We start from the raw sequence: 112014 nt of genomic DNA on the forward strand, positions 1-112014 counted from the left end.
TGGCTTCGCCGAGCTGGATCCGGGTCAGCGCGATGCGATCGCCGGCGCGCGTTTCGTCGCCAATCCGGGCTGCTACCCCACCGGGTTCCTGGCGCTGGTGCGGCCCCTGGTGCGCGCGGGCCTGCTGCCGGCGAGCGCGCTGCTCAGCGTCAACGCCACCTCCGGCTATTCGGGCGGTGGCAAGGCCATGATCGCCGAGTTCGAAGCCGGAGAGACCGCTACCGCCTTTCGCCCCTATGCCCTGTCGCTCGGCCACAAGCATGTGCCGGAGATGACCGTGCATGCCGGGCTGCAACACGGTCCGATCTTCCAGCCGGCCGTCGCCGACACCTATCGCGGAATGGTGGTGGAGGTGCCGCTGCACCTCGCCCAGTTCGCGCCCGGGACCCAGCCCGGCGACATCGGCGCGGTGCTGCGCGACGCCTATCCGGCCGGTGGCCTCGTCCGCCTGTCGCAAGACACGGTCTCGACCGTCGCCATCGAGGACGATGCCGGCACCGATCGCATGACGCTGCATCTGTTCTCCAACCCGGACGCCGCGCAGGTCCGCCTGGTCGCGACGCTCGACAATCTGGGCAAGGGCGCGGGCGGCGCCGCCGTCCAGAACCTCAACATCATGGCCGGGCTCGATCCGCTCGCCGGCCTCGTCATCTGAAAGGATCCGGCATGCCCCGCGACCCCGTCGCCAAGCTCCTGCTGTTCGGCGCGACCGGCGATCTCGCCCGGCGCATGCTGCTGCCGTCGCTCTACAACCTTCATTCCGACGGGCTGCTGCCCCCGGCGCTGACGATCACCGGCGCCGCCCGGCAGGACTTCGACGACGCAGGCTATCGCGACTTCGCGCGCGCCGCGCTCGACGAGTTCCTGCCCGCCGACCGCAAGGATCCGGCGACGATCGCCGCCTTTGCCGAGCGGCTCTTCTACCAGCCGACCGACCTGTCGAAGCCCGAATGCTTCCGCCCGCTGGCGGACAAGATCGGTGACATCGGCGGCGGCCTCGCCATCTACCTCTCCACCGCGCCCTCGCTGTTCGAACCGGCGATCGACGGGCTCAGCTCGGTCGGGCTGACCGGCCCGACGGTGCGGGTCGGCCTCGAAAAGCCGCTCGGCTACGATCTCGCCTCCAGCCGCGAGATCAACGATGCGGTCGCGCGCGCCTTTCCGGAGGAGCGGATCTTCCGGATCGACCATTATCTGGGCAAGGAGACGGTCCAGAACATCCTGGCGCTCCGCTTCGGCAACAGCTTCTTCGAGCCGGTCTGGAACGCGCAGGGGATCGACAACGTCCAGATCACCATCGCCGAGACGGTCGGCCTGGAGGAACGCGCAGGCTATTACGAGAGCGCCGGTGCGCTGCGCGACATGGTGCAGAACCATATTCTCCAGCTGCTCGCGCTGATCGCGATGGAGCCACCCGCGCATTTCGACGGCGCCGATGTGCGCGACGAGAAGTCGAAGGTCTTTCGCTCGCTGCGCCTGATGAAGCCCGAGAAAGTGCCGCACAACACCGTGACCGGGCAATATGCGGACGGCGCGGTCGGCGGTAAGTTCGTCAAGAGCTATGCGGAGGAGCTCGGAAAGCCTTCCACCACCGAGACCTTCGTCGCGATCAAGGCCCATGTCGACAATTGGCGCTGGCAGGGTGTGCCCTTCTACCTGCGCACCGGCAAGCGGATGGCCGCGCGGCGGTCGGAGATCGCGATCCAGTTCAAGGCGGTGCCCCATTCGATGTTCGCCGGCCGCGGCGGACTGCTCCAGCCCAACATGCTCATCATCCGCCTCCAGCCCGAGGAATATATCCAGCTCCTCGTCATGGCGAAGGAGCCGGGGCTCGACCGCGACGGCGTGCGGCTGCGCGAGGTGCCGCTCAACCTGTCGCTCGACGCCGAGTTCGCCGGCAGCCGCCGCCGCATCGCCTATGAGCGGCTGCTGCTCGACCTGATCGAGGGCGATCCGACGCTGTTCGTGCGCCGCGACGAGGTGGAGGCTCAGTGGACCTGGATCGACGCGATCCGCGCCGGCTGGACCGCCAACGACCAGAAGCCGAAAAGCTATCCGTCGGGCAGCTGGGGGCCCTCCGCCGCGATCGCGCTGACGGAGCGCGACGGCGTCACCTGGCAGGACGATTGATCCGGATCCTCCCCGCCCCGCGGGGAGGGGGACCAGCCGCAGGCTGGTGGAGGGGAGAGCCGCAGGCGTGACGCTTGCGGCAACGCCCCTCCACCACCGCTTCGCGGCGGTCCCCCTCCCCGCGGAGCGAGGAGGATCTATTTCAACCTCATACGTATGTCTGTCGCGTTCCGATGCGCGATGGCCTAGCCTCAGTTCCGGAGAGCGTGATGACGACCGAAATCGAATGGTGGGACTATGACGATGTCGGCGAGCTTGCCGATGCCATCGCCGGCGACGTGCAGTTCGTCATCGAAAGCGCGCTCGACGCCCGCGGTTCGGCGGTGATCGCGCTGGCGGGTGGCAAGACGCCCTTCCCCGCCTATGAGAAGCTCGCCCAGGCCAAGCTCGACTGGAAGCGGGTGACGATCATCCCCACCGACGAGCGCGTCGTGCCGCTCGGCGATCCCCTGTCCAACGTCACCGGCCTCGCCAAGATCTTCCTGCCCAAGGGCGCCCGGGTCATGCCGATCGTGCCGCAGGCGACGCCCGACTATAAGGCGGCCGGCCGGTCTGCCGATGCGCTGATGCAGGACCTGCACTGGCCGCTCGACTTCTGCCTGCTCGGCGTGGGCGGCGACGGGCATACCGCCTCGATCTTCCCCGGCCCCGATTTCGACGAGGCGCTGAACGGACCCAAGGAGCGCCGCGCGCTCGGCGTCCTGCCCGAGCCGCTGCCGGCCGAGGCGCCGGTGCCGCGCGTGTCGCTGTCGCGCGCCGCCATCGCCTCCACCCGCGCGCTGATGATCGCGATCACCGGCGACGCCAAGCGCAAGGTCGTCGAGCAGGCGATCAAGCAGGGCCCCTCCTCCGCCTATCCGATCGGCCGCGTCCTGTCCGAGGTCGAGCTGCCGGTCGACATCCACTGGGCCCCCTGATGAACCCCCAAGTCCAGGCCGTCACCGACCGGATCGTCGCGCGCTCGCGCGGCAGCCGCGGCGCCTATCTCGACCTGATCGCGCGCGAGGCGGAGACGGCGATCCGCCGCCCCGCGCTCGGCTGCGCCAACCTCGCCCATGCCTATGCCGGCACCGAGGAGGATCGCGAGCGGCTGCGTGCCGATGCCGGCATGAACATCGGCATCGTCACCGCCTATAACGACATGCTGTCGGCCCATGCGGTCTATTACCGCTATCCCGAGCAGATGAAGGTCTGGGCGCGCGAGGTCGGCGCGACGGCGCAGGTCGCGGGCGGCGTGCCGGCGATGTGCGACGGGGTGACGCAGGGCTATCCCGGCATGGAGCTGTCGCTGTTCAGCCGCGACACGATCGCGCTCTCCACCGCCGTCGCGCTCAGCCACGGCACGTTCGAGGGCGCGGCGCTGCTCGGCATCTGCGACAAGATCGTCCCAGGCTTGCTGATGGGCGCGCTCCGCTTCGGCCATCTGCCGATGGTGCTGATCCCCGGCGGGCCGATGCCCTCGGGTCTGCCCAACAAGGCCAAGGCGGCGGTGCGCGAGCAGTTCGCCGAGGGCAAGGTCGGGCGCGAGGAGCTGCTGGAGGCGGAGATCGGCGCCTATCACAGCAAGGGCACCTGCACCTTCTACGGCACGGCCAATACCAACCAGATGATGATGGAGGTGATGGGCCTCCACATGCCCGGCAGCGCCTTCGTCAATCCGGGCACCAAGCTGCGCCAGGAGCTGACCCGCGCGGCGGTGCAGCGGCTGGCGGCGATCGGCGGTCGCGGCGACGATTATCGCCCGCTCGGCCGCTGCGTCGACGAGAAGGCGATCGTCAACGCGGCCGTGGGCCTGCTCGCTACCGGCGGCTCGACCAATCACCTCCTGCACCTGCCCGCCATCGCGCGCGCGGCGGGGATCGTGATCGACTGGGAGGATATGGACCGGCTGTCGGCGGCGGTGCCGTTGATCGCGCGCGTCTACCCGAACGGATCGGCCGATGTGAACGGCTTCGAGGCGGCGGGGGGCATGCCCTTCGTCATCCGCGAGCTGCTGGATGCCGGGCTGATCCATGGCGACATCCTCACCGTCGCGGGCAGCATGGCCGATTACGGCCGCAAGCCGGCGATCGAGGACGAGGCGCTGGTCTGGCGGGATGTCGGTGCCAGCGGCGACGAGACGATTCTGCGCCCGGTCGCGACCCCCTTCTCCCCCGATGGCGGGATGCGGATCCTCCAGGGCAATATCGGCCGGGCCTGCATCAAGGTGTCCGCGGTCGAGCGCGAGCGCTGGGTGGTCGAGGCGCCGGCGCGCGTCTTCGACGACCAGCTCGACGTGCTCGAAGCCTTCAGGGCGGGCGAGCTGGAGCGCGACGTCGTCGTCGTCGTCCGCTTCCAGGGCCCGCGCGCCAACGGCATGCCCGAGCTGCACAAGCTCACCCCGCCGCTCGGCGTCCTTCAGAACCGCGGCTTCCGCGTCGCGCTCGTCACCGACGGCCGGATGTCGGGGGCGAGCGGCAAGGTGCCCTGCGCGATCCACTGCTCGCCCGAGGCGCTGCCCGGCCAAACCGGGGCCGGCGGCCCGATCGGCCTGATCCGCGATGGCGACCTGATCCGGGTCGATGCGGTCGCGGGCACGCTCGATGCGCTGGTCGATGCCGCCGAGTGGGATGCTCGCACGCCCGCGGAGCCGCCCGCGGCGGCCAGCGGCATGGGCCGCGAGCTGTTCGGCCTGTTCCGCGGCGCCTCCGACGAGGCCGAGAAGGGCGCATCGGCGGTGCTGGCCGGCGGCGGGATGTAGGGACAAAGACACCGCCCTCACCCTTCCGGCGCTGCGCGCCTCCCTCCCTCTCCCAATGGGAGAGGGAAGGGGCCCGCCCGGCGCAGCCGGGTGGGAAGGGTGAGGGTGTTCGAGCTTTAGGTAGAGGTACAATGCAGGTCGTCGCAGTCGATATCGGGGGCACCCATGCCCGCTTCGCCATCGCGGAAGTGCATAACCGCCGCGTCGTATCGCTCGGCCCGGTCTGCACGCAGAAGACCGCCGAGCACGCTTCGCTGCAGACGGCCTGGCAGGCGTTCGAGGCGGAGCATGGCAGCCCCCTGCCCTCCGCCGCCGCGATCTCGGTCGCCTCGCCGATCACCGGCGACGTGATCCGGCTGACCAACAATCCCTGGGTCATCCGGCCTTCGCTGATCCCCGAGCGGCTCAAGGCGGAAAGCTGGACGATCATCAACGATTTCGGGGCGGTCGGCCATGCGGTGGCGCAGTTGCCCGATGCCGACTTCGTCCATCTCTGCGGTCCCGACACGCCGCTGCCGGTCGACGGCGTCACCACCGTCTGCGGCCCCGGCACCGGGCTGGGCGTCGCGCAGGTGTTGAAGGCGGACGGCGAGTACTTCGTCCTGTCGACCGAGGGCGGGCACATGGACTATGCCCCGCTCGATCCGATCGAGGACACGATCCTGAAGCGGCTGCGCAAGACCTTCACCCGCGTCTCGGCGGAGCGGGTCGTCGCCGGCCCCGGCATCGTCGCCATCTACGAGACGCTGGCGGAAATGGAGGGACGCGCGGTTCCCAGTCGCGACGACAAGACCATCTGGCACGAGGCGCTGGAGGGCACCGATTCGATTGCGCTCGCCGCGCTCGACCGCTTCTGCCTGGCGCTCGGCGCGGTCGCTGGCGACCTGGCGCTCGCCCATGGCGCGAAGGCGGTGGTGATCGCCGGCGGGCTCGGCCTGCGCATCAAGGACAAGCTGCTCCGCTCGGGCTTCGACCAGCGCTTCGTCGCCAAGGGGCGCTTCCAGTCGATGATGGCGGCGATGCCGGTCAAGCTCATCACCCATCCGCAGCCGGGCCTGTTCGGCGCCGCCGCTGCCTTCGCTCAGGAGCACGCACGATGACCGCAATCGGTACCGACATTCTTTCGATCATGCGCACCAGTGCGGTCATCCCCGTGCTGGTGATCGACGATGCCGCCACCGCCCGGCCGCTGGCGGAGGCGCTGGTCGCGGGCGGGCTGAAGGTGCTGGAGGTGACGATGCGCACCCCCGCCGCGCTCGACGCGATCCGCGAGATGAAGACCGTGCCCGGCGCGATCGTCGGCGCAGGCACGGTGGTGAACGAGGATCAGCTGCGGCAGGTCGCCGACGCGGGCGCAGAATTCATCGTCTCGCCGGGCCTCACCGAAGGGCTGGGCCGGGCGGTGATCGACAGCGGCATCGCCTATCTGCCGGGGATCGCCACCGCGGGCGATATCATGCGCGGCCTCGACCTCGGCCTGACCGCGTTCAAGTTCTTCCCGGCCGAGACGAGCGGCGGGCTCAAGGCGCTGAAGGCGCTGGCCGCCCCCTTCTACCAGTGCCGCTTCTGCCCGACCGGCGGGATCACCGAAGCGAGCGCGCGCGACTGGCTGTCCTTCGGCCCGGTCGAATGCGTCGGCGGCAGCTGGGTGACGGGCGGGACCATGGCCGAGGTCGAGGCCAAGGCGCGCGCGGCGGCCGCCTTGCGGGATTGATCCCGGGGCTGAGCCCCAGTCGAAGGACCTGAGACCCACCCATGCTTCGATTCCGCCCGGCACGAACAAGTCGACCGCGGGTCATCCCACTCTCGCTACCGCTCCGATGATTCGGCCGAACGGGCCAGCGAGACGGCGCGCGCGGCATGGAGGACGGCGAGCTTGGCGTGCGCCCGTGCGGCCCGCCACTCGGTCGCGTTGATCGCTGCCACCGCCTCCTGCTGCGATCGACGGGCGGCATAGGCAAAGCTGTCGTGACACATGATGCGGCGCTCCGGCGGTTCGGCCCTTCCCTGCCGCACGGTCGCTAGGCGCCGGATGTTGCGACCGGATTGCCGCTTTGTCGCAAGATTGGGACGGCCCTACATCTCTCCGCGGGCGCGGCGGATGGCGTACCATTTGGCCACGTTGCGATTATGCTGTTCCAGCGTGTCGGCGAACACATGCCCGCCCGTCCCGTCCGCCACGAAATAGAGGGCGGAGCTGTTCGCCGGATGGAGCACCGCATCGATCGAGGCGCGGCCGGGATTGGCGATCGGGCCGACCGGCAGTCCGGCGCTGGCATAGGTGTTGTAGCCGTTCTTCGCGTGCAGCTCCGACTGGCGGATGCGGCGGCCGAGCGGACGGCCCCTGGTGATCGGATAGATGACGGTGGGATCCGCCTGCAGCGGCATGCCGAGCCGCAGCCGGTTGCCATAGACCGCGGCGACCGTGGTCCGCTCGCCGGGCTTGCCCGTCTCCTTCTCGACGACCGAGGCGAGGACCACCGCCTCCTGCGGGGTCTTCACGGCGATGTTCTGGGCTCGCTTCGGCCAGGCCGCGGCGACATAGTCGCGCATCGCCGCCTGCATGCGCGCCAGCACCTGCGCCCGCGTGTCGCCACGCTGATAGGCATAGCCGTCGGGCAGCACCGAGCCTTCGGCCGGCACGGCGACGCCGCCGCTCAGCCCGTCCGCGCGCATGAGCGCGTCGTGGACCATGACCGACGGCAGGCCTTCCGCCACCACGACGATCCGCTGGCGTACCTTGCCCGATTCGAGCAGGCCGACGATCTCCTTCGCGCTCGCGCCGGCGGGGATCTCGTATTCGCCCGCCTTGATCGACCCGCCCCCGCCGAACACGCGTGCGAGCAGTCGGAAGCGCGAGGCGGAGCGGATCGCCCCCGCCTTCTCCAGCTCGGTCGCGGTGCGGGCGAGGCCGGCGCCCTGCGGCACGACGACCGCCACGGGCCGCTCCGCCGGTCCGGCGCCCGCCCACATATTGGCGCCGACGATCGCCGCCAGCACGGCTGCGGCGATCAGGAGAACGAGGCAGCCGAGCTTGCGCATGGACGGATCAGATCGCCTTCATGACGAGCGAGGCGTTGGTGCCGCCGAAGCCGAAGCTGTTGTTCAACACCGCGCGCACCTGCCGCTTCTTCGCGACATGCGGCACCAGGTCGACGCCTTCGGTGCCCTCGTCGGGATTGTCGAGGTTGAGCGTCGGCGGGACGATCTGGTCGCGCAGCGCCAGGATGCAGAAGATGCTCTCCACTGCGCCCGCGCCGCCCAGCAGATGGCCGATCGCCGACTTGGTGCTCGACATCGAGGCACCCGACAGGTCGTCGCCGAAGACGCGCTTCGCCGCGGCGAGCTCGATCGTGTCGGCCATGGTCGAGGTGCCGTGCGCGTTGATATAGTCGATGTCGCCCGGCTCCATCCCCGCCTTGCGCAGCGCCATCCGCATCGCGTTCTCGGCCCCCTTGCCCTCCGGATGGGGCGCGGTGACGTGATAGGCGTCGCCCGACAGGCCGTAGCCGACGACCTCGGCATAGATCTTCGCGCCGCGCGCCTTGGCGTGCTCATATTCCTCGAGAACGACGACGCCGGCGCCCTCGCCCATCACGAAGCCGTCGCGATCCTTGTCATAGGGGCGGCTCGCCTCGGTCGGGCGGTCGTTCATGCTCATGTTGAGCGCGCGCGCCTGGGCGAAGCCGGCGACGCCGAGCGGATTGACCGTGCTCTCGGCCCCGCCCGCCAGCATGATATCGGCATCGTCGTCCTTGATCATCCGCGCCGCGTCGCCGATCGAATGAGCACCGGTCGAACAGGCGGTGACGACGGCATGGTTCGGGCCCATCAGGCCGTATTTGATCGAGACCTGGCCCGAGATCAGGTTGATGAGGCGGCCATGGACGAAGTGCGGGCTGACCCGGCCGGGCCCGCGCTCGTGCAGATTGACCGATTCGATCTCGATCCCCGGCAGGCCGCCGATGCCCGATCCGATCGACACGCCGGCGCGCAGCCGCGTCGCCTCGTCCATCTCGGTCAGCCCGGCATCCTCCAGCGCCTGTCCCGCGGCGTCGATGCCGTAGACGATGAAGGGGTCGACCTGCCGCTGCACCTTGTGGTCGACCCGCTTGTCGGGGTCGAAGCCATATTCATGGTCCTTCGGCTTCACCTCGCAGGCGATGCGGCACTTCTGGTCGGAGGCGTCGAAGCGGGTGATCGGTCCGGCGCCGGACTTGGAGGACAGCAGGTTCGCCCAGGCGGTCTCCACGTCCGCGCCCAGCGGGGTGACGAGGCCAAGTCCGGTGATGACGACGCGACGCATATTCTTCTTCCTCTCCCCGTCATCCGCTGCGGCGGCCCCGATCGGGGCGGTGCGGCGCGGCCCCGCATCGCGCGGGGGACGGGCTGACTGATACGAAAACGGCTCCCCGCCCTCTAGCCGGGGACGGGGAGCCGTTCAAATCCGGCCTGAAGGCGGATGGGCTTAGCCCTTGTGCTCGTCGATATAGGTGATCGCGTCCTTCACGGTCGTGATCTTCTCGGCGGCATCGTCGGGGATCTCGACCCCGAACTCTTCCTCGAACGCCATGACCAGCTCGACGATGTCGAGGCTGTCTGCACCCAGATCGTCGATGAAGCTCGCGTCCTCGGTCACCTTGTCGGCCTCGACGCCGAGATGCTCGACGACGATCTTCTTCACGCGGTCGGCGGTCTCGCTCATGGTAGTCCCTCTTCTTAACGAGAAATCGATAATCCTGAACGCCCGTAGAACGGGGGCGTTCACGTGGCAAGCGGGCAGTTGAGCCCGCAATCGCCTCACACCATCGCCATGCCGCCGTTGACATGGATGGTCTGGCCGGTGACGTAGCCCGCCTCGCGGCTGACGAGATACGCCACCGCCGCGCCGATATCCTCGCCCGTGCCGAGGTCGCCGGCCGGAATGCGCTGGGTGAGCGCGGCCTTCTGCACCTCCGGCAGCACGTCGGTCATCGCCGAGCGGATGAAGCCGGGGGCGACGCAGTTGACGGTGATCCCGCGGCTCGCCAGCTCCTGCGCCAGCGCCTTGGACATGCCGACCAGCCCCGCCTTGGACGCGGCGTAATTGGCCTGGCCCGGATTTCCGGTCTGCCCGACCACCGAGGTGATCGAGACGATGCGTCCGAACCGCGCCTTCATCATCGGCCGCGCCGCGGCACGCATCAGGCGGAAGGCGGCCTCAAGGTTGACGCGGATCACCTGGTCCCACTCCTCGTCCTTCATCCGCATCGCCAGATTGTCGCGGGTGACGCCGGCATTGTTGACGAGGATATCGATCCGCCCGCCCAGCGCCTCGACCGCCTGCGGCACCAGCGCATCGACCGCGGCGCCGTCCGACAGGTCGCAGGTCAGCGCGACATGCTCGCCGCCCAGCTGACTGCGGAAATCCTCCAGCTTGGCCGCATTCGACCCCGACACCGCCAGCCGCGCCCCCTGCCCCGCCAGCGCCCGCGCGATCGCCGACCCGATCCCGCCGGACGCTCCGGTGACGAGGGCGGTCATTCCTGTAAGGTCGAACATGTCAGTCTCCGTGGAGTTGGTTCACGCGAAGGCGCGAAGGCGCTAAGGGGGTATAGCCGCTGACGATCCGCTTGAGCCCCTCCTTCAGCGTCTCGCCGCCGAAGTTGATCAGAAGACCGAGCGGCTGGCGAGTCAGCTTGAGATAGGTCAGCAATTGTTTGGCGTGAGCGGCATTGAGCCGTTCGACAGATTTGAGCTCGATCAGCAAGCGATCGCCGACGACGAGATCAACGCGAAACGCAGCGTCGAACCGAAGGCCCTCAAATTCGATGGCGACCGGACGCTGGCGCTCGACCTTATAGCCCATCTCGGTCAGCTTTGCCGCCATCACCACTTCGTAGACGCTTTCGAGCAGCCCGGCGCCGAGATCGCGATGCAACCGCATGGCGACGTTGATGGCGTCGGATGCGGCGGCCTCGAGGTCAAACATCTTCGCGCCTTCGCGCCTTCGCGCCTTCGCGAGCCGATTACAACTTCGCGAGCACCACCTCGATATCGTCCATCGTCACCACGCTCACCGCCTCGGCATCCGGGGCGATGCGCTTGACCATGGGGGCGAGGACCTTGCCGCCGAACTCGACGAACTCGGTCACGCCCGCCTCGACCATCGCCGATACCGATTCGCGCCAGCGGACCATGCCCGTCACCTGCCGGACCAGCGCGTTCCGGATCGCGCCGGGATCCGCGATCGGCGCGGCGTCGACATTGGCGTAGACCGGCACCAGCGGCGCCGACAGGGTCGCGTCGAGCAGGGCCGCCTCCATCGCGGTCGCGGCATCGGCCATCAGCGGGCAGTGGAAGGGGGCCGACACCGGCAGCAGCACCGCGCGCTTCGCGCCCAGCTCCTTGGCCAGCGCCACCGCCCGCTCGACCGCGACACGGTGGCCCGAGATGACGACCTGCGAGGGATCATTGTCGTTGGCGACGGCGCAGACCAGCTCCTCGCCGCCCTCCGCCAGGATCGCATCGACTGCGGCCCCCGCGATCGTCTGCGCCTTGGCGAGGTCGGCGCCGAGCAGCGCCGCCATGGCGCCCTCGCCCACCGGCACCGCCGCCTGCATCGCCTGTCCGCGCAGCTTCAGCAGCCGTGCGGTCGTCGGCAGGTCGAACGTCTGTGCCGCCTTCAGCGCGCTGTACTCGCCCAGCGAGTGGCCGGCGACGAAGTCGGCCTTGTCGGCCAGCCGGACGCCGCCTTCCTTCTCCAGCACCGCCAGCGTCGCGATCGCATTGGCCATGATCGCCGGCTGGGCATTCTCGGTCAGCGTCAGCTCGTCGGCCGGGCCTTCGGTCATCAGGCGGTACAGGTTCTGGCCCAGCGCCTCGTCCACCTCGCCGAACACCTCGCGCGCCGCCGCGCTGGCATCGGCGAGCGCCCGGCCCATGCCGACCGACTGGCTGCCCTGGCCGGGAAAGATGAAGGCGCGCATGCGGTGTTCCTCTTTGCAAACAGGTGGCGCGGCCTATTGCCGCCCGCCCGCCAAGACAAGCGGATAAGGCCGAGCTTGCCTTTTCCGGCCATATCGCTAAGGCGCGCGTTCCGCTGCGACCGGGCCGTGCGCCCGCTGCATCGGAGTGGACGACAGCCGGAGGGGCGTACCGCATGGGGCGGGCGTCAGCGATCGGCCAACATAAGGTAAGCTGCATGGCTCTTTACGAGCACGTGTTCCTTGCGCGCCAGGATCTGGCACAGGCGCAGGTGGACGCGCTGGCGGAAGCCGCCACCAAGATCGTCGAGGACAATCAGGGCAAGGTCGTGAAAACCGAGACCTGGGGCCTCAGGTCGCTGGCGTATCGCATCGCCAAGAACCGCAAGGCGCATTACGTGATGCTCGAGATCGACGCGCCCGCCGGCGTGGTCGCCGAGCTGGAGCGCCAGACCGCGATCAACGAAGACGTGATCCGCTACATGACCGTGCGCGTCGATGCGCTGGAGCAGGGCCCGTCGGCGATGATGCGCAAGCAGGAGCGCGACCGCGAGCGCCGTGGCGAGCGCGGCGACCGGGGCGACCGCCCCGAGCGTGCGCCCCGTCGTGACCGTGAAGAGGAGGCCGCATAATGGCGCGTCCGTTTTTCCGCCGCCGCAAGTCGTGCCCGTTCAGCGCCAAGGATGCGCCGCGGATCGACTATAAGGACGTCCGCCTGCTGCAGGGCTTCGTGTCCGAGCGTGGCAAGATCGTCCCGTCGCGCATCACCTCGGTGAGCGCCAAGAAGCAGCGCGAGCTCGCCCAGGCGATCAAGCGCGCCCGTCATCTGGGCCTGCTGCCCTACGTCGTGAAATAAGGAGAAGAGCAGATGGACGTCATTCTGCTTGAGCGCGTCGAGAAGCTCGGCGCCATCGGCGACGTGGTGAAGGTGAAGGACGGGTTCGCCCGCAACTTCCTGCTGCCGCGCAAGAAGGCGCTGCGCGCCAACGAGGCGAACCGGAAGGTCTTCGAGGCCAACCGCGCCCGGATCGAGGCCGACAATGCGACCCGTCGCACCGAGGCCGAGAAGGACGCCGGCAGCTTCAAGGATGCGGCGGTGACGCTGATCCGCCAGGCTTCGAACACCGGCCAGCTCTACGGCTCGGTCGCGGTGCGCGATCTGGTCGAGGCGCTGAACGCCGACGGTCACCACGTGACCAAGTCGCAGGTCGTCCTCGACAAGCCGATCAAGGCGATCGGCCTGTACGAGGTCCGCGTGGCGCTGCACCCGGAAGTGTCGGTGACCGTCAAGGTCAACGTCGCCCGCTCGCCGGAAGAGGCCGAGATGCAGTCGCAGGGCGTCGACGTGATGGCGTCGATGTTCGAGCGCGACGAGGCCGGCTTCACCGAGGTCTATGATCCGAACGCCGAGCCGGGCGCGACCGCCGAGGCGCGGCCGGAGCAGGACGAGGCGGCGCAGGGCTGAGCCCCGCGTCGGATCGATCCGGCACGAACAAGAAGGCCGCCCGGAGCATTCTCCGGGCGGCCTTTTTCGTGATCCAGTGCGGTGGGAAATGGATCCAGTTGTGTCAGGGACAGGTGACGCACGCCCCGATCACCGCCGCCAGCGGGATGAGGGCAAGCATCACTGGAAATATCTGTTTCATCGCCGTCCTCTTGGGTGGGAGACCCGTATGACGGAAACAGAATGCGCAAGACGTGACTTTTGTTTCATAAGGATGAACGACACGGCCCGGCAGCCTTAACAGGCAGGTAAGTAGTTGCTGCCTACACGACGGCTGCTATGTCACCGGCTTCCTGCATCATGACATGCGATCCTGATCGTGGCCTGCTGCGGATCACGCTGTCCGGCTTCTTTACGGTGGACGATGTCGCGGCATATGAAGCCGCACGCGTCCTCCACGTGTCACGCCTGCGATGCCCGATCGGCCAGCATCTCACGCTCGCCGACGTTACCGGGCTCGACATCCAGACGCAGGACGTCGTCGCCGCCTTTACCCGGGTCGTGGGCGATCCGCGCTACAGGCCGCGGCGCCTTGCGGTGGTCGTCCCGCACACGCTGACCCGCATCCAGGCGATGCGCGCCGTTGACGGTCCGGGCGTCAGGGTCTTCCGCAGCGTCGCCGAGGCGGAGGACTGGCTGCTCAGCGATCCCGAAGCGGAAACCGCCGCGTAGCGGCCACGGTTTCCGCTTCTGCCGACCTGACTTGCCGAGGCGCCAGCCTCCGCCGGGCGACGATCCCGACCGATCAAATCAGTCTCTAGCGACGCCCGAACAGGCGTTCGATGTCGCCATGTGCGAGCTTCACCCAGGTCGGGCGACCATGGTTGCACTGGCCGGAATGCGGTGTCGCCTCCATCTCGCGGAGCAGCGCATTCATCTCGGCGACCGAGAGAATGCGGCCGGCGCGAACGGAACCGTGGCACGCCATGGTGGCCGCGACATGGTCGAGCCGCTCTTTCAGCGACAAGGCCTCGTCGAAGGCGGCAAGTTCGTCGGCAAGGTCCGCGACCAGGCCACGGGGATCGGCCTGGCCCAGCAGCGCCGGTGTCGCCCGCACCAGCATCGCGCGGGGTCCGAACCGCTCCAGCTCCAGCCCGAACTCGGCGAGTTCGTCCAGCCGGGCTTCCAGCCGGTCGCAGGCCGGCTCGTCGAGTTCGACCACCTCCGGCAGCAGCAGCGCCTGCGCGGCGATCCGCCCGCCGGCCAGGGCCGCGCGCATCCGCTCGAGCACCAGCCGCTCGTGCGCCGCATGCTGGTCGACGATCACCAGCCCGTCCGTCGCTTCGGCGACGACATAGGTCTTCGCCACCTGCCCGCGCGCGACGCCCAACGGGTGCACGAGGGAAGCAGGCGGCGGATTCCAGGCCGGTTCGGCGCGGGCCTGAGGCGGCGGCGCGACGAAGCCCGGGCTGCGGTCGAACAGAGAGGTCGACGGCGATGCGACGGGCCAGCCCTGCGGCCCCGCCAGCGCGGCGACCGGTTCCGCCTGCCAGCGTGCCAGCGCGTCCTCTGCCGGGCGCTGGACGACGCGGTGCCCGGCCGCATCGAGCGCGCGACGCAGCCCCGAGACGATCAGCCCGCGCACCAGCGCCGGGTCGCGAAAGCGGACCTCGGTCTTGGCCGGGTGGACGTTCACGTCGACGTCGCGCGGCGGCAGGTCGAGGAACAGCGCGACCACTGCGTGGCGGTCGCGCGGCATCATCTCCGCATAGGCCCCGCGGATCGCGCCGATCAGCAGGCGATCGCGGACCGGACGACCGTTGACGAACAGATATTGGTGATCCGCCACGCCGCGGTGAAAGGTCGGCAGACCGGCCACGCCGCCCAGCACCATGTCCTCGCGGACCCAGTCGATCGCGACCGCATTGTCGGCGAGGCCCCGGTCGGTGAGCGCCGCGACCCGCGCCGGCCGGTCCTGCCCCGGCGGCACCGAGAGGACCCGGCGGCCGTCATGCTCCAGGGTGAAGCCCACGTCCGGCCGCGCCATCGCCAGCCGCCGCACCGCGTCGAGGCAGGCGCCATATTCGGCGCGTGGGCTGCGCAGGAACTTGCGGCGGGCAGGCACGCGCGCGAACAGCTCCTCCATCACCACCCGCGTTCCCGGCGGCAGTGCGGCCGGACCCTCGCTTGCGAGCGCGCCGTTGTCGACCGTGCGCCGCCAGCCGTCACGGCCGCGCGGGCGGCTCTCCACCGTCAGCCGCGCGACGCTGGCGATCGAAGGCAGCGCCTCGCCGCGAAAGCCCAGCGTCGTCACCGCCTCGATCGCCCCCTCCTCGCCGACCAGGCTCTCGGGCAGCTTGGAGGTGCAGTGCCGCTCCAGCGCCAGCGCCATCTCGTCCGGCGTCATCCCGCAGCCGTCGTCGCTGACCTCGATCCGCGCCAGTCCGCCCTCGGCCAGGGTCACGGCGACGCGCAAGGCGCCCGCATCGAGGGCGTTCTCGACAAGTTCCTTCAACGCGCTGGCGGGCCTTTCGACCACTTCACCGGCAGCGATACGATTGACCAGATTCGATGGGAGACGGCGTATTGACACGCCGGTTGCTGTAGACCAAGCCGAGCCGTCCCGCGACCCCGCTAACCATGAACCACCGGCCGCTCATGAGCATGTGGGTGCTCCGCGAGATGACCTGCGACCGGTCGCCGGCTCCCCGCCGGCGGCGCTGATTGGACCTGGAGCCCGATGCCCCTGCCCCGCTTCTTCAAATTCATGTCCCACGACATGGCGATCGACCTCGGTACAGCGAATACGGTGGTCTATGTCCGCGGCCGCGGCATCGTGCTCAACGAGCCGTCGGTCGTCGCCGTCGAGACGATCAACGGGCAGAAGCGGGTGAAGGCGGTCGGCGACGACGCCAAGCTGATGATGGGCAAGACCCCCGGTTCGATCGAGGCGATCCGGCCGCTGCGCGACGGCGTGATCGCCGACATCGATGTCGCGGAGCAGATGATCAAGCACTTCATCCAGAAGGTGCACGGTCCGCGCCGCTTCGCGCGCTGGCCCGAGATCGTGATCTGCGTGCCGTCGGGCTCGACCAAGGTGGAGCGTCGCGCGATCCGCGACGCCGCCTCCAACGCGGGCGCCAGCCAGGTCTTCCTGATCGAGGAGCCGATGGCCGCCGCGATCGGCGCCGACATGCCCGTGACCGAGCCGATCGGCAGCATGGTGGTCGATATCGGCGGCGGCACGACCGAGGTCGCGGTGCTGTCGCTGCGCGGCCTGGCCTATACCACCAGCGTCCGCGTCGGCGGCGACAAGATGGACGAGGCGATCGTCAGCTATGTCCGCCGCAACCACAATCTGCTGATCGGCGAAGCGACGGCCGAGCGGATCAAGCAGGAGGTGGGCTGCGCCAAGCCGCCGGTCGACGGCATCGGCGCGGTCATCCACATCAAGGGCCGCGACCTCGTCAATGGCGTGCCCAAGGAGATCCAGATCAACCAGGGCCAGGTCGCCGAGGCGCTGTCGGAACCGGTGGCGACGATCGTCGAGGGCGTCCGCGTCGCGCTGGAGAACACCGCGCCCGAACTCGCCGCCGACATCGTCGACCAGGGCATCGTGCTGACCGGCGGCGGCGCGCTGCTCCAGGGCCTCGACGAGGTGCTGCGCGACGAGACCGGGCTGCCGGTGACGGTGGCCGAGGATCCGCTGACCTGCGTGGCGCTGGGCACCGGACGCGCGCTGGAGGATCCGATGTTCCGCGGCGTCCTTCAGAACGGCTGATCTCTCGAGCGGCAGGGGGTAGCGGCGCATGGCGCCTGCTCGCGACCGCCGCGCAGGCTTCTCGCGGCGACGGCAATATGGACTGTTCTTCGGCTACGTCCTCGCGGTCGCGGGGGCGGTGGTCGGGGCCGTGCTGCTCGTCGCCAGCCTGTTCAATCCGCCGCTGTTCGCCGCCTTCCGCATGGCGGCGGCGGGAGTGACCGTGCCGGTCTCCTCGGCGCTGACGAGCGGCCGGGACCTGGTGTCCGCGGTGCCGGAGGCGATCAACGGCTGGGTCTTCGCCCATGCCGAGAATGCCGCGATGAGGCGCGACCTCGCCGCCGCCCGCCCGCTGCTGATGCGGGCGCGGTCGATCGCCTATGAGAACAATCGGCTGCGGACGCTGCTGGCGCTGCGCGATCACGCCGCCGACCCCGTGGTCACCGCGCGCCTCGTCAGCTCGAGCGCGTCGAGCGGCCGCCGCTTCGCCCTGCTGGACGCCGGCCGCATGCACGGGGTCGAGCCCGGCATGCCCGTCCGCGGACCGGAAGGGCTGGTCGGGCGGGTGGTGGAAGCCGGACCCAATGCCGCACGCATCCTGCTCCTGACCGATCCCGCCAGCATCGTGCCCGTCCGCCGCGCCCGCGACGGCCTGCCCGCGATCGCGGTGGGCCGCGCGGACGGAGCGGTCGACATCCGCTCGGTCAACGCCACCAACGTGCGGTTCCGCAGCGGCGACGTCTTCGTCACCTCCGGGACCGGGGGGCTCTACGCGCCCGACATGCCGGTCGCCCGCGTGACCGCCGATGCGCTGGACAGCGCCGTCGGCCGCCTTTTCGCCCAGCCCGATTCGCTCGACTATGCCCTGGTCGAGAAGGCCTATATGCCGCTGCCGCCCGCCGTGCCGGCGGCGGCGCCGACCACGGCAGCGCCGGCGCCCGCCGAGGCGCCATGAGCCCCGCCGATCCCGATCCCTTCGCGCCCGCGTTGCCGCCCGGCCGCGCGCGGGCCTTGCCCTGGGCCAGCGTGCTCGCGGGATCGTTGCTGACCGCCATTCCGATCGTCGCGAGCGTGCCGATCCTGCCGCCCTTCGGGCTGCTGATGCTGCTGACGTGGCGGCTCCTCGCCCGCTTCGCGCTGCGCCCCTGGGCGGCGGCGCCGCTCGGCTTCGCCGACGATCTGGTCAGCGGCCAGCCGCTCGGCTCGGCGGTGCTGCTCTGGTCGCTCTGCTTCATCGGCATCGAGCTGGTCGAGCGCCGCATGGTGTTCCGCGACTTCTGGCAGGACTGGCTGATCGCCAGCGGCGCGATCGTCTTCTGCCTCGCGGTCGGCCGCGTGCTCGCGCTGCCGGTCGGCGCGCGCGTCGACGGAGCGTTGCTGGCGCAGGCGGCGGCGACCATCCTCCTCTTCCCCGTGTCGACCCGGCTCGTCGCGTGGATCGACCGCAAGCGGGGCGCGGCATGAAGCGCCAGCCCAAGATCGTCACGCCGGCGATGCAGTCCTACAGCTTCTCGCGTCGCGCCTGGCTGCTCGGCGCGGGCACGGTCGGCGTCGGCACGCTGCTCGGCGCGCGCATGGCGTGGCTGTCGGTCGCGCAGAACGAGCGCTACAGCCTGCTCGCCGAGAGCAACCGGGTGAACGCGACGCTGATCCCGCCGCGGCGCGGCTGGATCGTCGATCGCCACGGCGCGCCGATCGCGAGCAATCGCACCGACTTTCGCGTCGACATCATTCCCGACCGGCTCGCCGACAAGGATCGCGTGCTCAAGCTGCTCGGCGAGATCCTGCGCCTTCCTGCCGAGGAGCTGGAGCGGGTGCGCGTCGATCTCGATCGCGCCGCGGGCTTCCAGCCGGTGCAGGTCGCGGAAAATCTGGACTGGGAGCGGTTCGCCGCGGTCAGCGTCCGCCTGCCCGAGCTGCCGGGGGTGCAGCCGACGCGCGGCTTCGCGCGCCACTATCCCGCCGGCGCGGCGGTCGCGCACCTGACCGGCTATGTCGGCGCGCCCACCGCCGAACAGTTCAAGGCCACGCGCGATCCGCTGCTGGTCACGCCCGGCTTCAAGCTGGGCAAGGACGGGCTGGAGAAGACGCTCGAACAGCGGCTGCGCGGTCAGGCGGGCGCCAAGCGGGTCGAGGTGACCGCGCGCGGCAAGCTGGTCGCCGAGCTCGCCACCCGCCCCGACGTGCCCGGCCGTACCGCGCGGCTGACGATCGATGCGGGGCTGCAGGAATATGCCGCGCGCCGCCTCGGTACCAATTCCGGTTCCGCGGTGGTGATCGACTGCCGCACCGGCGAACTGCTGTGCATGGTGTCGATGCCGGCCTACGACCCCAACAGCTTCTCCGACGGGATCAGCCATTGGGAATGGCAGATGCTGTCGGACGACGACCACGTCCCGCTGATGAACAAGGTGACGCAGGGCCTCTATCCGCCCGGCTCCACCGTCAAGCCGATGAACACGCTCGCGCTGATGGCGGCGGGCGTCAGTCCGACCGATCGCGTCCAGTGCAGCGGCGCCCTGCGCGTCGGCACCGGCGTGTTCCATTGCCACAAGCGCGGCGGCCACGGGCCGGTCGACATGAAGACCGCGGTGGCCCAGTCCTGCGACATCTATTTCTACGAGATGATCCGCCGCATGGGCTATGACCGCATCGCGCCGGTCGCGCGCGAGCTGGGGCTGGGCCAGAAATTCGAGCTGCCCTTTTCCACCCAGCGCTTCGGCACCGTGCCCGACAGCGCGTGGAAGGCGCGCAAGTACAAGGATCGCTGGACGGTCGCGGACGGACTCAACGCGTCGATCGGACAGGGCTATGTGCTGGCCAATCCGCTCCAGTTGGCGGTGATGGCGGCGCGGATCGCGTCGGGCCGGGCGCTCCAGCCCAGCATCCTCGCCGACCGGGTCCATCGCGACGCACCCGACCTGCCGTTCCAGCCGGAGCAGCTCGACCATGTCCGCGAATCGATGTGGGCGGTGGTCAATGGCGGCGGCACCGGCGCCGCCGCGCGGCTGCTCGTTCCGGGCATGAGCATCGCCGCGAAGACCGGCACCGCGCAGGTCCGCCGCATCACCATGGCGGAGCGTCGCGGCGGCGTGCTGAAGAACGGCCAGCTGCCCTTCAAGCTGCGCGACCACGCGCTGTTCGTCTGCTTCGCGCCCTATGAAAACCCGCGCTACGCCGCGGGGATCGTGCTCGAGCATAACGGCCATACCGTCCGCAATCTCGACACGCCGATGATCGGGCGCGATATCATGACCTGGCTGCTCGACCGCGACCGCGCGATCGCCAGCCTGGCCGAGGTGGAGCCGACCTGGGGCGGCGACATCGCCACCCGCATGGCCGCCGAGGCTGCCGTCTATCGCGCCGCCCACGCCCCCGCCCCGGCCGCCGCCGCGACCAAGACCGACGCCACTGTGCCGTCCGATGCGCCCGCCGTCGAGCAGGCCACCGCGGCAGCCAACCAGACCCAGGCCGCGCTGGCGGAGGCGCCCCCCGCCGACACGCCTGCTGGACAAGGCACGACGGAACGCACGCCATGACGACGCGCCTGATCCCCGAACCGCTGGCGCAATTGCCCTGGCGCATCCTGCTGCTGGTCGCCGCGATCAACGGCTTCGGGCTGCTGATGCTCTATTCGGCGGCGGGCGGCAGCATGATGCCCTGGGCGCTTCCGCAGGGCATCCGCTTCTGCGTCTTCCTGACGGGTGCCATCATCGTCTCGCGCGTGCCGGAGGACTGGCTGCGCCACGGCGCCATGCCCGCCTATGCCGTCCTGCTCCTGATGCTGATCGGCGTCGAGCTGCTCGGCCATGTCTCGGGCGGCAGCCAGCGCTGGCTCAACCTCGGCTTCGGCTTCCGCCTGCAACCCTCGGAGCTGATGAAGCTGGCGATCGTGCTGGCGGTGGCGCGCTTCTACGAGATGCTGCCCTCTGGCGAGACGCGCACCTTCGGCGCGGTGTGGCCGGCGGCGGTGCTGATCGGCTTGCCGGCGGCCTTCGTCATGCTCCAGCCCGACCTCGGCACCGCCCTGATGATCTGCGCGGGCGGGGCGACGGTGATGTTCCTGGCCGGGGTGCCGCTGCGGCTGTTCATCGGCGGCGCGCTGGGACTGGCGGTGGCCGCGCCGCTGGCGGTCAATTTCCTGCTCCACGACTATCAGCGCAACCGGATCCTGATCTTCCTCGATCCCGAAAGCGATCCGCTCGGCACCGGCTATCATATCAGCCAGTCGAAGATCGCGATCGGCTCGGGCGGGATCTGGGGCAAGGGCTTCCTCAACGGCACGCAGAGCCATCTCGACTATCTACCGGAGGGACATACCGACTTCGCCTTCGCGACGATGGCCGAGGAATGGGGGCTGGTCGGCGGCGTGCTGCTGATCGCCGCCTTCCTGCTGGTGATCCGCTGGGGCATCGATGTCGGCCAGCGCGCCAACAGCCGCTTCGCCAAGCTGACCGCGGCGGGGCTGTCGATGACGATCTTCTTCTACGTCGCGATCAACCTTTCCATGGTGATGGGCCTGGCGCCGGTCGTCGGCATTCCGCTGCCGCTGTTCAGCAACGGCGGCTCGGCGCAGATGACCGTGTTGCTGTGCCTCGGCATCCTGATGGCGATCGACCGGCAGAACCGCCGCCGGCCGCAATGGTAGGCGAAAAGCGCAGCCTCCCCAAAAAAGGGGTTGCGCCCCGCGCGAACGATGGTAACAGCGCGGCTCCCGACGCGGGGCGGGCGGCATCGCCGACGCCCCCGATCGCCGGAACGGACGCATAGCTCAGTTGGTAGAGCAGCTGACTCTTAATCAGCGGGTCCTTGGTTCGAGCCCAAGTGCGTCCACCATCCTCCCTCGCGAGACCTGACCGGCCGCTGGCCGCTGGACAGAGGCCGTCGCGGCGGCCAAGTTACATCCATGTCAGTACCTCCCGTCCTCGGCCGGTTGCGGCTGCCGGTCATCGGCTCGCCGCTCTTCATCATCTCCACCCCCGATCTCGTCATCGCCCAATGCAAGGCGGGGATCGTCGGCTCCTTCCCCGCGCTCAACGCGCGGCCGGCCGCGCTGCTCGACGAGTGGCTGCACCGGATCACCGAAGAGCTCACCGCGCATAATCGCGATCATCCGGATCGCCCCGCGGCGCCCTTTGCGGTCAACCAGATCGTCCACCGCTCCAACGACCGTCTGGAGGCGGATCTGGCGACCTGCGCCAAATGGCAGGTGCCGATCGTGATCACCTCGCTGGGCGCGCGCGAGGATCTCAACGCGGCGGTGCATGGCTGGGGCGGGATCACGCTCCACGACGTCATCGACGACCGCTTCGCCCGCAAGGCGGTGGAGAAGGGCGCAGACGGGCTGATCGCGGTCGCGGCGGGCGCGGGCGGCCATGCCGGACGCCAGTCGCCCTTCGCGCTGGTGCAGGAGATCCGCGACTGGTTCGACGGTCCGCTCGCGCTGTCGGGCGCGATCGCGACCGGCGCGGCGATCCTCGCGGCGCGGGCGATGGGCGCGGATTTCGCCTATATCGGCTCGCCCTTCATCGCCACCGACGAGGCGAATGCGGCGCCCGACTACAAGCAGGGCATCGTCGACGGGCGAGCCGCCGACATCGTCTATTCGGACCTCTTCACCGGCGTGCACGGCAATTACCTGCGTCAGTCGATCGCGGCGGCCGGGCTCGATCCGGACAATCTGCCGGCCGGCGACGTCAGGACGATGAATTTCGGCGGCGGCAACGGGAGCAAGGCCAAGGCCTGGCGCGACATCTGGGGCGCGGGTCAGGGCATCGGCGCAGTGCAGGCGATCGAGCCGGTTGCGGCGCGGATCGACCGGCTGGACGCGGAATATCGGGCGGCGCTCGCGCGCATCGCGGGATAGGCGTCGGCGATCGGCAAACGCCCCGCACACGCGTGCGGCATCACCCGCGCAGGTCGACCGCCAGCCGCTGCTGCAGGGCGCGCGCCGGACTCGCCGGGCGAGGACCCGCGATCATCGCGACGTCGAGCGCGCCGGCGCGGCGATAGAGCGCCTCCCCGATCGCGATCAGCGCGCGCGCCGCATCGGGCAGGCGCAGGCGCACCGAGTCGCTCGTCTCGGGAAGGGCCGGCAGCCGTCCCGGTCCGCTGTCCACTTCGCCCGCCGCCCAGGCGCGATGGCCGAGCAGCCAGGCGAGCAGGTGCATCAGCCGAGTCGTCAGCCGCAGCGACTCGCAGCTGAGCAGCACGCCGGTCATCGGATCGAGATGGGCCGCGTCGATCGGCGACTGGTGCTCGCAATAGTGCCGCATCTCGTCCGCCAGCACCATCGCCTCGCTATAGACCGACTCGATCAGGTGGCGGTGCATTTCCGGCAAGGGGTGTTCGTGCGACATGGCCGGAGGAATGACATGCGCTGCACCGCGCGGAAAGCTCCGTTCCGGATCCGTCCTGTCCCGATCGGGGGCGGGTGGGACGCTCGGGAATCAGGCGATAATATCCGGCAGCAGCTGATCCTCGAGCACCGAAATCTCGTCGCGCAGCCGAAGCTTGCGCTTCTTCAGCCGGGCGACCTGCAACTGATCGGGCACCCCTGCGCCCTCCAGCGCGGCGATCGCCGCATCGAGGTCGCGATGCTCCAGCCGCAAAGCGTCCAGCCTGTCCCTGATCTGCGCTTCGTCCACCCCGCCCTCCAGCGCGCCCGTTTAGCGTGTGCGCGGGGCGGCGGCGAGCCCCGAAACACGATCGGCGATGGAAAGGCACGGCCGGTCGCGGACACCGGCGACAACTGCTCCTTTCGGTGGTTTACTGGTTTCCCTCGCAAGCACAGGAGATCTGCCCATGCAGTCGACCACCGCGCATCAGACCGCGCTGGCAACCAAGCACGCGACGCTTGACCGCTATATCGCCGAAGAGCAGCACCGTCCGCATCCCGACGCGATCCGCTTGGCCGACCTGAAGAAGCAGAAGCTGAGGCTGAAGGAGGAGATCATCAGCCTGTAATCCGATGCGGGTGCCGGTCCGTCGGGCCGGCGCCCCCTTTCGCGGGCGCTCTCAGCCGGCCGAGCGCGCGGCGTTGACCAGCGCAATATCGATCGGCCGCGACAGCGCGACGCCGATCCGGCCCTCGGTGCTCCAGGCCACGGTGCCGTCGACTTCACCCACACCCGGCAGACTGATCGTGATCGCCGTGCCGCTGGCGATATGCTCGCCGGGTTCCGCCATCAGCCCCCGTTCGGACAGGTTGCGAATCCGCACCTGCCGCTCCTCGCCGCCGCCGATCCGCAGGCCGGCGGTCATCAGCATGCCGGTGCGCAGTTGCGCGCGCTGCTCGGCGCCGTCCTGTTCCGCTTCCGGCTTTGCGCCCGTATCGCGAAGATGGCCCTGCATGACGTATGCGTCCCGTTGGTTAGGTCAGTGGAGTCACAACGACGAAGACCGAAACTAGTCTCCAGAAATGACCAGAGCTTTAAGGACTATTCGTCCCGCGAGACCTTTTCGTGCCGCTCGTGCCGCTCCTGCGCCTCGACGGTCATGGTCGCGATCGGCCGGGCTTCGAGCCGGGCGAGGCTGATCGGCTCGCCGGTCACCTCGCAATAGCCATATTCGCCCTCCTCGATCCGGCGGAGCGCAGCATCGATCTTGCTGATCAGCTTGCGCTGCCGGTCGCGGGTGCGCAGCTCGATCGACCAGTCGGTCTCGCTCGAGGCCCGGTCGGTCAGGTCCGCCTCGCGCAGCGGATCGAGCTGGAGCTGGGACAGCGTACCCTGCGATTCCAGCAGGATCGCCTCTTTCCAGCGGATCAGCTTGTCGCGGAAATAGGCCTGCTGCCGCGGATTCATGAACGGCTCGTCGGCTGAGGGCCGATAGCCGTCGTCATTGGCCGGCGGCTGGCCGGTGGAAGGGTCTACGCGATCAAAAGCCGTCGCCATGCCGATCTCCCTTCGGCCCGGCGGCAAATACTTCGCCGTCTGCTGGGCCGCCCCCTAGATGCGCGCCCTATAGTCCGGGTGGGGGATGGCGCGCAAGCGAGGCTTGGGCGCGGTAAAGTCCGGTTTTCCCGCGATTGTTGCGCCCGCGCGACAGCGCCGCCAGCGCCCCGGCCGGGGCACGGGCGGCGCGCGCGATCGCTCAGGCGGCGGCGATCGCCTGTTCGATATCCGAAATCGGATGGCCGGTCAGATCCTTGCCCAGTTCGCCCGCCAGCCGGTTGCTGACTTCCTTGTGGTAGTGCTTGCGCAGCTCGCCGAGCGTCCGGGGCGGCGCGACGATGATCAGCTTCTCGAACTCGTTGGCGAGCGCCCGCTGCTTCAGCATGTCGGCGGCCTCCGCCGCGAAGCGGTCTTCCTCCAGCTGGTGGAAGTCGGTTTCGCCCAGCGACCCGCGCGAGGCGGCGAACTGTGCGCCCTGCCCGCCGCCGCCCGCCTGGTTCGATCCGCCCTGCGCGATCGGCGGCGCGCCCGCGCCCGACTGGGTCGAACGGGCCGCGCCCGCCGCATCGGTCTTCTGCTCCGAATCGCGCGGATTGGGGTGTTCCTCGGCATGTTCGACCGTCAGATTGGGATAGTCGGCATCGCCCTCGTTGCGCAGGAACAGCAGCTTGCGCCCGTCGGCGACGAGGACGACCGTATTATGGTCCAGATGCATGGCGGCTCTCTCCTGATCGTGAATGTCCGCCGGGTGAACGCCCGCATCCGCACGAGGGTTGCGCGCGGTGGAATGTTCCACGTGGAACAATTAGGGAACACGTCCGCGTCCGGGTTGCGTGGCCGCGGGCCCGCCGCCATAGCGTGCCGCCATGCACGACATCCGCCTGATCCGCGACGATCCTGCCGCGTTCGACGCCCGTCTCGCCCGCCGCGGCCTCGCGCCGCTCTCGGCCGAGCTGATCGCGATCGACGAGCGCCGCCGCGCGACGATCGCCGCCGCGCAGGAGGCGCAGACCCGGCGCAACGACCTGTCGAAACAGATCGGTCAGGCCAAGGCGGCGAAGGACGAGGCGCGCGCGGCCGCGCTGATGGAGGAGGTCGCCGGGCTGAAGGCGCGCCTGCCCGAGCTGGAGGAGGAGGAGCGGAGCATCACCACCCTGCTCGACACCCGGCTCGGCGCGATCCCCAACCTGCCCGCCGCCGACGTGCCCGATGGCGCGGACGAGACCGACAATGTGCTGGCGACGCAATGGGGCGAGCCGCGCGCCTTTGCCTTCAGTGCGCGGGAGCATGACGCGATCGCCCCGGCGCTCGGCATGGACTTCGACACCGGCGTCGCGCTCGCCGGCGCGCGCTTCACCGCGCTGCGCGGCCAGATGGCGCGGCTGTCGCGGGCACTCGGCCAGTTCATGCTGGACCGGCTGGTCGACCAGCACGGGTTCGAGGAGGTCGCCCCGCCGCTGCTCGTCCGCGACGAGGTGGCGTTCGGCACCGGCCAGCTGCCGAAATTCGCCGAGGACCTGTTCCGGACCACCGACGGGCGATGGCTGATCTCCACGGCCGAGATGTCGCTGACCAACATGGTGCGCGAGAAGATCCTGGCCGAGGGCGAGCTGCCGCTGCGCCTCGCCGCGCTCACCCCCTGTTTCCGGTCGGAGGCCGGTTCGGCGGGCCGCGACACGCGCGGCATGATCCGCCAGCACCAGTTCGAGAAGGTGGAGATGGTGGCGATCACCACGCCCGACGCCTCGGACGCGGAAAACGAGGCGATGACCCGTATCGCCGAGGGCGTGCTCGAAGCGTTGGAGCTGCCCTATCGCCGGATGCTGCTCTGCACCGGCGACATGGGCTTTTCCGCGGCGCGCACCTACGATCTCGAAGTCTGGCTGCCGGGTCAGGCGCGCTATCGCGAGATTTCGAGCTGCTCGACCTGCACCGATTTCCAGGCGCGCCGGATGAACGCGCGCTACCGGCCGGAGGGGGAGAAGGGGACGCGCTTCGTCCACACGCTCAACGGCTCGGGCCTCGCGGTCGGGCGGACGCTGGTCGCGGTGATCGAGAACTACCAGCAGGAGGATGGCGCGGTCGCGGTGCCGGCGGCGCTGCAACCCTATATGGGCGGCGTCACCCGGCTGGAGCCGCGCGGCTGATGCGGATCCTGATCACCAACGACGATGGCTATCACGCGCCGGGGCTCAAGGTCGCCGAACGGATCGCCGCGGCCTTTTCCGACGATGTCTGGGTGGTCGCACCCGCCGACGAACAATCTGGCGCGGGTCATTCGCTCACCCTCACCCGCCCCTTGCGCATCCGCCGCTTCGCCGAAAAGCGCTTCGCCGTTTCGGGCACGCCGACCGATGCGGTGATGATGGCGGTCGCCAAGATCATGAAGGACAGCCCGCCGGACCTGATCCTGTCGGGCGTCAATCGCGGCGCCAATCTGGCGGAGGACGTGACCTATTCGGGCACCGTGTCCGCCGCGATGGAGGGCGCGCTCGCCGGCATCCGCTCGATCGCGATGAGCCAGGTCTATGATCGCGAGGGGATGGGCGATGCCGTGCCCTTCTCGGTGGCGGAGGCCTGGGGCGAACGGGTGCTGCGGCCGCTGATCGACGCGCCGCTGGCGCCGCGCACGCTGGTCAACATCAACTTTCCCGCCGTCCCCGCCGACCGGGTGAGGGGCGTGCGCGTCGTCGGCCAGGGGCTGCGCGACTATGGCCGGCTGAGGATCGTCAGCAATGTCGATCCGCGCGGCTATGAATATCACTGGTTCGCGCTCGGCCAGATGCCGCACGATCCGGTGGTCGACACCGATCTGGAGGCGGTGGGCGAAGGCTTTGTGTCGGTCACGCCGCTCCATCTCGACCTGACGCACCAGGCTTCGCTGGCGATGCTCGGCAAGGCCTATCGCTGATGCGGGCGGCGGCGCCGGCGCTGTGGCTGATGCTGGCGGCGCAGACGCCGATCCAGCTCCTCCCCGCCCCGCCCGCCTGGGAAGCCGCTCCCGTCTCCGCCGATGCGCGCGACGTGGCCGACGGCATCTGGCTGGTCGAGCCCGGCCAGACCCTGTCCGGCATCGCTGCCCGCACCGGCGCGGGCGCGCCCGCGATCGCGCGGGCCAATGCGATCCCCGCCCCCTATGCCGTCCGCATCGGCCAGCGGCTGAAGATCCCCGGCGGCCGCTACCATCTCGTCCGGCCGGGCCAGAGCGGCATCGCCATCGCCCGCGCCTATGGCGTCGAATGGTCGCGGATCGTCGAGGCCAACGGACTGGCCGAACCCTATGTGCTGCGTGCCGGCCAGCGCGTCCTGATCCCCGGCTCGCTGGCGACCACCGCCCGCAGCCGGGCCGCAGAGCGCGCCGCCGCCTTCCAGCTCGACATCGACGATATCGTCACCGGCGGCCAGCCTGCGCTGGCCCCGCGGCAGCTGCCCGCAAAGCCGGTCGCCAAACCGCGCCGGCCGCTGTCGCCCGCCGTGCCGGTCGCGCCGCCCGCCAGGCTCGCGAGCGGCGGCTTCAGCTGGCCGGTCGAGGGCGGCCGCGTCGTCAAGCGGTTCGGCGCCGGGCAGAGCGGCGAGCGGAGCGACGGGATCAAGATCGCCGTGCCGCTCTCCACCCCGATCCGCGCCACTGCCGACGGTGTCGTCGCCTATGCCGGCAGCGGCATCGCGGCGCTGGGCGGGCTGATCATCATCCGCCATGGCGGCGGCTGGACGAGCGTCTATGGCCATGCCGCGAAGCTGAACGTCACGCGCGGCCAGAGCGTCACGCGCGGACAGACGATCGCGCTGTCGGGCGATACCGGGTTCGCCGACCGGCCCGAGCTGCACTTCGAACTGCGCCGCGGACGCGTGCCGGTCGACCCGCTGGGCGTGCTGCGCGCGCGGCCCTGAGGGGGCGCGATCACTCGGCGGCGGATGCCGATGCCTGACTCCCGTTCGTGCTGAGCCTGTCGAAGCACTGTCTTTTTTCCGCACGCATCACCAGAAGAAGAACGGCACTTCGACAGGCTCAGTGCGAACGGATGGGGTCAGGGGTTGGGATGCCAAGCTCCCCCCAGAAGACGACCATGTCGACGGACGCCCCCCGGCTTGCTAGTCGCGCGCCATGACCTACCAGTCCGATCTTCTCGCCGTGCTGCACGAGCGCGGCTATGTCCATCAGATGACCGACGCCGCCGCGCTCGACGCGCTGGCGGCCAGGTCGGTGGTGCCGGGCTATATCGGTTTCGATCCGACCGCGCCGTCGCTGCACGTCGGCAGCCTCGTCCAGATCATGCTGCTCCGCCGCCTGCAACAGACCGGGCACAAGCCGATCGTGCTGATGGGCGGCGGCACCGGCAAGATCGGCGATCCCAGCTTCAAGGACGAGGCGCGCAAGCTCCTCGCCGAGGACGGGATCACCGCCAACGTCGCCTCGATCAAGCGGATCTTCGAGCGGTTCCTGACCTTCGGCGACGGCCCGACCGACGCGGTGATGCTCGACAATGCCGAGTGGCTCGACCGGCTGGAATATATCCCCTTCCTGCGCGAGGTGGGGCAGCATTTCTCGGTCAACCGGATGCTGTCCTTCGATTCGGTGAAGCTGCGGCTCGACCGCGAGCAGTCGCTCAGCTTCCTCGAATTCAATTACATGATCCTGCAGGGCTATGATTTCGTCGAGCTGTCGCGCCGCGCCGGCTGCCGGTTGCAGATGGGCGGCAGCGACCAGTGGGGCAATATCGTCAACGGCATCGAGCTGGCCCGCCGGATGGACGGCACCGAGGTTTTCGGCGTGACGACGCCGCTCATCACCACCGCCGATGGCGGCAAGATGGGCAAGACGATGGCGGGCGCGGTGTGGCTGCACGAGGACCAGCTGCCGCATTTCGATTACTGGCAGTTCTGGCGGAACACCGACGACCGCGATGTCGGCCGCTTCCTGCGCCTCTTCACCGACCTGCCGCTGGACGAGATCGCCCGGCTGGAGGCGCTGCCGGGCGCGGAGATCAACGAGGCCAAGAAGATCCTGGCGACCGAGGCGACCGCGATGTGCCGCGGGCGCGCCGCGGCGGAGGAGGCGGCGGAGACGGCGCGGCGGACCTTCGAAGAGGGCAGCGCGGGCGACGCGCTGCCGCAGATCACCGTCGACGGTGCGATCGGCATCGTCGATGCGCTGATCGGCCTGGGCTTCGCCAAGTCGAAGGGCGAGGCCCGCCGGCTGATCGCGGGCGGCGGGGCCAGGATCGACGGCGAGAAGGTGTCGGACGAGGCCGCGATGGTCGAGGTCGGCGCCGCGCCCGTCCGCCTTTCCGCGGGCAAGAAGCAGCACGGGCTAATCGCAAAAAGCTAGCCGGATTATGCGGTTACGCGGTAAGATGTCGTCAATGCCTGACTCGCTATCCTTGGCCTGCACCGTTGCGGCGTATGTCTAGCGCGGCGGTGCCAGGAGGATGATGGCCAGTTTTCAGCCAGCGACCTATGAAGAGCGGCGCGAGCCCCGGCTGGAGGTGCTGTTCCGCGCCCGCGCGATCCACCCGAACGGGGTCGAGCGCCCGGTGACGATCGTCAACGTCTCCTCGGGCGGGTTCATGGCGCGGGCCGATGGCGACTGGGCGCCAGGCGACCAGCTTTCGGTGACGCTGCCGGTCGTGGGCGTGGCCCGGGCAGAGGTGCGCTGGTCGCTGGGCGGGCGGATCGGGTGCCAGTTCGTGAAGGCGATCGACGTACCGGTGTTCGAGGAAATGCTGCAGAGGATGCGGCGCAGCATTTAGTGCAGCAATTTCCTTGGGCCCGACATTCCGTTCGTGCTGGGCTTGTCGAGGCACTGCACGTCTGAATCTACTGCACGTCTGAATCTGATGTCATCCCGGCAAAGCAGTCCTCTGTCCACCCCGGCGAAGGCCGGGGTCCAGTTGGGAGACGGCCGTAGGTTACTGCAAAGCTTCACCCAGCTGGACCCCGGCCTTCGCCGGGGTGGACGAGGAGTGTGGAGCGCCCGGACTTTCGCACGGGTCTCGCGAAGGCTGGGATCTCCCGCTTATCATGCGAGGCAAGAGTCGCAAAAGGCCCCAGCCTGCGCTGGGGCGACAAGTGTGGCTGAGTGGATCAACCTCTGGCTACCCGCTTCGAGCAAGAAGAAGAACGGCACTTCGACAGGCTCAGTGCGAACGGTTGGAAGTATGCACCGCCCCCCCTCACCCCGATCGCAGCAACCCCACCGCCGTGTCCCGCTCGAACAGATAGAGCGCCGTCCTGGCCGCCTGCCCCCGCTCACCCTCGAGCCCGCCGTCGCGGTCGATCAGCAACCGGGCATCGTCGTGCGCGCAGGCGATCAGATCGGCGAGCATCTCGGGCGGGGCGAGGCGGAAACCGGCTTCGCCCGACTGGCGCGTACCAAGCAGCTCTCCGCCGCCCCGCAAGCGGAGATCCTCCTCCGCGATCTGGAAGCCGTCGTTCGACTCGCGCATCAACGCGAGGCGCGCGCGCGACGTCTCGCTCAGCGCATTGCCGCGCATCAGCAGGCAGGTGGAGCGCCCCCCGCCGCGCCCCACCCGTCCGCGCAGCTGGTGGAGCTGGGCGAGGCCGAACCGGTCGGCATGTTCGATCACGATCAGCGTCGCGTTCGGCACGTCGACCCCCACCTCGATCACGGTGGTCGCGACCAGCACGCCGAGGCGGTTGGCGGCAAAGGCCTCCATCACCGCATCCTTCTCCGCCGGCTTCATCCGGCCATGGACGAGCCCGACCCGGCCCGGGAAACGCGCCGCCAGCGCTTCCGCCCGTGCCTCCGCCGCGGCAAGGTCCGACTTCTCGCTCTCCTCGACCAGCGGGCACACCCAATAGGCCTGGCCACCGCCCTCCAGATGCCGGCCGAGCGCCGCGACCACCTCGTCCAGCCGCTCGTCGGAGAGGACGCGAGTCTCGATCGGCTGGCGGCCGGGCGGCATCTCGTCGAGCCGGCTGACATCCATCTCGCCATATTGCGCCAGCGTCAGCGTGCGCGGGATCGGCGTGGCGGTCATGGCGAGCAGGTGCGGGCTGCGGCCCTTTTCCTGCAACATCAGGCGCTGGGCGACGCCGAAGCGATGCTGCTCGTCGACGACGACGAGGCCGAGATCGCGATAGCGCACCGCCTCCTGGAAGATCGCGTGGGTGCCGATCAGGATGTCGATGCTGCCCTCGGCCAGAGCCATCAGCGTCGCCTCGCGCGCGCGGCCCTTGTCGCGGCCGGTGAGGATCGCAACCTCGACCGGCAGGCCCGACAGCGTCCGCCGCAGCGTCTCGTAATGCTGGCGCGCTAGGATCTCGGTCGGGGCGAGCAGCGCGCCCTGCGCGCCCGCCTCCACCGCGACCAGCAGCGCCAGCGTCGCGACCAAAGTCTTGCCCGCGCCCACATCGCCCTGGAGCAGCCGCAGCATCGGCGATTGCTGGGCCATGTCGCCCTCGATCTCCGCGATCGTCCGCGCCTGCGCGCCGGTGAGCGAATAGGGCAGCCTCAGCAGATCGCGCAGCCGCCCGTCCCCGGCCAGCGCCCGGCCCCGCCGCTTGCGCGTGTCGGCGCGGACCAGCGCCATGGCGAGCTGGCTGGCGAACACCTCGTCATAGGCGAGCCGCTCGCGCGCCTTGGCATCGGCGGGATCGCTGTGGATTTGGGTGAGCGCCTCGCGCCAGCCGGGCCAGCCGCGCCGCGCCTTCAGGCTGGGCTCGATCCATTCGGGTAGATCCGGCGCGCGCGCGATCGCCTGCGACGCCAGGGCTGCCATGCGGCGGGCAGTCAGGCCCTCAGCGAGCGGATAGACCGGCTCTCGGGCGCGAAACTCCTCACCCTCCTCGGCGATGTCGGGATGCACCATCTGGAGCTCCTGACCGTAGAGATCGAGCCGGCCGGAGACCCGGCGCGGCTCGCCGATCGGGTAGAGCTTCTTCGCCCAGCCGGGATGGCCGCCGAAATAGACGAGACTGACATAGTTGCCGTGGGCGTCTGTCGCCTGCACCCGCGTTGGGCTCCTCCCGTTCGAGGGGCGGATGTCCCGCGCGGTCAGGGTGATGGCGATGATCCGCCCGGCATCGGCGGCCATCAGCTCGTCGCGCGGAATGCGGTCGACCCAGCCGGTCGGCAGGTGGAAGGCGATGTCGACCACCCGAGTCAGCCCCAGCCGGCCCATCGGCTTGGCGAGCGCGGGCCCGACGCCCTTCAACGCCGTGACCTCGGCGAACAGCGGATTGAGGATGTCGGGGCGCATGACTATCTGTCCCTATAGACCAGCCGACGCGCGCCGCCAGCGCCCGCCGGCCGTACCGCTATCGGAGAACCGCCCCTCATGGACCACGATATCCGCCTGAAGCGCCTGCGCTTTCGCGCCTGGCACCGCGGCACGCGCGAGGCGGATCTGATGATCGGCGGCTATTTCGATGCGCATCACGCCCGCTGGAGCGCCGAGGAGCTCGACTGGTTCGAGGCACTTCTCGAGGAGCAGGATGTCGACATCATGGGCTGGGCGATCGGCTCCATCCCTTGCCCGGCGCGTTGGGACGGACCGATGATGGCGGGGATGCGGGCGCTCGACTTCGTGCCGAAGCCGGGGGACTGACCCCTGCTCGCCCGCATGATGCTTCGCTGAACACGACGGAACCTGCCTTGCCCGAATTGAAGACGATCCTGACCGCCAAGTCGCCGCTGACCCTGTCGGGGGTGCCGACCGGCTTCCAGCCGTCGCTCCTCGCCGATCTGGCGCGGGCGGCCGGACGCGCGGTGTTCATCGCGCCGGATGACGCGGCGATGCGGGCGATCGCCGCGACCGCGCCCTTCTTCGCGCCGGAGCTGGAGGTGGTGACGGTGCCCGCCTGGGACTGTCTGCCCTATGACCGCGCCTCCCCCTCGCTGCGGATCATGGCCGAGCGGGTGGCGGCGCTCCATCGCTTGCAGGGCAAGGCGAAGTGGCCGCAGCTGGTCCTGACCACCGCCAATGCCGCGACCCAGCGCGTGCTGACGCCGTTCCGCATCCGCCAGCTCGTCGCGAAGCTGGCGCCCGGCGAGCGGATCAGCCTCGAAAAGCTCGCCGCCCTGCTCCAGGCCAATGGTTATGTCCGTACCGAGACGGTCCACGACCAGGGGGAGTTCGCGGTGCGCGGCGGGCTGGTCGACCTGTTCCCGAGCGGCGAGGAGCAGGCGCTGCGCCTCGACTTCTTCGGCGACGAGATCGAGAGCGTGCGCACCTTCGATCCGGGCGACCAGCGAACCACCGGGCGGATCGACGGCTTCACCCTGCTCCCCGCCTCGGAGGCGCTGCTCGACGAGGAATCGATCAAGCGCTTCCGCACCCGCTATCGCGAGACCTTCGGCGCGACCGCGACCGGCGACCCGCTCTATCAGGCAGTGTCCGAGGGGCGGCGGATGGCCGGCATGGAACATTGGCTGCCGCTGTTCGAGGAGAAGCTGGCGACGCTGTTCGACCATCTGGGCGAGGCGGTGGTGCTGCGCGATTCAGGCGTCGCCGCGGCGGCGGAGGCGCGGCTGGAGGCGATCGCCGACTATTACGAGAACCGGAAGCGCGCCGAGGCGGCGCAGCCCGGCAGCTATCGCCCCCTGCCCGCCAAGGCGCTGTATCTCGACAGTGCCGAATGGGCCAAAGGGCTGGAGGCTGCGACCGCACATGTCACCAGCAGCTTCCACGAACCGGAATCGAAGACGGTGCTGGACTTCGCGGTCGACGGCCCGCGCGACTTCGCGCCGGAGCGGGCGAACCAGTCCAACGTCTATGAGGCGGTGGTCGCGCATGTCGAGAAGCTGCGCCGCGACGGGCGCAAGCCGGTGCTGGCGAGCTATTCCATCGGCGCGCGCGAGCGGCTGGCCGGGCTGCTCACCGATCACGGGCTGAAGGGGGCGAAGGCCGCCGACAGCTGGCACGAGGCGCTGGCGGTGGCCGATACCGCGAAGAGCTTCGGCGTCGCGCTGGTCGTGCTGCCGCTCGACCATGGCTTCACCGCGCCGGGCGTCGCGGTGCTGACCGAGCAGGACATGCTGGGCGACCGGCTGGTCCGGCGAACCAAGCGCAAGAAATCGGCCGACGCCTTTCTCGCCGAACTGGCGACGCTGTCGCCCGGCGATCTGGTCGTCCATGCCGATCATGGCATCGGCCGCTATGAGGGGCTGACCTCGATCCCGGTCGGGCAAAGCCCGCACGACTGTGTCGCCCTCTCCTATGCCGGCGGCGACAAGCTGTACGTGCCGGTCGAGAATCTGGAGGTGCTGACCCGCTACGGCTCGGGCGAGGACGGGGCGAGCCTCGACCGGCTGGGCGGCGAGGCGTGGCAGCGGCGCAAGTCGAAGATGAAGGAGCGCATCCGCGAGATCGCGGGTGAGCTGATCGCCACCGCCGCCGAACGCGCGCTGCGCCCCGGCGAAGTCGCCGAGCCGGACAGCGCCGGCTATCCCAGCTTCGTCGACCGCTTCCCCTATGAGGAAACGGACGATCAGGACCGCGCGATCGGCGACGTGCTGGAGGATCTGGGCGCGGGCAAGCCGATGGACCGGCTGATCGTCGGCGATGTCGGCTTCGGCAAGACCGAGGTGGCGCTGCGCGCCGCCTTCGTCGCCGCGATGGCGGGGATGCAGGTGGCGGTGGTCTGCCCCACCACGCTGCTCGCGCGCCAGCATTACAACAATTTCGTCCAGCGGTTCGAGGGCTTCCCGATCAATATCGGCCGCCTCTCGCGCCTCGTCACCGCGAGCGAGGCGAAGAAGGTCAAGGACGGTGTGGCGTCGGGCGATATAGACATCGTCGTCGGCACTCATGCGATCCTCGCCAAGGGGGTGGGGTTCAAGCGGCTGGGCCTCGTCATCGTCGACGAGGAGCAGCGCTTCGGCGTGACCCACAAGGAACGGCTGAAGGCGCTGAAGGCCGACGTTCACATGCTCACGCTGACCGCGACGCCGATCCCGCGCACGCTCCAGATGGCGATGTCGGGCCTGCGCGAGCTGTCGGTGATCCAGACCCCGCCGGTCGATCGCCTCGCGGTCCGCACCTATGTCATGCCCTGGGACCCGGTGGTGCTGCGCGAGGCGCTGCTGCGCGAACATTATCGCGGCGGGCAGAGCTTCCTCGTCACCCCGCGCATCGCCGACCTGCCCGATATCGAGGAGTATCTGCGCAACGAGGTGCCCGAGGTCCGCTACGTCGTCGCGCATGGCCAGATGGCGGCGAGCGACGTCGAGGAGCGGATGAGCGCCTTTTACGACCGCAAGTTCGAGGTGCTGGTCTCGACCACTATCATCGAGAGCGGGCTCGACATCCCCTCGGCCAACACGATGATCGTCAACCGCGCCGACCGGTTCGGCCTCGCCCAGCTCTACCAGCTGCGCGGGCGCGTGGGACGGTCGAAGACGCGCGCCTATGCCTATCTCGTCACCCCGCCCGAGCGGCAGATGACCGAGGCGGCCGAGAAGCGGCTGAAGGTGCTGAGCGACCTCGATTCGCTCGGCGCGGGGTTCCAGCTCGCCAGCCACGATCTCGATATCCGCGGCGCGGGCAATCTGCTCGGCGACGAGCAGTCGGGGCATATCAAGGAGGTCGGCTACGAACTCTACCAGTCGATGCTGGAGGAGGCGATCCTGGAGGCGAAGGCTGGCGGCGCGTTCGAGCGGCCGCGCGATTTCAGCCCGCAGATCACCGTCGATGCGCCGATCCTGATCCCGGACGACTACGTCCCCGATCTCGACCTGCGCATGGGCCTGTACCGCCGCCTCAACGAGCTGGAAAAGGGTCAGGAGATCGAGGGCTTTGCCGCCGAGATGATCGACCGGTTCGGCCCGCTGCCCGATGCGACCGAGAACCTGCTGCGCGTCATCGAGATCAAGCTGAACGCCAAGCGCGCCTGCATCGCCAAGATGGACGTGGGGCCGCGCGGGGTGCTGGTCGCCTTCCACAACGACACGCCGCCCAACGTCGCGGGGCTGCTCGCCTATGTCGACCGGCTGAACGGCGTGGCGAAGCTGCGGCCGGATTCGAAGCTGGTCCTGCAGCGTGCCTGGCCGGATGCCAAGGCGCGGCTGCACGGAGCGCTTCAGCTGACCAAGGGGCTCGCCAAGGCGGCGGGGTGAGGTTGCGGCGATCGGTGCTTGGCCACCGCAAAGGTCGGCGCGCTTCCCGTGTCCGTCATTCCCGCGAAGGCGGGAATCCAGAGCCTCTAACGTTGGCGGGTGATGCGGAACGCTCCCGCGTCTGGGTCCCCGCCTTCGCGGAGATGACGGGAGGTTTGTGGGAGTGGGACGCCCCCTCAGCTGCTGTGATCGCTGATGATCCGCCAGCGACCGCCCTGCTTCTCGAACAGCAATGTCGTCAGCCCGCTTCGCGGCTTCGGTCCAGACAGCATCCAGCGCGCCACATAGAGCCGATGCGTCGGGTCGATCGCGCGCTCGAGGAGCGGCTGGAAGGTCAGCGTGCCACGCGCATTGCCGCCCGTGCGAAAGCTCGCGGCGAAATGCGCGGCGATCGCGGGCCTGCCGCGGAGCAGCCCCTTCGATCCCGCGAACACCGCATCCTCGGCATAGACCGACGTGAAGCGCGAAAGATCGCCGCTGTTCCACCCGGCCGCGCTGTCCGCCAAGGCGGCGGCGATCGTGTCGTGCCGGTCGGCCGGCGCGAGCTGCGCGGCGGCCGCCATGACCATCATCGGTGCGATCATCATTCCCCCTCCACCATCGCGACCAGCGCCGACTCGTCCAGCCCGCCGGCGCGCAGGAACCCCTGGTACCAGCCGCAGCCCTCCGCCGTCAGCAGCGCGAGTTGCTGCGGCGTCTCCACCCCCTCCGCGATGACGCCGAGGCCGAGCGCGCAGGCGATCTCGATCACCCCGCGGATCACCACCCGGTCGCGGGGGTCGCCGGCGATGTCGCGCGCCAGCGCCTTGTCGATCTTCACATAGTCGAGCGGCAGCGCCTTGAGATAGGCGAGGCTGGAATAGCCGGTCCCGAAATCATCGATCGCCACCCGGCACCCCGCCCCGCGCAGTTCGGCCAGCAAGGCGGCGGCGCGGCCGAGTTCCTGGATCATTCCCGTCTCGGTCAGCTCCACGGTCAGCCGCCCGCGGGGGAAGCCGCTGGCATCGACGCGCGAGAGGAACAGCCGCGCAAAGCCCGGCCGCGCGACATCCGCCGCGGTCAGGTTGAGCGACAGCCGCAGTTGCCCCAGCGCGCGCGGCCAGGCGGCGGCCCGCGCCAGCGTCAGCTCCTGGATGTGGTCCGACAGCGCGATACCCAGATCGGCACGATCGGCGGCGGCGAACAGCGTGTCCGCGCCGAGCGGGCCGAGCACCGGATGCGTCCAGCGCGCCAGCGCCTCGACGCCGCTGATCCGGCCGGTCGCGATCTCCACCTGCGGCTGGAAGACGATGCCGATCTCTTCGCGACGAACGGCGTGATGCAGGTCGGCGGCGAGCTCGTCGAGCGTCGCGACGCGGTCGCTGCCCGCGACATGGACGGTGCCGCCGTCGCTCGCGCGCGCGGCATCCAGCGCGTCTAGGGCGTGCGTGACGAGCGCCTCGGGCAGCTCGCCCGGCGCGTGGCCGGCGACGCCGACACGGCTGCCGAGCAGCACCGGCACACCCTCCACGTCGAAGGGACGACCCAGTTCGCGCGACACGGAAGCCGCGGCCGGGATCGCCGCCTCATCCGGCAGGGCGGCGAGGAAGCGGTCGCCACCCGCGCGCGCGACCACCGCATCGGCGCCGAGCGCGGCGGTGATCCGGCCCGCGGCCTGGGCGATGGCGGCGTCGACCCGCTCGCGTCCATGCGCGGCGTTGACGAGGTCGAGGCGCGACAAGGCGACCGCCACCACCGTCCCGCCGCGTCCCGCCGCGTGCCAGCCGGCCAGCCGGTCGAGCAATGCGGCGTGATCCTCGCCATCGAACAGCGATGCGTGCCGCCGGTCGCCAAGGCCGCCATGACGGGCGAAGCGGAGCGCCATCGCCACCTCCGCTGCATCGCGGGGCGAGGCGAGGAAGGCATGCGCCCCGGCGCGCAGGAAGGGCTCGGCCGCGCCGGCGTCGCCGGTCAGCACGAGCACCGCCTCGCCCCGGGCGGCGGCGGACGAAACCTCTGTCAGCGCGGCATCTTCACGGCCGCGTGCATCGACCAGCGCCACGGAGCGTTCGGCAAGCATGTTCGTCATCACTTCCGTTCGTAGACCCGCCCGCCCGCCGGCTCAATGCGGGCTTGCCGCCCGCCCCGCCTCGGCCTAGCTCCTGTCCATGGCCTGTGCCCCGAGCCTGACCGACATCCATGGCCGCACGATCCGCTACCTGCGGATCTCGGTGACCGACCGGTGCGACCTGCGCTGCCGCTATTGCATGGCGGAGCAGATGACCTTCCTGCCGCGTCGCGCCCTGCTGGCGCTGGAGGAGATCGCCCTGATCGCGGAGCGGTTCGTCGCACGCGGCGTCGACAAGATCCGCCTGTCCGGCGGCGAGCCCCTGGTGCGGCGCGACGTCAGCGAGCTGATCCGGCGGCTCGGCCGGATGGTCGGCCATGGCCTCGACGAGCTGACCCTGACCACCAACGGCACGCGCCTCGCCGAGCATGCGGGCGCGCTGGTCGATGCCGGGGTCCGCCGGGTGAACGTCAGCCTCGACAGCCTCGACCCCGATCGCTTCCGCTTCATCACCCGGCATGGCGACGTCGCGCAGGTGATCGCCGGCATCCGGGCGGCGCGCGACGCGGGGCTGCGCGTGAAGATCAACGCGGTCGCGCTCAAGGGGCTGAACGAGGACGAGCTGCCGGCGCTGCTGCGCTGGTGCGTCGACGAGGATCTCGATCTCTCGCTGATCGAAACGATGCCGCTGGGCGCGGTGGACGAGGATCGCACCGATCGCTTCGTACCGCTGACGGCGGTGTTCGACCGGCTGGCAGGACAATTCCCACTGGTCCGCGATACGCACCGCAGCGGCGGCCCCGCCCGCTATTGGCGGGTCGAGGGCAGCGCCACGCGGCTGGGGCTGATCTCGCCACTGACCGCAAATTTCTGCGACGGCTGCAACCGCGTGCGCCTGACCACCGAGGGCAAGCTGTATCTGTGCCTGGGGCACGAGGCGCATGTCGACCTGAAGGCGGCGTTACGCGACGGCGGTCTGGCCGCTCTCGACGCGGCGATCGACCGGGGGCTGGGCGTGAAGCCCGCCCGCCACGACTTCCGGATCGAGGCGGGCGCGGCGCCGGCGGTCGAGCGGCATATGAGCGTGACCGGCGGATGACCGACTATCCAAGGCGGGCGCTGGTGGCCTCGCCGACGCCCCCTGCGCGGGCGGCCGCCGCCGAGCTTCACGACGCCTGCGACTGGTATCCGGTCGAGGAAGCCGATGTGGTGATCGCGCTGGGCGGCGACGGGTTCATGCTCCAGACGCTCCACGGCATGCTCGAGCGGCGCAATCCGCCGGTGCCGGTGTTCGGGATGAACCTCGGCACGGTCGGCTTCCTGATGAACGAGTGGCGGCGGCACGGGCTCGACGAGCGCCTGTCGCGCGCGCGGCCGTTCAAGGTGACGCCGCTTCAGATGACCGCGACGGGGATCGACGGCCGCATCCACACGCTGCCGGCGATCAACGAGGTGTCGCTGCTGCGCGAGACGCGGCAGACTGCCAATCTAGAGGTCACGGTCAACGATCGCGTCGTGTTGCCGGAGCTGGCGTGCGACGGCATCCTGGTGGCGACGCCGGCCGGATCGACCGCCTATAACTTCTCGGCGCAGGGGCCGATCCTGCCGCTCGGCTCGGCGATGGTCGCGCTGACCCCCATCAGCCCCTTTCGCCCACGCCGCTGGCGGGGCGCGATCCTGCCCGACAAGGCGCGCATCACCCTGCGCGTCATCAATGCGGGCAAGCGCCCCGTCTCCGCCGTGGCGGACCAGCGCGAGGTGCGCGACGTGGCGCAGGTCGACATCTGCATGGACCGCCAGCGCGAGCTGACGCTGCTGTTCGATCCGGAACATGCGCTGGATGACCGGATCACGATGGAGCAGTTCATCGCTTAAGGGAGAGCGGCGCTTGCGTTCGTGCCGAACCACCTGCCCGTTCGTGCCGAGCCTATCGGGGCACTGTTCTTATTCGCCAAGCAGTGATCCATCGAGACTGAACCGCCGTAAGCCCAGCCCAGCGAAGGCGAGACCTTTGCGAATGGCCTGTCGTCATGCCGGACGTGTTCCGGCATCCACGGCACCGCAAACGCGCGATCCGTTGATCTTGCGGTACGGTGGATCCCGGAACAAGTCCGGGATGACGAGGGAAAGCGGGCCGCGTCGCGGCTTTTGCAAAGGCCCCGCGAAAGTTGCGATCTCCCGGTGAGGACGTGAGGCAGGGGCCGCAAAGGCCTAGCTTTCGATCGGAGACGATTTTCGGGCAAACGGGGCAGACTTCAGCAACGGCGGACGGGCGACACGCCCCCTCCTCACTCCCCCAGCAGATGCAGCGCCACCTCGCGGCGATGCGGCCGGCGGCGGTGCTCGAACAGGTAGATTCCCTGCCACGTCCCCAGCATCAGGTCACCGTCGATCAGCGGCACCGACAGCTGCGTCGCGGTCAGGGCGCTACGCAGATGGGCCGGCATGTCGTCAGGCCCCTCGTCGTCATGCTCGTACTCGGTCGATTCCGGCGCGATGCGGGCGAAGTAGCGCTCCACGTCGCGCCGTGCGGCGGGCGCGGCATTCTCCTGGATCAGGAGCGAGGCGGAGGTATGACGGCAGAAGACGGTCAGCAGCCCCTCGTCCATCCGCTGCTCGCGCACCCATGCGACGATCGGCCGGGTGACTTCGATCATGCCCTGGCGCGGCGTATCGATGGTGAGGACGGTAGTGGCCTGTCGCATATCCGACCAACCCGCGAAGGGGGATGGTGGCTCCCTGAGTAGGATTCGAACCTACGGCCGCTCGATTAACAGTCGAGAGCTCTACCGCTGAGCTATCAGGGATCGTTGCCGTGGGCGGCTCTATAAACGGGCGAATGCAGGATGCAACCCCGATTGCGCGGCATTGTGACTGATGCGTGTCATCGAATTTACCAGGCGGCGTGGTACTTCCTGAACGGGAGCCAAATCCGTTCATCAGCCGTTCCACAACCGGCAGCTAGTGCCGGGCGGTTCGCCGCATTGGCCGCGAACGGAGATGTCGAGATGGCTTTTTCATTCGGCCGCAAGGCCATCGTGGCGATGATGGCCACGACCACCCTGCTCGTCGCGGGTTGTGCGACGGAAACCACCTACCGCCCGGCCACCGGCCAGGGCTTCAACCGCACGGGCTATAGCGACCGGCAAGTCGAGCCGAACCGCTTCCTGGTCACCTTTGCCGGGAACAGCGTGACCTCGCGCGACACGGTCGAGCGCTATCTGTTCTTCCGCGCGGCGGAACTGACGCTGCAGCAGGGCTATGACTATTTCGTTATGGCCGATCGCGACACCAACCTGCAGAGCCGCACCTATTCGACGCCGGGCGCCTTTGGCGGTCCGTTCGGCTATGGCGGCTTTGGCGGCTATTGGGGCCCCTCCTGGCGCTATTACGGCCGCGGCTTCGGCTGGCGCACCTGGGACCCATGGTTCGGCGGCGGCTTCGGCCCGTGGGGCAACGACTTCGACGTCCGCACCATCGACCGCTACGAGGCATCGGCCGAGATCGTGATGCGCAAGGGGCCGATCCCCGGCGACAACATCCGCGCCTTCGACGCGCGCAAGGTGGTGGAGTCGATCGGGCCGAGCGTGGTGCTGCCGCAGGATCGCCGGCGCTGATCTGACGCGACGCCGACGGCAAAAGGGCCGGGCTACCCCAGGGGGTGGTCCGGCCTTTTTGTTTGAGCGGTTGACGTGAAGTCGATCCGAATCAAGCCCCTCCCCTTCAGGGGAGGGGTTGGGGTGGGGTGCCTCCGCAAACGCCGCGTTCGCGGAAGCGCCCCACCCCCGGCCCCTCCCCTGAAGGGGAGGGGTGATTCAAACTCATGTCATCCCATTCGGAATTCTCGGGGGGTGCAGGTCGCGCAATCGCCATTCGTCCATCCCAGCGAAGGCTGGGATCTCTGGCGACCGGAGCGCATCGGCCGAGAAAGGCCCCAGCCTGCGCTGGGGCGACGTTTTGTGACGAACCGGACAATCGAAGTGCGGATGATCCGGCCCCCCTCACCTCACCGCGCCGCCACCGCCCCGTGGCAATGCTTGTACTTCTGCCCCGAGCCGCACGGGCAGGGTGCGTTGCGGTTGACGCGGCCTTCCCAATTGGCGGGATCCTCGCCCAGATCGGGCTCCTCAGGCCGGACGATCTGGAGCGGCGGCAGGGTCGTGGTGACGAGGCCGAGCGTACCCGCATCGATGTCGCGCGTATCGTCCTCGCCGGTCAGCGGGTCGAAATGCGTGGTTAGGAAGTCGGGCAGCGGCGGCAGTTCGGGGGCCGGCTGGAACTGGAAGTCCGCATGGGCGATGGTCCGGGTCACGTCCTCGCGGATCGCCTCCAGCATGCGCTGGAAGAGCGAGAAGGCTTCCTGCTTATACTCGTTGATCGGCGTCTTCTGCGCATAGGCGCGCAGATGGACGACCTGGCGCAGCGCATCGAGCGTCGCCAGATGCTCCTTCCAGTGATGGTCGAGATGCTGGAGCAGGATCGACTTCTGCACCTGCGCCCAGGTCTCAGGTTCCAGCGACGCGGCCTTGGCGGCGACCGCCTCGTCGGCGGCGGCCTGGACACGCTCGTCGACGATCTCGGGATCGATCGCCTCCTCGTCCAGCCAGGTCTCGATCGGCAGGTCGAGCGCCAGCGTGCCGCGCAGCTGCGCCTTCATCCCCTCGACATCCCATTGCTCGGGATAGGAATTGGGCGGGCAGGCGGCGCCGACGATGCCGTTGACCGTCTCGGCGCGCATGTCGGCGACCATGTCCTCGACGGTCTCGGCATCCATGATGTCGGCGCGCTGCTCGTAGATGACCTTGCGCTGATCGTTCATCACGTCGTCATATTCGACGACCTGCTTGCGAATGTCGTAGTTGCGCGCCTCGACCTTCTTCTGCGCGGTCTCGATCGCCTTGGTCATCCACTTGGACGGGGGCAGCGCCTCGCCATCCTCCATGTTGGAGCGCATCATCCGCGCGAACAGCGTATCCGGGCCGAAGATGCGCAGCAGCTCGTCGTCGAGGCAGAGGTAGAAGCGCGACAGGCCGGGATCGCCCTGGCGGCCCGAACGGCCGCGGAGCTGGTTGTCGATGCGGCGGCTCTCGTGCCGCTCGGTGCCGAGCACGAACAGGCCGCCCGCCTCCAGCACCTTCGCCTTCTCGGCCGCGATCTCCTCGCGCACGCGCACCGCCGCGGCGTCATATTCGGACGTGCCCTCGACCAGATCGGAATGCTCGTCCTGCATCCGGAATTCGAGATTGCCGCCGAGCTGGATGTCGGTGCCGCGGCCGGCCATGTTGGTCGCGATGGTGACGGCACCGAGGCGGCCCGCCTGCGCCACGATGTGCGCCTCCATCTCGTGGTAGCGCGCGTTGAGCACCTTGTGCGGCACGCCCTCCTGGCTCAGGAACTCGGAGAGCAGCTCCGACTTCTCGATCGAGACGGTGCCGACCAGCACCGGCTGGCCCTTGGCGGCATGCTCGCGGATGGTGCGGGCGATGCCGCGGAACTTGTCCTCGGTCGACTTGTAGAAGACGTCGTCCTCGTCGGCGCGCAGCACCGGCACGTTGGTCGGGATCGACACGACGTTCATCTTGTAGATGTCGAAGAATTCCGGCGCTTCGGTCGCGGCGGTGCCGGTCATGCCCGACAGCTTCGGGTACATGCGGAAATAGTTCTGGAAGGTGATCGAGGCCATGGTCTGGTTCTCGGGCTCGATATTGACGCCCTCCTTCGCCTCGACTGCCTGGTGCAGGCCTTCCGACCAGCGCCGCCCGTCCATCATGCGGCCGGTGAACTCGTCGATGATGATGACCTTGCCGTCCTTGACGATATAGTCGGTGTCGCGCTTGAACATCATGTTCGCGCGCAGCGCCTGGTTGAGGTGGTGGACCACCTGCGTGTTCTCGAAGTCGTAGAGATTCTCGCCCTGGAGCAGCCCGGCCGACTCCAGCATCCGCTCGGCACGCTCGGTCCCGTCCTCGGTCAGGATGATCGACTTCTGCTTCTCGTCCTTCTCGTAATCCTCAGGCGCGAGCTGCTTCACGACCACGTCGACCAGCTTGTACAGTTCGGACTTGTCGTCGGTCGGGCCGGAGATGATCAGCGGGGTGCGCGCCTCGTCGATCAGGATCGAATCGACCTCGTCGACGATCGCGAAGTTGAAGGGGCGCTGCACCATCGACGCGCGCTCGTACTTCATGTTGTCGCGCAGATAGTCGAAGCCGAACTCGTTGTTCGTGCCGTAGGTGATGTCGGCATGATAGGCGTCGTGGCGCTGCTGGTCGGTCAGGTTCGGGACGATGACGCCGGTGCTCAGACCCAGAAAGCCGTAGATCCGCCCCATCTGCTGCGCGTCGCGGCTGGCCAGATAGTCGTTGACGGTGACGACATGCACGCCCTTGCCCGGCAGCGCGTTGAGATAGCAGGCGAGCGTCGCGACCAGCGTCTTGCCCTCGCCGGTCCGCATCTCGGCGATCTCGCCGCGGTGGAGGACGATGCCGCCGATCATCTGCACGTCGAAATGGCGCATGCCGGTGACGCGGCGCGACGCCTCGCGCACGGTGGCGAAGGCCTCGGGCAGGATGTCGTCGAGCGGCTCGCCATTCGCCAGCCGCTCGCGGAAGCGCGGCGTCTGCGCCGCCAGTTCCTCGTCGGACAGCGCCTGGAGGGTCGACTCGAAGCCGGCGATGCGCGTGACGAGCGGGTTGAGCGACTTGACGTAACGGTCGTTCGACGATCCGAAGATCGACTTGGCGAGGCCACCGAACATGGGCGGATGTTCCTGATATGAAAGTAGGGCACGGGGCACCGCGACAGAGTGGCGGGCCTTCGGAAGAGAGCGCGGGCTGGGGGCGGCGCCAGGCGCTATTCGCGCCGGCGGCTGGCCCAGAGCGGGACGGTGGCGACCACCGGCTGCGCGACGATGCGCGGCATGACGGCCGACATGGCCAGCCGCGGCCGCTCCGCCACCGGCCGGACGGAGAGGGCCGGTCGCGCCGGCCGGGCGGCGGGACGCGCGACGCTCGCCTCCGCCACCGTCTGAACCGCCGCCGGCGCCCGCGCGCCCGCACCCAGCCCGGACAGGGCCGAGAACAGCGCAGACAGGAGGAGCAGCAGGTTCATGTGCCCCCGACATAGGGGCGCGCCCGCGAACAGTCCATCCCGACACATGGTTAGCGGGATGGGGGCGCGTCGGGCCGGGGGGTGCCGGCTCTTGAGCTATGAGACATCACGATGACCGTTCGTGCTGAGCGAAGTCGAAGCACAGGTGTGTCTCAGGCCCTTCGACTGCGCTCAGCGCGAACGGTCGGAGGTGGGGCGACCTTCTGTCATCTTCCACCGACGCCGCCCCTTCCGTCGCCCCAGCGCAGGCTGGGGCCTCCCTGTTGGTTAGCGTTGCGGCGATACCGGGAGATCCCAGCTTGCGCTGGGATGACGAATTAGGAAGCCCGCACCGTCCCCGCTAGCATCGCGCCCCACACACCATTATCGGGACGCCATGCAGACGTCTCCCCTCGCCACCCCCTTCCCCGCCATGCCGCCGGTCGCCGGTGTCGAGCTGCGAGTCGCGCGGGCGCGGTACAAGGCGTGGGACCGGTGCGACCTCACCTTCGTGACGCTGGCCGAGGGTACGAGCGTCGCCGGCGTGCTGACCCAGTCGAAATGCCCCTCGCCCGAGGTCGAATGGTGCCGCAAGGCGCTGGTGCTCGGCCGGGCGCGGGCGCTGGTGGTGAATGCGGGCAACTCCAACGCCTTTACCGGGCATCGCGGCCGGCAGGCGGTGGAGGCGATCGCGGCGCGCGTCGCCGGCAAGGCGGGGTGCCAGCCGTCTGACGTGTTCGTCGCCTCGACCGGCGTGATCGGCGTGCCCCTGCCCGTCGACAAGGCCGAAGCCGGGCTGAGTGCCGCCTTCGACGCGCCCCTATGCGACTGGCGGGCGGCGGCAGAGACGATCGGCACGACGGACACCTATCCGAAGGGCGCGTCCACCACCGCGGTCGTGGACGGGCGGACGGTGACGCTGGTCGGCATCATCAAGGGCTCGGGCATGATCGCGCCCGACATGGCGACGATGCTCGGCTTCATCTTCACCGATGCGGCGGTTGAACCCGGCTTCCTCCAGGCGGCACTGGCCGCGGCCAACGCGCCGAGCTTCTCGTGCATCACGGTCGATGGCGATACGTCGACCAGCGACACGGTGCTCGCCTTCGCGACCGGCGCGGCCGGGAACGCGCCGCTGACCGGCGAGGACAGCCCGGGCGCGGACGCCTTCCGCGCGGCGCTCGCCGACCTGTGCCGGCAGCTCGCCCTGCTGGTGGTGCGCGACGGCGAGGGCGCGACCAAGCTGATCGAGATCACCGTCGAGGGCGCGGAGAGCGACCGCAGCGCGCATCGCGTCGCGATGAGCATCGCCAACTCGCCGCTGGTCAAGACCGCGATCGCGGGCGAGGACGCCAATTGGGGCCGGGTCGTCATGGCGGTCGGCAAGGCGGGCGAGCCGGCCGAGCGCGACCGCCTGTCGATCCGCTTCGGCGCGACGCAGGTCGCGCGCGAGGGCCTGGCGGTCGAGGGCTATGACGAGGCGCCGGTGGCGGCGCATCTGAAGGGCCAGGAGGTCGAGATCGGGGTCGATCTGGGTCTAAGCGAGGGCCGCGCGACGGTTTGGACCTGCGACCTGACCCATGGCTATATCTCGATCAACGCGGACTATCGCAGCTGATCGCCGCGCCGGCCGACGGCGGGCGTCGCCTGCCGCCGCCCGATTTGCGTGCTGCAAACGATTATGGCATCATCCGTCTGCCGGGACACCCCGGATAACGAGGGCCCGGCTCCTTTTGGAGAGGATGGGCCATGGACACGATCAAACATATCGGACGGGACGGCGCGATCCTGCTGGCATTCGTGCTGGCGGCGTTCCTGGTGACGCTGCTGGCGCAGTTCGCGGCGGACGTGATCATGCGGTTGGGCGAGATGATGATGTAGCGGGAGGCGGGTGGCGGCAAGTCGCCGCGTCACCTCGCTGAGGTGCTGCTCCAACACAGCGTCATCCCAGCGAAGCCGAGACCGTTGCAGAAGGCCGTGGTCTGCCTCACAAGCGTCATTCCCGCGAAGGCGGGAATCCATAGTCTCTGACGTCTGCGAGCTACGCGGAAAGGTCACGCGCGTCTGGATCCCCGCCTTCGCGGGGATGACGGATGTATTTTGCAACCGTCTCGCGAAGCCGGGGATCTTCCGAAACTGCCGGAGCGCCCACCAACAGGGGGCCCCGGCCTGCGCCGGGATAACGCGGGCTCGGTAACCCCGCCGGCCCCGTTTCACGCCGATCGAGCGCCGCGAGGATCACCCGCGGCGCCCGTGTTCCTCACAGCGACCCTTCGAGCCAGGCCTTGATCCGGCCCTTGGGCTCCGCACCGACCTTGGTGGCGGCGGGGGTGCCAGCCTTGAACAGGATCATCGTGGGGATGCCGCGCACGCCATAGCGGCCGGGGGCATCGGGATTGTCGTCGATGTTGAGCTTGGCGATCGTCACCTGCTCGCCCAGCTCCTCGGACAGTTCCTCGAGCGACGGGCCGATCATCTTGCAGGGGCCGCACCATTCGGCCCAGAAATCCACCAGCACCGGCTTGTCGGACTTCAGCACGTCCGCATCGAAGCTCGCATCGGTGATCTGCTTGGTCGCCATCGTTTCATTCTCCTTGAAGCTGCCATCTAGGATCGCGGATCGCTTCGCTCAACTCGCCGGGATTCAGCTTTGCTCCGCCGCCGGATAGCGCGGCTTGTGCGCGGCGAGCTGTGCGTCGGTCAGCACGACGAGCCGCGGGCCTGCCGTATAGAGCAGGGCGGCCTCCACCGGCCGGTCCGGGAAGATCACGCGCAGCGCCGCGGCATAGCCCGCCATCTGGCGCAGATGATAGTCGGGCGGCGCGTCGGGCACGCGGCGGCCGGTCTTGAAGTCGACGACGCGGATCGTGTCGCCGATCAGCAGCCGGTCGACCTTGCCGGCGACTACGATGCCGCCCTCGATCGTCGCGGCGATCGGCGCTTCCGCCAGCGCGTCGGAGCCGAACAGCTCGGCATGCTCCGGGTCCTCGATCACGGCGAGCGCCGCGTCGAGGATCGCCGCGCGCTCGCCGGGATCGACGACGTCGGCGGCATGGCTCAGCCACCGTTCCCCGGCGCTCCTCCGCTCGGCGGCTACGACGGGGGGAAGACGCTCGAACAGGGCGTGGAGCAGCCGGCCACGCTCCGCGGCGGCGCGCATCGCGGCGTCCGGGGGCGGATCGGCGACGCTGTCGTCGCCCAGGGACGAGGGCGCGAGCGGGCGCGGCGGACGCGCCTCCTGCGGGGCGGCACGGCGGGCCCAGAGTGGCAGGGGCGGCGATTCGCGCCCGGCGATCTCGGTCTTGCGGGACGGAGGCACCGGCGTGCCGCCGGCGAAGATGCGCTCGCCCTCACCCGCCGCCACGCCGAGCGCGGTCAGTGCCCGCTCGGCGGCGCCGTACCAGCTCATCGCCGGCGGCTCCCCCTTGGCCGCCGGACCGAGGGCACCGGCGACCACCAGCCGCTCCTCCGCCCGCGTGGCGGCGACGTAGAAGAGCCGCCAATGTTCCTCCAGCTCGCGCCGGTCCGCCTCGGCCCGCACCGCGTCGAGCGGCCCGCCGCGCTCGCTGCTGCGCGGGGCGAAGACCGGGATCGGCGCAGCGCCTTCCTCGGGCGACCAGCGCAGCACCGAGCGCGGGTTGCGCGTAGGATCGAGCGTGGCATCGGCCAGGATCACCAGCGGCGCCTGCAAGCCCTTGGCGCCATGCGCGGTCATCACCCGCACCGCGTCGAGCGGCGCCGAAGGGTCGCGGACGATCTCCACATCGCCGCGGTCGAACCAGTCGAGGAAGCGCTGGAGCGAGGGCGTGGCGCTGTTCTCGAACGACAGCGCCGCGCCGAGCAGCTCGTCGATCGGGTCGCGGGCCTCTGCACCCAGCCGTTCGAGCAGGCGCCGCCGCCCGTCGAGCGGGCCCGACAGCATCTCCTCGAGGAACTGGTAGGGCGTCGTGAAGTCGGCCCGGTTGAGCAGCGTGCGCAGCGGCGCGAGGCGCTCGGGCGGCTGGGTGTCGACCAGATGCCGCCACAGGCTGATCCCGGTGCGGGGCGCGGCGTGCATCAGATCGTCCTGCGTCCAGCCGATCAGCGGCGAGACGAGCAGGCTGGCGAGCGAAAGGTCGTCGTCCGGCTGGAGCACGAAGCGGATCGCGGCGAGCAGGTCCTGCACCGCCAGCGGTGCGTTGAGGCGCAGCCGGTCGACGCCCGCGACCGGCACGCCCTCCGCATAGAGGCGCGCGACGATCAGGGCCGCCAGTTCGCCGCGCCGCTTGACGAGGATCATCACGTCCTCGGGCCGCAGCGGACGACCGCGCGCGCCCAGCATCAGCTCTCCGTCCAGCCAGCGGCGGACGCTCCGGGCGATGTCGGCGGCCAGTCGGCGGGTGGCGTCGTCCACCCAGCCCTCCTCGTCGTCGGGATCGCCGCCCGCGATCACCGGGGGCCAGAGTTCGACCGCGCCCGATCCCGGCACCTCGCTCGCATGCGCCTCGATCGCGCCGATCGCCCCCATGCCCGGCTCCGGCACCGCCGCCACCGCCGCGTCGACGAAAGTCAGGATCGGGCGCGTCGAGCGGAAGCTGTGGGTGAGCGACAGGCTGTGGAACGGCAGGCCGCGATCGTCGAGCGGCCAGTCCTCGTTGCCCTGCACGGCATCCGCCTGGCGCTGGAAATGCCCCTCCGCCCAGGCGAAATTAAGCGGGCTGGTGCCCTGGAAACCGAAGATCGCCTGCTTCCAGTCGCCCACCGTGAACAGCGTGCGCGTGCCGGGTGCATGGACGCCGCGGCCGACAAAGAACTCGCCGGCGAGCGCATCGACGATCCGCCACTGGTCGAGATTGGTGTCCTGCGCCTCGTCGATCAGGATATGTTCGGTGACGCGATCGAGCTTGAAGCGCACCCATTCGCCGACCCCCGGCTGGCCGAGCAGCGCGACGGTCAGGCGGATCAGATCGTCGAAATCCACCCCGCCGATCCGTCGCTTGGCGACGTCGTAGGCGCGAGCATAGTCGCGGCCGACCGTCAGCGCGTCGGCGAGCAGGTCGGCATAGCCGATCCGCGCCGCGGTCCCGAGCAGGCCGGCGCAGGCCGAACCCAACGCCGCCGCCAGCGCGGCATAGTCCGGCTCGGCGGCGATCAGCTTGGCCGATGCTTTCCGCGCCTCGCCCTTGCCCGTGAACACGACCGACTGGAGCGTGGCGAGAGTCTCGACCTGCCGCTCGGGTCCGGCGGCGAGCCAGTCGCCCAGCGTGTCGGCATGGGTCGCGCCGGTCGCGGTGCCCCAGGCCCGGTTGGCGGCGAGCAGCCGGCCGATCGCATCGCGGTCGATCGCGGCGCAGCCGTCCGCCACCACCTCGTCGGCCGTGCCCGATGGCAGGTCGAGCGCGCGGCGCAGCCACGGGCCGATCCCGGCGGGCAGCGCCTCCAGCGCGGCGAGCGCCTTGGAACAGGCATGGAGGAACGCCTCCGCCCCGCCCTCGCCCAGCCGCAGCGACAGCTTGCCGATCGTCGCGACGGGCAGCGCCCGCCGCTCCCGCTCGGCATCGGCCAGCATCGTCGCCAGCGCGTCGCGCGCCAGCAGCGCCTCCTCGCGCGCCTCCAGCGGTCGAAAACCGGGGGCGAGGCCGGCCTCGACCGAAAAGGCGGCGAGCAGCGCCTGGCAGAAGCCGTGGATGGTCTGGATGCGCAGGCCGCCGCCCGGCGCGTCGAGCACCTTGGCGAACAGGGTGCGGGCGGCGCGGCGCTGCTCGGGCGTGCCCTCCTCGCCCAGCGCGTGGAGATCGGCGGCCAGGTCCGCCTCGGGCATCCGCACCCAGGCGGCGAGACGCGCGCTGACGCGTTGCGCCATCTCCGCCGCCCCCGCCTTGGTGAAGGTCAGGCACAGGATCGCGGCGGGATCGGTGCCGCGCAGCAACAGGCGGAAGACCCGCGCGGCGAGCACCTGAGTCTTGCCGGTGCCCGCGCTCGCCGACAGCCAGACATGCGCGGCCGGGTCGCTCGCCCGGCGCTGTTCGCCCTTGAGCGGCGGCAGGCGGCGCAGTTCAGCGGTCACGGCCATACCATTCGTCGCGGCGCATCAGCTGGTCGTACTCGGCATAGGGGGCGTATTCGGGGACGAGCTTGGCGGTGAAGGGCGCCTCGCCGGTCAGCCACTCGCCCGCGACCTCGGCGAAATTGGCGGCAGCGATCTCCGTGAAGCGCGCGGTGACGATCCGGTCGCGCTTGCCCTCCGGGTCGCAGGGGCTGTCGAGATAGCCGATGCCGTCACGCCCACGCGCCAGCGACCAATATTCGAAGCCCCCGGCAGTGCCGCGCACCCCCTCGAACCCGCCGCGCTCGGCGATCAGGCCGAGCAGGCCGAGCTGGAGGCTGAATCCCTCGCGCACCGCGGCGGCAGACGGGGGCTTGCCGGTCTTGTAGTCGATCACCGCCAGTCCGCCGCCCGGCAGCGCATCGATCCGGTCGTATCGGCCCGACAGGGTGACGCCGGCGATCGGGATCTCGCCCCGCCCCTCGGCGGCGAGTACGCGGCGGCCGTCCGCGGCCTGAACCCGCACCGTCGCGGCAATCCAGTCGATTGCCTCGGCAAGCCGCGGCTGCCACAGCGCGCGCAGCAACGGGTGGACCGGTGCCTCCTCGAGCATCCGCGCGGCGCGGGCGGACAGGGTGTCGGGCGCGCAGCGATCCTCATTCCACCACGCTTCCAGAATGGCGTGGACGGCGGTGCCGCGCCAGGCGGCGGTCGGGTCCGCATCGACCGGGTCGAGCGGCATCAGCCCGAGCACGCGGCGGGCGTAGAAGGCATAGGGGTCGGCCTTGAGCCGGTCGACCTCCGTCACCGAAATGGCGCGCGGGCGCAGCGCCCTGGGCGGGACCGGCGCGGGCCGCGTCGTCGGCCGATGTTCCTCGGCCGCGTCGAGCCGGCGCGCCCAGTCCTCCAGCGCGCCGTCGCGTTCGAAGCGGTCTCCGGCCATCGCCTGAAGCCTCAGCCAGAAGCGCGAGGCGAGCGCGGGCGCGGAGGCGTCGCGCCGCGCGCGGGTGATGAGCACGTGCGGCGCACAGAGCCCCGCGGCGAAATCGTGCGCGGCGACGCCGATCCGTCGCTCCAGTCCGGGAAGTCCCAGCGCCACCCGGATGCGGGGCGCCAGCCAGGGATCGGGGGCCGGCGTGCCCGGCCAGACGCCCTCGTTGAGCCCACCCAGCACCATCAGGTCGGCGGACTGGAGCCGGGCCTCGATCTGGCCGTAAATGGCGAGGCGCGGATGGCCGATGCCGGGCGGCAGGCGCACCGGCACCTCGTCGAGCAACGTGCGCAGGATCGCCGGCACCTCGCGCGGATCGATCAGCGCGGGGCCTTCGCCGGCATGGGCCTCCAGCGCCTCAACGAACTCCGCCGCCGCACGGCCCGCGGGCCCGGCCCAGAGCGGGTCGCCGCACAGCGCCACCGCCGCCTCGCGCAGGCAGGCGATCAACGCGGTCATCGGCTGGCTGCCCGTATCGAAGGTGCGGCCGACCGCCGCGAGACAGGGTTCGGCGTGCTCCGCCCAGAAGGCGGCGGCGCGTCCCTTGAGCGCGCCGCCGATCCCGTCGAGACCGGCGGGCGGGCGGGGGCCGCGCAGGCCGCGGTCGAGTGCGCGGACGCCGTCGAGCCAGTCGAGCCGGTTCGCGCCGCTCTTCACCAGCGGATGCTTGAGCAGGGCGAGCAGCGCCAAGGGGGCGAACCGCTGCGCCGCCGCCTCGGCCAGGGCGAGGAGCAGCGTGCCGGGCGGGCTGAGCGAAAGGGGCTGGCCGGCGGTGTCGAACACCTCGATGTCCCAGCGCCGGCAATGCGCCGCGACGCGGCGGGCGAGCGCGCGGTCGGGCGTGACGAGCGCCGCGGTGCGGCCCGGCTCCTCCAGCGCGCCGCGCAACGCCAGCGCGATCGCCTGCGCCTCGTCGGCCGGGGTCGCGCATTCGACCGCGGCGACGCCCGACAGGCGGCGATCGGCGGCGGCGAGCTCGGTCCACTTGCCGGTGAAGTCGGCGGGCGCGAGCGCGTTGGCGATGGCGCGGCCGCGCACCGCATCGGCATCCGCCCCCTCCCCGCCGCCGCGCCAGCGCGCCACCTCGCCGCGGCCGACGCCCATCCGGTCGAGCAGCAGCTTGAGGTGATATTGGGGATGGGTCTCGATCGCGCGCCGCCCGCTGTCCGAAGCGAACGGCCCGAGCGCGTCCCACTCCTCCTGCGGCATGTCGAGCGCCAGGCCGGCGAACACCACCTGCCCCGCCGGCATGTCGGCAACGCAGCGCAGCAGCCGCGCGATCGCAGGCGCCGTATCGGTGACGCCCGCGGCGCAGACGAAGCCGGGCGGCGGGCTGGCGGACCAGCGCGCGCGGAGCTGCTCGATCAGGATGATCCGCCGGGTCGCGGCGTCGATCCGGCCGAGCCGTTCCAGCTCGCCGGGCCAGGAGTCGAGCACGATGCGGAACAGGGCGAGCGCGCGCTGCCAATGCTCGCTCAGCTCCGGCCCCAGATCGAGTTCGGCGAGCTGCCGCGGCGCGATCTCCTCGACGAGCAGCTGGTCGAGCGTGCGGGCGAGATCGCCCGCGAGCCGCACCGCCTCCGCCGCGGGCATGGCGCGGGACGCCGCGACGAGGCGCGACAGGATCATGCGCCGGGCGAGCGGCGCCACGGCCGGCGGGGGCGGCGCGGGGCCATCGGCCGGCTCCAGCGCCGCGCCTACCGCCTCGCCCAGGTCGGGATCGCCCAGGGCGACCAGCCGCGGCAGGATCAGCCCGCCGCCGCTCGCCCGCACGAACGCGTCGTTGACCGCGCGCACCGCGCGATTGTTGGGCAGCAGGACCAGCCCGCGCGCCAGCGTCGCCTGATCGCGCCCGCGCATCAGCCCCGCGACCAGCGCATCGGCGAAGGCGCGGTGCGCGGGAATGGTATAGAGCCGCGGGCGGCCCGGCTCAGGCATCCAGCAGCATCGCCTCGGTCCGGGTGACGGCTGCGGGCGTGCCGATCTCGAACCACAGGCCCTGATGCACCTGGCCATAGGCGCGGCCCGCCGCGATCGCGCGATCCCAGAACAGGTTGGTCGAGAACGGCCCCTCGGGCGCGCCGGTGATGATCGCGGGATTGAGGATCTGCACGCCGACAAAGGCGAAGGGCGCGACCGTTCCCGCCCGCCGCCGTCCGACGATGCGACCATCGGGGGCCAGCCGGAAGTCGCCGGCGCCGCCGAGATTGTTGGCGCGGGCGAAGGGGACCATCAGCAGCAGTGCGTCCATCGCCGCCGGATCCCAGCGCGCCGCCAGCAGCCGGATCGTGTCGACCGGGCCATCGATCCACAGGCTGTCGCCATTGACGACGAGCACCGGCCCCTCGCCCATCAGCGGCTTCGCCTTGACCAGACCGCCGCCCGTTTCGAGCAGCTGCTCGCGCTCGTCGGAGATGATGATCTCCATATCGGGCCAGGTGCGGCGCAGATGCGCTTCGAGGCTGTCGGCGAGATAATGGACGTTGACGATCACCCGCGCGATCCCGGCCGCGCGCAGCCGGTCGAACACGTGATCGATCAGCGGTCGTCCGCGCACCTCGACCAGCGGCTTGGGGCGGGTGATGGTGAGCGGCCGCATCCGCTTGCCGAGCCCGGCGGCCATGACCATCGCGGTCCTGGGCACCGCGCCGCCGGGATCGGGGCGCAGCGACAGCTGGCGGGTCATGCGCCGATCACCAGCGGATCGCCGCGCCGCTCGGCGGGGATGTTGGCGTCGAACCAGGCGCGCACCGGGGCGAGCACCGGCTGGGCGAGATCGCGCTCCAGATAGTCCCACACGCGCGGACACAACGCGGCGTAACGCGGCTTGCTGTCGCGCTGCCATAGCCGGGTGAAGATGCCGACGATCTTGGCGTTCCGCTGCGCACCGAGCACGTGATAGGCGGCCATGAACGCCTCCCCCGCCCCGGTCGCAGCCCGGTACCGCTCCAGCATCGCCGCCTCCAGCGCGGGGTCGACGGTGCGGCGCGCGTCCTGCAACAGCGAGACGAGGTCGTAGGCGGGATGCCCCGCCAGTGCGTCCTGGAAATCGAGCAGGCCGAGCCTGCGATCTGGCCCGACCAGCATCAGGTTCTCGGCATGATAGTCCCGCAGCACGGTGACCGGGGCATCGGCCAGCGCATGGTCGAACACCGCGTCCCACGCCGCGCGATAGCCCGCCCGATCCGGCACGATGCCGACCGCCGGGCAGTACCATTCGGTCAGCAGGTCCGCCTCGCGATGCAGGACCGCGCGGTCATAGGGCGGCACGTCCGCGGCGGGGCGACGGGACAGGCCGGCCAGCAGGTCGACCGCGGCCGCATAGAGGTTCGTCTCGTCGTCCGCAGCGGCGTCCACCGTCTCGCGGAAGCGGATGTCGCCGAGGTCGGTGAGCAGCACCAGCCCCTGGTCGAGATCGGCGGCGAGGATTGCGGGGGCGAGGAGATCGTGCCGGGCCAGCCATTCGGCCATCACGACGAACGGGCGCGGATCCTCGTGCGGGGGCGGTGCGTCCATCAGCACCGCGCTGCGATCCGGCGCGACGACGCGGAAATAGCGGCGGAACGAGGCGTCGCCGGCGAGCGGCTGCACGTCCGCTCCAGCCCAGCCATGTGCGGAAAGAAAGGCGCCGGCCCCAGCCGGCGGCGTCATATCGGCCATCGCGCGCTCCATGCCGCCGGGACCGCGGCTGTCAAGCATCGTCCGCCATCCGGTGCCATGGCAAGGGTCAGCGCCAATGCCTCCGGCCAGCCATATTCCCCCGCCCGGTCGGGCCATTCGACCAGCAAAAGCCCGTCCTGCCGCTCGTCTTCCAGTCCCAGTTCCTCGACCTCGCCGGGATCGTCGAGCCGATAGAGATCGACGTGGAGGACGGGCAGAGTCACCTCGGGCGGGGCATAGGGCTGGACGATCGCGAAGCTGGGGCTCGGTGCCTCGCCCGTCAGCCCGAGGGCGCCGAGCAGGCCGCGCGCGATGCTGGTCTTGCCGGCCCCGAGCGGTCCAGACAGGGTGATCACGTCGCCGGGCCGTACCTGCGCGGCGAGGCGCGCGCCGAAGGCCAGCGTCGCCGCCGCATCCGCCAGCCGGATCATCGCCGCGGCAACTCGACGGTGACGAGCGTGCCCTGCCCCGGCTCCGACACAAGCGTGATCGTGCCGCCATGCGCCTCGACGAACTGGCGGGCGAGCGGCAGGCCGGTGCCGAGCGCGCGCTCGCCCCCGGGCTGGAGCTGGGGTTCGGCGAACCGGTCGAACAGCTTCGCCGCGCTCTCCGAATCCAGTCCCGGTCCGTCATCGGAGACGATGATCCGCGCGCGGCTGCTGGTGCCGTCGCTGTGCAGCAGCAGTCGCCCGCCGGGCGGCAGCGAACCGAGCGCGTTGCGGAGCAGATGCTCGATCACCTCGCGCAGCCGGCGAGCATCGCCCTGCACCCGGCCGGTCGAGCGCGCCAGCTCGACCGCGAAGTCGATCTGGTGGCGGCGGATCGCGGGCTGGACGGTCGAGGCGGCCTGCCGCGCGACCTCGGCCAGATCCACGTCGCCGCGCTCGATCCCCTCGCCGCCCTGGGTCAGGTCGAGCACATCGTCGACCAGCAGGGCCAGCCGCTCGGTCGAATCGAGGATCGCGCCGACATAGCTGGCCGCCTGTTCGGGCAGCTCGCCGGCATAGCCGCCGTGCAGCATCTCGGCGAAACCGCTGATCGAGGTGAGCGGCGTCTTGAGCTCGTAGCTCATGTTCGCGACGAACTGCGTCTTCAGCCGATCGGCCTCTTCCAGCGCCTCGGCGCGCTCGCGAAGGGCCAGTTCGGCGCGGCGGCTGTCGGTGATGTCGAGCATGGTGAAGAGCGCGTTGCCGTCCGGCAACGGCACGGCGGCGAACTCGAAATGGCGGCCATCCGCGAAGGCGACGCGCCCGCCGCGCTGCTGGCGCTCGACCGTCGCGGCGCGGACCAGCTCGGGAATCAGTCCGGCGCGATTAGGGGTGGCGAGCCGCCCGGCGACCTCGTTGGCGAAGGCATCGACGCGCGGATGCCGGACCATGAACGCCTCGTCCACGCCCCAGACCGCCCGGAAGCGATTGTTCCAAAGCTGGAGCCGGCCATCGGCGGCGAAGACGCCGAGCGCCTCGAACAGATTGTCGAACGTGGCGGTACGGACGCGGAGCAGCGTGTCGCGGGCGCTGGCGAGCTGGACCTGCTCGGTGCGGTCCTCGAAGATCAGCAGCAGGCCGCCGTCGGGCAGCGACTGGGCGACGACGCGCAGATGCGTGCCGCCGGGCAGGTGCCAGCTCTCCTCGGTCGCGCCCTCCGCCCCGACGAACCAGTCGCGCCGCTCGCGCTTCCAGCCGGGAAAGTCGCGCACCTCGGGCAGCCGGTTCGCCTCGCGCATCCGCTCGAGCACGCGGTCGAACTCCATCCCCTCGGCCAGCCATTCGGGGCGGATCGCGAACAGGCGCTGGAACGGCTGGTTGCTGAACACCAGCGTGCGATCCGCGCCGAACTGCGCCACCCCCGCCGAGAGACGGTCGAGCATTCCCCGCTGCGCCTCGGCGAAGCGCTTGGCGCCGCTCTTCGCCTGCTCCAGATCCTCGATATCGACCGCGAAGCCCGCAACGCTGCCGGTCGCGAGCGGCACGTCGATCACCCGCAGCATGCGCCGCGCGCCGCCGATCGTCGCCGGCAGGACCTGCTCGATCGGCGATCCCCGCTCGCGCGCCGCGGTCGCGCCGGCAAGCGGGCTGCCGCGATCCGAGCCGTCGATCAGTTCCAGCCCGTTCGCCACCACCTCGTCGGCATGGCCGGCGTCGACCGCATCGACATAGGCCGCATTCACCATCTGGAGCCGCAGGTCGGGGCCGCGATACCACATGGGCAGCGGCGCCGCCTCGATCAGCCCGGTCAGCGCGTCATAGGCGCCGCCCAGCCGCGCGACCTCGTTGGCCAGCCGGTCGATCTCGGTTCGCGTGTCGGTGACGTCGAACACCCAGATCACCACCGCGCCGCGCGCCTCGCCCGCGATGCGCTGGCCGCACATCATCAAGGCCCGCGAGGAGTCGACAGGATGGACCACCCGGTGGAAGGCACGCCCCGAGCGCTGCGCCGTGTCGACGTCGTGCCCGATCAGTGCGGCGTCGTCCGGGGTCAGCCCCGCTCCGTCGGCCGACAGGCCGGCGATGGTGGCGGGCGCCACCGCCAGTCCGAACGAGTCGACCAGCGCGGCGGGCATCTCGATCCGGCCGTCGCCGCGCACCAGCATCGCCGTCGCCGGGCTGGTCGCCAGCAGGGTCTGGAGGCGCTGGTTGTCGCGCTGCACCGCCGCCGCCTGCCCGCGGGCGCGAAGGCCGACGAAGATCAGGATGCCGCCCAGGATCAGGCACGCGAGCAGCGCCGCCCCCAGCGCCATCGCCGCCTCGGATTCGAGCACCGTCATCGGGCGGCGGGGCGAAGGGCGGCGATAACCATCATCCCGTCCCTAACGCAGCGGCCGGATCGTCAAAAGACCCGGATGCAAAAAGGCCCGGCGCTGATGGCCGGGCCTTCCAGATGGCAGGACGGGCGGCGCGCGCGGCCGCCTGCCCGTGCCGCTCAATAGCGGTAATGGTCGGGCTTGAACGGCCCTTCGACCGGCACGCCGATATAGCCTGCCTGCTTCGGGGTCAGCTTCGACAGCTGCACGCCTAGCTTCTCGAGGTGGAGCGCCGCGACCTTCTCGTCGAGATGCTTGGGCAGGACGTAGACCTCGTTCTTGTACTGGTCGCCCTTGGTCCAGAGCTCGATCTGCGCCAGCGTCTGGTTGGTGAACGAGGCCGACATCACGAACGACGGGTGTCCGGTCGCGCAGCCCAGGTTCACCAGCCGGCCCTTGGCCAGGATGATGATCTGCTTGCCGTCCGGGAACTCGACCAGGTCGGTGCCCGGCTTCACCTCGGTCCACTTGTAGTTGGACAGGGCGGCGATCTGGATCTCGCTGTCGAAATGGCCGATGTTGCAGACGATCGACATGGGCTTCATCGCCTTCATGTGATCGGCGGTGATGACGTCGGCATTGCCGGTCGCGGTGACGAAGATGTCGGAGCGCTTCACCGCCTCGTCCATCGTCACGACCTCATAGCCCTCCATCGCCGCCTGCAGCGCGCAGATCGGATCGATCTCGGTGACGAGCACGCGCGCGCCGCCGTTGCGCAAGCTGGCGGCCGAGCCCTTGCCGACATCGCCGAAGCCGGCGACGGTGGCGACCTTGCCGGCCAGCATCACGTCGGTGGCGCGGCGGATCGCGTCGACCAGCGACTCCTTGCAGCCGTAGAGGTTGTCGAACTTCGACTTGGTGACCGAGTCGTTCACGTTGATCGCCGGGAAGGGCAGCTCGCCCTTCTTGGCGATCTCGTACAGGCGGTGGACGCCGGTCGTCGTCTCTTCCGACACGCCCTTCAGGTTCTTCACGGTCTCGGTCAGATAGCCCGGCTTCTTGGCGATGAACGCCTTTACCGACCGCTGGAACTCGACTTCCTCTTCATTCTCGGGCTCGGCGAAGGTCGCGCCGGCCTCGAGCTTCGCGCCCCACAGCGCGAACATGGTCGCGTCGCCACCGTCGTCGAGGATGATGTTCGCGGTCTGGCCGTTGCCGTCGTCCCAGTCGAAGATGTCGCCGACATAGTCCCAATATTCGGCCAGCGTCTCGCCCTTCACGGCGAAGACGGGGATGCCGGCGGCAGCGATCGCCGCGGCGGCATGGTCCTGGGTCGAGAAGATGTTGCAGGTCGCCCAGCGCACGTCGGCGCCCAGCGCGACCAGCGTCTCGATCAGCACCGCGGTCTGGATCGTCATGTGGAGCGATCCGGTGATGCGCGCGCCCTTGAGCGGCTGCGACGCGCCGAACTCGTCCCGCAGCGCCATCAGGCCCGGCATCTCGGTTTCGGCGATGCGGATCTCGGCGCGGCCGAAATCGGCGAGGCCGATATCCTTGATGACATAGTCGTTGCCCGTGGGGGCGATTGCGGTGGCCACGTGATGCTCCTCGCGAAAGATGGATGCGCGCCCTTTAGGCGCTCCGGCCCTGCCGATCAAATATAAAGATATCTTTATATCGCTATGACCGAGCGGCGCAGCGCCGGTCAGGCGGTTCCCGAGCCGGCGACCAGATGCCGCGGATCGATGCCCGCCGCGGCATAGGCGCAGGCCCAGCGTTCCTCGGCCTCGACATCCCAGAGCAGGCTTGTGTCCCCTTCCGTGGTCAGCCAGCCGGGGGCGGCAAGCTCGTCCTCCAGCTGACCGCCGCTCCAGCCGGCATAGCCGAGCGCGACCACCCAGCGTTGCGGTCCGGTGCCGTCGGCGATCGCGCGCAAGACGTCGATCGTGCCGGACAGCGCCCAGCGGCCCGCGACGTCGATCGTGTCCTGCCCCGACCAGTCGCGACTGTGGACGACGAAGCCGCGGCGGATCTCGACCGGACCGCCGAAATGGACGGGTGCGTCGGGCGTGTCGCCGCGATCGATCTCGAACTGGTCCAGCAGCGTATGCAGGCCCAGCCCATCGATCGTCGCGCCCAGGCCAATGCCGATCGCGCCCTGCTCGTCATGCGCGCACATGGCGATCACCGCATGGGCGAAGCGCGGATCGCCCAGGCCGGGCGTCGCCAGCAGGAACTGGCCGGTCAGATAGGGGCTGGTGTCGGACGATGCGGACATGCCCGGAAGATAGGAAGGCGTTCGCCGCGCCGCCATGGCAAAACGGCCGCTTGCGGCGCGCCTGCGTCTGGTCGAGAGAGGCGGCCGATCCGCTTCAGCAAACAGGGAGAATGCCATGACGATCCGCCCCGGCGACACGCTGCCCGAGGTCACGCTGGTCAAGGCGACGCCAGACGGGCCGGATCAGGTCCAGTCGCCCGAATTCTTCGCCGGGCGCACGGTCGCGCTGTTCGCGGTGCCGGGCGCCTATACGCCGACCTGCTCGGCGCGGCATCTGCCGGGCTTCGTCGAACAGCTCGACGCGTTCAAGGCCAAGGGTGTCGACGAGGTCGCCTGCACCGCGGTGAACGACGCCTTCGTGCTCGCCGCCTGGGCGAAGGCGAGCGGCGCCGAAGGCGTGACGATGCTCGCCGACGGCAATGGCGAGTTCGCGCGCGCGATCGGGCTGGACTTCGACGGCAGCCGCTTCGGCATGGGCGTGCGCAGCCAGCGCTATGCGATGATCGTGCGCGACAACGTGGTCGAGCAGCTCCATGTCGAGGCGCCGGGCGAGTTCAAGGTCAGCAGCGCCGACCATCTGCTCGCCGGGCTCTGACGCCGGGCTCTGACGCCGGGCATCCTGACGCCGGCCGATGCCCGCGTCAGGGCCCCGATCCCGTCGTCTTGCCAGCGTCATCGGGCGCGCGTAACCCTGCCCGATGACACTCGCATCCGACATCGTCGCGAAGCTCGACGAACTCTATACCGCCTCGGTCGAGCGGCTTCAGGCCGCGCTCAACGCCTATCTTTCCGATGGAATCACCCCCGATGCCGATGCGCGGCGCGAGGGTGCTTTCGCCTATCCCGAGATCCATCTGCGCTTTTCGGGCGAGCCCGGCCGGCCGACGCCGATGCGCGCGTTCGGCCGGCTGGTCTCGCCCGGCGAATACCGGATCAGCGTGACCAAGCCGGCGACGTTCGCCGATTACCTCACCGAGCAGCTCGACCTGCTGATCGCCAATTACGACGTCTCCGTCGAGGCGGTGGCGGGGCATCAGGAGATCCCCTTCCCCTATGTGCTCGACCCCGGCCATGCGCTGAGCCTCGACCAGGTGTCGGTGGCCGAGCTGGCGCGCTGGTTCCCGGCGACCGAGCTCGCCTTTATCGGCGACGAGATCGCCGACGGGCTGTGGATGACCGCCGACGGCAGCCGCCCGCTGGCGCTGTTCGACGCGCTGCGCACCGATTTCAGCCTCGCGCGACTGCGCCACTATATGGGCACGCCGGCGGAGCATGTGCAGCGCTTCGTGCTATTCACCAACTACCACCGCTATGTCGACGAGTTCGTGCGCTGGGCGGCGACCCAGCTAGGCGAGGGCAGCCGTTTCACCGCGCTGTCGGGCGCGGGCAATGTCATGATCCGCTCGCCCGAGGATGTCGACCAGATCGTCAACGACAGCGCATGGCGTCGACACCAGATGCCTGCCTATCACCTGATGGCGGAAGACGGCACGGGCATCACGCTGGTCAATATCGGCGTCGGCCCGTCCAATGCGAAGACGATCTGCGACCATCTGGCGGTGCTGCGACCCGAGGCGTGGCTGATGATCGGCCATTGCGGCGGCCTGCGCCCCTCGCAGCGGATCGGCGACTATGTGCTGGCCCATGCCTATCTGCGCGACGACCATGTGCTCGACGACGTGCTGCCCCCGGAGATCCCGGTGCCGGCGATCGCCGAGGTGCAGGTGGCGCTCGCCCGCGCCGCCGAGATCGTCTCGGGGCAGAGCGGCGAGGAGCTGAAGCGGCGGCTGCGCACCGGTACGATCGTGACCACCGACGACCGCAACTGGGAGCTGCGCTATTCGCGCTCGGCGCTGCGCTTCTCGCTGAGCCGCGCCGTCGGGATCGACATGGAGTCGGCGACGATCGCGGCGCAGGGCTATCGTTTCCGCGTGCCCTACGGAACGCTGCTCTGCGTCTCGGACAAGCCGCTCCATGGCGAGCTGAAGCTGCCGGGTCAGGCCAACCGCTTCTACGAGCGCGCGATCAGCGAGCATATGCGGATCGGGATCGAGGCGTGCGAGCAGCTGCGGCTGGAAGGCGAGCGGCTCCACAGCCGCAAGCTGCGCGCGTTCAACGAGCCGCCCTTCCGCTAAAAGTCCGGAGCGCGCAACCAATGCGGCCGCGCTGGCGTTTCGCCTGCGCAACCAATTCGCTCATCGCGTGAGGGGACGCCGCATGGCCGACAACGAAGCAACGCCGCCCGAAACGCCCAAGGCGCCACGCCGCCGCCGGACCACCACGCCGGCCAAGGCCGCCGCGGCCAAGCGCCCGAGCCGTGCGAAGAAGCCGGAGGTGGAAACCGCGGCCGAAGCGAAGCCCAAGGCGGCGGCCGTCAAGGCGCCGCCCAAGCCGCGCACGACCAAGCGTACCACGGCGGCCAAACCGGCGACTCCGCGCTCGGCGGCGAGCCGCGTGCGCGCGGCGGCTGGAACCGCGACCGACAAGGTCGGCGGCAAATGGGGCGCGGCCGCGATCGCCGGCGGCATCGCCGCGGCGGGCGCGGCGGCCGCGGCGCTGCTGTCGCTGCGCGGCTCGACGCCAAAGGGCGCGGACAAGCCGAAGGGCAAGACGGCGCATCAGCCCGACGGCACCGATGCCTCCAAGTCGTTCGAGGCGAAGATCGCGGACGAGAACACGATCCCGGAGTGAGGGGCGGGCGTTCGCGCCCGCCGCCCGAAGGCCAGGGCCTTCGCAGAAGAGCCGGGGCGGAGGCCGCTCGCCGTTTCCTCGATCGTCATCCCGGCGCAGGCCGGGATCTCCCGGTCAGGCGCGCAGCAAGAGCCGCAAAAGACCCCAGCCTCCGCTGGGGCGACGATACTGGCCGCATATACACACACTGGGGCAACAGGGCGGCGCTCCCTCACCAGCCCTGCGGCTTGCCCTTGTTCTGCTGGTCGAGCCACGTCTTGAGCGGTGCGAAATAGGCGATCAGCGCCTTGCCCGACATCTCGCGACTGCCGGTGAAGGTCTGGAGCGCATCCGGCCATGGCTTTGACTGGCCCATCGCCAGCATCGCGTTGAGGCGACGGCCGACCTCCTTGTTGTCGTAGAAGGAACAGCGGTGGAGCGGCCCCTTCCAGCCCGCCTGCCGGCACGCCGCCTCGTAGAACTGGAACTGGAGCACGCGCGCGAGGAAGTAGCGGGTATAGGGCACGCCGGCCGGCACATGGTATTTCGCGCCCGGATCGAACTTCGTCTCGTCGCGCGCGACAGGCGGCTTCACGCCCTGATATTGCAGGCGCAGCGCATCCCAGCCGGCCTGATAGCCGCCCGGCGCGATCTGGCCGGAAAAGACCTGCCAGCGCCATTTGTCGATCAGGAGGCCGAAGGGAAGGAACGCGACCTTGTCCATCGCCTGCCGCAGCAACAGGCCGATATCCTTGTCCGGCCCCGGCACCTGCGCGCGGTTTAGCAGGCCGATGTTCACCAGATAATCGGGCGTGATCGACAGCGCGATCGTGTCGCCGATCGCCTCGTGGAAGCCGTCATTGGCGCCGTTCTTGTAGAGGAAGGGCTGCGCCTTGTAGGCGCGCTGATAATAGTTGTGGCCGAGTTCATGATGGATGGTGGTGAAGTCGTCGCCATTCACCTTGGTGCACATCTTGATGCGGATATCGTCCGCATTGTCGAGGTCCCAGGCCGAGGCGTGGCAGATCACCTCGCGATCGGCGGGCTTCACGATCTGCGAGCGCTGCCAGAAGCTTTCGGGCAGCGGCGCGAAGCCGAGCGAGGAGTAGAAGGCCTCGCCCTGCTTCACCATCCGGACGGGATCGTACTGCCTGGCCTTGAGCAGCTCGCCCACGTCATAGCCGAGATCGCCTGCCCCCTTGGGGGCGACCACGTCGTAGATATTGCCCCATTCCTGCGCCCACATATTGCCGAGCAGGTCGGCGCGGATCGGACCGGTCCTGGGCTGGACGGCGTCGCCATATTTCTCGTTGAGCTTCCAGCGGACATAGGTGTGGAGCGCGAGGTAGAGCGGCTTGACCTCGCCCCAGATCCTGTCGGTCAGCGCGGCGAACTGCTCGGGCGGCATGTCATAGCCCGAGCGCCACATCGCGCCGGTATCGGCATAGCCGAGGCCCTTGGCGCCCTCGTTGGCCAGCACGCTCATCCGCTGATAGTCGGCGCGCATCGGGGCGCCGACATTGTCGTGCCAGCTGGTCCACATCTCCTGCAGCTTGGCGGGATCGCGGCTGGTGCCCATCGCCGCCTCGATATCCGATCCGTTGATCGGCTTGCCGTCCAGCGTGCCACGGCCCTTGCCATAGCCCGAGGCCATGCGCGTGGTCAGCATCGCCAGCTCGTCCGCCGCACCGGGCCGGTCGGCGGCGGGCAGGACGATCCCGCCGCGCAGCAGGTCGAGCTTGCGACGCGTGTCGTAGGACAGGCTTTTCACCGTCGCGAACCGCGCCGCCTCATTGGCCAGCTTCACTTGCAATTCGGTCAGTCGCGCATTGTCGGCGGCGGCGAGCGCGTCGGTATCGTCGGTGATATAGGTAGCGTTGACCCAGTTGATCCGATTGTTGGGCACCGAGACGGCGGCCAGCTGCTTCTCCGCATCGGCGACGAACGCGTCCGCCTCCGCCGCGGTCGGTGCGGCGGTGGTGGCTGTGGGAGCTTGGGCGGCGGTCGCCGCGGGAATGGCGAGAAGGGCGGCGAGGACGCCGAGCGAGGGACGGATGCGGATGGTCGACATGGCCCGGTTCTAGGGCCGGCCCACCTCACTCCGCAAGGAAATCGGCGATGGCCTGACCGAGCTCGGGCTTGACGACGCTGCTCATATGGTTGCCCGGCACCGCGACATAGCGCCCGTCCGGCAGCGCATGGGCGAGCTCGGCCGCCGAGCCGTTGTCATCGTCGTCGACGCCTGCGACGACCAGCACCGGCTGCGCGATGGCGGCGATCGCCTCCGCGGGCGTATCGACGAAGGTCTGGAGAACGCCGAGCAGCGCCTTGGGGTCGCCACCCGTCGTCTTGAGAAACGCCGCCGCCAGCCATTCGGGCGAGCCGCGGACATGCCCGTCGGGATCGGCGAGGATGCGGGTGAAATGATCCACCCGCCGCCCGGTATGGAGCAGTCCGTCGAGCCCCATGCCCGCGATCACCACGCGGCGCGGCGTCGCTCCGGTCGCGAGCATCCGCGCGGTCGTGCGGGCGCCGAGCGAATAGCCGCCGAGGTCGTAGTCGGTCAGGCCCAGATGCGCGACCAGCGCATGGCCGTCGCGGGTCAGCGCGTCGGGCAGATAGGCGGCAAGATCGTGCGGCCGGTCGCTGTCGCCATGCGCGCGCAGGTCCGGCATGATGACGCGAAAGCCCCTGGCGGCGATCAGCGCGGCGTGGCCGTAGCGGATCCAGTTGGTCCAGGCGTTGGAGAAATAGCCGTGGATCAGCACCACCGGCCGCCCCTCGCCAACCTCCCGCCACGCGATGCGCGTGCCGTCGAAGGAGGAGAAGACGCGCGGTTCGGTTGCGGTGGTGGCCATGGGGGCGCTGTAGCGGGGGATGGGCGGAAGGCGAAGGGGTGAAGAGCCGGCATAGCCGCCCTCCCTTCCCCAATCCGTCATCCCGGCGCAGGCCGGGATCTTCCTGTGGCGGCCACAGCGCTCTCCCCGCAAAGGCCCCAGCCTTCGCTGGGGCGACGGAGGTTCAAAGCCCGAGTGGTGGGTTGGCGAGAGGGCAACTCCCGCCACGCCCCCCTCACGCCACGCTGGGCGCAGCCTTCCGCACGCCTTCGTCGACATGCTCCGCGAACTGCGCGAAATTCTCGACGAACAGGTCGACGAGCTTCGCCGCGGTCGCGTCATAGGCGGCTTTGTCCGCCCAGGTGTCGCGCGGGTCGAGGATCGCCGGGTCGACGCCCGGCACCGCCACCGGCACCTTGAAGCCGAAATTGGGATCGGTGCGGAACTCGGCATCCTTGAGCGAGCCGTCGAGCGCGGCGTTGAGCAGCGCGCGGGTCGCCTTGATCGGCATCCGCCGGCCGGTGCCGTATTTGCCGCCGGTCCAGCCCGTGTTGACCAGCCAGCAGTCCACCCCGCCCCTGGCGATCCGCTCCTTCAGGAGATTGCCGTAGACCGAGGGATGCCGCGGCATGAAGGGCGCGCCGAAACAGGTGGAGAAGGTCGCATCGGGCTCGGTCACGCCGATCTCGGTCCCGGCGACCCGGGCGGTATAGCCCGACAGGAAATGGTACATCGCCTGGTCGGGCGTCAGCTTCGCGATCGGCGGCAGGATGCCATAGGCGTCCGCCGTCAGCATCACGATGTTCTTGGGCACCGCACCCATATTCTCGTCGGACGCATTGGGGATGAAGTCGATCGGATAGGCGCCGCGGCTGTTCTCGGCGAGGCTGTTGTCGTCGAGGTCGAGCTGGCGCGTGACGGGGTCCATCACGACATTCTCGAGCACGGTGCCAAAGCGCTTGGTGGTCGCGAAGATCTCCGGCTCGGCATCGGCCGACAGGCGGATCATCTTGGCGTAGCAACCGCCCTCGAAATTGAAGACCGCGGTGTCGGACCAGCCGTGCTCGTCGTCGCCGATCAGCGTGCGCGCCGGGTCCGCCGACAGCGTCGTCTTGCCGGTGCCGGACAGGCCGAAGAACACCGCCGTATCCCCAGCCGGGCCCATATTGGCCGAACAGTGCATCGGCATCACGCCCGTCTCAGGCAGCAGATAGTTGAGGATGCCGAACACCGACTTCTTCATCTCGCCGGCATAGGCGGTGCCGCCGATCAGGATCAGCTTCTCGGTCAGGTTGACCGCGATCACCGTCTCGCTGCGGCAGCCGTGCCGCTCCGGATCGGCCTGGAAGCTGGGGAGGTCGATGATCGTATAGTCGGGCACGAACTTGCGCAGGTCCTGCTCCTCCGGCCGGACCAGCATCGTCCGGATGAACAGGTTGTGCCATGCCAGCTCGTTGATCACGCGCACCCGGACGCGATGTTCGGGCTGCGAGCCGCCGTAGAGATCCTGGACGAACAGCGTCTCGCGGCTGCCCAGCGCGGCGAGGAAATCGGCCTTCAGCGCGGCGAAATGCGCCGGCTCCATCGCCTTGTTCGACTTGCCCCACCAGATCGTGTCCGCGGTCGCGGCATCCTTGACGATGAACTTGTCCTGCGCGGACCGGCCGGTGTGGCGCCCCGTCTCGACCACCAGCGGGCCGTCGGCGGAGAGCTTGCCCTCGCCGCGCGCGACGGCGGTCTCGACCAGCCGTGCGGTGACCATGTTCCAGTCGAGGTCGGCGCGGGTCTCGATCCCCTGGGCGGACAGACCGAATTCAGGAATGCGCTCGTTCATCATCAATCCCCAACAATTCTACCGATGCGATCTTCTGCCGCATACGTATGCGCTTAGGAGCGGGTTCCCGACCGGTCAATCGCGCTGACCCTTCTGTGCGGTTGAGCGTGTCCCCGCTTTGGACTAGTCGCCGGGCATGACGGCCACGATCGCCCTGGTCGACGACGACCGCAACATCCTGACCTCGGTGTCGATCGCGCTCCAGGCGGAGGGTTTCCTGACCCGCGTCTATTCGGACGGCGAGGCGGCGCTCAAGGCACTGGCGGACAATCCGCCGGACCTGGCGATCTTCGACGTGAAGATGCCGCGGATGGACGGGCTGGAACTGCTGCGCCGGCTGCGCGAGCGCCAGTCGACCCCGGTGATCTTCCTCACCTCCAAGGATGACGAGCTCGACGAGGCGCTGGGCCTCGCGATGGGCGCGGACGACTATATCGCCAAGCCCTTCTCGCAGCGGCTGCTGATCGCGCGCATCCGCGCGATCCTGCGCCGGACCGAGGCGCACCAGCCGAGCGGCGAGGACACGGCGGAGCCGGCACCCGCCCTGGAGCGCGGACGGCTGCTGATGGACCCGGCCCGCCACCGCGTCACCTGGAACGGGCAGCCGGTCACGCTCACGGTCACCGAGTTCCTGATCCTCGAGACCCTGGCGCAGCGGCCGGGCGTGGTGAAGACGCGCAATCAGCTGATGGATGCCGCCTATCAGGACGACATCTATGTCGACGACCGCACCATCGACAGCCACATCAAGCGGGTGCGCCGCAAGTTCCGCGAAGCCGATCCCAGCTTCGACGCCATCGAGACGCTCTACGGTGCCGGATACCGTTTTTCGGACGACTGACCTCGCCGAGGAGGGGCGCGACCTCGCGCTGCGCTGGTCCGGCCGGGTCTCGCTGACCGTCCGCATCCTCGCGGTCAACATCATCGCGCTGCTGCTGCTGGCGGGCGGCTTCTTCTATCTCGATTCCTATCGCAGCCGGGTGGTTGACAACCGGGTCAGCCAGGCGGCGCGCGAGGCCCGGCTGATGGGCGAGGCGCTGGCGGCGGCGCCGGCCGACCGCGACGCGTTGCTCGCGCGACTGGCCCACGATACCGGCGCACGCATCCGGATCATGGCGCGCGACGGCCGGATCACCGCCGACAGCCGCGCGCTGGGCGTGCGCAACTTCGTGTTGCAGGACCCCGATCGCGAAGGGCTCGACCAGCGCATCGCCCGCTTCCTGGACGGGGCGATCGACACGGTGGTCGATGCCGAGCGCCCGCCCCTCTATCGCGAGCGGACCGATCCGGTCGAATGGCCCGATGTCGAGGCCGCGCGCCGGCACGGCATCGTCGCCGCGACCGTGTGGCGCGCGCCGGACCGCACCCCGGTGATCACCGCCGCGGCGCGACTGCCGGACCGGTCGGTGGTGCTCACCGCCAACAACACGCGCTCGATCACCCGCACGGTGCGGCTGGAACGGTTCCGGCTGAGCGTCGTGCTGCTCTGCGTCACCATCGTCTCGGTGCTGCTGTCGCTGTTCCTCGCCCGCACGATCGTTCGCCCGCTGCGCCGGCTGGCGCGCGCGGCGGTGCGGGTACGGCTGGGCCGGGCGCGGGAGGTGGTGGTGCCGCGCCTGCCCTCCCGCCGCGACGAGCTGGGGATGCTGGCGCGCGCGCTGTCGGACATGAGCCTCGCGCTGCGCGCCCGCATCGACGCGACCGAGGCCTTCGCCGCCGACGTCACGCACGAGCTCAAGAACCCCCTCGCCTCGCTGCGTTCGGCCGTCGACGGACTGGGCCGGATCACCGATCCCGCCCTCCAGGCGCAGCTGATCGCGATCGTCCAGGACGATGTCCACCGGCTCGACCGGCTGATCACCGACATCTCGGAAGCCTCGCGCCTCGACGCGCAGCTGAGCCGCGCCGAGTTCGAGCCGGTCGATCTCGGCGCGATGATCGAAGGCCTGATCGCGCAGCGCGAGGCGCGCGGGCCGGCGCGGGACGTGCGCTATCGCTTCGTCCGTAACGGTGCGACGCCGCTGGTCGTGCGCGGCGAGGGCGCGCGGCTGGAGCGGGTGTTCGAGAACCTGCTCGACAACGCCCTCTCCTTCTCCCCCGATGGCGGCATGATCGCGATCGAGGGGCGGGTCGAGGACGACGACCTGATCCTGTCGGTCGAGGACGACGGCCCCGGGGTTCCCGCCGAATCGCGCGAAGCCATCTTCCGCCGCTTCCAGTCGATCCGCCCGGAGGGCGAGGCGTTCGGCCGGCATTCGGGCCTCGGCCTCGCGATCGCGCGCACGATCGTCGAGGGCCATGGCGGTGCGATCGCCGCCGAGGCGCGGCCGGACGGGGCGCGAGGCGCGCGCTTCGTCGTCCGGCTGCCCGCGGCGGAGCGCGGCTGATGGGCTCCGGCGGCGCGCTGACCCTCCACGCCTCCACCGTCGCGATCGACGGGCGCGCGGTGATGCTGACGGGCGCCTCGGGGGCAGGCAAGTCCGACCTCGCGCTGCGGCTGATCGACCGCGGCGCGCTGCTCGTCAGCGACGACTATACCGTCGTCCGGCGCGAGGCCGATGCGCTGATCGCCGCCCCGCCCGCGACGATCCGCGGACGGATCGAGGTCCGTGGGCTGGGCATCGCGGAGCTGCTCGCGGCGGGCGACACGCCGGTAGCGCTGGTCGTGCGGCTCGGCGCGGCGGCGGAACGCATGCCCGAACGCGAGTGGTGCGAGATCGCCGGGGTTCGGCTACGCAGCCTGGCCCTCGATCCCTTTACCGCGTCTGCCCCCATCAAGGTCGAGATCGCCCTTCGCCAGGAGCTGCCATGAGCGAGCCGCAGGATATCCTGATCATCACCGGCATGTCCGGCGCGGGCAAGTCGACCGTGCTGAAGACGCTGGAGGACCTGGGCTGGGAGGTAGTCGACAACCTGCCGCTGACCCTGCTCGACCGGCTGCTCGACACGCCGCTGCCGGCGGGCGCGGACGGGCGGCGGGTGCCGCTGGCCGTCGGGCTGGGGGTGCGGACCCGCGACTTCGACCCGGACCGGATCGTCGAGCGGATCCGCCATCTGTCCGAGTCGACCGCGCTGCGGGTCGGCACGATGTTTCTCGATTGCGCGGGCACCGAACTGGCGCGCCGCTATGCCGAGACGCGGCGGCGACACCCGCTGGCGCAGGACCGGCCCGCCCAGGACGGCATCGCGCGCGAGCGCGAACTGCTGCGCCCCTTGCGTGACTTCGCCAACCGGCTGATCGACACGACCGACCTCAACGCCCATGCGCTCGGTCTCCAGATTCGATCCACCTTCGGCGCGGTGGCGGCTGCGGAAGGGCCGGTGCTGACCGTCACCTCCTTCGGCTTCGCCCGCGGCCTGCCGCGTGACGCGGACCTCGTCTTCGACATGCGCTTCCTGCGCAATCCGCACTGGGTCCCGGCGCTGAAGCCCGGCACCGGCCTCGATCCCGACGTCGCCGCCTATGTCGCGGGTGATCCCGCCTACGAGCCCGCCGTTTCGCGTATCGAAGAGCTGCTGGCGCTCCTCCTCCCGCGCTATCGGGCGGAGGGGAAGTCCTATGTGTCGATCGCGATCGGCTGTACCGGGGGGAGACACCGCTCGGTCCATGTCGCCGACCGGATCGCGCGCTTCTTGTGCGATGCAGGATTTTCGCCCACAGTCGTGCATCGTGATTTGAAGGCCGCTCCGCAGGACTCGCTCGAAGGTCCACCGGCGGCCCGGCAGGATTAGGTAGCATATCCGGTTATGATCGGTCTGGTTCTGGTGACGCATGGGCGGCTCGCCGACGAGTTCGTGACCGCGATGGTCCATGTCGTCGGCCCGCAGGAGCGCGTGGCGACGATCGCGATCGGCCCGGACGATGACATGGAGGAGCGGCGGCAGGACATCGCCGCCGCGATCGCCGCGGTCGACATGGGACGCGGGGTGATCGTGCTGACCGATCTGTTCGGCGGCACCCCCTCCAACCTCGCGATCAGCCTGATGGAGCGCGGCCGGGTGGAGGTGATCGCGGGCATGAACCTGCCGATGCTGATCCGACTCGGCTCGGCCCGCAAGGCGATGAAGGTGGTCGACGCCGTCGCCGCCGCGCGCGAGGCGGGCCGCAAATATATCTCCGTCGCCTCCGAGGTGCTGGGAGAGGCCGCCGCGTGACCGTCACTCGCACCGTCACCATCGCCAATCGCCGCGGACTCCATGCCCGCGCCAGCGCCAAGTTCGTCACCCTCGCCTCCGGCCTGCCCTGCGAGGTCGAGGTGAAGAAGGACGACGGCGCGGTCACCGGCACTTCGATCATGGGGCTGATGATGCTGGGCGCGGCGATGGGCGACACCATCACCATCACCGCCAGCGGCGACGGCGCCGAGGATGCGGTCGGTCGGCTGGTCGAGCTGGTCGAGGCGAAGTTCGGCGAGGATTGAGGGCGGGCGCGCGATCGCGCGCGACAGTCAAGTAAACGGCAGCTCCCGCAACCATTCGTCACCCCGGACTTGTTCCGGGGTCCACCGTCCCGCAAGAACAATCGCCGGATCATGGGCGGCACAGTGGATGCCGGGACAAGCCCGGCATGACGTAGAAGGCGTGGGGAGTTTCGGTCCTCGCCAACCGCATCACACCCTAGGCCCCGCCCGAAACCCGGTGTAGCGCGAACGGCATGCCCCGCCAGATCACCGCCTATTCCAACCCGCTCGTCAAAAGCGTCCGCGACCTGCGTGACAAGCGGCACCGGCGCGAGCAGCGCCGCTTCCTCGCCGAGGGGTTGCGCATCCTGACCGAGGCGCGCGAGGCGGGGCGGCTGCCCGTCCTCCTCTTCTTCGCCGCGCAAAGCGCCGGCCATCCGCTTGTCGGCACGCTCGTCGCGGCGGTCGAGGCGGCGGGCGGCGAGGCGATCGAGACGACCCCCGACATCCTCTCCAAACTCTCGGGCAAGGACAATCCGCAGGCGGTGGTCGGCGTGTTCGAGGAGTTCGACACGCCGCTCGCCGCGATCGACCGGCAGGCGGCGGGGATCTGGCTGGTTGCGGAGCGGCTGCGCGATCCCGGCAATCTCGGCACCATCCTGCGCACCGGCGACGCGGTCGGCGCGGGCGGGCTGATCCTGATCGGCGAGTGCGTCGACCCCTTCTCGGTCGAGGCGGTGCGCGCGAGCATGGGCGCATTGTTCACCGTGCCGGTGGTGCGCAGCGAGTGGCAGCCGTTCCTCGACTGGCTGCGACTGGGGCCGGGGCAGCTGGTCGGCCTCAGCCTCGACACCGATCACGACTATCGCTCGGCACGCTATACCGCCCCGACCTTCCTCCTCACCGGCAACGAGGCGCAGGGGATGCCCGACGAATATGCCGCGGCGTGCGACCTCCTCGTCAAGATCCCGATGCTCGGCAAGGCCGACAGCCTCAACGCGGCGGTCGCCACCGCGGTGATGGCCTATGAGGTGCTGGCGCAACAGCGCGGGTGAGAGTGGCGCTCATGCCAGCATCGCCTCGATCGTGCCCGCGGGATCGAGGATGAACTCGCGGTAGAGCCGGTAATGCGGAAGCTCCTCGATGCTGACCGGGTCGAGCCCTGCCGGCGTCATCGACAGAAGGCGCGCTCCGGGCAGCGCCATCAGGATCGGCGAGTGGGTCGCCATGATGACCTGTGCGTTGGCGCCGGACTGGATCGTCCGGAGAATGCGCAGGAAGTCGAACTGGCGCCGCGGCGACAACGCCGACTCCGGCTCGTCGAAGAAGAAGATGCCCTGCCGCCCGCACCGCTCGCCGAAAAAGCGGAGGAAGCCCTCGCCATGCGAGAAGGAGAGGAAATCGGGCGGCGCGGCCCCAACCTCCAGCGCGGCCTGATCGAGATAGCGCGCGACCGAGAAGAAGCTTTCCGCGCGGAAGAACCAGCCCTGCCCCACCTTGGGCAGCCAGCTCAAGCGAAGCGCTGGCGCGAGGACATCGCCATTCGTCTCGACCGCCGCGCTGTGATCCATCGGGCGATACCCGGGACCGCCACCCGCCGGATCGAAGCCGGCCGCGGCGGCCAGCCCCTCGATCAGCGTCGACTTGCCGACGCCGTTCTCGCCGACGATGATCGTCACCGGCGCATCGAAGTCGAGCGCGAAATCCCCGTCGCGGAACAGCGGCAGGTCGAACGGATAGGGGCGATCCGGCGGGATGCGCGCCGGGTCGAGGCGCACCCGCTTCAGATAAGGCGATGGCAGCGTCGTCCGATACTGCCGCGCCATCAGATCGCGTCCTCCACGGTTAATTTGGTCAGCGGCCGCACGGCCTGTTCGCCGATCGGCAGCGGATCGATCGTCTTGCCGCCCGTATCGATGTTGAGGCTCTCGAACCGGCGCGCACTGGTCAGCACCTGGCTTTCGAGACTGCCGACAAAGGCATTATAGGCGCCCATCGCCGTATCGAGATTGCGCCCCAGCCGCGACACATGGCTGCCCATCGTCGCCAGCCGCTGGTACAATTCCTTCCCCAAGGCCCCGATCGCGCGGGCCTCGCTTGCCAGCTTCTCCTGCCGCCATACCGCCGCGACGGTGCGGGCGATCGCGATCAGGTTGGTCGGCGTCGCGAGCAGGACGCGCTTGTCGAAGGCGAAGTCCCACAAGGTTGGATCATGCTCCAGCGCGGCGGAGAGGAAATGCTCGCCGGGAACGAACATCACGACATATTCGGGCGTGTCGTCGAACTGCGCCCAATAGGCCTTGTTGCCGAGCCCGTTGACATGCGCCTTCATCGACTGGACGTGCGCGATCAGCGCTGCCTGGCGCTCGCCCTCGTCGACCGCGCCGAACGCGTCCTGATAGGCGTTGAGCGATACCTTGGCGTCGATGATCAGCGACTTGCCGCCCGGCACGCGGACGATGGCGTCGGGGCGCAGTCGCCCGCCCTCCCCGTCCGCGACGCTGACCTCCATCATGAAGTCGGTATGTTCGGCCAGACCGCAGCTTTCGAGCACGTTGCGCAGCTGCTGCTCGCCCCAGCGGCCCCGCGCCTTGGGGGCGTTGCGCAGCGCGTTGACCAGCTTGGCCGCCTCGCTGCGCACCGTCTCCTGTCCGACCCGCATCGATTCCATCAGGCCGGTCAGGTTGCCGAAGGCATCGCGCCGCTCCGCCTCGACCTTGGTCACCGTCTCCTCATAGCGTTGCAGCCGGTCGTGCACCGGCTGGAGCAGCGCGGCGAGGCGCTGGCCCTGCAGCTGCTCCGATTCGGTGAAGCGCTGCTGCGCGCGTTCGAGGAAGCGGGTCTGCGCCGTCTCCAGCGCCTTCACCGCCGCCGCGCCAAACTGGGCGTTCATCGCCTCCTTGAACTCGGTCAGCTGGCGCAGCGTCTCGGCATGGGCGGCCTGCCGCTCCTCGGACTGGGCGCGGAGCGAGGCGAGGTCCTGCATCGCGGTGCGGGCGTGGTGCAGCTGGCGCTGCGCCTCCTCATGCGCGGCCTGCCGCTCCGCCGCCTGCGCGCGCAGGCTGGCGAGCTCCTGCAACGCCTCGTTCCGCTCGCGCTCGACCGCATCGCGGGTCTGGCGGAGCAGCTCGGCATCGGCCGCCCGCGTCTGCGCCACGGCCAGATCGCTGGCGAGCGCGGCCGAGCGGCGGCCCGCGATCAGCCAGCCGGCGAGCAGGCCCAGCGCCAGGGCGAGCAGCGAAACGAGGATCCATTCGGTCATGCCGCGGAACGTAGCCGGAACGGCGGGGCGCGAACAGATGCTTGCGATGAAATGTGGCGGGGGCGGTTGGATAGTGGGCAGGTTAGCCCATTACTCTCGTCATGCCGGGCTCGTCCCGGCATCCACCGTGCCGCGTGAACGCGGTCGGATGCGCGTGCGGAGGCGTGGACCCCGGAACACGTCCGGGGTGACGTATCGCTTTGGGAAAGGCGACCAAGCCAAGCCGCCCGCCCCAATATCAGGCCGCGCGGCGGGCCTTGTTCAGCTTCTTCATCAGCATGTCCCGCTTCAGCCGCGAAATATGGTCGATGAACAGCACGCCGTCGCAATGGTCGATCTCATGCTGCATGCAGGTGGCGAGCAGGCCGGTCATCTCCTCCTCCTGCACCTGCCCCTCCGTATCGAGCCAGCGGACGCGGCAGGCGGAGGGGCGCTTCACCTCGGCATATTGTTCGGGGATCGAGAGGCAGCCCTCGTTGTAGCTCGACTGCTCATCCGACACCGACAGGATCTCGGGATTGATATAGGCGCGCGGGTTGCGGACGGGCTTGCCCTCCGCATCCTCCTCCTCCTGCAGGTCGATGACGACGACGCGCCTGTCCACCCCGACCTGGATCGCGGCGAGGCCGATGCCGTGCGCGGCATACATCGTCTCGGTCATGTCGGCGACGAGGGTGCGCACCGCATCGTCGACCGTCTCGACCGGCTGGGAGACGAGGCGGAGGCGGGGGTCGGGAACTTCGACGATGGGGAGTACGGCCATGGGCGGCAGCTATGCGCGCCGAAATGCGCCGTCAAGTTTCACGCCACAGGGCGGCGCGCGCGCAGCGCCTGCGCCAGCGTCCCCTCGTCCAGATAGTCGAGCTCCCCGCCCACCGGCAGGCCATGGGCGAGCTGGGTGAGGCGCACGGGGAAACGCTCGATCCGCTCGGCGAGATAATGGGCGGTGGTCTGCCCCTCCAGCGTCGCGTTCATCGCCAGCACCACCTCGTCCACCCCGCCGCCCTCGATCCGGCGGACCAGCGCCTCGATCGCGAGATCCTCGGGCCGGATGCCCTCCAGCGCCGACAGCCGCCCGCCGAGCACATGGAAGCGGCCGGGGAACAGCCGCGAGCGTTCGAGCGCCCACAGATCCGCCACCTCCTCCACCACGCACAGCGCGCGGGCATCGCGGCGCGGGTCGGCGCAGATCGCGCAGGGGTTGACGGTATCGACATTGCCGCAGGTGGCGCAGGTCTCCAGCCGCTCGTCCACCGCCTCCAGCGCGGCGCGGAGCGGCCCCAGCGCCGCCTCGCGCTTCTTGAGAAGGTGCAGCACCGCGCGCCGGGCCGAGCGCGGGCCGAGCCCGGGCAACCGGGCCAGCGCCTGGGTCAGCGCTTCGATTTCGGGGGATGCCATGGGGAACAGATAGGGGGTTGCGCGGGGGTGCGCCAGCGCGGAAGGGGGCGCGATGCGGATCATCTTCATGGGAACGCCCGGCTTCGCGGTGCCGACGCTGGAGGCGCTGGTCGCGGCGGGGCATGACGTCGTCGCCGCCTACAGCCAGCCGCCCCGTCCCGGCGGCCGGCGCGGGCGCGAACTGGTGCCCTCCCCCGTCCAGCAGCGCGCCGAGGTGCTGGGCATCGCGGTGCGCACCCCGGTGTCGCTGAAGGGGGCGGAGGAACAGGCGGCGTTCGCGGCGCTGGAGGCCGATGTGGCGGTGGTCGCCGCCTATGGCCTGATCCTGCCGCGCGCGGTGCTCGATGCGCCGCGCCATGGCTGCCTCAACGTCCATGGCTCGCTGCTGCCGCGCTGGCGGGGCGCCGCGCCGGTGCAGCGCGCGATCCTCGCCGGCGACGCGGAGACCGGCGTCGGGATCATGCAGATGGAGGCGGGCCTCGACACCGGGCCGGTGCGGCTCGAGGGGCGGACCGCCGTCGACGGCAAGACGGCGGGCGCGCTGACCGACGAACTCGCCACCATGGGCGCGGCGCTGATGGTGCGGGTGCTGGCCGATCTTGACGGCCACCCGCCGGTGCCGCAGCCGACGGACGGCGTCACCTATGCCGCGAAGATCGACAAGGCGGAGGCGCGGATCGACTTCGCGCAGGATGCCACGGCGGTCGAACGCCTGATCCGCGCGATGAACCCGGCGCCCGGCGCATGGTTCGAGGTGGCGGGCGAGCGGGTGAAGGTGCTGGCGGCGGAGGTCATCGCCTCCGACCGTCGCCCCAGCGAAGGCTGGGGCCTTGATGCGGAGGTCACGGCAGGCGCCACGGGAAATTCCGGCCTGCATCAGGCCTTCGCACATACCCCCGGTCATCCCCGCGGAGGCGAGGATCCAGACGCGTGGGAGCCTTCCGCATCCCTCGAAACGTCAGAGAATATGGATCCCCGCCTCCGCGGGGATGACAAGGCTGGTTTGGTCCTCGACGATCGCCTCACCATAGCCTGTCTGAACGGCGCGCTTCGACCGACGCTGGTGCAACGCGCCGGGCGCGGCGTGGCGAGTGCGGAGGAACTCCTCCGCGGCTTCCCCATTCCCGCAGGCACGCGGCTTTGACCCGCTTCGCGCTGACCGTGGAATATGACGGCCGCCCCTTCATGGGCTGGCAGCGGCAGGCGCATGGGCCGAGCGTGCAGCAGGCGCTCGAAGAGGCGGCGCAGGCGATCACGGGCGAAGCGGTGCAGGTCCACGCCGCGGGCCGCACCGATGCGGGTGTCCACGCGCTGGCGATGCGCGCGCATTGCGACATCGCCAAGCCGATCGCGCCCTTCCGGCTGATGGAAGCCCTGAACGCCCGGCTGCGGCCGAACCCGGTCGCGGTGCTCGGCTGCGCGGTCGTGGCCGACGACTGGCATGCGCGCTTCTCCTGCCTCGGACGCGCCTATGAATATCGCATCGTCAACCGCCGCGCGCCGCTGACCTTCGAGAAGGGGCTGGCCTGGCAGGTGCCCCAGCCGCTCGACACCGCAGCGATGGCGGAGGGCGCGGCGCAACTGGTGGGCCGGCACGACTTCACCACCTTCCGCTCGGCGCATTGCCAGGCGGACAGTCCGGTCCGCACCCTCGACCGGCTCGACGTGATCCGTGAGGGCGATCTGGTGGTGATCGAGGCGGCGGCGCGCTCCTTCCTCCATCATCAGGTCCGCTCGATGGTCGGCTGCCTCGCGCTGGTCGGCATGGGGCGCTGGACGCCGGGCGATCTGGCCGACGCGCTGGTGGCGGCGGACCGCACCCGGCTGGGTCTGAACGCCCCGCCCGACGGGCTGTTCTTTACCGGCGCGACCTATCCCGTCAGCGGCTGAGCCGCGCCGCCAGCTCGACATGGGTCGACCAGCGGAACTGGCCGACCGGCTGGATCCAGTCGATCCGCCAGCCCGCCGCCACCATCAGCTTCGCGTCGCGGGCAAAGCTGGCCGGGTTGCACGAGACATAGGCGATGCTGCCGACCGTGCAGGCGGCGAGCGCCTCCACCTGGTCGCGCGCGCCCGCGCGCGGCGGATCGAGCACGACCGCATCGAAGCGGTTGAGCTCGGCGATGGTGAGCGGCCGCCGGTAGAGGTCGCGGTGGTCGGCGAAGACCGGCCGCCCGCGCGCGTTGGCAGCGGCCTTCAGCGACAGGATCGCGTCGCGCGCGCCCTCCGCGGCATAGACCTTGGCCGGCAGCGCCAGCGCGAAGGTGCCGAGGCCGGAGAACAGGTCCGCGACCGTCCGCGCCGCGCCCACCGCCTCCCGCGCGGCGGCGACCAGCGCCGCCTCCCCCTCGCGCGTCGCTTGCAGGAACGCGCCGGGGGGCAGCGGCACCGGCACGTCGCCCAGCGTGATCGTGACCGGCTGCGGCTCCCACCGCGTCTCGGGACCGAGCCCGTCGTCGAGCGACAGCCGGGCGACGCCGTTCGCCTGACAGAAGCCGGTCAGCGCCTCGGCCGCCGCCAGCCCTTCCGGCGACCAGCCGCGGATCAGGATGTCCGGCCCCTGATCGGCCAGCGTTAGATGGACGTCGGCGCGGCGCTTCAGCCCTAGCCGCTGGAACAGCGACCGCAGCGGCGCGATCAGCGCGAACAGCTCGGGCGCGAGGATATGGCATTCGCGCACGTCGACGAGCTGGTGGCTTCCCTCCACCGCAAAGCCGAGCAGGCCGCGTTCGGCATGGAGCGTCGCGCGACGGCGCGTATCGGGCGGCGACAGCGCGGCGGCGCGGATCGGCGCGGCCAGCCCCTGCGCGTCCAGCGCGCTCGCGATCCGGTCGACGCAGAAGGCGGCATAGCTCTCGTCGTCGAGATGCTGGAGCTGGCACCCGCCGCATTCCGGAAAGTGCCGGCACGGCGGGGTCCGGTGATGCGGCCCCGGCGTGATCGCGCCGTCCGCATCGATCAGGTCACCGGGCGCAGTGAAGGCGATATGGCGGCCGTCCCCGGTGACGCCGTCGCCGCGCGCCGCGACCCGCAGGATCGGGCTCAGAGACATTGCGCGATCGCCTGCGGCAGATGCGCGGCGAGATCGTCCGCGAGAAAGGCCGGCCCGGCGCGGCGCGCGGCCTCGCCATGCAGCCACACCCCGGCACAGGCCGCGGCGAAAGCGTCGGTCGGACCGGCGAGCCGTGCAGCGATGGTGCCGGCGAGGACGTCGCCCGTGCCCGCGGTCGAGAGCCACGGGCTGCCGGTTTCGGACACGACGACGCGGCCGTCGGGACCGGCGATCACGGTGGCCGCGCCCTTCAGGACGACGATGGCGCGGGCGCTGGCAGCAGCGGCACGCGCCCGGTCGATACGGCTGCCGGACAGATCGCCGAACAGCGCGGCGAACTCGCCGTCATGCGGCGTCAGGATGGCGGGTGCCGTGCGGCCGGCCAGCGCTGCCGGATCGAGCAGATGGAGCGCATCCCCGTCCACCACCAGCGGGTGCGGCGCGGCGAGCACGGCGGACAGCTTCCCCCGCGCCGTCTCGTCCCGTCCAAGCCCCGGCCCGACCAGCACCGCGCCGATCCGCGCGTCATCCAGCGCGCCGTCTGCCCAGCGGCGGCGGACGACGGCATGGGGCAGGCGATCGGTCGCGCTGCCGAGCAGCAGGACATAGCCTGCCCCCGCCCGGCCCGCCGCCGTCACAGCGAGCGCCGCCGCACCCGGCATCGCCCCGGCGACGATCGCGACCATGCCACGACTATATTTATGCGCCTCCGCCTTGGGCCGCGCGAGGCGCGGACGGCGCATCACGTGCGTATCGGCGTCCAGGCACAGACCGAGGTCGATCCACCGCACCGCTCCGCAGAAACCGGCCGCCGGATGGAGGAGGTGGGCCGGCTTCAATGCGCCCAGCGCCAGCGTCACCGCGAAGGGCGGCACCGGGGAGAGGCACGCGCCGCTGTCGGTCTCGACGCCGCTCGGCAGGTCCACGGCGATGGCGAGCCGCGCCGCCCCGGCGAGCCGGACGAGCGTGTCCGCCTCCGCGACGGGGCGGGTCAGGCCGGTGCCGAACAGCGCATCGACCAGCACCGGCGCAGGCCGCGCTTCCGCCAGCGGCTCGACCGGCCCCGTCCAGCGCACCCGGGCGGCGCGGGCGAGGTCGGTGCGCGGCTCTGCCGATGCCGCGACCCTGACCGGCAGACCCGCCTCGGCGAGCAGACGCGCGGCGACATAGCCGTCACCGCCATTATTGCCCGGCCCGCACAGGATCAGCACCTCGGCACCGGCCGCGAGACGATGGACCGCCGCGGCGATCCCTCCGCCCGCACGCTCCATCAGCGCGGCGAGGTCGCCATGCGCCGCCTCGGCAGCGCGCATCGCCGCGGCGGTCAGGACGGGGGTGCCGGATATCGGGAGCATGGCGCAGGCCTTTGAACCGGCAGGCGGCGGCGTGTCAAAGGGCGGTGTGGGATTGCGGTCCACCTCTGCCACAGCCCGTCATCCCCGGGCAGGCGAGACCTCTGCGGAAGTCGCGACGGTGGCTCCTTCTGATCGTCATCCCGGACCTGTTCCGGGATCCACGGTCCAGCAAGAATCAACGCCTGATACGCTTGCCGCGCGGTGGATGCCGGAACAAGTCCGGCATGACGCGGTCACTTTCGCATCAGCCCCGACCGTCGCCCCAGCGAAGGCTGAGGCCGCAAGCCCCTCCTGCCCCGCGCTATCGCCGGAAGATCCCAGCCTTCGCTGGGATGACGACGAGAAGCGCGCAAATGCCGGGCGAGGAGGCGCTTCCGCCCCCTCAAATATCCGCGTAGACGTGCCGCTCCGCCGCGGCGCCCGGATGCGTCACCGCGCCCGCCCAGGCCGGGCCGACATTCTGCGCATAGCGCCACAGCGCGCCCGACTGATAGTCGTTCACCCGCGGCTGCCAGCGGGACCGACGCTCGGCCAGGACCGCCTCGTCGACGAGCAGGTCGATCGTCCCCGCCTCGGCATCGATACGGATCGGGTCGCCGTCCTCGACCAGCGCGATCGGGCCGCCCTCGGCGGCTTCCGGTCCGACATGGCCGATGCAGAATCCGCGGGTTCCGCCCGAGAAGCGTCCGTCGGTGATCAGCGCCACCTTCTCCCCCATGCCGAGGCCATAGAGCGCCGCGGTGGTGGACAGCATCTCGCGCATCCCCGGCCCGCCCTTCGGCCCCTCGTAGCGGATGATGATCACCTCGCCCTCCTGGATGCTGCGCGCCTCGACCGCGGCAAAGGCGTCTTCCTCGCAGTCGAAGCAGCGCGCCGGCCCCTCGAACTGGAGGCGATGCATCCCCGCGACCTTGACGATCGCGCCCTCTGGCGCCAGCGAGCCGCGCAGGCCGACGACGCCGCCTGTGGGCGTGATCGGCGTCTTCGCGTCGTAGATCACCTTCTGGTCGGGGTTCCACGTCACCTGGTCGATATTCTCGGCGAGCGTCCGCCCGGTCACCGTAAGGCAGTCGCCGTACAGCAATCCCTCGGCCAGCAGCGTCTTCATCAGCATGTAGATGCCGCCGGCCTCGTACATGTCCTTGGCCACATAGCGCCCGCCCGGCTTCAGGTCGGCGATATAGGGCGTGGTCTTGAAGATCTCGGCGACGTCGAACAGGTCGAAGCGGATGCCCGCCTCATGCGCCATCGCCGGCAGGTGGAGCGCGCCGTTGGTCGAGCCGCCGGTCGCCGCGACGATCCGGGCGGCGTTGATGAACGCCTCGCGCGTGCAGATGTCGCGCGGGCGGATATTGGCGGCGATCAGCTCCATCACCTGCGCGCCCGCCGCGACCGCGATCTGCTCGCGGCTGCTATAGGGCGCGGGCACCATGTTGCTGTTGGGCAGGCTGAGGCCGATCGCCTCGCCGACGCACGCCATGGTGTTGGCGGTGAACTGCCCGCCGCACGCGCCGTGCCCCGGACAGGCGACCTTCTCCAGCGCATGGACCTCGCCGAGCGGGCAGGCGCCCGCGGCATACTTCCCGACCACCTCGAACACGTCGACCACGGTCACGTCGCGGTCGTGATAGCGGCCGGGCAGGATCGACCCGCCATAGACGAAGATCGACGGCACGTTGAGCCGCAGCATCGCCATCATCATGCCGGGCAGCGACTTGTCGCACCCGGCAAAGCCGACCAGCGCGTCGTAGCAATGGCCGCGCACGCTGACCTCGATCGAATCGGCGATGATCTCGCGGCTGACCAGCGAGGACTTCATGCCCTGATGGCCCATGGCGATGCCGTCGGTGACGGTGATGGTGTTGAACCGCCGCGGCAGGCCGCCGCCCTGCACCACTCCGGCCTGCGCCGCATCCGCCTGCGCGTCGAGCGCGGTATTGCACGGCGCCGAATTGTTGCCGGCCGAGGCGAGCGCGACGAACGGCCGCGCGATCTCTTCCTCGCTGAGGCCCATGGCATAATAATAGCTGCGGTGCGGCGCACGCTCCGGCCCGACCGAGACATGGCGGCTGGGCAGGCGGGACTTGTCGAAACGGGATGCTGTATCGGTCATGATGGCGCCGCCTATGTCGCGGCAGGCGGGGTTCGCGCAAGCAAATTGCGTCGCGCGCTCCGTCGTCCCGGCGGAGGCCGGGATCTCTCGCGGCTATTGCACAGTCGATCGCGGAAGGCCCCAGCCTGCGCCGGGGCGACGTGACGGCAAGGGGGCGTTCCCGGTCGCCCCCTGATCCTCAGAGCGACGCCAGCGCCTTCGCCACGCCGTCCATCGTGAACGGCTTCTGGAGCACCGGGCGATCGCGGAAGCGTTCGTCGACGCTGTCGTCGCTGCCGCCCGTCGCGAAGACGAAGGGGACGCCGGCATCGGCCAGCGCCTCGGCCACGGGGGTGCTCTTCTCGCCGCCCCGCAGGTTGAGGTCGAGGATCGCGGCGTCGATCCCGCCCTCCTGGACGCGCGCGAGCGCGCCGGCGACGGTGTCGGCATTGCCGGCGACCCTGCGATCGAGCACCTCGAGGAAATCCTCGAGCATCATCGCGATCAGCGGCTCGTCCTCGACGATGAGAATGTTCTGCGGCGTCATCGCCATCGCCTTTGCCTCAACCGGAACGGTCTGGCAACGGTGCGGCCGGCTGCATCGCCGCCACCGCCTCCGCCAGCTGCTGGACGGAGAAGGGCTTGGGCAGGAAGGAGACATTGTCGAGATCGATCGAGCGGCGCAGCTGCTCCTCGGCATAGCCCGACATGAACAGCACCGGCAGGTCGGGATAGCGCTCGCGCACCCGGCGGACCATGGTCGGCCCGTCCATCATCGGCATGACCACGTCGGAGACGAGGATGTCGGGCCGCGGCGACGCCTCGATCAGCTCGAGCGCCGCCTCGCCATTCTCGGCGGTCAGCACGCTATAGCCCTGTCGCGTCAGGGCGCGCTCGGCGACCGCGCGCACCATGTCCTCGTCCTCGACCAGCAGGATCGTCCCCTGGCCCCAGGGCGTCGTGGCGCGCGGGGCCGGCTTGGGCGGCGGCAGTCGCGCCGGCGCGGCGCCGGCGGCATGCACCGGCAGATAGATGGTGAAGGTCGCGCCCTTGCCGGGACGCGAGTCGGCGAAGATCCAGCCGCCGGACTGTTTGACGATGCCGTAGACGGTCGACAGGCCCAGGCCCGTGCCCTTGCCCGTCTCCTTGGTGGTGAAGAAGGGTTCGAAGATCTTCGGCAGCACGTCGGGCGGGATGCCGGTGCCGGTGTCGCTGACCGACAGGGCGGTATAGTCCGCGACCGGCAGGATCTCGTTGCCCATCGCGCGCACCTCGTCCGCGGCAACGGCGCGGGTCTGGATGGTCAGCGTGCCACCGCCCGCGGGATTGGCGGAGAGCATCGCGTCGCGCGCGTTGACGGCGAGGTTGACGACGACCTGCTCCATCTGCCCCGGATCGGCGCGGACGGGGCCCAGGCCGCGGCCGTGGCTGACGTCGAGCCGCACCGTCTCGCCCATCAGCCGCTTGAGCAGCGTCGACACCTCGGAGACGACGTCGGGCAGCTGCAGGATCTGCGGCCGCAGCGTCTGCTGGCGCGAAAAGGCGAGCAGCTGCCGGGTCAGGCTGGCGGCGCGGTTCGAGTTGGTGCGGATCTGCTGGATGTCGTCATAGTCGCTGTCGCCCGGCGCGTGGCGCATCAGCATCAGGTCGCAATGCCCCAGGATCGCGGTGAGAATATTGTTGAAGTCGTGCGCGACGCCGCCCGCCAGCTGGCCGACCGCCTGCATCTTGGTGGCCTGCGCCACCTCGCGCTTAAGACGCGTCTCCTCGGAATTGTTCTTTAGGCTGAGCAGCACCGCCGCATCGCCCAGCCCGCGCGCGCCGGCGATCGTCAGCGCGACCGGCTCTTCGGGAAAGTCCTTGAGCCGCACCGCCATATCGGCCGAGTGGGTCGCGCCGGCGGCGAAGCGGCGGATCGCATCGGCGACCGCCGTCTTGTCCTCGCGCACCACCAGGTCGCCCGGATAGACGGGTAGCGCCTTGGCATCGGCGCCCGCGGCGCGGATGAAGGCGGCGTTCATCTGCAGGAAGCGGCCGTCGCGATCGACCAGTGCCATGCCGAAGGGCATCAGCCCGACAAAGGCGCGGACATGGTCGGGCCCCGCCCCGCCCGAGCCGGGCAGCGCGGCCGCGCCGAGATCGTCGAGCAGCAGGACGAGCAGCGGCGCGTCCGCCGCGTCAAGGAACGGGATTTCGAGGAAGCGGAGTGGCGGTCCCCGGTCCCCTTCGCGGGCGAGGCGGAGCATGCCGCGCCCGTCGCCGGTGACGAATTCGGCGAGATCGCGCCCTTCGAGCGTGCCGTTGCCCTCGCCCAGCGCGCGCCGGGTCAGGCCGGGATCGGCGGCGATCACCGTTCCGTCATGCGCTACCAACGCCGCCATCGCACCCGCCCGACCGAGCCGGTCGCCGATCGGCCCCGCGACCATCCGCCGCAGCGCCTCGAACGCGCCGCGCGCGTCGGGGCGGGCGAGCCGCCAGACCAGCATGTCCGCCTCGTCGCCGGCACGGACCAGCGTGACGTCGTAGAGGCCGTCCACGCCCTCGGCCCGGGCGAAGCCGTCGCGCCAGGCGATCCGCGCCGCCTCGGCCATGCGCGCGATCGCCGTCTCGCCGAGCGGCAGGCTGGGCGGGGTCGGCAGGTCGGGAAAGAGCGCGACGAAGGCGTCGTTCGCGCAGACCAGCCGGCCGCCCCGGTCGGTGACCGCGACCGGGTCCTCGCCGGTGCAGGCGATCGCACGGGCCAGATGCCAGTCGATCGACCGGACCGGCGGCGGCGCGACCGGCGCGAGCAGCCGCCACGCGATGGCCGCGCCGCAGGCGACCACGCCCGCCGCCGCGAACCCGCCGGCGATCAGCCAGTCGCGCGCCACCCCCAGCGCGATCGCACCGGCCGCCACCGCCGTCAGCACGGCGACGAGGGCGGCGATCCGGGTCGGCGCGGGACGGGAGGGAAGCGGAGCCATGACGCCCCTCTTCGGGCGGGCAAGCGGGTGACGTCAAGCGATGGTGAACGGGGCGAAAAGCTCGGTGGGCGTTGGGGCGGGCAATCCTCCCCATGGCGGGGGAGGATGAAGCGTACCGAAAAAAGGGCGGCCCTTCCGAGCCGCCCTTCCCGATTACCAGACCTTGATACGATCCGCCGGCGACAGATAGTATTTCTCGCCCGGCTGGACGTTGAACGCCGGATACCAGGCGTCGAGATTGCGGACCACATAGGGCCGCCAGGCGCCCGGCGTATGCGGATCGGTCGTCAGCTGCTGGCGCAGCGCTGCCTCGCGCGACTTGTTCTGCCAGACCTGGCCGAAGCCAAGGAAGAAGCGCTGGTCGCCCGTATAGCCACCGATCACCGGCGCGGGCTTGCCGTTCAGCGAGATCTTGTAGGCGTCGTAGGCGACGTTGACGCCCGCCAGATCGGCCATGTTCTCGCCCAGCGTCAGCTCGCCGTTCACATGCATGCCCGGGATCGGCTCATAGGCCGAATATTGCGCGACCACGCGGTCGGTATAGGCCTTGAACCGCTCCGCGTCCTGCGGCGTCCACCATTCGACCAGATTGCCCTTCGGATCGAACTTGCGGCCCTGATCGTCGAAGTGATGGCTGATCTCGTGGCCGATCACCGCGCCGATCGCGCCGTAATTAACCGCCGGATCGGCGTTCGGATCGAAGAAGGGTGGCTGGAGGATCGCCGCCGGGAAGACGATCTCGTTCATCAGCGGATTGGCATAGGCGTTGACCGTCTGCGGAGTCATGAACCACTCCGACCGGTCGACCGGCTTGCCGATCTTGGCGAGCTGGCGGTCATACTCGAACTCGGTCGCACGCTGGGCGTTGCCCAGCACGTCGCCCGGCACCACGCGCAGCGCGGTATAGTCACGGAACTTGTCCGGATAGCCGATCTTGGCGGTGAAGGCGGCGAGCTTCTGCCGCGCCTTGACCTTGGTCTCGGGCGCCATCCATTCGAGCCGCTGGAGCCGGAGGTCGAACGCGGCGATGATGTTGCGCACCAGCTCGTCGGCCTTGGCCTTGGCCTCGGGCGGGAAGTAGCGCTGGACATAGACCTGGCCGACCGCCTCGCCCATGCTGCCGTTGACGAGGTCGACGCCCCGCTTCCACCGCTCCTTGAGCTGCGGGGTCCCGCTCAGCGTCGTGCCGTAAAAGGCGAAGTTCGCGTCGACGAACGGCTTGGACAGGAGCGGCGCGGCGTCGCTGATCGTGTGGAACGCCAGATAGTCGCGCCAGGTCGCAATCGGGGTCGCGCCGATGATCTTGGCGGTGGCGGTCAGCGCGGACGGCTGGCTGGCGATCACGCGCGGCTGGCCGGCGAAGCCCGCGCCCTTCAGGAAGGTCGCCCAGTCGAAGCCGGGCATCCTCGTGGCCAGCTGCGCCTCGGGCACAGGGTTGTAGAGCTTGTCGACCTGCCGCTGCTCGGCGCGGGTCCAGTGGACCTTGGCGATCTGCTTCTCGAGCGCGAAGATGCGCTGCGCCGCCCCGTCCGGATCGGGGCGACCGGCCAGGCGCAGCATCGTCGCGATGTGCGCGACATATTTGGTCCGCGCCTCGGCGAACTTCGGATTGTCGACGAGGTAATAGTCGCGATCGGGAAGGCCCAGTCCGCCCTGGCCGAGATAGACCGAGTAGACGCTGTTGTCCTTCAGGTCCTGCTCGACGCCGACGCCGATCGGCATGCCGATGCCGCGACGGTTGGCGTTGGCGAAGGCGGAAGCGAGCTGCGCCGGGGTCTTCACCGCGTCGATCGCGGCGAGATAGGGCTTGAGCGGGGTCGCACCCGCCCGCTCGATCGCCGCCTCGTCCATGAAGCTCGCATAGACGGTGCCGATCTTCTGCCCGACGCCCCCGGTCGCGCCCGGCGCCTTGGCCGAATCCTCGATCACCTGGCGGGTGCGCTGGTCGGAGAGGTCACGCAGGATGCCGAAGCCGCCCCAGCTCGACCGGTCGGCGGGGATCTCGGTCCGGTCGTTCCACTTGCCGTTGACGAAGCGGTAGAAGTCGTCGCCCGGCTTCACCGAAGTGTCCATGCCGGTCAGGTCGACGCCGAACGTCCCGAGGCTCGGCTTGCCGCTGGCGGCGACCGGTGCGGTCGCGGCGGGAGCGGAGCTTTGGGAGGTGGCGGTCGTCTGGGCGATCGCGGCGGTGGTAACGGAGGTCAGGAGCAGGGTAGCGAACAGGCGCCGGCGCATCTCGTATCCTTTGACACCAAAATCGGTGTCCGGCGTTGTAGCGCGCTAATACGGCACGTCAAACGTCCTGACGTTGATCGCGCACGGCGTGGCGATGCCGCCATTTGCGCGCGATCCACAGCCGCCAGCCGAGCGCGGACAGCGCATAGCCGAGCGTGGAGGCGAGCCCGGTCAGCACCAGCAGCCCGATGCCGAAGGCGGGTCCCTGGTCCCACAGCCAGTGCAGGCAGCCGGTCGCCCATTGCAGCCACCCCGTCGCCGCCTCCTGCACCGGCTGGCTGACCATCGGCACATCGGTGCGCATCATCCACGCGCCGATGCGATAGGCGACGAACCACAGGAGCGGCGTGGTCAGCGGATTGGTGATGAAGGTGGTCAGCGCCGCCACCGGCACATTGGCGCGGAACGGCAGCGCGAAGACCGCCGCGATCGCGATCTGCGCGACCGGGAACAGGAAGCCCGCGATCATGCCCAGCGCGACGCCCCGCGGCACCGAGCGGCGGGTGAAGCGCCACAGTTCGGGCGCCAGCACGCGATGCGAGACCGGGCGGAGCAGCCGGCTGCGCTCCATCGACTCGCGCGTCGGCAGGTTGCGGCGGCACCAGGCGGCCGAGCGCTGCCACATGGAGGGCGGCGCGGACGCCATCAGCCGCGGTCGCGCAGGATGCGGCCGGCCTCGCGCTTCCAGTCGCGCTCCTTGATCGCCTCGCGCTTGTCGTGCGCCTTGCGACCCTTGGCCAATGCCAGCTCCACCTTCGCCCGCCCCCGCGAATTGAAATAGACCGACAGCGGCACCAGGGTCATGCCTTCGCGCGCCACCGCTCCGTGCAGCTTGTTTATTTCCCGCTGATGAAGGAGCAATTTACGCGGCCGCTTGGCCTCGTGATTGAACCGGTTGCCGTGGCTGAATTCGGGGACGTTGGCGTTGACCAGCCAGATCTCCTCTCCCTTCACCTCCGCATAGCTTTCCGCGATCGAGCCTTCGCCAAAGCGCAGGCTCTTCACCTCGGTGCCGGTCAGCGCGATCCCGGCCTCGTAGACCGTGTCGATACTGTAGTCGAACCGGGCCTTGCGGTTCTCGGCGACGATCTTCTTCTTGTCGAAGGTTGCGGGCTTGGGACGGGACATGCGCGAGCGATGTAGGCGTCGCCGGGGTCGCTGGGAAGCGGCTGCGCGGCGGACATGCGCAAAGTCGGGACGGACCGGCAGATCGAACGCTTCGTCGCTGCTCATGCACGGTTCATCGATGATACTCCATCTCTCGGCCTCTAGGCAGGAGGCTGGGCATGGATCGGGCATGGACGCGGGGAACAGGGCTGGCATCGGCCGCGGTACTGGCGGCGGGCCTGGTGGCGGGCGGCTATCTGATGGGGAACGGACTGGTTCGTGCGCATCTCGCCGACCGGTCGGTGACGGTCCGCGGCCTTGCCGAGCGCAACGTCACCGCGGATCTCGCCGTGTGGACGCTCAACTATTCGGAAGCGGGCAGCGACCTGGCGACGGTGCAGGCGCAGATCGACCGCGACACGCAGACGATCCGCCGCTTCTTCGCCGCGCTCGGCTTTCCCGATTCGGCGCTCAGCCCGGCCGGCGCCGGCGTGCAGGAGAATTTCATCAACGGCGTCCAGCGCGTCACGGTCAGCCAGCGGCTGCAACTGCGCACCACCGATATCGCGCGGGCACGGGCGGCGGTCGCGCGGCAGTTCGACCTCGTCCGCAACGGCGTCGTCCTGCAGGAGGGGTCGGGAATGACCTACAGCTTCACCAAACTCAATGCGGTGAAGCCCGCGATGGTGGCCGAAGCCACCCGCGACGCGCGCGCGGCGGCGGAGCAGTTCGCCAAGGACAGCGACACCGGCGTCGGCGGGATCAAGAGCGCGACGCAGGGCTATTTCTCCGTCGAGGCGCGCGACGGCGAGCAGGCGGGCTATGGCGTCGCCGACACGCCCTTCAAGAAGGTGCGCGTGGTGACGACGATCGACTTCTACCTGCGATGAGCGGCATCGACGGAGGAATGTTCCACGTGGAACAATTGTAGAACGCAGCTCGCCGTCGTCCGGCGGAGGTCGACTGGGTCAGCGCAGCCCCGCCGTCGCCAGCGCCGCGTCCACCAGCCCGCGCGAGGCCTCGCCCGCCGGCGTCATCGGCAGCCGCAGCGTCTGCGGAAAGCCCGGCCGCACCACCCCCAGCGCATATTTGGCCGGGCCGGGCGAGGCGTCGGTGAACATCGCCTCGTGCAGCGGATACAGCCGGTCGTGCAGCGCCAGCGCATCTCCCCACCGGGCCTCGGCACAGGCGGTCTGGAAGTCGGCGCATAGCCGCGGCGCGACATTGGCGGTCACCGAGATGCACCCCACCCCGCCCAGCGCGTTGAAGGGCAACGCCGTCTCGTCATTGCCGGACAACTGGATGAAGTCCGGCCCCAGCGCCAGACGGTGCTGGGTGGCGCGCGTCAGCACCCCGGTCGCATCCTTGATGCCGACGAAGACTTTCGGAAAGGCCCGAACGATCCGGATCACCGTGGCGGGCTGGATGTCCGTCACCGTCCGTCCGGGCACATTGTAGAGGATGATGGGCAACGGTGCGTCCGCCGCCAGCGCCTCGAAGTGGCGGAAGATCCCCTCCTGCGAGGGGCGGTTGTAATAGGGCGGCACCATCAGCGCCGCGGCCGCGCCGGCGTCGCGCGCGGCCGCCAGATTGGCGATCGCGACGCGCGTATCGTTCGACCCGGCCCCGGCGATCACCGGCACCCGCCCCCGCGCCTGGTCGATGCAGACCCGCACGACATGGAAATGCTCGTCCTTGTCGAGCGTCGCCGCCTCGCCCGTCGTGCCGCAGGCGACCAGCGCCGACGAGCGTTCCGCGATCTGCCACTCGACAAGGTCGCGAAAGGCACGCTCGTCGAATCGTCCTTCGGCATCGAAGGGGGTGACGAGCGCGGGAATCGATCCGGAAAACATGGCGTAGGGCGTCCTTCTTGCGACCGGAAAATAGCTTTGGCCGCATTTCGTTCAGGACAGATACGGGTGGCATGCGTATCCTGTCCACATGATCGCACCGATGAAGACGGGCCTGTTGCTCGCCCTGCTCGCCGGCACGTCCGCCCTGCCCCAGCAGTCCGCGCCGCCGACGTCCGCGCCGCCGGGCGCCAGCCTCGACGCCTGGCTGGGCAAGCTCGGCACGCCTACTCCGAGTGCTGTCCCGACCGTGCAGCCGGTCGCACCCGCGAACACCGCCATCGCCGCCACCATCGCCCAGTGGAAGGCGCTGCAGCAGACCGACGCGCTGCCCTTCGACAGCTATGCCGGCTTCCTCACGCTGCATCCCGGCTGGCCGGGCGAGGCGGCGAACCGGCGCGCGGCGGAGCGGCAGGCCTCGCTCGGGTCGGGATCGCCCGCCGGCATCGCCGCCTTCTTCCGCCGCTATCCGCCGACGACCAACGCGGGCCGGGTCGCGCAGGCCAAGGCGCTGGCAGCGACCGGCGACATGGCCGGCGCCAATGCCGCGGCGCGAGCCGCTTGGCGCGGCGGCGTACTGGCGAGTGCGGACGAGAGCGCGATCCTGACCAGCTTTCCCGGCGCGCTTTCGCCCGACGATCACGACGCGCGGATGGACCAGCTGCTGTGGCAGGGCGCGACCAGCGTCGCCGCACGCCAGATCGCGCTGACCAGCCCCGCCAGGCGCCCGGTGTTCGAGGCGCGGCTCGCCTTCCGCACCAAGGCCGCGAATGCCGCCGAACTGTCTGCGGCGACGCAGGCGCTCTATGCCGACGATCCGGGCTATATCGCCGATCGCGCCACCTGGCTGCGCGAGACGATGAGCCCGTCGGGCCGCGAGTGGCTCGCGCGGCCGCGCCGGCTCGCCGGCCTGCCCGGCAATGTCGAGAAATGGTATGAGGTGCTGCTGGTCAACGCCCGCGGCGCGGCGGCGGACAGCCAGTATCAGCTCGCCTACGACATCGCGCGGCAGGTCGACGACGCCTATCCGGCGGGCACCGACGTGTCGAAGAAGCCCTATGGCGAGCGCGACGACTATACCTCGCTGGCCTGGCTGGCGGGCTGGACGGCGCTGAAGCAGCTCGGCCGGCCGGCGGACGCGATGGTGATGTTCGATCGCTATGCCCGGGCGATCCAGTCGCCGCAGACGCGGGCCAAGGGCTTCTACTGGGCGGGCCGCGCGGCCGAGGCGGCGGGCAAGCCGGCCGAGGCCGCCGCCTTCTTCGCGCAGGCGGCGGGCAACCGCGACTCTTTCTACGGACAGCTCGCGCTCGAGCGGACCGGCCAGCCGCTCAGCCCGCCCCCGGCGCTCTCGACCGCGGCGCTGACCCCGGCCGAGCGGTCGGCGTTCAACGCACGCGAGACGGTGCAGGCCGCGCGCTTCCTGAACAACATCGGCGACTGGCGCGACCAGACTGCCTTCATCCGCCAGATCGCCGCCGATGTGACGAGCGAGAACGAGCATCTGCTCGCCACCGAGCTGTCGCGCCAGATCGGCCGCCCCGACCTCGCCGTGATGGTCGGGCGCAGCGCGCTCCAGAACGGGCTGACCGACTATTCGGCCGCGGGCTTCCCCACCGTGCCGATCCCGGCGGGCTACGAGCCGCACTGGACGCTGATCCATGCGGTGTCGCGACAGGAAAGCCAGTTCGACCGGGCCGCCGTCAGCAGCGCCGGCGCGCGCGGGCTGATGCAGCTGATGCCGGCCACCGCGCGCGAGCAGGGGGCGAAGATGGGCCTGTCCTTCACGCCCGAGCAGCTGTCGACCGATCCCTTCATCTCGATCCAGCTCGGCACCGGCTATTTCAACCGGGTCTTCGCCAACTACAACAGCTGGCCGCTCACCATCGCCGCCTACAATGCGGGCGGCGGCAATGTGAACAAGTGGCTCCGCCAGTTCGGCGACCCGCGCACCGGGCAGATCGAGATGGTCGACTGGATCGAGGCGATCCCGTTCGGCGAGACGCGCAACTATGTCCAGCGCGTGCTGGAAAACGCCGTCGTCTACGACCTGATGAACCCCGCCCGCGCCAGGAGCCAGGGCGCGGCGCGGCTGAGCTGGTATCTCGGCAAGACCCAGCCGGGCTGATAGGGGCGGGCGCATGGATCGCCCCAATTACATCACGCCGGCCGGCTTCGCCGCGCTGCGGGCCGAGTACGAGCAGCTCTTCGCGACCGAGCGGCCGCAACTGGTCGAGACGATCAGCTGGGCGGCCGGCAACGGCGACCGGTCTGAGAATGGCGACTATATCTACGGCCGCAAGCGGCTGCGCGAGATCGACCGGCGGCTCGGCTGGCTGGCCAAGCGGATGAAGGCCGCCAAGGTCGTCGACCCTGCGCGTCAGGAGGATCGCAGCCGCGCCTGGTTCGGCGCGACGGTGACGATCGCCGACGAGGACGATGTCGAGCGCAGCCTGACGCTCGTCGGCGACGACGAGGCCGACGCCAGGGCCGGTCGCATCGGCTGGAATGCGCCGCTCGCCCGTGCACTGCGCGGGGCCGCGGTGGGCGACCTGCGCCGGGTCGCGCTGCCGGCAGGCGAGAAGGAATATGAGGTGATCGCCGTGGCTTATCTGTCCACCTGAGGAACGGCGCGCCGGCCCAGCCCGTTGATCGCGGGCATAGCAGGAGAGCGACGATGGACGAAAATCCCCGCACCCAGACCGCGCGCGACACCGACGATCGCGAGCTGATCGAGAACGTCACCGCCGATGCCGCGGCCGGCATCATGCCCGGCAGCCGATCCGGCCTGAACCACGATCTCGACACCCAGGCCGAGCTGAACGAGCTGATCGACGATCCCGATGGCAGCGTCCGCCCGACCAAGCAGGACGACATCAACAACAACCAGGCCTATGCCAGCGACCGGCGCGGACAGAATAGCTGAGGCGGATCGCCTGCGGGCGCTTGCGCCCGGCATGATCGGCAGCGCACAAGCGGCGGCATGGAAGACACGCCCACCCGCAACGTCGCGCTGCTGATCGACGCCGACAACGCCTCGGCTGCCACGCTCGACCCGGTCCTGACCGTTTTGGCAGAACTGGGAACGGTGAACGTCCGGCGCGTCTACGGCAACTGGTCCAAGCCGGGGCTGAAGGCGTGGCGCGACATGACCGTCCGCCACGGGATCGAGCCCCAGCAGCAGTTCGACCTCACCAAGGGGAAGAACGCGACCGACATGAAGATGACGATCGATGCGATGGACCTCCTCTTCCGCGGCAAGGTGGAGGCATTCGGCATCATGTCGTCCGATTCGGACTTCATGCCGCTGGCGATGCGGATCCGGCAGGAGGGCATTCCGGTCTACGGCTTCGGCACCAGCCGCACCCCGGAGGGGTTCCGCCGCGCCTGCACACGCTTCATCGATGTCGGCGCGCTGACCGCGGCCGCGCCGGAGCCCGCGCAGGAACCGGCAGCGGCGCCCGCCGCCAGGCCGGTCAGCACCGACGTACCGATCACCGAATCGCTGCCGCCGGCGATCGCCGTGAGCAAGCCCAAGGTGAAGGCGCCCGTCGAACCGGAGCTGCTGCAGCTCCTGATCGACGCCTATGACGCCTCGAAGCGCGACGAGCGGGGCTTTGTCAGCCTGTCCGCCATGGGCCAGCTCGCCGCGAACCGATCGAGCTTCGACGTCCGCAACTACGGCTACCGCCGGCTGTCCGACCTGATCGGCGCCGTGCCCAACTTCCAGACCGAGGTGCGCGATGGCGGGCGCTCGTTCGTCAAGCGGGTTCGGTGATGCTATGGTGAGGCGATGACGACGATGATCCCGATCGCGACAGAGCCGCAGCGCGTGAAGTTGCGCACGGAGGATTATCTTGCACTCGACGCTTCGGGGGCATTCGACGACTACGGCAAGACCGAATTGCTGGATGGGGAGGTCGTTTACATGAACGCCCAGCATCGGCCGCATGCCCGCATCAAGTCGCGGCTCTTCCGGCTGATCAGTGCGGCGCTGGACAATGCCGATAGCGGACTGGAAGCCATCGTCGAGGGCTCGATCGATGCGCCCCCCCACGACGTGCCGGAGCCTGACATCGTGATCACCAGCGAAGCCGATGGCGAAGGGCTGATACCACTCGCTTCGGTTCGGCTGGTCATTGAAGTTGCGGCTGCGTCGCTTCGTTCGGACCTGACGCGCAAGGCGACCATCTATGCAAGCCACAAGGTGCCCGAATATTGGGTGGTCGACGTCGATCACATGATATTGCACCGACACTGGCAGCCACTTCACGATGGCTATTGTCAACGCGACGAGATCGCCTTTGGAGCCGAATGGGCCTCCGTTACCATCCCTCACCTCTCTGTCGGGACCGACCGCCTGTGACATCGCGCCGCCTTGCCGCCGCCCTGCTCCTGCTCCTCACCGGCGCGCAGGCGCCCGGCGATCCGCATCTGCCGACGCCGACCCACGACCATATCCCGCCGCCGCTGCCGACCGGTCTGCGTGGGGGTGTGCTGATCTTCTCCAAGACCAATGCGTGGCGGCACATCGAGCACCTGCCGCATTCGGGTCCAGTGATCGCCGAAATCGCGGGGCGCTGCGCAAAGACCTTCTCGACCGAGAATGCCGCGGTCTTCAACCCGGTCGACCTCTCGCGCTTCTCGGTCGTCGTGCTCAACAGCAATAGCGGCGACGCCTTCACCCCCGCGCAGCGCGCCGCGTTTGCCGACTGGATCCGCAAGGGCGGCGGGGTGGTCGGACTGCATGCCGCGGGCGGGGACAATCGCTACGACTGGGCGGCCTATGGCGACGAGATCATCGGCGCGCTGTTCACCGGCCATCCCAACGGCGCGGACCACATCCAGCGGGCGAGCGTCCAGATCGAACAACCTGGCCATCCGGTCATGGCCGGGCTGAAGCGGCCCTGGACGCCCGAGGACGAATGGTATTCCTTCGACAAGTCGGTGCGGGGTCCCGGCGTGACGGTGCTCGCGACCCTCGACGAGGCGAGCTACAAGCCCGGCGAGAAGCTGGCGATGGGCGCAGACCACCCGATCATCTGGGCCCGCACGCTGGGCAAGGGGCGCATCGTCTATTCGGCGCTCGGCCATACGCCCGAGGCCTATGACGATCCGAATTACCGCCGCCTGATCGCCAATGCGATCCGCTGGGTGCGGCCTGGTGGCGGTCGCTGCCAGTAGGCCTCCCCTTGAGGCCGAGCCACCTGGGCCGGATCGTCAATTCATCGCAGGCGCGACCGTTGCACAAGCGCCGCCATCCCCGCGAAGGCGAGACCTCTGCGACGGTCTGAGTGTTCGACAACTTTCGTCCACCCCGGCGAAGACGGTGGACCAGTTTGGCGAAACTTCGCGAAAGATTACTGCCGTCTCCCAACTGGGCCCCGGCCTTCGCCGGGGTGGACGGAGGTTTTTCGGAAAGGTCTCGCCTTCGCGGGGAAGACGCCCGGTTCAGTTTGGTTGGATCACGATCTACGGCGAATTCGACACTGCGCCTGCCGAGCGCCAGAATTTGAACGCCGCCTGCTGCTTCTCCGCGATATGGGCGGCCGCATCCGGCCCTTCCCATGGGCCCGTATAGCCGCGCTCGGCCGAACCGACCCACCAGCCCTGCCCCGGCAAACGGTCGCTTTCGCGCACGACCAGCACCGCCAGTCCCGGCTCTCCCGATGCGGCCCCGGCGGCGTCGATCGCGTCGAGCGTCCGGCACAAAGCCCGCATCTTCGGCCGGGTGAAACGATGACCGAGCGCGCGGAGGATTTCGCTGTAGCTGAGCGACCGCTCCTCCCGGGCCGCATCGAGGAGCAGCGCGCGGACGCGCGCGACGTCGGTGATGCTGCCGGGCCCTTCCGCCGGCGCGAAGCCGTTGCCGGCAAGCCAGCCGCCCAGGTCATCCCCGCGCGGCCGGCCCTTCCCCATCAGCGCGTCAGCTTCTTATAGGCCAGCCGCGTCGGGCGATCGGCGGCATCGCCCAGGCGGCGACGCTTGTCTTCCTCATAGCTTTCGTAATTGCCCTCGAACCATTCGACATGGCTGTCGCCCTCGAAGGCGAGGATGTGGGTGCACAGGCGATCGAGGAAGAAGCGATCGTGGCTGATGACCACCGCACAGCCGGCGAAGGTCTCCAGCGCCTCTTCGAGCGCGCGCAGGGTCTCGACGTCGAGGTCGTTGGTCGGCTCGTCGAGCAGCAGGACGTTGCCACCCTCCTTCAGCATCTTGGCCATGTGGACGCGGTTGCGCTCACCGCCCGACAGCTGGCCGACCTTCTTCTGCTGGTCGGGACCGCGGAAGTTGAAGGCGCCGACATAGGCGCGCGTCCCGAGCTCCTGCTTGCCGAAGCGGAAGACCTCCAGCTCGTCCGAGATTTCCTGCCAGACGTTCTTGTTGGGATCGAGGTCGTCGCGGCTCTGGTCGACATAGCCGAGCTTCACCGTCGAGCCGATCTCGATCGTGCCGCCATCGGGCTGTTCCTGCCCGGTGATGAGCTTGAACAGCGTCGACTTGCCCGCGCCGTTCGGGCCGATCACCCCGACGATGCCGCCGGGCGGCAGCATGAAGTCGAGATTTTCGAACAGCACCTTGTCGCCATAGGCCTTGGTCAGCCCCTTGGCCTCGATCACCTTGCCGCCGAGGCGCTCGGGCAGCTGGATCAGGATCTGCGCCTTGCCCGCGACGCGGTTCTCCTGCTTGGCCATGAGTTCGTCGAACGCGCGGATACGGGCCTTGGACTTGGTCTGGCGCGCCTTGGGGGTCTGGCGCATCCAGGCGAGCTCGTCGGCGATCGCCTTCTGCTTGCCGGCTTCCTCGCGCTCCTCCTGCTCGAGCCGCTTGGCCTTCTTCTCGAGATAGCCCGAATAGTTGGACTCGTAGGTGTAGTACCGACCGCGGTCGAGCTCGAGCACCCAGTTGACGACATTGTCGAGGAAATAGCGGTCGTGGGTGACGAGGATGACGTTACCCGCATATTCCTTCAGATAGTTTTCCAGCCACGACACGCTCTCGGCGTCGAGATGGTTGGTCGGCTCGTCGAGCAGCAGGATGTCGGGCTTCTCCAGCAGCAGCTTGCACAGCGCCACGCGCCGCTTCTCGCCGCCCGACAGGCGCGACACGTCGGCATCGCCCGGCGGACAGCGCAGCGCTTCCATCGCCTGTTCCAGCTGGCTGTCGAGGCTCCAGCCGTCGACCGCGTCGATCTTCGCCTGAAGCTCGCCCATCTCCTCCATCAGCGCGTCGAAGTCGGTATCGTCCTGCGGATCGCCCATCTCCGCCGAGATGGCGTTGAAGCGATCGACCAGATCGGCGATCGGGCGCACGCCGTCCTTGACGTTGCCCATCACGTCCTTGGCGGGATCGAGCTGCGGCTCCTGCGCCAGATAGCCGACCCGCACGCCCTCCGCCGCCCAGGCCTCGCCGGTGAAGTCGGTGTCCATCCCGGCCATCACCTTCATCAGCGTCGACTTGCCGGCGCCGTTGGGACCGATGATCGCGATCTTCGCGCCGGGGATGAACTGGAGGTGGATGTTGTTGAGCACGGGCTTGTTGGCGCCCGGGAAGGTCTTGGTCAGACCCTTCATGACGTAGGTGTACTGGACGGCCATCGGGGGCACGCGCTCCGTATGTGAGGGTAGCGGGAAACTGAAGAGCGCGAGATAGCGATGGCCGTCGCCATTGGCAACGCGGCCGCATGCCGGCGCGGGGTTGCGTGCGATGCGGCAATAGCCCTACCCCTTCTTTGCCAATAATCCAGGGGATCCCATGCCGCGCCTTGCTGCCATCCTGCCGTCATGTCTGCTGATCGTCGCGGGTCCCGCTTTCGCCCATACCGCCGCCCCGGTGCCGTCGCGCCGCACCGCGCCGCCGGCGGTCACGGTCGACCCGAAAGTCGCCGCGCTCCAGACCAGGGCGCTGGCCGACGACACGGCGTGGGACATCACCGAGGGGCTTACGACCGAGATCGGCCCGCGCGCGACGGGCGGCTCGGCCCGGCAGGCGGCCGCCCGCGACTGGTCGGTGGCGAAGCTCAAGGCGCTCGGCTTCCGCAACGTGCATATCGAGACCTATACCCTGCCCAATGTCTGGGAACGCGGGGTCGAGACGGCGGAGGTCGTCGCGCCCTTTCCGCAGCCGCTGCGTCTGGCGGCGCTCGGCAATTCCGGCGCGACCCCGGCCGGCGGGCTGACCGCGCCGGTCGTGTTCTTCCCGACGCTGAACGACCTGATCCAGGTGCCGGACGGCAGCCTGGCGGGGAAGATCGCCTTCGTGTCCAATGCGATGGCGCCGACCCAGGACGGCTCCAGCTATGGCAGCCAGGGCCCAGCCCGCTTCGTCGGACCCAACATCGCGGCCAGGAAGGGCGCGGCGGCGATCGTGATCCGCTCGATCGGAACGGATCACGGGCGCGGGCCGCATACCGGCACGACCAATTTCGATCCGGGCGTCGCGCCGATTCCGGCCGCAGCCCTGTCCGTGTCTGACGCCGCCAATCTCGAGCGCATGATCCGTCGCGGCAGGCCGGTGACGCTCAGGCTCACGCTCACGCCCCGCTTCGTCGGACCGCGCCAGTCGGGCAACGTCGTCGCCGACGTGCCGGGCAGCGATCCGGCCGCCGGGATCGTGCTGATCGGCGGGCACCTCGACAGCTGGGAGCTGGGCACCGGCGCGATCGACGACGCCGCGGGCCTCGGCATCACCGCCGCCGCGGCCAGGCTGGTGATGGAGACGGGCCGCCCGCGGCGCACGATCCGCGTCGTCTTCTTCGGCGACGAGGAGATCGGCGGCTTCGGCGGCGAGGCCTATGCGAAGGCGCATGCGAACGAGCGCCATGCGATCGCGACCGAGAGCGATTTCGGCGCGGACCGGGTCTGGCGGGTCGAGACCAACTTCACCGGCACCGGCGCGCCGATCGCCGATCGCCTGGCAGCCGCGCTGGCCCCGCTCGGCATCGTGCGCGGCACGCAGCCGGCGGGCGGCGGGACCGATGTGGAGGCGGTTCTCGCGACCGGCGTCGCCGGGCTGGAGCTGAACCAGTCGGGGCTGCGCTATTTCGATCTGCACCATACGCCCGAGGACACGCTGGAGCAGATCGATCCCGCCCAGCTGCGCCAGAACGTCGCGGCCTGGGCGACGATGCTCCAGATCGTCGGCAACGCGCCCGAAACGATCGAGGCCGTGCCGCCCCGGCGCTGATTTGCGACGAGCTGTGGCCGCCCCCCGGAACCGGCCATGGTTTCGCCCAATTTGCCGATTGACCTACTGATCCGGTGGAGTATGCACGCAGCTTCGCGTTGGCGCTCGGCCCCGCGAACGAATTGCTATGCTTGGGAGCATCCTGATGAAGAAGATCCTGCTCGTCGCTGCCGCTGCCGGCCTGATGTCGGTCGCCGCCTGCTCGAAGTCGCCGGAGGCCGCTGCGGTCGAGAACAACGCCGACGCGCTGGCGGACAACCTGGAGGCGCAGGCCGACAACCTCGAGGATCTGGCCGACAACACCTCGAACAGCGCCGGCGCCGCCGCGCTCGAGAACGCCTCGGACAACCTCGAGGACGCCGCGTCGAACGTCCGCGAGGCCGGCGAAGAGAAGGCTGACAACCTGCAGTAATCTGCGGGCGGGCCGTCGGGCCCGACCAGTCGGACAAGGGGCGTTCCCGCGGGAGCGCCCCTTTTCTTTTGCGCGCCACGCCAGCCGCGGCGCCGCCGCTTCTTGCCTCGCCGCGCGCCGCGTCCTAGTCAGCCCTCCGGCGTGGGCCTGTAGCTCAATGGTTAGAGCTGGCCGCTCATAACGGCTAGGTTGCGGGTTCGAGTCCTGCCGGGCCCACCACGCCTGACCGCCGGCGGATCGGCCATGCGGAAGCGACTTGCACGATCCGCGTCCCAGCGCCTAAGGCACGTCGCGCGTCGGGGAGTGGCGCAGTCTGGTAGCGCGCCTGCTTTGGGAGCAGGATGTCGCAGGTTCGAATCCTGTCTCCCCGACCATCCGCCGGCGATCGCCGCGCGCTTCTCACCATATTGCAAGCATCGGAGATTGGCGTAGGTTTCGCCGGCCGCGATGACGCATCCGGGGGCGGGTGCGGCGGCGTCAGGGGGGATCATGCGGTGGACGGCCGTGACTGTGTCGCTCGTTCTGGCCGCGCCGGTGGCGGCGCAGCAGCAACAGCCCTCGGGTCCCCCGCCTCGACTTGCCGCCCAGCCGGTCACCGACGATTATTTCGGTCAGACGGTCGAGGACCGGTTCCGTTTCGTCGAGAAGATGGAACCTGCGACGCTGGCTTGGATGCGCGCGCAGGCGGACTACACGCGCCGCAAACTCGATTCGATCGCGCCGCGCGCGGCGCTGCTGGAGCGCATGGGCTTGTTCGGGGGCGAGTTCGGCTTTGCCTATTATCCCGAATATGCCGGCGACCGGCTGTTCTTCCTCGAACGGGCGCCGGGCGGCGAGCAGAACTCGCTGGTCGTGCAGGAGGCGAGCGGCCGGCGGCGCACGCTCGTCGACGTGCCTGCACTGATCAAGGCGCGCGGCTATCCGGTCGCGATCGACGGGTTCGAGCCGAGCCGCGACGGGCGCTTCGTGGCGCTGCGTCTGTCGGAGAAGGGCAGCGAGAATTCGCTGCTGACGGTCGTGTCCGTCGAGGACGGGCGAACGATCGCAGGGCCGGTCAGGCTGGGTCCGTTCACCAGCACGTCCTGGGACGAGGACGGCAAGAGCCTGTTCTTCACCCGGCTTCCCGACCTCGATGCGGCCGATCTGGCGCTGCGCTACAATAATCTGGAAATCGTCCATTGGCGGTTCGGCAGCGATCCGGTGGTGGTCGCCGGCGCGAAGGCGGGGCTGGGCCCCAATCGGGATCCGGCGATGGTGCCGGGCATCTTCACGCCCCGAAACACCGGGCGGGCGATCATGATGCTGTCCGACGGAGTCACGCCCGAGCTGGAGGCGTGGGAGGCGCCGATCCAAGATGCCGCGAGCGGCCGGGCGCGCTGGCGCAAGATCGTCGAGCGCAACGACGCCGTTACCGGCATCTTCGCGGATCGGACGGGGCTCTACTTCCTGACGCACCGCGATGCACCCGGCTATAAGGTCACGCAAACGACATGGTCGGGAACGGCCGCGGGCGCGGCCCCGATCCTGCTGCCCGATACCGAGCTGTTCTATGACACCATGCGCGGCGGGCGCGACGCCATCTACGTCGCCGGGCGCGAGCGCCTGAAGGGCGTGGTGTGGCGCATTCCCCGCGGCGGCAAGCCCGAACGGCTCGCCTTGCCCGAGCAGGGCAGCATCCAGACGCTGGAGGCGGAGAGCGACCGCGACGGCGCGATCGTGACGGTGGCAGGCTATGCAACGCCCTCCACCACCTATCGCTATGTGTCCGGCAAGGGTTTCGTGGACCTGAAGCTGGAGAGGCGGCCGCCCTCGCTCGACCTCGCCCGCTATCAGGTCATAGAAGCCGATGCCGTCGCGCGCGACGGGATGAAGGTGCCGCTGATCATCCTGACCAGCGCAGGCCCGCGGCGACCACGGCCCTTCGTGATCGAGGCCTATGGGTCCTATGGCATCAACACCCTGCCCCTCTTCTCGCCGCGTTACCTGCTCGGCGTCGATGCCGGCGTCGGTTATGCGAGCTGCAGCGTGCGTGGCGGCAGCGAGCTGGGCGATGCGTGGCGGCTGGGTGGCAAGGATGCGGCGAAACCGAACACGTGGCGCGATGCGATCGCCTGTGCGGAGACGCTGATCGCCGAGGGCTATACGACGCCCCGGCAGCTGGCGATCTGGGGAACCTCCGCCGGCGGGATCACCGCGGGGCGGGCTGCGACGGAGCGGCCGGACCTGTTCGCCTCGGTCATCAGCGCGGTGGGCTTGTCCAACCCCCTGCGCTTCGAGACCACGGCCGCAGGCGCGGCCAACGCCAAGGAGTTCGGCAGCACCAAGGATCCGGCGGGGTTCCGCAACCTGCTGGCGATGGACAGCTATCATGCGATCCGCGACGGGGTGAAGCTGCCGCCCTTCCTCGTCACCGGCGGAATGCAGGACCCGCGCGTCGTGCCCTGGCAACCCGCCAAGCTGGTCGCCCGTCTGCAGGAGGCCGGCGATACGGCCTTCCTGCGGCTGGAGGAAGAGGCGGGCCATGGTCTCGGCAGCACCCGCTCCGCCCGGGACGCGGAACATGCCGACATCTATAGCTTCATCCTGTGGCAGGCGGGCGATCCGAAGTGGCAACCGCGATGACCGCCCTCCCCGCTCAGGCGCCCGCGATATAGCGGTCGACCACGGACTCCAGCAGGGTGAGCGGCACGTTGCCGGTCTTGACGACGACATCGTCGAACGCGCGCAGGTCGTAGCGGCTGCCGAGCGCGCCTTGCGCCTTGGTGCGCAGGCGATTGATCTCGTTATGGCCCACCTTGTAGCCGCAGGCCTGCCCCGGCATCGCGCAATAGCGCTGGAGCTCGGAGGTGAGCTGGGCGCTGGTCATCCCCGTCCCTTCCTGGAACCAGCGCAGCGCCTGGTCGAAGGTCCAGCGCTTGGCATGGATGCCGGTGTCGACGACGAGCCGGCAGGCGCGGAAGTTCATCGACTGGAGGAAGCCGATCTGGCCGAGCGGATCGCCTTCGTAGGCGCCCAGTTCGCTGCCAAGCTGCTCGGCATAGAGCGCCCAGCCTTCCGAATAGGCGTTGAAGGCGAGGAGTGAGCGGATCAGCGGCAGGCGGAAGCTGTATTCGCCCTGCCAGACATGGCCCGGTATGCCCTCATGATAGGTCAGCGTCGGCAGCGAATAGCGCGGCCAGATGCCGGTATCCTTGAGGTTGATATAGTAGATGCCGGGCTGGGAGCCGTCCATCGAGCCGGGGCCGGCATAGCCGTTCGGCGCGCCGTTCTGGATCGCGGGGGGCACCCGCTTCACGATCAGCTTGCCGGGCACCAGCGTGTTGAACGCGCGGGGCAGACGCTGGCGCATGTCGGCGACGCGTCCCTCGACATAGGCGAGCAGCTTCGCGCGGCCGGCATCGTCATTGGCGAAGAGCAGGTCGGGACGCTTGCCGAGCGCCGCGAGCCGCGCGCCGACCGAGCCCTGGGTCAGCCCCTGCCCCTTGAGCAGCGCGTCGATCTGGGCATTGAGCGCGCGGTTCTGCTCCACGCCGATGGCGTGCAGATCGTCGGGCGAGCGGGTGGTGGTGGTGGCGACCTGCGTCAGCCAGCGATACCAGCCTTCCCCGCCCGGGCGCGCCCATATGCCGGGCACGTCGCTGGCGCGCGGGCGGAGCGCGGCGAACTGCGCGGCTTGCCGGCCCAATGCGGGCACCACCTTCTCGGTCGCAAGAGCGGTCGCGCGGGCGGCGTAGCTGGCGGGTAGGCCGGCCGCGGCGCACTTCTCGCGGAAGCTGGCGATCATGCCCCAGTCCGCGACGGGCGTGGTGCGGATGCCCTCGATCTGGCCGCGGGTGATGTCGATGAGGAACCCCGGCAGGATGGCGCCCTTTGCCGCGTCCGCCGCGATCCGCTGCGTCTCCTGATCGAGGCCGGTCGCATAGGCCTCGATCCGCGAGAGATAGGCGTCGGCGTCCGCCGCATTCTTCACCGCGTGGCGGTTTTCCAGCAGGTCGGGCAGATCCGAATAGGCGCCGCCCAGCTGAGAGACGAGATAGGGCGTGTTGCGGAAGCCGGTGTTGAACACCGACACGTCGCCGACCGGCATCGCGCTCCAGCCCGCGACGGCGAGCTCGTGCGCCGCCTGCGTCACGTCGAGGTCGAGCGCGGTGGCGGGGCTGAGCGCCTTGCGGTCGATCGCCCTGAGTTCGGCGAGCCGGGTGCGGGCGCGGGCCGCGCGGGCCGCCTCTGCCGCGGCGCTGCGATCGGTGAAACGGCCGTGCAGCGCGGCGCGGGCGCCGGTATCGATGCCGAGGCTCAAGGCGTTTTCGGGGTGATCGGCCAGGAGCTGCTCGGCGACCGTATCGAGCTTGGCGCGGACCGAAGCGTCCCCGGGCGCACCGCCGGTCTGCGCGGGCAGGACGGCCGACATCCCCAGCGCGCCCGCGCCGGCCAGAAGTTCGCGACGGGTGGTGAGCATGGGCGGCCGGCCTTTCGATGAAATTATGCTAACGACCCGTCTGTCATCGCCCGCGCGGCGACGCAATGCGTTGCGGCCGAGCTTGTGGCGGGAAGGGCCGCCTCACGCTCCCGCCACCCCAGCGGAGGCGGGATCTAGAAAGCCCGAAGCCCGCCCCTCCGCCGTCATCCCCGCGGAGGCGGGGCCTCTGCGAAAGCCCGGGCGCTCAACATCTCGCGTCCACCCCGGCGAAGGCCGGGGTCCAGCTGGGTGAAGCTTTGCAATGACTTACTGCCGTCCCCCAACTGGGCCCCGGCCTTCGCCGGGGTGGCAGGTAGGATTATGGGAGAGGTTTGGCCTCAGTTCTGGTCGTGATGAGGACGCAAGACCTTCGCCGCAATCACCCCTCGTCGCCCATGCGCAGCGCGGCGATGAAGGCTTCCTGCGGGATGCTGACGCTGCCGTATTCACGCATCTTCGCCTTGCCCTTCTTCTGTTTCTCCAGCAGCTTGCGCTTGCGGGTCGCGTCGCCGCCATAGCATTTGGCGGTCACGTCCTTGCGCATCGCGCTGATCGTCTCGCGTGCGATCACCTTGCCGCCGATCGCCGCCTGGATTGGGATCTTGAACAGGTGCCTCGGGATCAGCTCCTTGAGCCGCTCGCACATGCCGCGGCCGCGCACCTCGGCAGTGCCGCGATGCACGATCATGCTGAGCGCATCGACCGGCTCCTCGTTGACGAGGATGCTCATCTTGACGAGGTCGCCCTCGCGATAGCCGATCTGGTGATAGTCGAAGCTGGCATAGCCCTTCGACAGCGATTTCAGCCGGTCGTAGAAGTCGAAGACGACCTCGTTGAGCGGCAGTTCGTAGGTCGCCTGCGCGCGGCCGCCGACATAGGTCAGGTTCTTCTGGATGCCGCGCCGGTCCTGGCACAGCTTCAGGATGGAGCCGAGATATTCGTCGGGGACGTAGATCGTCGCCTCGATCCACGGCTCGCTGATGCTCTCGATCCTGTTGGGATCGGGCATGTCGGCGGGATTGTGGAGGTCGATCTGGCCGCCGCCATGGGTCAGCTGGATCTGGTACACCACCGAGGGTGCAGTGGTGATCAGGTCGAGGTCGTACTCGCGGGTCAGCCGCTCCTGAATGATCTCGAGGTGCAGCAGTCCGAGGAAGCCGCAGCGGAAGCCGAAGCCGAGCGCCGCGCTGGTCTCCATCTCGAAGCTGAACGACGCGTCGTTGAGCCGCAGCTTGGAGATGCTCTCGCGCAGCTTCTCGAAGTCGTTGGCATCGACCGGGAACAGGCCGCAGAAGACGACCGGCTGGACTTCCTTGAAGCCCGGCAGCGCCTCGGCGGCGGGCCGCTTGGCGTCGGTCAGCGTATCGCCGACGCGCGCCATCGCGACGTCCTTGATCTGCGCGGTGATGAAGCCGATCTCGCCGGGACCGAGGTCCGTCAGCTGCTCGATCTTCGGTCGGAAACAGCCCACGCGGTCGACCAGATGCTGGGTGCCCGCCTGCATGAAGGTGACGAGCTGCCCCTTCTTCAGCGTGCCGTCGATCACGCGGACGAGGATGACGACGCCCAGATACGGATCGTACCAGCTGTCGACCAGCATCGCCTTGAGCGGCGCGGTGGCGTCGCCCCTGGGCGCGGGGATCTTGCGGACCACCGCCTCGAGGATCTCGGCGATGCCGATGCCCGACTTGGCCGAGGCGAGCACTGCCTCCGACGCGTCGAGCCCGATCACGTCCTCGATCTCCGCCTTCACCTTTTCGGGTTCGGCGGCGGGCAGGTCGATCTTGTTGATCACGGGCACGATCTCGTGATCATGCTCGATCGACTGATAGACATTGGCGAGCGTCTGCGCCTCGACGCCCTGTGCAGCGTCGACGACCAGCAGCGCGCCCTCGCAGGCGGCGAGGCTGCGGCTCACCTCATAGGCGAAGTCGACATGGCCCGGCGTGTCCATCAGGTTGAGCGTATAGGTCTCGCCGTCCGACGCCGTGTAGGCGAGGCGCACCGTCTGCGCCTTGATCGTGATGCCGCGCTCCTTCTCGATCTCCATATTGTCGAGAACCTGCTCGCTCATCTCGCGGTCGGAGAGGCCGCCGGTGGCCTGGATCAGCCGGTCGGCGAGGGTCGACTTGCCATGGTCGATATGGGCGATGATCGAGAAATTGCGGATCTTGTCGAGCGGAGTGGCCATGATGAAGGCCGCCTAGCCCAGCGCCCGCGCCTTCGCCAGCCCCGCGGCGCACAAAGGGCGACAAGGGTGCTTGCGCGATCCGAAACCCGTGGCTATAGGCGCGCCTCCAAGCGTTCCGGTCGGCTCCCGAAAGCTGAACGACCGGGCTCCGTCGGGGAGTAGCTCAGCCTGGTAGAGCACTGTCTTCGGGAGGCAGGGGCCGGAGGTTCGAATCCTCTCTTCCCGACCATTTTGCGCTTGGACCCTTCGTGATTACAGCCGCCTTCTCGTCACTCCGGCGCAACCTGGGGTCTCGTGCGGCTATGGCTCTGCGCAATCGAGGAAAGATCCCAGCCTTCGCACGACCTTTGCTAAAGGCCCTTCGTCATGCCGAACATGTTCCGGCATCCACGGCACCGCAAACGCGCGACCCGTTTATCTCGCGGAACGGTGGATCCCGGAACACGTCCGGGATTACGAGGGGAAGAGGGCCGCGTCGCGGATTTCGCGAAGGTCTCGCATTCGCTGGATGACGCCTTTGGAGGGACGATCGCAGGGAGCAGACAAGTCCCCGCCCCGACCGCTCATTTCTCGAACCGATCCCGCACGAAGCGATCGAGCAGCTTCACGCCATAGCCGGTCGCACCCTTGTCATAGGTGGTGCCGGGCTTGTCGCTCCAGACCATGCCGGCGACGTCGAGATGGGCCCAGTGCACGCCCTCGTCGACGAAGCGCTGGATGAACTGCGCCGCGGTGATCGAGCCGGCGCCGCGGGGGCCGACATTCTTCATGTCGGCGATCGGGCTGTCGATCAGCTTGTCGTAGGTGGGCGAGAGCGGAAAGCGCCACAGCTTGTCGTCGGTCGCCGTGCCGGCCGCCAGCAGCCCGTCCGCCAGCGTATCGTCATTGGCGAACAGCCCGCCATATTCGTTGCCGAGGCTGACGATCATCGCACCGGTCAGCGTGGCGAGGTCGACGATCGCCTTGGGGCGGAAGGTCTTCTGCGTCCAGGTGATCGCGTCGGCCAGCACCAGCCGCCCCTCGGCATCGGTGTTGAGCACCTCGATCGTCTGGCCCGACATGGAGGTCACGACATCGCCCGGCCGGGTCGCGCCGCCATCGGGCATGTTCTCGACCAGGCCGCAGACGCCAACGACGTTCGCCTTCGCCTTGCGGCCGGCGATCGCCTTCATCGCGCCGACCACGGCGGCCGCGCCGCCCATGTCCCACTTCATGTCCTCCATGCCGGCGGCGGGCTTGATCGAGATGCCGCCGGTGTCGAAGGTCACGCCCTTGCCGACCAGCGCCAGTTCCGGATCGCCCTCGCCCGCACCCTGCCAGCGCAGCGCGAGGATGCGGGGCGCGCGGACCGAGCCCTGCGACACGGCGAGGAGCGAGCCCATGCCGAGGTCGCGCATCGCCGGCTCGTCGAGCACCGTCGCCTCGAGCCCCAGCCCCTCGATATCGGCGAGGACGCGCTCGACGAAGCTTTCGGGATAGAGGATGTTCGCCGGCTCGGTGACGAGGGTGCGGGTGAGTTCGAGGCCGCGGGTCACCGCCTCCTCCTCCGCCCAGACGGCATCGGTGCCGTCCGGCGCGCCGGCGATGGTCAGGGTGTCGAGCGTCGGCTTCTGCTTGTCGGACAGCCTGGTGCGATAGACGTCGAAGCGCCACGAGCGCTGGAGCGCCGCAGCGGCGAAGCGCGCGACGGCGGCGGGCGCGGGCGCAGCGGCGAGGGCGGACAGGTCGACCGTCAATTCGGTCGTGCCCGAGGTGAGCAGGCCCGCGACGAGGGCGCCCCCGGCCTTGGCCCAGTCCGCCTCCGCACCCGCGCCGATCCCGAGCAGCACGATGCGCCGGGGCTCCTCGCCCGACGGCACGAACAGCTCCACCTTGCCGCCCGCCTCGCCGGTGAAGCGGTGCGCGGCGGCGGCGGCAGCGGCGAGCGGCGCGGCGCCGGTACGCGCCTCGCCCCACTTCACGCCGCCCAGCCCGTCCTTGGCGACGGGCAGCACGAGCGCCCCGGAAGCGGTGGCGGGAGCGGCGGCAACGAACGCGATCTGCATGGATACCCTCTTTCAACGAAGCGCCCAACGTAGGGAGCGTGGCGCGCGGGGGCAATCGGGTCACCCGCCCTGCCCTTTTCGCAGGCTCTCGCGGGGCGTTGCCCCCGCCGCCCTGCGGTGCGATAGGCGCGGGGGAGCAAGGCGGCCGTATCAGGGCGGACGCCGCGCCTGAAAAGGGTCGAGCCGATAGTGTCGCGTTCCTGTCTGCCGCGCGGCGGCATCCTTTCCCGCACGGCGGCCGGCGCGGTCGCGGTCGCCTGGCTGACCGCCATGCCCGTCGCCGCGCAGACGCTGCAGGATCGGGGCGGCGCCCCCGCCCTGCCCGTCGCGGCGGAACCCGCGCGCCCGACCGGCGAGGATCAGGTGCAGTTCAGCGCCGCCAGCCTCGAATATGACTATGACGCCGACATCGTCACCGCGACCGGCGACGTGCGGATGCTGCGCCAGGACCAGCGGCTGCGCGCCGACAAGGTGGTGTGGAACCGCAAGACCGGGAAGGTCGTGGCCAGCGGCAACATCGCCGTCGCCAACCCGCAGGGCGATGTCGCCTACGGCGATTCGATCGAGCTGACCGACTCGCTGCGCGACGGCGTGGTCGACAATATGCTGGTGGTGCTCAACCAGGGCGGCCGGCTGGCGGCGGCGAGGGGCACGCGGCGCGAGGACGGGACGATCAGCCTCGACCGCGCCGCCTATACGGCCTGCGCGGTCGAGACGCAGGCGGGTTGCCCCAAGGAGCCGAGCTGGAAGATCACGGCGGTGCGCGTGACCTACCGGCCCGATCGCCAGCGCGTCTATTATGCCGGCGGGCGGATCGAGC

101 protein-coding genes and 5 tRNA genes (2 of these 106 running past the window's edge) are annotated in these 112014 nt (G+C 69.7%); 56 read left to right on the plus strand and 50 right to left on the minus strand.

The features are described 5' to 3' along the window. From argC to eda, 6 genes are all read left to right on the plus strand, one after another. Positions 1 to 655, plus strand: the 3' portion of a protein-coding gene (argC, locus tag IEX18_RS11600) for an N-acetyl-gamma-glutamyl-phosphate reductase (protein WP_188658929.1). Its footprint begins 275 nt before the window's first position; the window shows 655 of its 930 coding nt (coding positions 276–930); its start codon lies off the left edge, out of view; it ends in the stop codon at positions 653 to 655. Between the two features lie 11 nt (positions 656 to 666). Next, entirely contained in the window at positions 667 to 2130 is a 1464-nt protein-coding gene (gene zwf / locus IEX18_RS11605) for a glucose-6-phosphate dehydrogenase (RefSeq protein WP_188658930.1), read from the plus strand. A 209-nt stretch (positions 2131 to 2339) separates the two neighbouring features. Further along, a complete protein-coding gene (gene pgl / locus IEX18_RS11610) occupies positions 2340 to 3047 on the plus strand; it encodes a 6-phosphogluconolactonase (protein WP_188658931.1) in 708 nt (235 codons plus the stop codon). Further along, on the plus strand, positions 3047 to 4870 hold the full coding sequence (gene edd / locus IEX18_RS11615; RefSeq protein WP_188658932.1) for a phosphogluconate dehydratase: 1824 nt from the start codon (positions 3047 to 3049) through the stop codon (positions 4868 to 4870). Before pgl ends, edd begins: the two co-directional genes overlap by 1 nt. A 131-nt stretch (positions 4871 to 5001) precedes the next feature. Then, complete coding sequence (glk, locus tag IEX18_RS11620; protein WP_188658933.1) at positions 5002 to 5970, plus strand: glucokinase; 969 nt, start codon at positions 5002 to 5004, stop codon at positions 5968 to 5970. Beyond that, positions 5967 to 6584, plus strand: a complete 618-nt coding sequence (gene eda / locus IEX18_RS11625) for a bifunctional 4-hydroxy-2-oxoglutarate aldolase/2-dehydro-3-deoxy-phosphogluconate aldolase (RefSeq protein ID WP_188658934.1) — start codon at positions 5967 to 5969, stop codon at positions 6582 to 6584. The genes glk and eda overlap by 4 nt, the downstream gene beginning before the upstream one ends. A 95-nt stretch (positions 6585 to 6679) precedes the next feature. Here eda and IEX18_RS11630 read toward each other — a convergent pair whose 3' ends face one another. The 7 genes from IEX18_RS11630 to fabD form a co-directional block, all read right to left on the minus strand. Then, on the minus strand, positions 6680 to 6847 hold the full coding sequence (locus IEX18_RS11630) for a hypothetical protein (protein ID WP_188658935.1): 168 nt from the start codon (positions 6845 to 6847) through the stop codon (positions 6680 to 6682). Between the two features lie 99 nt (positions 6848 to 6946). Further along, positions 6947 to 7912, minus strand: a complete 966-nt coding sequence (gene mltG, locus IEX18_RS11635) for an endolytic transglycosylase MltG (RefSeq protein ID WP_188658936.1) — start codon at positions 7910 to 7912, stop codon at positions 6947 to 6949. 7 nt (positions 7913 to 7919) lie between these two features. Beyond that, positions 7920 to 9176: a beta-ketoacyl-ACP synthase II gene (gene fabF, locus IEX18_RS11640; RefSeq protein WP_188658937.1), complete on the minus strand. Its 1257-nt coding sequence runs from the start codon at positions 9174 to 9176 to the stop codon at positions 7920 to 7922. Positions 9177 to 9338: 162 nt separating this feature from the next. Next, complete coding sequence (locus IEX18_RS11645; RefSeq protein ID WP_019515010.1) at positions 9339 to 9575, minus strand: acyl carrier protein; 237 nt, start codon at positions 9573 to 9575, stop codon at positions 9339 to 9341. A gap of 95 nt (positions 9576 to 9670) precedes the next feature. Further along, positions 9671 to 10411, minus strand: a complete 741-nt coding sequence (fabG, locus tag IEX18_RS11650) for a 3-oxoacyl-[acyl-carrier-protein] reductase (protein ID WP_188658938.1) — start codon at positions 10409 to 10411, stop codon at positions 9671 to 9673. A gap of 1 nt (position 10412) precedes the next feature. Then, entirely contained in the window at positions 10413 to 10841 is a 429-nt protein-coding gene (locus IEX18_RS11655) for a GxxExxY protein (RefSeq protein WP_188658939.1), read from the minus strand. A 37-nt stretch (positions 10842 to 10878) separates the two neighbouring features. Next, a complete protein-coding gene (fabD, locus tag IEX18_RS11660; protein ID WP_188658940.1) occupies positions 10879 to 11838 on the minus strand; it encodes an ACP S-malonyltransferase in 960 nt (319 codons plus the stop codon). A 215-nt stretch (positions 11839 to 12053) separates the two neighbouring features. Here fabD and rpsF point away from each other — a divergent pair, with 215 nt between their 5' ends. The 4 genes from rpsF (at position 12054) to IEX18_RS11680 (ending at position 14011) form a co-directional block, all read left to right on the plus strand. Further along, complete coding sequence (gene rpsF, locus IEX18_RS11665) at positions 12054 to 12467, plus strand: 30S ribosomal protein S6 (protein WP_188658941.1); 414 nt, start codon at positions 12054 to 12056, stop codon at positions 12465 to 12467. After that, positions 12467 to 12691 (plus strand): 30S ribosomal protein S18, encoded by a 225-nt coding sequence (gene rpsR, locus IEX18_RS11670; RefSeq protein ID WP_007403456.1) that lies wholly within the window; start codon positions 12467 to 12469, stop codon positions 12689 to 12691. Before rpsF ends, rpsR begins: the two co-directional genes overlap by 1 nt. Before the next feature lie 12 nt (positions 12692 to 12703). Continuing rightward, positions 12704 to 13300 carry a 50S ribosomal protein L9 gene (gene rplI, locus IEX18_RS11675; RefSeq protein WP_188658942.1) on the plus strand — a complete coding sequence of 199 codons (597 nt, stop codon included), beginning with the start codon at positions 12704 to 12706 and terminating at the stop codon, positions 13298 to 13300. A 339-nt stretch (positions 13301 to 13639) separates the two neighbouring features. Next, the gene (locus IEX18_RS11680; RefSeq protein WP_188658943.1) at positions 13640 to 14011 is read left to right on the plus strand and encodes a hypothetical protein; all 372 of its coding nucleotides are present in this window, start codon (positions 13640 to 13642) and stop codon (positions 14009 to 14011) included. A gap of 85 nt (positions 14012 to 14096) precedes the next feature. Here the strand turns inward: IEX18_RS11680 and mutL are convergent, their stop codons facing one another. Beyond that, entirely contained in the window at positions 14097 to 15872 is a 1776-nt protein-coding gene (gene mutL / locus IEX18_RS11685) for a DNA mismatch repair endonuclease MutL (protein ID WP_188658944.1), read from the minus strand. Positions 15873 to 16019: 147 nt separating this feature from the next. Between mutL and IEX18_RS11690 the strand changes: the two genes are divergently transcribed. From IEX18_RS11690 to IEX18_RS11720, 7 genes are all read left to right on the plus strand, one after another. Next, positions 16020 to 17060 carry a rod shape-determining protein gene (locus tag IEX18_RS11690; RefSeq protein ID WP_188658945.1) on the plus strand — a complete coding sequence of 347 codons (1041 nt, stop codon included), beginning with the start codon at positions 16020 to 16022 and terminating at the stop codon, positions 17058 to 17060. Between the two features lie 28 nt (positions 17061 to 17088). Beyond that, the gene (locus IEX18_RS11695; protein WP_188658946.1) at positions 17089 to 17994 is read left to right on the plus strand and encodes a rod shape-determining protein MreC; all 906 of its coding nucleotides are present in this window, start codon (positions 17089 to 17091) and stop codon (positions 17992 to 17994) included. Then, positions 17991 to 18503 carry a rod shape-determining protein MreD gene (mreD, locus tag IEX18_RS11700; protein ID WP_188658947.1) on the plus strand — a complete coding sequence of 171 codons (513 nt, stop codon included), beginning with the start codon at positions 17991 to 17993 and terminating at the stop codon, positions 18501 to 18503. Before IEX18_RS11695 ends, mreD begins: the two co-directional genes overlap by 4 nt. After that, positions 18500 to 20578: a penicillin-binding protein 2 gene (gene mrdA / locus IEX18_RS11705; protein WP_188658948.1), complete on the plus strand. Its 2079-nt coding sequence runs from the start codon at positions 18500 to 18502 to the stop codon at positions 20576 to 20578. Before mreD ends, mrdA begins: the two co-directional genes overlap by 4 nt. Next, positions 20575 to 21687, plus strand: coding sequence for a rod shape-determining protein RodA (gene rodA / locus IEX18_RS11710; protein ID WP_188658949.1), 1113 nt, complete (start codon positions 20575 to 20577; stop codon positions 21685 to 21687). The genes mrdA and rodA overlap by 4 nt, the downstream gene beginning before the upstream one ends. A 112-nt stretch (positions 21688 to 21799) precedes the next feature. After that, a tRNA-Lys gene (locus tag IEX18_RS11715) sits at positions 21800 to 21875 on the plus strand. A gap of 70 nt (positions 21876 to 21945) precedes the next feature. Continuing rightward, positions 21946 to 22905 carry an NAD(P)H-dependent flavin oxidoreductase gene (locus IEX18_RS11720; protein WP_188658950.1) on the plus strand — a complete coding sequence of 320 codons (960 nt, stop codon included), beginning with the start codon at positions 21946 to 21948 and terminating at the stop codon, positions 22903 to 22905. Positions 22906 to 22945: 40 nt separating this feature from the next. On the opposite strand, the gene IEX18_RS11725 is transcribed toward IEX18_RS11720, so the two are convergent. Beyond that, complete coding sequence (locus IEX18_RS11725; RefSeq protein ID WP_188658951.1) at positions 22946 to 23398, minus strand: DUF1465 family protein; 453 nt, start codon at positions 23396 to 23398, stop codon at positions 22946 to 22948. Between the two features lie 90 nt (positions 23399 to 23488). Then, entirely contained in the window at positions 23489 to 23686 is a 198-nt protein-coding gene (locus IEX18_RS11730; RefSeq protein WP_188658952.1) for a YdcH family protein, read from the minus strand. Between the two features lie 157 nt (positions 23687 to 23843). On the opposite strand from IEX18_RS11730, the gene IEX18_RS11735 reads away from it, so the two are divergent. After that, positions 23844 to 24005, plus strand: a complete 162-nt coding sequence (locus IEX18_RS11735) for a YdcH family protein (RefSeq protein WP_188658953.1) — start codon at positions 23844 to 23846, stop codon at positions 24003 to 24005. A gap of 51 nt (positions 24006 to 24056) precedes the next feature. On the opposite strand, the gene IEX18_RS11740 is transcribed toward IEX18_RS11735, so the two are convergent. From IEX18_RS11740 to IEX18_RS11750, 3 genes are all read right to left on the minus strand, one after another. Then, positions 24057 to 24392, minus strand: a complete 336-nt coding sequence (locus IEX18_RS11740) for a PilZ domain-containing protein (RefSeq protein ID WP_188658954.1) — start codon at positions 24390 to 24392, stop codon at positions 24057 to 24059. An 86-nt stretch (positions 24393 to 24478) separates the two neighbouring features. Next, on the minus strand, positions 24479 to 24934 hold the full coding sequence (gene dksA, locus IEX18_RS11745; protein ID WP_188658955.1) for an RNA polymerase-binding protein DksA: 456 nt from the start codon (positions 24932 to 24934) through the stop codon (positions 24479 to 24481). A 199-nt stretch (positions 24935 to 25133) separates the two neighbouring features. Beyond that, positions 25134 to 25649, minus strand: a complete 516-nt coding sequence (locus IEX18_RS11750) for a host attachment family protein (RefSeq protein ID WP_188658956.1) — start codon at positions 25647 to 25649, stop codon at positions 25134 to 25136. A 151-nt stretch (positions 25650 to 25800) separates the two neighbouring features. Between IEX18_RS11750 and serS the strand changes: the two genes are divergently transcribed. The 5 genes from serS to IEX18_RS11775 all read left to right on the plus strand — a co-directional run bounded on the left by serS (position 25801) and on the right by IEX18_RS11775 (position 30684). Beyond that, a complete protein-coding gene (gene serS, locus IEX18_RS11755; protein ID WP_188658957.1) occupies positions 25801 to 27081 on the plus strand; it encodes a serine--tRNA ligase in 1281 nt (426 codons plus the stop codon). Continuing rightward, a complete protein-coding gene (surE, locus tag IEX18_RS11760) occupies positions 27081 to 27845 on the plus strand; it encodes a 5'/3'-nucleotidase SurE (protein WP_188658958.1) in 765 nt (254 codons plus the stop codon). Before serS ends, surE begins: the two co-directional genes overlap by 1 nt. Then, positions 27845 to 28825, plus strand: a complete 981-nt coding sequence (locus tag IEX18_RS11765) for a M23 family metallopeptidase (RefSeq protein ID WP_188658959.1) — start codon at positions 27845 to 27847, stop codon at positions 28823 to 28825. Before surE ends, IEX18_RS11765 begins: the two co-directional genes overlap by 1 nt. A 214-nt stretch (positions 28826 to 29039) precedes the next feature. After that, positions 29040 to 30263, plus strand: coding sequence for a tyrosine--tRNA ligase (gene tyrS, locus IEX18_RS11770; RefSeq protein ID WP_188658960.1), 1224 nt, complete (start codon positions 29040 to 29042; stop codon positions 30261 to 30263). 100 nt (positions 30264 to 30363) lie between these two features. Further along, complete coding sequence (locus IEX18_RS11775) at positions 30364 to 30684, plus strand: PilZ domain-containing protein (RefSeq protein ID WP_229664541.1); 321 nt, start codon at positions 30364 to 30366, stop codon at positions 30682 to 30684. Between the two features lie 423 nt (positions 30685 to 31107). On the opposite strand, the gene recG is transcribed toward IEX18_RS11775, so the two are convergent. After that, complete coding sequence (recG, locus tag IEX18_RS11780) at positions 31108 to 33156, minus strand: ATP-dependent DNA helicase RecG (protein ID WP_188658961.1); 2049 nt, start codon at positions 33154 to 33156, stop codon at positions 31108 to 31110. 78 nt (positions 33157 to 33234) lie between these two features. Between recG and IEX18_RS11785 the strand changes: the two genes are divergently transcribed. Together IEX18_RS11785 and mfd are read left to right on the plus strand one after the other, a co-directional pair. Next, complete coding sequence (locus IEX18_RS11785; protein WP_188658962.1) at positions 33235 to 33504, plus strand: FAD assembly factor SdhE; 270 nt, start codon at positions 33235 to 33237, stop codon at positions 33502 to 33504. A gap of 47 nt (positions 33505 to 33551) precedes the next feature. Then, positions 33552 to 37013: a transcription-repair coupling factor gene (gene mfd / locus IEX18_RS11790; RefSeq protein ID WP_188658963.1), complete on the plus strand. Its 3462-nt coding sequence runs from the start codon at positions 33552 to 33554 to the stop codon at positions 37011 to 37013. Between the two features lie 176 nt (positions 37014 to 37189). Here mfd and IEX18_RS11795 read toward each other — a convergent pair whose 3' ends face one another. Both IEX18_RS11795 and IEX18_RS11800 read right to left on the minus strand, forming a co-directional pair. Next, positions 37190 to 37600, minus strand: coding sequence for a YybH family protein (locus IEX18_RS11795; protein ID WP_229664542.1), 411 nt, complete (start codon positions 37598 to 37600; stop codon positions 37190 to 37192). Further along, entirely contained in the window at positions 37597 to 39081 is a 1485-nt protein-coding gene (locus IEX18_RS11800; protein WP_188658964.1) for a GGDEF domain-containing phosphodiesterase, read from the minus strand. Before IEX18_RS11800 ends, IEX18_RS11795 begins: the two co-directional genes overlap by 4 nt. Positions 39082 to 39160: 79 nt before the next feature. Here IEX18_RS11800 and moaA point away from each other — a divergent pair, with 79 nt between their 5' ends. Continuing rightward, a complete protein-coding gene (gene moaA, locus IEX18_RS11805; protein WP_188658965.1) occupies positions 39161 to 40159 on the plus strand; it encodes a GTP 3',8-cyclase MoaA in 999 nt (332 codons plus the stop codon). Next, positions 40156 to 40935, plus strand: coding sequence for an NAD kinase (locus IEX18_RS11810; protein WP_188658966.1), 780 nt, complete (start codon positions 40156 to 40158; stop codon positions 40933 to 40935). Before moaA ends, IEX18_RS11810 begins: the two co-directional genes overlap by 4 nt. Positions 40936 to 41348: 413 nt before the next feature. Here the strand turns inward: IEX18_RS11810 and IEX18_RS11815 are convergent, their stop codons facing one another. Both IEX18_RS11815 and IEX18_RS11820 read right to left on the minus strand, forming a co-directional pair. Further along, complete coding sequence (locus IEX18_RS11815; protein ID WP_188658967.1) at positions 41349 to 41765, minus strand: secondary thiamine-phosphate synthase enzyme YjbQ; 417 nt, start codon at positions 41763 to 41765, stop codon at positions 41349 to 41351. Between the two features lie 27 nt (positions 41766 to 41792). Next, positions 41793 to 41867, minus strand: a tRNA-Asn gene (locus IEX18_RS11820). A gap of 201 nt (positions 41868 to 42068) precedes the next feature. Between IEX18_RS11820 and IEX18_RS11825 the strand changes: the two genes are divergently transcribed. Then, the gene (locus IEX18_RS11825; RefSeq protein WP_188658968.1) at positions 42069 to 42677 is read left to right on the plus strand and encodes a CC0125/CC1285 family lipoprotein; all 609 of its coding nucleotides are present in this window, start codon (positions 42069 to 42071) and stop codon (positions 42675 to 42677) included. A 389-nt stretch (positions 42678 to 43066) separates the two neighbouring features. On the opposite strand, the gene secA is transcribed toward IEX18_RS11825, so the two are convergent. Together secA and IEX18_RS11835 are read right to left on the minus strand one after the other, a co-directional pair. Then, positions 43067 to 45817, minus strand: a complete 2751-nt coding sequence (gene secA / locus IEX18_RS11830; RefSeq protein ID WP_188658969.1) for a preprotein translocase subunit SecA — start codon at positions 45815 to 45817, stop codon at positions 43067 to 43069. A 95-nt stretch (positions 45818 to 45912) separates the two neighbouring features. Next, entirely contained in the window at positions 45913 to 46170 is a 258-nt protein-coding gene (locus tag IEX18_RS11835) for a hypothetical protein (RefSeq protein ID WP_188658970.1), read from the minus strand. 376 nt (positions 46171 to 46546) lie between these two features. On the opposite strand from IEX18_RS11835, the gene argJ reads away from it, so the two are divergent. After that, entirely contained in the window at positions 46547 to 47767 is a 1221-nt protein-coding gene (argJ, locus tag IEX18_RS11840; protein WP_188658971.1) for a bifunctional glutamate N-acetyltransferase/amino-acid acetyltransferase ArgJ, read from the plus strand. Positions 47768 to 47898: 131 nt separating this feature from the next. Beyond that, positions 47899 to 48030 carry a hypothetical protein gene (locus IEX18_RS18760; protein ID WP_268234949.1) on the plus strand — a complete coding sequence of 44 codons (132 nt, stop codon included), beginning with the start codon at positions 47899 to 47901 and terminating at the stop codon, positions 48028 to 48030. A gap of 379 nt (positions 48031 to 48409) precedes the next feature. Here the strand turns inward: IEX18_RS18760 and trxA are convergent, their stop codons facing one another. The 9 genes from trxA to IEX18_RS11885 form a co-directional block, all read right to left on the minus strand. Then, positions 48410 to 48730 (minus strand): thioredoxin TrxA, encoded by a 321-nt coding sequence (gene trxA, locus IEX18_RS11845; RefSeq protein WP_188658972.1) that lies wholly within the window; start codon positions 48728 to 48730, stop codon positions 48410 to 48412. A 63-nt stretch (positions 48731 to 48793) separates the two neighbouring features. Then, on the minus strand, positions 48794 to 52201 hold the full coding sequence (addA, locus tag IEX18_RS11850) for a double-strand break repair helicase AddA (RefSeq protein WP_188658973.1): 3408 nt from the start codon (positions 52199 to 52201) through the stop codon (positions 48794 to 48796). Next, positions 52185 to 55103, minus strand: a complete 2919-nt coding sequence (gene addB / locus IEX18_RS11855; protein ID WP_188658974.1) for a double-strand break repair protein AddB — start codon at positions 55101 to 55103, stop codon at positions 52185 to 52187. Before addB ends, addA begins: the two co-directional genes overlap by 17 nt. Continuing rightward, positions 55096 to 55851: a nucleotidyltransferase family protein gene (locus IEX18_RS11860; protein ID WP_188658975.1), complete on the minus strand. Its 756-nt coding sequence runs from the start codon at positions 55849 to 55851 to the stop codon at positions 55096 to 55098. Before IEX18_RS11860 ends, addB begins: the two co-directional genes overlap by 8 nt. After that, entirely contained in the window at positions 55848 to 56816 is a 969-nt protein-coding gene (locus IEX18_RS11865) for an aminoglycoside phosphotransferase family protein (RefSeq protein WP_188659422.1), read from the minus strand. The genes IEX18_RS11860 and IEX18_RS11865 overlap by 4 nt, the downstream gene beginning before the upstream one ends. Next, positions 56813 to 57256, minus strand: a complete 444-nt coding sequence (tsaE, locus tag IEX18_RS11870; RefSeq protein ID WP_188658976.1) for a tRNA (adenosine(37)-N6)-threonylcarbamoyltransferase complex ATPase subunit type 1 TsaE — start codon at positions 57254 to 57256, stop codon at positions 56813 to 56815. Before tsaE ends, IEX18_RS11865 begins: the two co-directional genes overlap by 4 nt. Then, entirely contained in the window at positions 57253 to 59592 is a 2340-nt protein-coding gene (locus IEX18_RS11875) for a sensor histidine kinase (RefSeq protein ID WP_188658977.1), read from the minus strand. The genes tsaE and IEX18_RS11875 overlap by 4 nt, the downstream gene beginning before the upstream one ends. Positions 59593 to 59747: 155 nt before the next feature. Then, on the minus strand, positions 59748 to 61154 hold the full coding sequence (ahcY, locus tag IEX18_RS11880; protein WP_373284574.1) for an adenosylhomocysteinase: 1407 nt from the start codon (positions 61152 to 61154) through the stop codon (positions 59748 to 59750). Between the two features lie 119 nt (positions 61155 to 61273). Beyond that, a complete protein-coding gene (locus IEX18_RS11885) occupies positions 61274 to 61846 on the minus strand; it encodes a YqgE/AlgH family protein (protein WP_188658979.1) in 573 nt (190 codons plus the stop codon). A 115-nt stretch (positions 61847 to 61961) separates the two neighbouring features. Between IEX18_RS11885 and IEX18_RS11890 the strand changes: the two genes are divergently transcribed. The 3 genes from IEX18_RS11890 to IEX18_RS11900 all read left to right on the plus strand — a co-directional run bounded on the left by IEX18_RS11890 (position 61962) and on the right by IEX18_RS11900 (position 64537). Then, positions 61962 to 62441: a peroxiredoxin gene (locus IEX18_RS11890; protein WP_188658980.1), complete on the plus strand. Its 480-nt coding sequence runs from the start codon at positions 61962 to 61964 to the stop codon at positions 62439 to 62441. A 103-nt stretch (positions 62442 to 62544) separates the two neighbouring features. Further along, on the plus strand, positions 62545 to 63981 hold the full coding sequence (locus tag IEX18_RS11895; protein ID WP_188658981.1) for an AMP nucleosidase: 1437 nt from the start codon (positions 62545 to 62547) through the stop codon (positions 63979 to 63981). Between the two features lie 82 nt (positions 63982 to 64063). Then, on the plus strand, positions 64064 to 64537 hold the full coding sequence (locus tag IEX18_RS11900) for a hypothetical protein (RefSeq protein WP_188658982.1): 474 nt from the start codon (positions 64064 to 64066) through the stop codon (positions 64535 to 64537). Positions 64538 to 64748: 211 nt separating this feature from the next. Here IEX18_RS11900 and IEX18_RS11905 read toward each other — a convergent pair whose 3' ends face one another. The 3 genes from IEX18_RS11905 to IEX18_RS11915 form a co-directional block, all read right to left on the minus strand. Then, positions 64749 to 66587, minus strand: coding sequence for a M2 family metallopeptidase (locus tag IEX18_RS11905; protein WP_188658983.1), 1839 nt, complete (start codon positions 66585 to 66587; stop codon positions 64749 to 64751). A gap of 25 nt (positions 66588 to 66612) precedes the next feature. Next, positions 66613 to 67374: an alpha/beta fold hydrolase gene (locus IEX18_RS11910; protein WP_188658984.1), complete on the minus strand. Its 762-nt coding sequence runs from the start codon at positions 67372 to 67374 to the stop codon at positions 66613 to 66615. A 214-nt stretch (positions 67375 to 67588) separates the two neighbouring features. Beyond that, complete coding sequence (locus IEX18_RS11915) at positions 67589 to 69187, minus strand: phosphoenolpyruvate carboxykinase (protein WP_188658985.1); 1599 nt, start codon at positions 69185 to 69187, stop codon at positions 67589 to 67591. Positions 69188 to 69323: 136 nt separating this feature from the next. Between IEX18_RS11915 and IEX18_RS11920 the strand changes: the two genes are divergently transcribed. The 7 genes from IEX18_RS11920 to IEX18_RS11950 all read left to right on the plus strand — a co-directional run bounded on the left by IEX18_RS11920 (position 69324) and on the right by IEX18_RS11950 (position 74642). Then, positions 69324 to 70028, plus strand: a complete 705-nt coding sequence (locus IEX18_RS11920; protein WP_188658986.1) for a response regulator transcription factor — start codon at positions 69324 to 69326, stop codon at positions 70026 to 70028. Further along, positions 70000 to 71574, plus strand: a complete 1575-nt coding sequence (locus IEX18_RS11925) for a sensor histidine kinase (protein WP_229664543.1) — start codon at positions 70000 to 70002, stop codon at positions 71572 to 71574. Before IEX18_RS11920 ends, IEX18_RS11925 begins: the two co-directional genes overlap by 29 nt. Further along, the gene (locus tag IEX18_RS11930) at positions 71574 to 71999 is read left to right on the plus strand and encodes an HPr kinase/phosphorylase (RefSeq protein ID WP_188658987.1); all 426 of its coding nucleotides are present in this window, start codon (positions 71574 to 71576) and stop codon (positions 71997 to 71999) included. Before IEX18_RS11925 ends, IEX18_RS11930 begins: the two co-directional genes overlap by 1 nt. Continuing rightward, positions 71996 to 72919 (plus strand): RNase adapter RapZ, encoded by a 924-nt coding sequence (rapZ, locus tag IEX18_RS11935; protein ID WP_188658988.1) that lies wholly within the window; start codon positions 71996 to 71998, stop codon positions 72917 to 72919. The genes IEX18_RS11930 and rapZ overlap by 4 nt, the downstream gene beginning before the upstream one ends. Positions 72920 to 72934: 15 nt before the next feature. Then, positions 72935 to 73342, plus strand: a complete 408-nt coding sequence (locus IEX18_RS11940) for a PTS sugar transporter subunit IIA (protein ID WP_188658989.1) — start codon at positions 72935 to 72937, stop codon at positions 73340 to 73342. Beyond that, positions 73339 to 73608, plus strand: coding sequence for an HPr family phosphocarrier protein (locus tag IEX18_RS11945; RefSeq protein ID WP_188658990.1), 270 nt, complete (start codon positions 73339 to 73341; stop codon positions 73606 to 73608). The genes IEX18_RS11940 and IEX18_RS11945 overlap by 4 nt, the downstream gene beginning before the upstream one ends. 233 nt (positions 73609 to 73841) lie before the next feature. Then, positions 73842 to 74642, plus strand: a complete 801-nt coding sequence (locus tag IEX18_RS11950) for a TrmH family RNA methyltransferase (protein ID WP_188658991.1) — start codon at positions 73842 to 73844, stop codon at positions 74640 to 74642. Between the two features lie 9 nt (positions 74643 to 74651). Here IEX18_RS11950 and IEX18_RS11955 read toward each other — a convergent pair whose 3' ends face one another. The 4 genes from IEX18_RS11955 to recR form a co-directional block, all read right to left on the minus strand. Next, on the minus strand, positions 74652 to 75413 hold the full coding sequence (locus IEX18_RS11955; RefSeq protein WP_188658992.1) for an AAA family ATPase: 762 nt from the start codon (positions 75411 to 75413) through the stop codon (positions 74652 to 74654). Beyond that, entirely contained in the window at positions 75413 to 76849 is a 1437-nt protein-coding gene (locus IEX18_RS11960) for a DNA recombination protein RmuC (RefSeq protein ID WP_188658993.1), read from the minus strand. Before IEX18_RS11960 ends, IEX18_RS11955 begins: the two co-directional genes overlap by 1 nt. 238 nt (positions 76850 to 77087) lie before the next feature. Then, entirely contained in the window at positions 77088 to 77612 is a 525-nt protein-coding gene (gene def / locus IEX18_RS11965; protein WP_188658994.1) for a peptide deformylase, read from the minus strand. A 38-nt stretch (positions 77613 to 77650) separates the two neighbouring features. Next, complete coding sequence (gene recR, locus IEX18_RS11970; protein ID WP_188658995.1) at positions 77651 to 78247, minus strand: recombination mediator RecR; 597 nt, start codon at positions 78245 to 78247, stop codon at positions 77651 to 77653. A 52-nt stretch (positions 78248 to 78299) separates the two neighbouring features. Between recR and fmt the strand changes: the two genes are divergently transcribed. Together fmt and truA are read left to right on the plus strand one after the other, a co-directional pair. After that, a complete protein-coding gene (gene fmt / locus IEX18_RS11975) occupies positions 78300 to 79391 on the plus strand; it encodes a methionyl-tRNA formyltransferase (RefSeq protein ID WP_188658996.1) in 1092 nt (363 codons plus the stop codon). Next, positions 79388 to 80137, plus strand: coding sequence for a tRNA pseudouridine(38-40) synthase TruA (truA, locus tag IEX18_RS11980; RefSeq protein ID WP_188658997.1), 750 nt, complete (start codon positions 79388 to 79390; stop codon positions 80135 to 80137). The genes fmt and truA overlap by 4 nt, the downstream gene beginning before the upstream one ends. On the opposite strand, the gene IEX18_RS11985 is transcribed toward truA, so the two are convergent. The 8 genes from IEX18_RS11985 to smpB all read right to left on the minus strand — a co-directional run bounded on the left by IEX18_RS11985 (position 80127) and on the right by smpB (position 91072). Beyond that, positions 80127 to 81299 carry a class I SAM-dependent RNA methyltransferase gene (locus IEX18_RS11985; protein ID WP_188658998.1) on the minus strand — a complete coding sequence of 391 codons (1173 nt, stop codon included), beginning with the start codon at positions 81297 to 81299 and terminating at the stop codon, positions 80127 to 80129. The genes truA and IEX18_RS11985 overlap by 11 nt on opposite strands. Continuing rightward, a complete protein-coding gene (locus IEX18_RS11990; RefSeq protein ID WP_188658999.1) occupies positions 81290 to 82654 on the minus strand; it encodes an NAD(P)H-hydrate dehydratase in 1365 nt (454 codons plus the stop codon). Before IEX18_RS11990 ends, IEX18_RS11985 begins: the two co-directional genes overlap by 10 nt. 382 nt (positions 82655 to 83036) lie before the next feature. Beyond that, entirely contained in the window at positions 83037 to 84767 is a 1731-nt protein-coding gene (gene ilvD, locus IEX18_RS11995) for a dihydroxy-acid dehydratase (RefSeq protein ID WP_188659000.1), read from the minus strand. 178 nt (positions 84768 to 84945) lie between these two features. Continuing rightward, positions 84946 to 85293 carry a response regulator gene (locus tag IEX18_RS12000; RefSeq protein WP_188659001.1) on the minus strand — a complete coding sequence of 116 codons (348 nt, stop codon included), beginning with the start codon at positions 85291 to 85293 and terminating at the stop codon, positions 84946 to 84948. A 16-nt stretch (positions 85294 to 85309) separates the two neighbouring features. Continuing rightward, on the minus strand, positions 85310 to 87709 hold the full coding sequence (locus IEX18_RS12005; RefSeq protein ID WP_188659002.1) for a hybrid sensor histidine kinase/response regulator: 2400 nt from the start codon (positions 87707 to 87709) through the stop codon (positions 85310 to 85312). Between the two features lie 153 nt (positions 87710 to 87862). Further along, complete coding sequence (locus IEX18_RS12010) at positions 87863 to 89944, minus strand: M13 family metallopeptidase (protein ID WP_188659003.1); 2082 nt, start codon at positions 89942 to 89944, stop codon at positions 87863 to 87865. Positions 89945 to 90002: 58 nt separating this feature from the next. Beyond that, positions 90003 to 90590, minus strand: a complete 588-nt coding sequence (locus IEX18_RS12015; RefSeq protein WP_188659004.1) for a DUF2062 domain-containing protein — start codon at positions 90588 to 90590, stop codon at positions 90003 to 90005. Then, complete coding sequence (gene smpB / locus IEX18_RS12020) at positions 90590 to 91072, minus strand: SsrA-binding protein SmpB (RefSeq protein WP_188659005.1); 483 nt, start codon at positions 91070 to 91072, stop codon at positions 90590 to 90592. Before smpB ends, IEX18_RS12015 begins: the two co-directional genes overlap by 1 nt. 158 nt (positions 91073 to 91230) lie before the next feature. Between smpB and IEX18_RS12025 the strand changes: the two genes are divergently transcribed. Beyond that, entirely contained in the window at positions 91231 to 91941 is a 711-nt protein-coding gene (locus IEX18_RS12025) for an SIMPL domain-containing protein (RefSeq protein WP_188659006.1), read from the plus strand. Positions 91942 to 92019: 78 nt separating this feature from the next. On the opposite strand, the gene dapA is transcribed toward IEX18_RS12025, so the two are convergent. After that, entirely contained in the window at positions 92020 to 92904 is an 885-nt protein-coding gene (gene dapA / locus IEX18_RS12030; protein ID WP_188659007.1) for a 4-hydroxy-tetrahydrodipicolinate synthase, read from the minus strand. Between the two features lie 88 nt (positions 92905 to 92992). On the opposite strand from dapA, the gene IEX18_RS12035 reads away from it, so the two are divergent. Genes IEX18_RS12035 through IEX18_RS12060 form a run of 6 tightly spaced genes read left to right on the plus strand, consistent with a single transcriptional unit; the run spans position 92993 to position 98085 of the window. Beyond that, entirely contained in the window at positions 92993 to 95029 is a 2037-nt protein-coding gene (locus tag IEX18_RS12035; RefSeq protein WP_188659008.1) for a lytic transglycosylase domain-containing protein, read from the plus strand. A gap of 13 nt (positions 95030 to 95042) precedes the next feature. Next, positions 95043 to 95525 carry a transcription elongation factor GreB gene (greB, locus tag IEX18_RS12040; RefSeq protein WP_188659009.1) on the plus strand — a complete coding sequence of 161 codons (483 nt, stop codon included), beginning with the start codon at positions 95043 to 95045 and terminating at the stop codon, positions 95523 to 95525. A 53-nt stretch (positions 95526 to 95578) separates the two neighbouring features. Then, complete coding sequence (locus IEX18_RS12045; protein WP_188659010.1) at positions 95579 to 95827, plus strand: hypothetical protein; 249 nt, start codon at positions 95579 to 95581, stop codon at positions 95825 to 95827. A gap of 57 nt (positions 95828 to 95884) precedes the next feature. Beyond that, entirely contained in the window at positions 95885 to 96679 is a 795-nt protein-coding gene (locus IEX18_RS12050) for an NYN domain-containing protein (RefSeq protein WP_188659011.1), read from the plus strand. 15 nt (positions 96680 to 96694) lie between these two features. Next, positions 96695 to 97267, plus strand: coding sequence for a Uma2 family endonuclease (locus tag IEX18_RS12055; RefSeq protein ID WP_188659012.1), 573 nt, complete (start codon positions 96695 to 96697; stop codon positions 97265 to 97267). Beyond that, on the plus strand, positions 97264 to 98085 hold the full coding sequence (locus IEX18_RS12060; protein ID WP_229664544.1) for a ThuA domain-containing protein: 822 nt from the start codon (positions 97264 to 97266) through the stop codon (positions 98083 to 98085). Before IEX18_RS12055 ends, IEX18_RS12060 begins: the two co-directional genes overlap by 4 nt. Positions 98086 to 98373: 288 nt before the next feature. Here the strand turns inward: IEX18_RS12060 and IEX18_RS12065 are convergent, their stop codons facing one another. Together IEX18_RS12065 and ettA are read right to left on the minus strand one after the other, a co-directional pair. Next, entirely contained in the window at positions 98374 to 98820 is a 447-nt protein-coding gene (locus tag IEX18_RS12065; RefSeq protein ID WP_373284551.1) for a ribose-phosphate pyrophosphokinase, read from the minus strand. Next, complete coding sequence (gene ettA, locus IEX18_RS12070; protein ID WP_188659425.1) at positions 98820 to 100499, minus strand: energy-dependent translational throttle protein EttA; 1680 nt, start codon at positions 100497 to 100499, stop codon at positions 98820 to 98822. Before ettA ends, IEX18_RS12065 begins: the two co-directional genes overlap by 1 nt. 157 nt (positions 100500 to 100656) lie before the next feature. On the opposite strand from ettA, the gene IEX18_RS12075 reads away from it, so the two are divergent. From IEX18_RS12075 to IEX18_RS12095, 5 genes are all read left to right on the plus strand, one after another. After that, entirely contained in the window at positions 100657 to 102087 is a 1431-nt protein-coding gene (locus IEX18_RS12075; RefSeq protein WP_188659014.1) for a M20/M25/M40 family metallo-hydrolase, read from the plus strand. A gap of 145 nt (positions 102088 to 102232) precedes the next feature. Continuing rightward, the gene (locus tag IEX18_RS12080) at positions 102233 to 102499 is read left to right on the plus strand and encodes a hypothetical protein (RefSeq protein ID WP_188659015.1); all 267 of its coding nucleotides are present in this window, start codon (positions 102233 to 102235) and stop codon (positions 102497 to 102499) included. A gap of 143 nt (positions 102500 to 102642) precedes the next feature. Next, positions 102643 to 102718, plus strand: a tRNA-Ile gene (locus IEX18_RS12085). Positions 102719 to 102796: 78 nt separating this feature from the next. Then, positions 102797 to 102873 (plus strand) — tRNA-Pro (locus tag IEX18_RS12090). 115 nt (positions 102874 to 102988) lie between these two features. Continuing rightward, on the plus strand, positions 102989 to 105121 hold the full coding sequence (locus tag IEX18_RS12095; RefSeq protein ID WP_188659016.1) for a prolyl oligopeptidase family serine peptidase: 2133 nt from the start codon (positions 102989 to 102991) through the stop codon (positions 105119 to 105121). A gap of 13 nt (positions 105122 to 105134) precedes the next feature. Here the strand turns inward: IEX18_RS12095 and IEX18_RS12100 are convergent, their stop codons facing one another. Next, entirely contained in the window at positions 105135 to 106958 is a 1824-nt protein-coding gene (locus IEX18_RS12100; protein WP_188659017.1) for a DUF885 domain-containing protein, read from the minus strand. A gap of 379 nt (positions 106959 to 107337) precedes the next feature. Continuing rightward, positions 107338 to 109149 carry a translation elongation factor 4 gene (gene lepA / locus IEX18_RS12105; protein ID WP_188659018.1) on the minus strand — a complete coding sequence of 604 codons (1812 nt, stop codon included), beginning with the start codon at positions 109147 to 109149 and terminating at the stop codon, positions 107338 to 107340. 152 nt (positions 109150 to 109301) lie between these two features. On the opposite strand from lepA, the gene IEX18_RS12110 reads away from it, so the two are divergent. Next, positions 109302 to 109378 (plus strand) — tRNA-Pro (locus IEX18_RS12110). A 334-nt stretch (positions 109379 to 109712) separates the two neighbouring features. On the opposite strand, the gene IEX18_RS12115 is transcribed toward IEX18_RS12110, so the two are convergent. Then, the gene (locus IEX18_RS12115) at positions 109713 to 111194 is read right to left on the minus strand and encodes a leucyl aminopeptidase (RefSeq protein ID WP_188659019.1); all 1482 of its coding nucleotides are present in this window, start codon (positions 111192 to 111194) and stop codon (positions 109713 to 109715) included. Positions 111195 to 111464: 270 nt separating this feature from the next. On the opposite strand from IEX18_RS12115, the gene IEX18_RS12120 reads away from it, so the two are divergent. Continuing rightward, positions 111465 to 112014 carry the start of an LPS-assembly protein LptD gene (locus IEX18_RS12120; RefSeq protein WP_188659426.1) on the plus strand. The gene runs 1640 nt beyond the window's last position, so the window shows 550 of its 2190 coding nt (coding positions 1–550); the start codon lies at positions 111465 to 111467; its stop codon lies beyond the right edge, outside the window.

The organism is Sphingomonas metalli, assembly GCF_014641735.1.
GTDB classification, from domain to species: Bacteria; Pseudomonadota; Alphaproteobacteria; order Sphingomonadales; family Sphingomonadaceae; genus Sphingomonas; species Sphingomonas metalli.

Excerpts from the sequence above, each read along its gene's own strand:
- zwf (WP_188658930.1), top strand. The coding sequence starts at position 667 with ATGCCCCGCGACCCCGTCGCCAAGCTCCTGCTGTTCGGCGCGACCGGC.
- pgl (WP_188658931.1), top strand. The coding sequence starts at position 2,340 with ATGACGACCGAAATCGAATGGTGGGACTATGACGATGTCGGCGAGCTT.
- edd (WP_188658932.1), top strand. The coding sequence starts at position 3,047 with ATGAACCCCCAAGTCCAGGCCGTCACCGACCGGATCGTCGCGCGCTCG.
- glk (WP_188658933.1), top strand. The coding sequence starts at position 5,002 with ATGCAGGTCGTCGCAGTCGATATCGGGGGCACCCATGCCCGCTTCGCC.
- eda (WP_188658934.1), top strand. The coding sequence starts at position 5,967 with ATGACCGCAATCGGTACCGACATTCTTTCGATCATGCGCACCAGTGCG.
- IEX18_RS11630 (WP_188658935.1), bottom strand. The coding sequence starts at position 6,847 with ATGTGTCACGACAGCTTTGCCTATGCCGCCCGTCGATCGCAGCAGGAG.
- mltG (WP_188658936.1), bottom strand. The coding sequence starts at position 7,912 with ATGCGCAAGCTCGGCTGCCTCGTTCTCCTGATCGCCGCAGCCGTGCTG.
- fabF (WP_188658937.1), bottom strand. The coding sequence starts at position 9,176 with ATGCGTCGCGTCGTCATCACCGGACTTGGCCTCGTCACCCCGCTGGGC.
- IEX18_RS11645 (WP_019515010.1), bottom strand. The coding sequence starts at position 9,575 with ATGAGCGAGACCGCCGACCGCGTGAAGAAGATCGTCGTCGAGCATCTC.
- fabG (WP_188658938.1), bottom strand. The coding sequence starts at position 10,411 with ATGTTCGACCTTACAGGAATGACCGCCCTCGTCACCGGAGCGTCCGGC.
- IEX18_RS11655 (WP_188658939.1), bottom strand. The coding sequence starts at position 10,841 with ATGTTTGACCTCGAGGCCGCCGCATCCGACGCCATCAACGTCGCCATG.
- fabD (WP_188658940.1), bottom strand. The coding sequence starts at position 11,838 with ATGCGCGCCTTCATCTTTCCCGGCCAGGGCAGCCAGTCGGTCGGCATG.
- rpsF (WP_188658941.1), top strand. The coding sequence starts at position 12,054 with ATGGCTCTTTACGAGCACGTGTTCCTTGCGCGCCAGGATCTGGCACAG.
- rpsR (WP_007403456.1), top strand. The coding sequence starts at position 12,467 with ATGGCGCGTCCGTTTTTCCGCCGCCGCAAGTCGTGCCCGTTCAGCGCC.
- rplI (WP_188658942.1), top strand. The coding sequence starts at position 12,704 with ATGGACGTCATTCTGCTTGAGCGCGTCGAGAAGCTCGGCGCCATCGGC.
- IEX18_RS11680 (WP_188658943.1), top strand. The coding sequence starts at position 13,640 with ATGACATGCGATCCTGATCGTGGCCTGCTGCGGATCACGCTGTCCGGC.
- IEX18_RS11690 (WP_188658945.1), top strand. The coding sequence starts at position 16,020 with ATGCCCCTGCCCCGCTTCTTCAAATTCATGTCCCACGACATGGCGATC.
- IEX18_RS11695 (WP_188658946.1), top strand. The coding sequence starts at position 17,089 with ATGGCGCCTGCTCGCGACCGCCGCGCAGGCTTCTCGCGGCGACGGCAA.
- mreD (WP_188658947.1), top strand. The coding sequence starts at position 17,991 with ATGAGCCCCGCCGATCCCGATCCCTTCGCGCCCGCGTTGCCGCCCGGC.
- mrdA (WP_188658948.1), top strand. The coding sequence starts at position 18,500 with ATGAAGCGCCAGCCCAAGATCGTCACGCCGGCGATGCAGTCCTACAGC.
- rodA (WP_188658949.1), top strand. The coding sequence starts at position 20,575 with ATGACGACGCGCCTGATCCCCGAACCGCTGGCGCAATTGCCCTGGCGC.
- IEX18_RS11720 (WP_188658950.1), top strand. The coding sequence starts at position 21,946 with ATGTCAGTACCTCCCGTCCTCGGCCGGTTGCGGCTGCCGGTCATCGGC.
- IEX18_RS11725 (WP_188658951.1), bottom strand. The coding sequence starts at position 23,398 with ATGTCGCACGAACACCCCTTGCCGGAAATGCACCGCCACCTGATCGAG.
- IEX18_RS11735 (WP_188658953.1), top strand. The coding sequence starts at position 23,844 with ATGCAGTCGACCACCGCGCATCAGACCGCGCTGGCAACCAAGCACGCG.
- IEX18_RS11740 (WP_188658954.1), bottom strand. The coding sequence starts at position 24,392 with ATGCAGGGCCATCTTCGCGATACGGGCGCAAAGCCGGAAGCGGAACAG.
- dksA (WP_188658955.1), bottom strand. The coding sequence starts at position 24,934 with ATGGCGACGGCTTTTGATCGCGTAGACCCTTCCACCGGCCAGCCGCCG.
- IEX18_RS11750 (WP_188658956.1), bottom strand. The coding sequence starts at position 25,649 with ATGCATCTGGACCATAATACGGTCGTCCTCGTCGCCGACGGGCGCAAG.
- serS (WP_188658957.1), top strand. The coding sequence starts at position 25,801 with ATGCACGACATCCGCCTGATCCGCGACGATCCTGCCGCGTTCGACGCC.
- surE (WP_188658958.1), top strand. The coding sequence starts at position 27,081 with ATGCGGATCCTGATCACCAACGACGATGGCTATCACGCGCCGGGGCTC.
- IEX18_RS11765 (WP_188658959.1), top strand. The coding sequence starts at position 27,845 with ATGCGGGCGGCGGCGCCGGCGCTGTGGCTGATGCTGGCGGCGCAGACG.
- tyrS (WP_188658960.1), top strand. The coding sequence starts at position 29,040 with ATGACCTACCAGTCCGATCTTCTCGCCGTGCTGCACGAGCGCGGCTAT.
- IEX18_RS11775 (WP_229664541.1), top strand. The coding sequence starts at position 30,364 with ATGATGGCCAGTTTTCAGCCAGCGACCTATGAAGAGCGGCGCGAGCCC.
- recG (WP_188658961.1), bottom strand. The coding sequence starts at position 33,156 with ATGCGCCCCGACATCCTCAATCCGCTGTTCGCCGAGGTCACGGCGTTG.
- IEX18_RS11785 (WP_188658962.1), top strand. The coding sequence starts at position 33,235 with ATGGACCACGATATCCGCCTGAAGCGCCTGCGCTTTCGCGCCTGGCAC.
- IEX18_RS11795 (WP_229664542.1), bottom strand. The coding sequence starts at position 37,600 with ATGATGATCGCACCGATGATGGTCATGGCGGCCGCCGCGCAGCTCGCG.
- IEX18_RS11800 (WP_188658964.1), bottom strand. The coding sequence starts at position 39,081 with ATGACGAACATGCTTGCCGAACGCTCCGTGGCGCTGGTCGATGCACGC.
- moaA (WP_188658965.1), top strand. The coding sequence starts at position 39,161 with ATGGCCTGTGCCCCGAGCCTGACCGACATCCATGGCCGCACGATCCGC.
- IEX18_RS11810 (WP_188658966.1), top strand. The coding sequence starts at position 40,156 with ATGACCGACTATCCAAGGCGGGCGCTGGTGGCCTCGCCGACGCCCCCT.
- IEX18_RS11815 (WP_188658967.1), bottom strand. The coding sequence starts at position 41,765 with ATGCGACAGGCCACTACCGTCCTCACCATCGATACGCCGCGCCAGGGC.
- IEX18_RS11825 (WP_188658968.1), top strand. The coding sequence starts at position 42,069 with ATGGCTTTTTCATTCGGCCGCAAGGCCATCGTGGCGATGATGGCCACG.
- secA (WP_188658969.1), bottom strand. The coding sequence starts at position 45,817 with ATGTTCGGTGGCCTCGCCAAGTCGATCTTCGGATCGTCGAACGACCGT.
- IEX18_RS11835 (WP_188658970.1), bottom strand. The coding sequence starts at position 46,170 with ATGAACCTGCTGCTCCTCCTGTCTGCGCTGTTCTCGGCCCTGTCCGGG.
- argJ (WP_188658971.1), top strand. The coding sequence starts at position 46,547 with ATGCAGACGTCTCCCCTCGCCACCCCCTTCCCCGCCATGCCGCCGGTC.
- IEX18_RS18760 (WP_268234949.1), top strand. The coding sequence starts at position 47,899 with ATGGACACGATCAAACATATCGGACGGGACGGCGCGATCCTGCTGGCA.
- trxA (WP_188658972.1), bottom strand. The coding sequence starts at position 48,730 with ATGGCGACCAAGCAGATCACCGATGCGAGCTTCGATGCGGACGTGCTG.
- addA (WP_188658973.1), bottom strand. The coding sequence starts at position 52,201 with ATGGCCGTGACCGCTGAACTGCGCCGCCTGCCGCCGCTCAAGGGCGAA.
- addB (WP_188658974.1), bottom strand. The coding sequence starts at position 55,103 with ATGCCTGAGCCGGGCCGCCCGCGGCTCTATACCATTCCCGCGCACCGC.
- IEX18_RS11860 (WP_188658975.1), bottom strand. The coding sequence starts at position 55,851 with ATGACCCGCCAGCTGTCGCTGCGCCCCGATCCCGGCGGCGCGGTGCCC.
- IEX18_RS11865 (WP_188659422.1), bottom strand. The coding sequence starts at position 56,816 with ATGACGCCGCCGGCTGGGGCCGGCGCCTTTCTTTCCGCACATGGCTGG.
- tsaE (WP_188658976.1), bottom strand. The coding sequence starts at position 57,256 with ATGATCCGGCTGGCGGATGCGGCGGCGACGCTGGCCTTCGGCGCGCGC.
- IEX18_RS11875 (WP_188658977.1), bottom strand. The coding sequence starts at position 59,592 with ATGACGGTGCTCGAATCCGAGGCGGCGATGGCGCTGGGGGCGGCGCTG.
- IEX18_RS11885 (WP_188658979.1), bottom strand. The coding sequence starts at position 61,846 with ATGTCCGCATCGTCCGACACCAGCCCCTATCTGACCGGCCAGTTCCTG.
- IEX18_RS11890 (WP_188658980.1), top strand. The coding sequence starts at position 61,962 with ATGACGATCCGCCCCGGCGACACGCTGCCCGAGGTCACGCTGGTCAAG.
- IEX18_RS11895 (WP_188658981.1), top strand. The coding sequence starts at position 62,545 with ATGACACTCGCATCCGACATCGTCGCGAAGCTCGACGAACTCTATACC.
- IEX18_RS11900 (WP_188658982.1), top strand. The coding sequence starts at position 64,064 with ATGGCCGACAACGAAGCAACGCCGCCCGAAACGCCCAAGGCGCCACGC.
- IEX18_RS11905 (WP_188658983.1), bottom strand. The coding sequence starts at position 66,587 with ATGTCGACCATCCGCATCCGTCCCTCGCTCGGCGTCCTCGCCGCCCTT.
- IEX18_RS11910 (WP_188658984.1), bottom strand. The coding sequence starts at position 67,374 with ATGGCCACCACCGCAACCGAACCGCGCGTCTTCTCCTCCTTCGACGGC.
- IEX18_RS11915 (WP_188658985.1), bottom strand. The coding sequence starts at position 69,187 with ATGAACGAGCGCATTCCTGAATTCGGTCTGTCCGCCCAGGGGATCGAG.
- IEX18_RS11920 (WP_188658986.1), top strand. The coding sequence starts at position 69,324 with ATGACGGCCACGATCGCCCTGGTCGACGACGACCGCAACATCCTGACC.
- IEX18_RS11930 (WP_188658987.1), top strand. The coding sequence starts at position 71,574 with ATGGGCTCCGGCGGCGCGCTGACCCTCCACGCCTCCACCGTCGCGATC.
- rapZ (WP_188658988.1), top strand. The coding sequence starts at position 71,996 with ATGAGCGAGCCGCAGGATATCCTGATCATCACCGGCATGTCCGGCGCG.
- IEX18_RS11940 (WP_188658989.1), top strand. The coding sequence starts at position 72,935 with ATGATCGGTCTGGTTCTGGTGACGCATGGGCGGCTCGCCGACGAGTTC.
- IEX18_RS11950 (WP_188658991.1), top strand. The coding sequence starts at position 73,842 with ATGCCCCGCCAGATCACCGCCTATTCCAACCCGCTCGTCAAAAGCGTC.
- IEX18_RS11955 (WP_188658992.1), bottom strand. The coding sequence starts at position 75,413 with ATGGCGCGGCAGTATCGGACGACGCTGCCATCGCCTTATCTGAAGCGG.
- IEX18_RS11960 (WP_188658993.1), bottom strand. The coding sequence starts at position 76,849 with ATGACCGAATGGATCCTCGTTTCGCTGCTCGCCCTGGCGCTGGGCCTG.
- def (WP_188658994.1), bottom strand. The coding sequence starts at position 77,612 with ATGGCCGTACTCCCCATCGTCGAAGTTCCCGACCCCCGCCTCCGCCTC.
- recR (WP_188658995.1), bottom strand. The coding sequence starts at position 78,247 with ATGGCATCCCCCGAAATCGAAGCGCTGACCCAGGCGCTGGCCCGGTTG.
- fmt (WP_188658996.1), top strand. The coding sequence starts at position 78,300 with ATGCGGATCATCTTCATGGGAACGCCCGGCTTCGCGGTGCCGACGCTG.
- IEX18_RS11985 (WP_188658998.1), bottom strand. The coding sequence starts at position 81,299 with ATGTCTCTGAGCCCGATCCTGCGGGTCGCGGCGCGCGGCGACGGCGTC.
- IEX18_RS11990 (WP_188658999.1), bottom strand. The coding sequence starts at position 82,654 with ATGCTCCCGATATCCGGCACCCCCGTCCTGACCGCCGCGGCGATGCGC.
- ilvD (WP_188659000.1), bottom strand. The coding sequence starts at position 84,767 with ATGACCGATACAGCATCCCGTTTCGACAAGTCCCGCCTGCCCAGCCGC.
- IEX18_RS12000 (WP_188659001.1), bottom strand. The coding sequence starts at position 85,293 with ATGACGCCGCAGAACATTCTCATCGTCGAGGACGAGCCGCTGATCGCG.
- IEX18_RS12005 (WP_188659002.1), bottom strand. The coding sequence starts at position 87,709 with ATGGCTCCGCTTCCCTCCCGTCCCGCGCCGACCCGGATCGCCGCCCTC.
- IEX18_RS12010 (WP_188659003.1), bottom strand. The coding sequence starts at position 89,944 with ATGCGCCGGCGCCTGTTCGCTACCCTGCTCCTGACCTCCGTTACCACC.
- IEX18_RS12015 (WP_188659004.1), bottom strand. The coding sequence starts at position 90,590 with ATGGCGTCCGCGCCGCCCTCCATGTGGCAGCGCTCGGCCGCCTGGTGC.
- smpB (WP_188659005.1), bottom strand. The coding sequence starts at position 91,072 with ATGTCCCGTCCCAAGCCCGCAACCTTCGACAAGAAGAAGATCGTCGCC.
- IEX18_RS12025 (WP_188659006.1), top strand. The coding sequence starts at position 91,231 with ATGGATCGGGCATGGACGCGGGGAACAGGGCTGGCATCGGCCGCGGTA.
- dapA (WP_188659007.1), bottom strand. The coding sequence starts at position 92,904 with ATGTTTTCCGGATCGATTCCCGCGCTCGTCACCCCCTTCGATGCCGAA.
- IEX18_RS12035 (WP_188659008.1), top strand. The coding sequence starts at position 92,993 with ATGATCGCACCGATGAAGACGGGCCTGTTGCTCGCCCTGCTCGCCGGC.
- greB (WP_188659009.1), top strand. The coding sequence starts at position 95,043 with ATGGATCGCCCCAATTACATCACGCCGGCCGGCTTCGCCGCGCTGCGG.
- IEX18_RS12045 (WP_188659010.1), top strand. The coding sequence starts at position 95,579 with ATGGACGAAAATCCCCGCACCCAGACCGCGCGCGACACCGACGATCGC.
- IEX18_RS12050 (WP_188659011.1), top strand. The coding sequence starts at position 95,885 with ATGGAAGACACGCCCACCCGCAACGTCGCGCTGCTGATCGACGCCGAC.
- IEX18_RS12055 (WP_188659012.1), top strand. The coding sequence starts at position 96,695 with ATGACGACGATGATCCCGATCGCGACAGAGCCGCAGCGCGTGAAGTTG.
- IEX18_RS12065 (WP_373284551.1), bottom strand. The coding sequence starts at position 98,820 with ATGGGGAAGGGCCGGCCGCGCGGGGATGACCTGGGCGGCTGGCTTGCC.
- ettA (WP_188659425.1), bottom strand. The coding sequence starts at position 100,499 with ATGGCCGTCCAGTACACCTACGTCATGAAGGGTCTGACCAAGACCTTC.
- IEX18_RS12075 (WP_188659014.1), top strand. The coding sequence starts at position 100,657 with ATGCCGCGCCTTGCTGCCATCCTGCCGTCATGTCTGCTGATCGTCGCG.
- IEX18_RS12080 (WP_188659015.1), top strand. The coding sequence starts at position 102,233 with ATGAAGAAGATCCTGCTCGTCGCTGCCGCTGCCGGCCTGATGTCGGTC.
- IEX18_RS12095 (WP_188659016.1), top strand. The coding sequence starts at position 102,989 with ATGCGGTGGACGGCCGTGACTGTGTCGCTCGTTCTGGCCGCGCCGGTG.
- IEX18_RS12100 (WP_188659017.1), bottom strand. The coding sequence starts at position 106,958 with ATGCTCACCACCCGTCGCGAACTTCTGGCCGGCGCGGGCGCGCTGGGG.
- lepA (WP_188659018.1), bottom strand. The coding sequence starts at position 109,149 with ATGGCCACTCCGCTCGACAAGATCCGCAATTTCTCGATCATCGCCCAT.
- IEX18_RS12115 (WP_188659019.1), bottom strand. The coding sequence starts at position 111,194 with ATGCAGATCGCGTTCGTTGCCGCCGCTCCCGCCACCGCTTCCGGGGCG.